Below are 112134 nucleotides of genomic sequence, written 5' to 3'. Positions count from 1 at the left end.
TCGCCCAGATCGACCGCCGCGCCCGCCCGGCGACCGTCGACCTCGGTATCCCGCCGATCACCACGAGCGGCTGAACGCACACGCCCGCAACGAGCCTCTGAAGATCAAGTTCAGAGAATACGGCATCCAGGTCGCGACGTGCGTGCCGTTCGACCCCGAGTCCAAGGGCGGCGCCGAGGCATCGGTGCGGGTCGCGAAGGCGGATCTGGTGCCGACCGAGGCCAACCTGGCCGAGCACTACCCGGACATGACCGCGCTGGTCGCGGCGTGCGACGCGTTCTGCGCGACGGTCAACGGTCGCCGGCATCGGGAGACCGCCGCGGTCCCGGCCGAGCGGCTGCTCATCGAGCGGGAGCGGCTGCACGTGCTGCCCTCGGCGCCCTATGCCGCCGCTCTCGGGGAGACGCGGCTGGTGAACACCGACCAGACCGTGCGGTTCGGGTCGGTGCGCTACTCCACCCCACCCGGGCTGGTCGGGACCGAGGTGTGGGTCCGGCCGGCGGGCGATGAGCTGGTCGTCGTCGCCGATCTCAACGGTCTCGCGCTGCGGCCGTCGTGGGCGCCCGCGGCGCCGGCCGGGCTGGTCGAGGTCGCCCGGCACGCCCTGTCGACGCCGGGTCGGCCACGGATCGAGCTGGGCCACTACCCCGGTCACCCACAAGATCCGTCCGGGGCGCCGCGGCCGCCCACCCCCAGGCCTACCAGCGCTGCGGAGACTGCGTTCCTCGCCCTCGGCCCGGGAGCCGAGGCGTGGCTGGTCGAGGCCGCCGCGGCCGGGGCGGTGCGGGTCCGGGCGAAGATGGCCGCCGCGGTCGAGCTCGCCGCACTCGCCGGGCACAGCGAGGTCGATGCTGCGCTCGGCGTCGCCGCGGCCGCCGGGCGGTTCGCCGAGGACGACCTGCTCGCCATCGTGCACCATCGCGCCGCCGGCGCCCCGACCGCGCAGCTGGTCGTCGCCGACGAGACACACTCCGCGCAACCGGGCACCGCGGCGTGGGAGGGGTTCGGCCGATGACCAGCCCCGACCCCACCAGCCCCGACCCCACCAGCGGCGACGACCCCACCAGCGGCGACCCGGTGTCGGCGTCGCTGCCGTGCTCGCCGTGGATCCTGCTCGACCGCACCACCGCGACCCAGGCCGCGACCGTGCTTGACCGGCTCGAGCAGTGGCTGGCCGGCGCCGGGACACCGGCCGCGGTCGCGGCCTGCGCGGCGGCGTGCTCGTTGGAGGAGGACGACGCGTTCAGCGTCGCGGCCTGGGTCGGGGCGCTCGCCGCCCGCCTGGAGCGGCGCATCACCGAGACCGACACCTGGCAGACCGACGGGCGGGGGGCCGGCTCGTGGTCGTGACTGCGCAACCCGCCCCGCCACCACTGCCCGAGGAGCTGACCGCGCTGCTGCGCCGGATGCGGCTGCCCTACCTGCGCGGCGCCGCCCCCGACGTCCTGGCCACCGCCCGCGCCCAGCGCTGGGACCCCGCCGAGGTCCTGCGGGTGCTGCTCGCCGAGGAAGTCGCGGGCCGCGATGACGCCACCCGACGCCAGCACCGCCGCGCCGCCGGACTCCCGGCCGGGAAGACGTTCAAGTCGTGGCGCGAGGCCGACAGTTCCATCCCCACCCCGACCCAGCACGCCTTGGCCACGCTGGAGTGGATCGGGCGCCACGAGAACCTCGCGGTCACCGGGCCGTCCGGGACCGGGAAGACGCATCTGGTCGAGGCGCTCGCGCACGCCGCGATCGATGCCGGGCGCCGGGTCGCCTGGTTCACCCTCGAATCGCTCACCGCCGCGGTCGGGCGGGCCGGAGCAGACGGCTCGGTCGCCCCCACCATCACCAAGATCACCCGCGCGGATTTGATCGTCGTCGACGACATCGGCATGCTGCCCGCCGGCCAAGCCGCCGCCGAAGCGCTCTACCGCGTCATCGACGCCGCCTACGAACGCCGCTCGGTCGCGGTCACCAGCAACCTGCACCCGTCAGGGTTCGACACGATCATGCCCAAGACCCTGGCCACCGCGACGGTCGACCGGCTGCTCCACCACGCCCACATCGTGCTCACCGAAGGCACCAGCCTGCGCCTGGCCGAGGCCACCGCAGGCAAGGGCGTGGTCCCCTTGACCTAGATCAACAGGAGATCAGCTGACCGCGGACAGGGAGATAACCTGTCCGCCAGCAGGGAGATCAACTGTCCGCCCACAGGGAAGTCCTGCTGTCCCTTGACACCGGACAACGGAGTCGGCGGTGGCCCGGCAAACCAGGACGTCGACGGCACGCCCAGTGAAGACCCCACGGTCTGTGCCGCCCAACGCGGCGGCGACCGTCGTCGTCCCCACGCCACCGCCGACCCCGGCCACGGTGGGGCCCTCAGGTCGGTGGACGCGACGTGGCAAGTGGTCGGGCATCGGATCCCCTGGATCGGCATGAGCTGACGTCAACAGGGTGCGATCACGTCGCGTCCGCGTCGTTCCCCGGCGCGTCGGCCACTTCGGGGAACCGCTGGGCACGGCTACCGGCACCACGCACCACTTCGTGTCGACCCGTCTCTGTTCGAGACGCACTCCTGGGTGCGCCTCCCGCTCGTCGTTCACAGGACGTCCGCCCGGCGCGCCCGGCCGCGTTGCTGGCCCCTTCCGCCGGCGCACCGCCGCACAGTGGGGAGGGGCAGGGAGGACCAGCGTGTTCCGAGGATTGTTCATCGGCATCGACCGCTACGCCGCGCCGATCACGCGACTGTCGTGCGCCAGGGCTGATGCCGTCGCGCTGGGTTGCCTCTTCGAGGACGCCGGAGGCGCCGAGGTCACGTTCCTGCTCGACGCGGATGCGACGGCGGACGGGATCCGGACTGCCCTGGAACGGATCAAGTCGGATGCCGCGGACGACGACCTTGTCATGGTCACGTTCTCCGGGCACGGGACGGAGGACCACCAGCTCGTGCCGGTCGATGCCGGACCGGATCTCGACAACTGTGTGGGGCTCGGCGAGCTCGCCAAGCACCTCGACGAGATCGCAGCGTCGCAGCTGATCGTCGTGCTCGACTGCTGCTTCTCCGGCGGGTTCGGCGGTGCCCGCGTCTTCGCGCCGGCGTCGGCACGTAGCCCCGTTGAGGATCGCGGCACGCTCGTCGAGCTCGCGCGCGGGGACGGTCGGGTGGTGCTCGCCGCCTCGGGTGCGGGTGAGCCGGCGCTGGAGACGATGCGTTTCGGGCATGGGCTCTTCAGCCATCACCTGCTCGAGGCGCTTCAGGGCTTCGGGCAGTTCGAGACCGCGGAGCGGATCCCGCTCTACGACCTTCTCGGGCATGTGACGACGGCGGTCGTCGACTCCGCCCGGCTGCTGGGCTGCGTGCAGACTCCCTCCCTGTACGGCTCGATCGACGGCGCGCCGACGTTGCCGCGGCTGTCCCCGGGACCGAGCTACGCCAGGGCGTTCCCGCAGCGGGTCCGCCCGCCCGCCACCTCCGAGTGGGGTTCGCTGGTGCCCTACGGCATCGGTGTGGACGTTCTCGATCGCTGGAAGTCCGCGATGCCGGCAGGTCTCAACGAGCTGCAGCTTCACGCAATCAACGAGCACGGTCTGCTCGAGGGGAAGTCGTTGGTTGTCGTGGCGCCCACCTCGTCCGGCAAGACCATGATCGGTGAGCTGGCGGCGGTGCGTGAGGCCGGGCTCGGTGGGCGTGCGGTCGTACTGCTTCCGCTGCGGGCGCTGGTGAACGACAAGTACGCCTACCTCACCGACCTCTACGGCGATCATCTCGAGGTCGTGCGCGCGACGGGCGAGCACTCCGATCAGGTCGGGTCGATCTATCAGGGGCAATACGACGTCGCACTCCTGACCTACGAGAAGTTCCTCAACATCGTCACCGCTGATCCGTGGGTGCTGCGCGGCATCTCCCTGGTGGTCGTCGACGAGGCGCAGAACATCTCGGACTCCACCCGGGGCGCGAACCTGGAGCTGCTGTTGACGCTGCTCCGCTCCGGGCACGCCCGTGGTGGTGCGCCGCAGATCGTGGCCCTCTCGGCCGTCATCGGTGGCACCAACGGTCTGGAGCGCTGGCTCGACGCCTCGCTGCTCAGGACGGACACCCGGCCGGTCCCGCTCCGGGAGAGCATGATCGACGGGACCGGTACAGCCACGCACCTGATGCCGGATGGATCGATCGCCGAGGATCCCGACTTCGTCATCCCGGACCGCTGGGTGGGCGGGCAGGGCAGCAAGCAGCTCGTCGTGCCTCTGGTGCGGCGCCTGGTCGGCGAGGGTAAGAAGGTGATCGTCTTCCGCTCGACCAAGGGCGAGGCCATCGGAACCGCGACGTACCTCGCCGCTGCGTTGGGTCTGCCGCCGGCCCGGTCGGCTCTCGACGCGTTGCCCGACCGGGACCTCTCCACGTCGTCCGCCACGCTCCGGGCTGCGCTGAACGGTGGGGTCGGTGTGCACAACGCCGACCTCGCAGCCGAGGAGCGCTCCATAATCGAGACCCTATTTCGGGATCCGAAGTCCGACATCGCGGTCGTGGTCGCGACGACGACCCTCGCGATGGGCGTCAACACCCCGGCCGAGGCGGTGGTGATCGCCGGTCTGACGCATCCCGCTGGATCGGGTGACTACTCGGTCGCCGAGTACAAGAACATGGTCGGACGGGCCGGACGCTTGGGCATCACCGAAGCGGGCGAGTCCTACGTCGTCGCGACCGGGCAGCCACGGCCGTCCGCGGCGTGGAACCGGTACATCACCGGCGACCCCGAGCGCGTCATGTCGCACTTCCTCGACGCCACCACGGATCCACAGACGCTCATCCTGCGGTGCCTCGTGGCCATGCACGGCTCGGTACGGGCCGACGAGTTGATCGACCTGTTGGAGAACAGCTTCGCCGTCTGGCAACGGATGGACGCGGGGGGCAACGGGTGGGACCGCTCGGCCCTGGGGCGGGACCTCGATGCGTTGCTGGACGCCGACCTGCTGGATCGTGAGCCGGACGGTGCCCTCACCGTGACCGAGCTCGGGCGGTTCGCCGGCGAGTCGGGCTTGGAGGTCCGGTCCGTCACGCGGGTCTCCTCGTTCCTGCGGTTCGCCCCGGCGATCCTGTCCGTCGCGGATCTCGTCGCGACAGCGCAGGTCACGGTCGAGCTGGACGGTGTCCACCTGCCGGTGGCCGGGAGGGCACGAGCCGAGCAGGCGCGGTGGCCGATGACGCTGCATCGTGCCGGCGTCGCTGGTTCCCTCGTGCAGCGGCTCCATGTCGGTGGCGGTGTCGTGGTGGCCAGACAGAAGAAGGCAGCCGCGGCGCTCCTCTTCGCCAGCGCCATGCCCATGGACGCCATCGAGCGCGAGATCACCCGCCATCTTCCGGGGCGCGCGGCGTCCGGGCCGGTGCGCGCCGTCGCCGGACGCACGCGCGACGTTCTGGACGCCGTGATCGGCATCTGCCGGGTTCGTGGCTTCGGCGTGCAGGACGAGCGGGCTGTCGATCTGCTGGCGGTTCGCCTGGAGATCGGTCTGCCGGACGCCATCGCCGAGCTGGCAGGCGTCGTCGGTAGGAACCTGACGAGGGGCGAGTACCTCGACCTCCTGGCCGCGGGAGTTGTTTCTCCCGACGGGGTGATGGAACTGCCCGAGGATCGACTTGCCGAGATCCTTCCGTCAGCAACTGCTCGCGCCCTCCGGCGACTGCTTCATGAGCGGGATGTCGTCGTCGGTGATGCCTGAGCCGGGTAGATGTGGCCGCTGCGTTCCCACGCTGGACGCGAAGAGACACCTGTGATTCCGCGCGTTGCACGTCCGGCGGTGTTCGTGGTCGCGTGGCTGTCGCGTCGGTGTCGTGCTCAGCCCCAACGGATCCGCCACCCGTATCCGAGTATTCGGTCTAGTCCACCGGTGTGCGCTGCTGCTCCTCGTGGCCGTTGGCGTGCACGCGCGTGCCGCGCAGGTGTTCGACGAGTCCACCGCCGGGATCGTCGCCGGCGCGCTCGGGGGTGACCACGACCGGGTAGGCCTCCCGGCGCGGATCGGTTCGGTGATGCCGAGCAGGTGGATGTCCACAGCATTGGCGTTGGGCGGCTGCACTCGAACGATTGGCTGGTCGTAGCCCGCGGTGAGCGTCTGGCCCCCGGGTAAGTGGGTCTCGCCGACGATCTCGCCCGCCGTGGCCACCGCGCTGCTGATGGACGCCAGCCAGTCGGCGTCGCGGCCTTCGTAGACGATCGTCACCTGCAACGACGCGACGTCGCCGGGCTGGTAGACGGCGTCACCGAGGATCGGTCCGTCGTGGGTGAACTGGGCGTCGCGGACGAGGATCGACCCCACCTGCCCCACAGCCCCGCCGCTCGTGCAGACCCCTGAACCTGTGGTCGTCGAGGAAGCGCGCGCAGGTGCTGCGGGTGTCGGGCACCGTCGGACAGTTCCACGGGCTGTCCGAGGACGACTACGCACGGGGCTTCTACCACTTGTACGAGGCGTATGAGAGGTAGAGGCCGAGGCCTGCCTCTGCGACGCCACTGTCGAGATCCTCGCCAGAACACCTCATAGGTCCCGCAGCGGGTCGCTACCGCGGAGTGCCGCATTGCCAGCATCGGTCGGGGCTCGTCGCGGTCGGGAGTGCACCGCAGTCCGAGCAGAGCAGGTGCATCCAGCACACCGGGTCCCCTGACTGGGTGCGCTCCTCCTCGCGCGTACCGCCGGCGTCTGCCGGGCGTGCCGCGTCGGCTGACCCCGCTGCCTCGTTCATGCCCGTCCTGATCGGGACGACGCGCCGGTCTGTCCGGTCCGCGGAATCGCGACGTCGGTCAGCGGGACGTCGAGGTCGCCCAGTCTGGCGGGGTCGACCGGCTCGCCGGACTCGATCAGGGCCCGGATCGGGTCGGTCACGTCCCACACGTTGACGTTCATCCCGGCCACCACTGATCCGTCGTGCAGCCAGAACGCGATGAACTCGCGGGCGGCCAGGTCGCCGCGGACGACGAGTTGGTCGTTGCTGTCGGGATGGGTGTAGCCGGTGTACTCCATGCCCAGGTCGTACTGGTCGGTGAAGAAGTAGGGCAGCCGTTCGTAGCTGGAAGTGCGCCCGAGCATGGTTCTGGCGGCGACGGCGGGCTGGTGCAGCGCGTTGGCCCAGTGCTCGACGCGGAGCTGCCGGCACAGCAGCGGGTGGTAGGCGTTGGCGACGTCGCCGGCGGCGAGGACGTCGTCGTCGGAGGTCACGAGGTGTTGATTGACGAGGATGCCGTCGTCGACGCCCAGGTGACAGGATCGCGCCAGGTCGATGTTCGGTGCGACCCCCACCCCGACGACGACCACGTCGGCGTCCAGGGCGCTGCCATCGGCGAGCAGTACGGCGCCGACGGTCGACGGGTCGGTTGTGGCGGGCCGGAGGTCGCGGACGGTCACCCCGCAGCGCAGGTCCACGCCGTGCTCGGTGTGCAGGTCGGCGAACACCTTGGCCATGTCTGATCCGAGGACGCGCAGCAGCGGCAGCGCGGCGTGCTCGAGCACGGTGACCTCGGCTCCGGCTGCGCGGGCGGCGGCCGCGGTCTCCAGCCCGATCCACCCGGCGCCGATGATCACCACCCTGATGTCGGGGCGGAACGCGGCCCTGAGGTGGTCGCTGTCGTCGAGGCTGCGCAGGTAGTGCACGCCGGCCAGGTCCTCGCCGGGCACCGGCAGCCGGCGCGGCGAGGCGCCGGTGGTGAGGAGCAGCTTGTCGTAGCGCAGGCGGGTCCCGTCGCCGGTGACGAGCTCGTGGGCGCGGCGGTCGACCGCGGTGACCGTGGTGTCGACCCGCAGGTCGATCCGGTGCTCGGCGTACCAGCGCTGCGGGTGCACGAACACGGTGTCGCGGTCGGCGCTGCCCTGCAGGTAGCCCTTGGACAGCGGTGGCCGCTCGTAGGGGCGGTGCGGTTCGGCGCCGAGCAGGACGACGTGTCCGTCGAAGCCCTCGACGCGCAGCGCCTCGGCGGCCTTGGCGCCGGCCAGGCCCGCACCGACGATGGCGAATGTGGGTGTGTCACTCATGTGTGATCGTCCCTCTCTGTGCGGCCACGCTTCGCGGCGGCGAGCTTGCGGTCCAAGGTCTGCGTGAGGGCGGTCCAGGACGCCTGGAAGGTGGTGAGGCCGTCGCGTTCGAGCTTCCCGACCACGTCGTCGTAGTCGATGCCGACCTCGGCGAGCTCGGCCATCACCTCGGCCGCGTCGTCATAGCTGTCGCGGATCGTGTCGCCGCGGACGGTGCCGTGGTCGGCGACGGCGCGCAGGGTCGCTTCGGGCATGGTGTTGACCACGCCGCTGGTGACCAGGCCGAGGACGTAGCGGGTGTCGGCGTAGGCCGGGTCCTTCACCCCGGTGGAGGCCCACAGCGGGCGCTGCGGCCGGGCCCCGGCCCGGGCGAGCCGGTCCCACCGGTCGGAGGTGAACACCTCGTCGGAGGCCTGGAACGCCAGTCGGGCGTTGGCGATCGCGGCGGCGCCGCGGATCGCCTTCGCCTCGACGGAGCCGATCGCGTCGAGCCGCTGGTCGATCTCGGTGTCGACCCGGCTGACGAAGAACGAGGCGACGGAGGCGAGCCGGGTCAGGTCGTGGCCGGCGGCGCGGGCCCGCTCGACGCCGTCGAGGAAGGCATCCATCACCTGGGCGTAGCGGCGCCGGGAGAAGATCAGCGTGACGTTGACGCTGATCCCCTCGGCCAGGCACGCCGTGATGGCCGGCAGGCCGGCCGTGGTCGCCGGGACCTTGATGAACAGGTTGGGGCGGTCCACCATCCACCACAGCCGCCGGGCCTCCACGATCGTCTTCTCGGTGTCGTGGGCGAGCCGGGGATCGACCTCGATCGACACCCTCCCGTCCACACCCTGGCTCGCGTCGAAGGTCGCGCGCAGCAGGTCGCAGGCCCCGGCGACGTCGCGGACCGTGATCGCGCGCAGGGCCTTCTCGACCTCGACGCCGCGTGCGCCCAGGTCGTGGATCTGCCCGTCGTATAGGTCGCTGCCGCTGATCGCCTTGTGGAAGATCGTGGGGTTGGTGGTGACGCCCACGACGTGGCAGTCGCGGACCAGGCGCGCGAGGCTGCCGTCGGCCAGCCGGGCGCGGCTGAGGTCGTCGAGCCAGATCGCCACCCCGGCGGCGGTCAGGTCGGCGAGCGGGTCAGCCATGACGGCCACCGCTTGTCGTGGGGGCGGAGATGGTCAGGGCGAGGAACTCCGCGCGCGAGCGCGGGTCCTCGCGCAGCGTGCCGAGCAGGGTCGAGGTGATGGTGCTCGTGCCGGCCGCGCGGACGCCGCGCACCGTCATGCACAGGTGCTCGGCCTCGATGACCACCCCGACTCCGCGGGGTTGCAGGTGGGTGTGCAGCCAGTCGGCGACCTGCTTGGTCAGCCGTTCCTGGACCTGGGGGCGGCGGGCGAACATCTCGACGACCCGGGCGAGTTTGGACAGGCCGAGGATCCGCTGGCCGGGCAGGTAGCCGACGTGGGCGGTACCCAGGAACGGAAGCATGTGGTGTTCGCAGACCGAGTGCACCGGGATGGCGCGGGCGAGCACCAGCTCGTCGTAGTTCTCGTCGTTGGCGAAGGTGGTGAGGTCGAAGGAGCGGGGGCTGAGCATCTCGGCGTAGGCGCGGGCCATCCGCGCCGGTGTCTCGGCGGTCGCGCCGGAGTCGGTGGGCACCCCGAGCGCCGCCAGGAAATCGCCGGCGGCGCGTTCGGCGCCGGCCAGATCGATACCCTCGACGGGAGGCACCACGCGCAGCGGCGTGACCGGCGGGAGGTCCGGGGCGGGCGAGGTCATGACGTCGCCGCCCAGCGGCCGCGGCGGGGGAAGGTGGTGGCCAACCGGGCGAGCGCGAGTGCGGCCACGAGGAGCCCGAAGTCGCGCAGCGCCACGTCGTAGAAGTCGCCCAGTAGCAGCAGGTTGACGATGATCCCGGCCAGCCAGAGTGCCACGACGTACCCGCCGACGCGCGGCAGGACCGCGACCAGCAGCCCGGCCAGGATCTCCACCACGCCCACGTTGATCATGTGCTGGGCGGCGGTGCCGGGGATCAGCGCGTCGATCTGCGGCGCCAGGTACTGCTCCCAGTCGGTGAGCACCCCGAAGAACTTGTCCAGCCCGAACAGGATCGGCGCCACCGTGAACACCGTGCGCAGCAGCACGAACGCCTGGCGAGCGCCGGGCCCGGAGCTGGTGTCGGCGGGTGGGGCTGGGGCGTCGCGGTGGGTGGTCATGGTTCCTCCGGCTCTATAGGACGATACTGTGGACGTTAGAACGCCCGATCTGTTACGTCAATGCTTGTGTCCTTTAGAAGGTGGTAGGTCGCGTGGACGATTTCGTCTCGCAGGTCGTGGGCGTCAGCGCGCTCGCCGAACCGGCACGGCGCGCGCTGTACCTCTACGTGGCCGCGCAGCCGGAACCGGTCAGCCGGGACCAGGCCGCCGCGGGCGCCGAGCTGCCCCGGCACACCGCGAAGTTCCACCTGGACAAGCTGGTCGCCGACGGGCTGCTTGACACCGAGTTCCGGCGCCTGTCGGGACGCCGTGGTCCGGGTGCGGGCCGCCCCACGAAGCTGTACCGGCGCTCCCCATGGCAGGTCGCGGTCACGCTGCCGCAGCGCCACTACGACCTGGCCGGGCAGATCCTGGCCGGCGCCGTGGAGGACGCGGCCCGCGACGGCGGGCCCGTCCTGGACGCGGTGCAGCGAGCGGCCGCGGCCGCCGGGCATCGGCTCGGCGCCGCGGTCGGTCCGCGTGGGTCCTCGGCGTCCCCGCTCGACGACGTCGCCGCGGCGCTCGCCGCGCACGGCTACGAACCCCGCGTCGAGGGCGACGCGGTCGTGCTCGCGAACTGCCCCTTCCACACGCTGGCCCGAGAGCACACCGTGCTGGTCTGCGACATGAACCTGCACCTCATCACGGCCCTGCTCGACGAGCTCGGACAGCCCGCGGTGCGGGCCACGCTGCAACCGACGCCCGAGCGGTGCTGCGTGACGTTGCGGACCCACGCCGGCCTGGACCCGTGATCCCCGGAGTGCCGGTCGTGATCCGGAGGCCACGCGGCTGACCGCGCGAGCGACTGAGCACGCCTCGCCCGGAGCAGCGGTGGAGGCCGGTCGTTTCCTGGCCCGACGTCATCGCTGCTCCCCGGTGTCGGGTCGGACGACGGCGACGGGCCAGGGGGAACGATGCAGCAGGGCGTGGCTGACCGACCCGAGGACCAGACCGGTGAACCCACCGCGGCCTCGGGAACCGACGACCACGAGTTGGGCGCGGTCGGCCTGCTCGAGCAGGATGTGCGCTGGGCGGTCATAGGTGACCAGCCGTTCGACCGGGACGTCGGGGTACCTGTCGGCCCAGGCAGCCGCTCGGACAGCAGCTTCCGCTCGAGGCCCTCGATCGCCTCCAGGTCGAGCAGCGGCTCCCACGCCGGGTTGGCGATGAGGTCTCGCCAGGTGTGCACCGCCACCAACCGCACCCCCCGCGCCGCAGCGGCTTCGAACGCGAACGCGATCGCGGCCTCGCTGGTCGGGGAGTCGTCGACCCCGACGACGACCGGCCGCGTCGCCGTCGACGACGGCTCCCGCTCGGCCCCCCGCACGACGACCACAGGACAGGCCGCGTGTGCGGCCAGGGCCACGGCCACCGAGCCGGCCAGCAGCCCGTCGATCCGCCCGAGGCCATTGTTGCCGATCACGACGAGCTGAGCGTGGCGTGCTTCGTCGCCGAGAACGGGGATGGAGTGCCCGTCGACCAACTGTTGCTCGACCTCGATGTCGGGGGCGTCCCGCTCGGCCACCGCGGCCGCCTCGGCGAGCTGGGCGTGGGAGCGTTCGAGTAGATCTTCGCGATAGCGCGCAACGAGCTCCGCGTGGGCGACGTGCTCCGGTTCCCAGGCGAACGCGGACACCAGCCGCAGCCGTGCCCCACGCAGTCGGGCTTCCGCCGCGCCCCAGCGTGCGGCCCGGAGAGCGCTCTGCGAACCGTCGATCCCGACGACCACCGTCGGTGAGACCTGCTGTGTGCTCATGGTGATCCCTTCTCTTGGGTGCGGGGCGAAACGGGCGTGACCCCGTCCGCGAGGGTGGGGACGTCGTCGAGATCGTTCCCGCTGGTGGGGTTCAGGACCGCGTCGTCCAGTTCCCCGCGGCGGACCAGCCGTTGCAGCACCTGGCGCGTGATCGCGGCGGCGTCGACGCCGAAGTGGTGGCGCAGCGCGGCGCGGGTGTCGGATCGACCGAACCCGTCGGTGCCCAGGCTGGACCAGTCGTCGGGCGCCCATGGGGCGATCTGGTCGGGTACAGCCCGCATCCAGTCCGACACGGCCACCGCCGGACCGAGCCGTTTCCGCAGCCGGCGGGTGACGTAGGCGATCTTCGGGGGCTGCCCCGGATGGCGGTGGTTCCAGTCGTCGGCGGCGAGGGCCTCGCGGCGCAGCTCGGTCCAGGAGGTCACCGACCAGACGTCGGCGAGCACGCCCCAGTCCCGGTGCAGCACCTGCTGCGCCTCGAGCGCCCACGGGACGGCGATGCCGGAGGCGAGGATCTGCGCGCGGGGTCCGTCGCCTGCCGGGGCGTCGGCGTAGCGGTGCATCCCGGCGAGGATGCCCTCGACGTCGACGTCGTCGGGCTCCTGGGGTTGGCGGATCGGCTCGTTGTAGAGGGTGAGGTAGTAGAAGACGTCCGGGTCCTCGCCAGCGCGGGGCTCGCCGTACATGCGGCGCAGCCCGTCGCGCACGATGTGGCCCAGCTCGAAGGCGTAGGCGGCGTCGTAGGCGACGCAGGCCGGGTTGGTCGAGGCCAGCAGCAGCGAGTGCCCGTCCTGGTGCTGCAGGCCCTCGCCGTTGAGGGTGGTGCGCCCGGCGGTGGCGCCGAGCAGGAACCCGCGGGTCATCTGGTCCGCGGCGGCCCACAGCCCGTCGCCGGTGCGCTGGAAGCCGAACATCGAGTAGAAGATGTAGACCGGGATCATCGGCTCGCCGTGGGTGGCGTACGAGGTGCCGGCCGCGGTGAAGGACGCCACGGAGCCGGCCTCGGTGATGCCCTCGTGCAGCAGGGCACCGGCGGTGTCCTCCTGATAGCTCAGCAGCTGCTCGCGGTCCACCGAGAGGTAGTTCTGCCCGTGCGGTGAGTAGATCTTCTTGGACGGGAACAGGGCGTCCAGCCCGAACGTGCGGGCCTCATCGGGGATGATCGGCACGAACCGGTGCCCGATCTCGGGGTCTTTCATCAGGTCCTTGAGGAGCCGGACGAAAGCCATCGTGGTGGCCACCTCCTGGCGACCCGATCCACGCCGGGCCACCGCGTACGCCGGGTCGCCGGGGAGCATCAGCGGCGCGTTGGGCACGGTGCGCTCCGGTAGGTACCCGCCCAGTGCGCGGCGGCGTTCGTGCAGGTACGCCAGCTCCTCGGAGCCCTCGCGGGGGCGGTGGTACGGGGGCAGCGTCTCGTCGAGCGCGTCGTCGGGGATGTCGAGGAAGAGCCGGTCGCGGAAGCCCCGCAGGTCCGCAGCCGTCAGCTTCTTCATCTGGTGGGTGGAGTTGCGGCCCTCGAAGTGCGAGCCCAGCGTCCAGCCCTTGATGGTCTTGGCCAAAATCACCGTGGGCCGCCCGGTGTGCTCAGTCGCGGCCCGGTAGGCGGCGTAGAGCTTGCGGTAGTCGTGCCCGCCGCGCTTGAGTCCCCAGACCTGCGCGTCGGACAGGTGCTCCACCATGGTCGCGGTGCGCGGGTCGCGGCCGAAGAAGTGCTCGCGGACGAACGCGCCGGACTCGGCCTTGTAGGTCTGGTAGTCGCCGTCGACGGTGGTGTTCATCAGCTCGACCAGGGCGCCGTCGTCGTCGGCGGCGAGCAGCGGGTCCCATTCCCGACCCCAGATCACCTTGATGACTTTCCAGCCGGCGCCGCGGAAGTACGACTCCAACTCTTGGATGATCTTGCCGTTGCCGCGGACCGGGCCGTCGAGGCGCTGCAGATTGCAGTTGACGACGAAGGTGAGGTTGTCCAGTTCCTCGCGGGCGGCCACCCCGATGGCGCCGAGGGATTCCGGCTCGTCGACCTCGCCGTCGCCGAGGAAGGCCCACACCCGTTGCCGGCTGGTGTCGGCGATGCCGCGGGCGTGCAGGTAGCGGTTGAACCGGGCCTGGTAGATCGCGTTGAGCGGCCCGAGGCCCATCGAGACGGTGGGGAACTCCCAGAAGTCGGGCATCAGCCGGGGATGCGGGTAGGAGGGCAGGCCGCCGCCGGGGTGGGAGAGCTCCTGGCGGAACCCGTCGAGCCGGTCCTGGCTCAGCCGGCCCTCCAGGAACGCGCGGGCGTAGATGCCGGGGGAGGCGTGGCCCTGGACGTAGACCTGGTCACCGCCCCCGTCGGCGTCGTGGCCGTGGAAGAAGTGGTTGAAACCGACCTCGTAGAGCGAGGCGGCCGAGGCGTAGGTGGAGATGTGGCCGCCGACGCCGATCCCGGGCCGCTGTGCCCGGTGCACCATCATCGCGGCGTTCCACCGGATGTAGGCCCGGATCCGGCGCTCGATCCGCTCGTCGCCGGGGAACGTCGGCTCGGACCCCGGCGGGATCGTGTTGATGTAGTCGGTGCCGCGCAGCCCGGGCACGCCCACCTGCCGCTCGCGTGCTCGGTGCCAGGTGCTGAGCATCAGCTGCCGGGCACGGTGGCGGCCGGCGTGGTCCACCACGCCGTCCACCGACTCCTGCCACTCCTGGGTCTCGGAAGGGTCGACGTCAGGAAGCTGGTCAGTCATCGCGCGCCGCCCGAGCGACCTGTGCCTGCATGGTCTCCACGACCGACGGGTCGACCAGGGTGGAGGTGTCGCCGAGCGGTTCGTCCTCGGCGACGTTCTTGAGCAGCCGTCTCATGATCTTCCCGGAGCGGGTCTTGGGCAGCTCCGGCGCGAAGATGATCTCGGCTGGGCGGGCGAGCTTCCCGATCTGCTGGGCTACGTGCTCGCGCAGCGTCGTCGCCAGCTCGGCTGATCCCGTGTCGTCGCCCGTGAGCGAGACGAACGCGACGATGGCCTGTCCGGTGTCGTGGTCGGCGCGGCCGGTGACCGCGGCCTCGGCCACCGCGGGGTGGCTGACCAGGGCGCTTTCCACCTCGATGGTGGAGATGCGGTGCCCGGAGACGTTCGTGACGTCATCGATCCGGCCCATCAGCCAGAAGTCGCCGTCCTCGTCGACCCGGGCGCCGTCGCCGGCGAAGTAGGCGTCGGGGTACTTCGACCAGTAGCTCTCGCGGTAGCGGGCGTCGTCGTGGAACAGCCCGCGCATCATGCCCGGCCACGGCCGGCGCAGCACCAGGTTCCCGCCGCCGCCGGGGCCCACGACGTTGCCGGCGTCGTCATAGACGGCCGCGTCGACGCCGGGGAACGGCTTGGTGGCCGAGCCGGGTTTCAGGGTTGTCACGCCGGGCAGCCGGGTGATGAGGATGTGGCCGGTCTCGGTCTGCCACCAGGTGTCCACGACCGGGCAGGTGCCCCCACCGACGTGGGTGCGGTACCACTCCCAGGCCTCCGGGTTGATCGGTTCGCCGACGCTGCCCAGGACCCGCAGCGAGGTCAGGTCGTGGGCCTGCGCGTACTGCGGGCCCCACTTCATGTGTGCCCGGATCGCGGTCGGGGAGGTGTAGAGGATGTCCACCCCGTACTTCTCGATGATCGACCACCAGACGTCGCGGCCCGGGTGGGCCGGGGTGCCCTCGTAGAGCACGCTGGTAGCGCCGTTGGCGAGCGGCCCGTAGACGATGTAGGTGTGCCCGGTGATCCATCCGACGTCGGCGGCGCACCAGTACACCGACTCCGGTCGGAGATCGAAGACGTAGTGATGCGTGGTGGCCGCGCCGAGCAGGTAGCCGGCGGTGGTGTGCACGACACCTTTGGGCTTGCCGGTGGTGCCGCTGGTGTAAAGCAGGAACAGCAGGTCCTCGGAGTCCATCGGTTCGCACGGGCACGACCGCGGATCGTCGGACACATCGGCGACCAGGTCGTCCCAGTAGCGGTCGCGCCCGTCCTGCATGGGTACGTCGGCGCCGGTGCGCCGGAGCACGACCACGTGCTCGACCTGGGTGGCCCCACCGGCGAGCCCCTCGTCGGCGTTGGCCTTCCGCGGCCACGTCCGCCCGGCCCGCATGGCCTCGTCCTGGGTGACCAGCACGGTGCAGCCCATGTCGGCGACCCGCTCGGCGACGGCCTTGCCGCTGTAGCCGCCGAAGACGACGGTGTGCGGCGCGCCGAGCCGGGCGCAGGCCAGCATGGCGATCGGCAGCTCGGGCACCATCTGCAGGTAGATCCCGACCGGGGTGCCCTTGCCGACACCGAGTGATCGCAGGCCGTTGGCGAACCGGACGACGTGGCGCTGCAGCTCGGCGTAGGTCAGGTCCCGGCAGCCCGCGGCGGCCGGTCCGTCGTCGGGCACCACGTGGTATGCGATCCGGTCGCCGTGCCCCCGCTCCACCCACCGGTCCACGCAGTTGTAGGCCGCGTTGAGCTTCCCGCCGAGGAACCACTGGGCGTAGGGCGGCTCCCACCTGAGCACGGTCTCGAACGGCGTGGCCCAGTCCAGGCGTTGCGTCGCCTCCGCGGCCCAGAACTCCTCGAGCCCCGCGTCGTAGATCGCGGCGGTGGCGTTGGCCGTCGCCGCGAATCCCTCCGGGGGCGGGTACCGGCGGGTCTGGGTGCTCAGCGCATCGATGTTCCTGACGTCCGCGCTCATCGCAGTCCTCGCTCCTGGGGCTTGTTCGGGTCGATCGAGCCCAGGCCGGCACCCGGTGAGTGGGTGTCGATCGGGGTCTCCTGGGTGGCGTTGCCCGCGCCCGCCTGGATGGCCCGCCACACCCGCTGCGGGGTGCAGGGCATCTCGATGTCGGTCACACCGAGGTGGCGCACCGCGTCGATCACTCCGTTGACGATGGCCGGCGTCGAGGCGATGGTGCCCGCCTCGCCGACGCCCTTGACCCCGAGCGGGTTCGACGTGGCCGGCGTGGACACCGTGGAGGTGTCGAAGCTGGGCAGGTCGGGGGCCGAGGGAATGGTGTAGTCGACGAACGTGCCGGTGACCAGGGTGCCCTGCTCGTCGTAGACGGCCTCCTCGAACAAGGCCTGCGCGATGCCCTGGGCCAGGCCGCCGTGCACCTGGCCCTCCACGAGCATCGGGTTGACGATGGTGCCGACGTCGTCCACGCAGACGTAGCGGCGCAGGGTGACCCGCCCGGTGTCGGTGTCGACCTCGATCGCGGCCAGGTGGGTGCCGTGCGGGAAGGAGAAGTTCTCCGGGTCGAACACGGCGTCGGAGTCCAGTGAGGGTTCCATGTCGGGCGGGTAGTCGTGCGCCGTGAACGCCGCGAACGCCAGCTCCTGGATGGTCTTGCCCTTGTCGGTTCCCCGGACGGTGAACCGGCCGACCGAGAACTCGATGTCGTCCTCGGACGCCTCCAGCAGGTGCGCCGCCAGCTTCCTGGCCTTGGCGACGACCTTCTCCGCCGCCTTGACGACGGCGATGCCGCCGACCACCAGCGAGCGAGAGCCGTAGGTGTCGAGACCCTTGGGCGAGATCTGCGTGTCGCCGTGCAGGATCTCGACGTCTTCGAACGGCACGCCGAGCTGGTCGGCGACGATCTGGCTGAATCCCGTCTCGTGGCCCTGCCCGTGCGGGGAGATGCCGGTGATGACCTCGACCTTCCCGGTGGCCAGCATGCGGATGCTGGCGGCCTCCCAGCCGCCGGCGCCGTAGTCCAGCGAGCCGAGCAGCCGCGACGGGGCGAGGCCGCACATCTCGGTGAAGGTCGAGATGCCGATGCCGAGCTGGACCGGGTCGCCGGCGCGGCGGCGCTCCTGCTGTTCGCGGCGCAGCCCGGCGTAGTCGAACTGCTGCATCGCCTTGGCGGTGGCCTGCTCGTAGTCGCCGGTGTCGTAGGTCAGGCCGGCGACCGTGGTGAACGGGAACTCCTCGTGGGTGATCCAGTTCTGCCGGCGCAGGTCCATCGGGTCGCGGCCGAGCTCGACCGCGAGCTCCTCGATGATCCGTTCGGCCCCGAACCTCGCCTCCGGGCGGCCGGCGCCGCGGTAGGCGTCGGTGGGCGCCTTGGTGGTGAACACGTTGCGGCAGGTGAACCGGTAGGCCGGGAACTTGTAGATCGAGTTGAACATGAATGCGCCGAGGATCGGGATGCCCGACCCGATGAGGCTGAGGTAGGCGCCCATGTCGGCGAGCAGATGCACGTCCAGGCCGGTGACCGTGCCGTCGCGCCTGGCGGTGATCGTGATGTCCTGGATCTGGTCGCGGCCGTGGTGCGCGGCGAGCAGGGACTCCGAGCGGGTCTCGGTCCACTTGACGGGTCTGCCGAGCTTCTGCGCGATGAGCACGCAGAGCATCTCCTCGGGGATGATGGAGATCTTGCCGCCGAAGCCGCCGCCCACGTCGGGGGCGATGACGCGCAGCTTGCTCTCCGAGATGCCGAGGGTGACCGCGGTCATGGTGCGCAGGATGTGCGGGATCTGCGTGGCCGACCACATGGTGATCTGCTCACGGCCCGCGTCGACCACGACGGAGCGGGGTTCCATGAACGCCGGGATCACCCGCTGTTGGATGAACCGGCGCCGGACCACGATCTGGTCCGGGTCGGCCTCGGCTGCCGCGATGGCCTCCTCGACGCTGCCGCCGGTGCCGGCCGCGGCGGAGTCGAACACCCAGGTGGCGCTGACGTTCGTGCCCAGGTCCGGGTGGACCAGGGCGGCACCGTCGGCCGCGGCGGCTTCCTTGTCGAGGATCGGCTCGAGAGGGTCGTAGTCGACCTCCACGAGGTCGGCCGCGTCGCGGGCCGCCACCGCGGAGCGGGCCACGACGACCGCGACGCCCTCACCGGCGAAGTGCACGGTGCGGATCGCCAGTGGCGGGCGCTGCGGTGCCTTCTGGTCCGGGGTGACCGGCCACGCGCAGGGCAGGCTGATGCCCTCGGCGCCCAGGTCCGCCGCCGTGTAGACGCCGATCACACCGGGCATCGCCGCGGCGCCCGAGGTGTCGATGTTCGTGATCGTGGCGTGTGCGAGCGGTGAGCGGACGACGTAGATGTGCAGCGTGCCCGCGGGGGTGATCGAATCGGTGTACCGGCTGCGGCCGGCGATCAGCCGGGCATCCTCCTTGCGGGGCCGGGACCTACCGAGTTCGGCGGTGGTGGGTTCGGTGGTTGCGGTCATGTCTGCTTGCCTCCTCCGGCCACGCGGACCGTGGCCTGCGATCGGCCGACTGGTCGGCCGGACCAGGGGCCGAGTGGCCCACCGGCGGGTGGGCCTGATCACGACCTCGTGGTCGCTCGTACACCGTTGGTCGCGGCCAGGTCGTGCAGGTCCGGTCCCGGGTCGGACAGGTGTCCCGGGGCTGCGTCGGGAACGTCATGCGACGGTGCGGCGGGCGGGGTGGCCGATCGGTCCGTCTCGGGGGGTGTGGCGCGTTCGAGGAAGCGGAGCAGTTCGACGGGGAAGGGCAGCACGAGTGTGGAGTTCTTCTCCGCGGCGACCTCGACGACGGTCTGCAGCAGTCGCAGCTGCAACGCGGCGGGGTGCTCGGCCATCACCTCGGCGGCCTGCGCGAGCATCTGCGAGGCCTGCAGCTCGCCGTCGGCGGTGATCACCCGGGAGCGGCGTTCGCGTTCGGACTCGGCCTGGCGCGACATCGACCGCTTCATCGACTCGGGCAGCGCCACGTCCTTGATCTCGACGCGGTCGATGTGCACGCCCCAGTCCAGCGCCGGGTTGTCGATCATCAGTTCGAGGCCCTGGTTGAGCCGCTCACGGTTGGACAGCAGGTCGTCGAGCTCGCTCTTGCCGATGATGGAGCGCAGCGAGGCCTGGGCGACCTGTCCGATCGCGTGGTGGTAGTTCTGCACGTCGACGACCACCTTCGCGGGGTCGACGACGCGGTAGTAGACGACGGCGTCGACCCGGACGGTGACGTTGTCGCGGGTGATGCCGTCCTGCGCGGGCACCGGTAGGGTGATGATCTGCAGGTTCACCTTGTGCAGCCGGTCCACGAAGGGTGCGATCAGGGCCAGCCCGGGGCCGCGGGTCGTGGTGAGCAGTCGGCCGAAGCGCAGCACCACCCCGCGTTCGAACTGGGCGATGACCCGGACGCTCGATCCGAGCACCAGCAGGCCGATGACCACGATGGCGATCAGCACGTAGACGATGGTCATGTCATCCTCCGATGGCTTTCTCGTCACCGCCGCACGGGTGGATTCGGGCGCGATGGCACGCTGCGCGATCCCGCTTTCCGCGATTCCTGTGCGGCGCGACGTGGGTCGTTCCCGGTCACGTCCGTTCGGCGGTCTTCTCGGCCAAGGCGTGCAGGGCGACCGTGGAATGGGCGTAAGCGCCTCCGGCCCGCATCTCGGCGGCAACCCAGATCGCCTCCATGATCTCCTCGGGCCGCGCGCCCTTGCGGTGTGCGAGCTTGGTGTGGCCCGTGATGCAGTACGGGCACTGCGTCACGTGGGCCACCGCCACGGCGATCAGTTGCTTCGTCTTCTCCGGCAATGCGCCATCGGCGAAGACTGCACGGCTGAAGTGCTCGAAGGCCTCGTTGATTTCCGGAGCCAGTTCCTTGCGGCGCGCGGCGATCTCGGGCGTCGCCGCCGGGTACATGTCCTCTGCCATGGTTTTTCCTGTTCTCGCTGCAAAGCCGCTCGGCTCAGGGTTGATGTAGTGGGATCCGGGCTCCGTCGTTCTTGTATCGTATTACGATATACGGGGCGACAGGCCGTCAGCGTCGAGGGCGGGATCTGTGAATGGGCCTACTCGTGACGGGCTTGATGACGACGACCGGGCAGGCGGCGTGCGCGGCCACGTAGTGGCTGACCGAGCCGAGGAGCGCGCCGAAGATCCGGCCGTACCCACGGGATCCGACCACCAGCAACGCGGCGCCCGAGGCCACATGCATCAGCACCTCGGCGGGGTGGCCCTCGACGGGCGCGGTGGTCACCGTCTCGCCGTCGGCCGCCACGCCGGCATCGGCGAGTGCCGACACCAGGAGCTCCTCGGCCGCGACCACCGGATGGAAGTCGCCGATCGTGGCCATGTCGCCGAAGGTCGACTCCGTCGGGAACTCCCAGGCGGTCACCGCGTGCAGCGGCAGGCCGCGTGCGGACGCCTCCCGCAGGGCCCAGCGCAGCGCGGCCAGCGATCCGGGTGATCCGTCGACGCCGACCACGATCCGGCCGTCCGGGGCGTGCGCGCCGGCTCCGGTCGGGGCGGCCATCAGCCGGTCCCCGGTTCGGCGTTGAGCAGGTCGGTGAGCACGGCGGCCTCGCTGGCCTCGGAGTGCCGGGTGGCGGTGAGCAGGGTCAGCGTCCGCTGCTGCGCCAACTCGCGCAGGTGTTCGAGCGTGTCGGCCCGCTCGGGATCGTCGAGCTCGGTCCGATAGCGGCGCGCGAACTCGGCGAAGCGGTCCGGATCGTGGCCGTACCACCTGCGCAGCGCCGAGGACGGGGCGATCTGTTTGCACCATTCGTCGATGTCGGCGCGGTCCTTGGTCATGCCACGCGGCCAGAGGCGGTCGACCAGCACGCGGGTGCCGTCGGCCGCGGCGCGCTCGTCGTAGACCCGCCCGACCCGTACCCGGGGCTGCTGTCGTTGCATCGTCTGGCTCCTGTCGTCGGTCGTGATCTATCCCGGTAAGCGGTTGCCGCGTCCGGTCACAGCGGTGGAGCGGGAATCTCGTCGCGTGCGGGGAAGGCGTGCGGGTACGCCGCCCTCGTTCTCCCATCGCGCCAGGGCCAGGTCGGGATCGACGGTGACGGCGTCGGGAGCTGCGCCGTGGTCCCCGATCAGGTCTGTCGACGTGTCCGGACGCGCCGGTCGCGCCGTCATGTCCGCGGTCCACGCACGCGGCGGCCGCGGCGGCGGGCCCGGAGGCTCTGCAACGCCTCGTCCAGCAACGCCTCGCATTCGGCCTCGGAGCGTCGTGCCAGCAGATGGTCCAGCGGGCTCTTGAACGGCCGCCAGGTCGCCGGATCGGGGGGACGGGCGCGGTCCCGACCGGCCGGGAGGCCACAGCGGCACTCCCACAGCTCGGGCGCCGTCGCGTCGGCGTACCACCGTCGCGGCGTGTGGTGGCCCCGCACGCACCAGTACGACACCACGCGACGCAACGGCGCCTCGTCGCCTGCGTGGATCCAGATCGGACGAATCATCGGATGAACCTCCTGGAATCAGTGGATGTTGGTATGAGCCCGCTCTGTCCGGGCCTACGCGCTCAGGCGCAGCGCCAGGGCCTCCAGCTCGTCGCGCATCGAGGTGGGGAGGTTGTCGCCGATCTTGGCGAACCACTCCTCGATGAGCGGGATCTCGGCCTTCCATTCCTCGACATCCACGGCCAGCGCGGCGTCGATGTCGGCCACGGCGACGTCGAGGCCGTCGAGATCCATCTGGTCGGAGGTGGGCACGTAGCCGCGGCCGTGCTCCCGCCAGACGTCGCCGTCGTCGGTGAGCGCGACGTTGGTGAACAGCGCGTTGCCCGCCTCGATCGTGCGCATCGCGTTGGGGTTGGTCTTCCAGTTCGTGCCCGGCGCGACACCGAAGAAGCCGAACTCGGGATTGACGGCGTAGAGCCGTCCGTCGGCCCCGAAACGCATCCAGGCGATGTCGTCGCCGACGGTCTCGGCGCGCCATCCGGGAATGGTCGGCTGGAGCATCGCGAGGTTGGTCTTGCCGCAGGCCGACGGGAATGCCGCCGCCACGTAGTAGGCCTTCTCCTCCGGCGAGATCAGCTTGAGGATGAGCATGTGCTCGGCCATCCAGCCCTCGTCGTGGGCGATGGCGGCGCACCCACGGAGTGCAGGCACTCGACGAAGGGTGTCGCCGCGCTCGGCGAACAGCGGGAGCACCGCGGCGCCCATCCGCGTCATGATCTTCATCGACGCCACGACGTACTCGGAGTCGGTGATCTCCACGCCGAGCATGGGCGGGTCGGCGTCGAGGGGGCCCATGCAGAACGGGATGACGTACATCGTGCGCCCGCGCATGCAGCCGCGGTACAGCTCCCACATCGTCGACTTCATCTCGTCGGGATCGACCCAGTTGTTCGTGGGGCCGGCGCCGGACTCGTCGACGGAACAGATGTAGGTGCGCTCTACGACGCGCGCCACGTCATCGGGATCCGATGCCGCATAGAACGAATTCGGTTTCTTCGCCAGCCGGGTGAAGGTGCCCGCGTCGACGAGGGAGGTGGTCATCCGGTCCCACTCCTCGTCGGACCCGTCGACCCAGACGACGCAATCGGGGATGGTCGGCCGGTGGTCGAGTCCGGCACTGATCGTGGCTGTCACGACAGGTCTCCTCATCTCGCGCGGAAGCAGCAGGACGGATCCGGGACGGCGGTCATCTCGTGGTCTCCGCTGCTGCCCGCGGCGGGCCCGCCGACCTGCGTGCGGCGATCTCGGCCTCCGTCAGCACTCGTGGGCCCATCAGCAGCACGACGCAGAGCGTCAGCCCGGCCACCGTCGTGATCATGCCGAGGCCCTGGCCGTGTTCCGCGTGTCGGCGTTGCCGGGGTGCCCCGAAGGAGCGGACCAGCTCCGGGTCCTCGATCAGCAGCCGGCGTTCGATCTCGAAGAGCAACTGTCGCTCACGGTCCTCGAGCACGACGCACCTCCTTGGCGTCCCTGGCCCCGTTCGATCAAGGGTCGGGCGATCTCACATTTATATCGTAACGCGATATGTCCTGGGTCTAGGGATCTTCGAAGGCCATCGAGAACCGGTCAAGAGCGTGCTTCTCGACCTGCTCAGGGAGCGCTGTGGCTTCGCTGTTCGCGAGGTTCTTGCTCGTGAACAGCAGCGTCGTCGATCGATCCCACACCGGCTCGGTCGGGCGGGGCACGGCGCAGGAGCCCGCCCTCGTTCTCCCAGGCCAGCTCGGCCGACATCAGGTCATCGGTCACGGGGGTCGCCCTCGATGTCATGTTGGACGGCGTGCGCAGCGACCTCCGATGGCGCCGTCCGCGGGTTGCCCGACCGCCCGACGACATGGGCCTCGTTCCGGAAGCGGTCCACCATGTGCGGGTAGTGCAGCTCGAACGCCGGGCGCTCGGAACGGATCCGGGGCAGCTCGGTGAAGTTGTGCCGCGGCGGCGGGCAGGAGGTGGCCCACTCCAGCGAGTTCCCGAAGCCCCACGGGTCGTCGACGGTCACGATCCGACCGAAGCGGTAGCTCTTGAACACGTTCCAGATGAACGGGAGCGTGGACGCGCCGAGCACGAACGCGCCGATCGAGGAGATCGAGTTCAGCACGGTGAACCCGTCCTGGGGCTGGTAGTCGACGTAGCGGCGCGGGAAGCCTTCATTGCCCAGCCAGTGCTGCACCAGGAACGTGAGGTGGAAGCTGACGAACGTGGTCCAGAAGTGGAACTTGCCCAGCGTCTCGTCCATCATCCGGCCGGTCATCTTCGGGAACCAGAAGTAGATGCCGCCGTAGGTGGCGAACACGATCGTGCCGAACAGCACGTAGTGGAAGTGCGCCACCACGAAGTAGGTGTCGGTGACGTGGAAGTTCAGCGGTGGCGAGGCCAGCAGCACCCCGGTCATGCCGCCGAACAGGAACGTGACCATGAAACCCACCGAGAACAGCATCGGCGTCTCGAACGTCAGCTTGCCCTTCCACATCGTGCCGATCCAGTTGACGAACTTGATGCCCGTCGGGACGGCGATGAGGAAGCTGGTGAAGGAGAAGAACGCGAGCAGGACCGCGCCGGTGGCGTACATGTGGTGCGCCCACACCGCGATCGACAGCACGGTGATCGCGACGGTGGCGAACACCATCGTCTTGTAGCCGAACAGCGGTTTGCGAGCGAACACCGGGATGATCTCGGTGACGATGCCGAAGAACGGCAGGGCCACGATGTAGACCTCGGGATGGCCGAAGAACCAGAACATGTGCTGGTAGAGGATCGTGCCACCGTTGGCGGGGTCGAACACGTGGGTGCCCAGGTGCCGGTCGGCCAGCAGCCCGAACAGGGCCGCGGTGAGCACCGGGAACGCGATCAGGATGAGGATCGCGGTGAAGAAGATGTTCCAGGTGAAGATCGGCATCCGGAACATCGTCATTCCCGGTGCGCGCATGCAGACGATCGTGGTGATGAAGTTGACCGCACCGAGGATCGTGCCCAGTCCGGCGACGATCAGGCCGGTGATCCACAGGTCACCACCGACGCCCGGGGAGTATGTGGGGTTGCTCAGGGGGGTGTAGGCGAACCAGCCGAAGTCGGCGGCTCCGCCCGGGGTGAGGAACCCGGCCATGACGGTCAGCCCGCCGAACAGGAACAGCCAGTAGGAGAAGGCGTTGAGCCGCGGGAACGCGACGTCGGGGGCGCCGATCTGCAGGGGCACGATGTAGTTGGCGAAGCCGAACAGGATCGGCGTGGCGTACAGCAGCAGCATGATCGTGCCGTGCATGGTGAACAGCTGGTTGTACTGCTCGGGGGACAGGAACTGCTGGCCCGGCACGGCCAGCTCGCCGCGGATCAGCAGGGCCATGGCCCCGCCGGCCATGAAGAAGCCGATGCAGGTGACCAGGTAGAGGATCGCGATGTCCTTGGGGTCCGTCGTCCTGATCATCTTCAGGAACGTGGATCCCTTGCCGGTCCGGCGCTCCGGGTAGGGGTGCGGGGTGATCGGTTTCGGTTCGACGGCGGTCACGGTCGCCCCTCTCCCGGATGTTGTGGCTCGATGGTGACGAGCTCGGCGGGTCCGCCATGCAGCCGGCGGCGGATCGAGCCGGCGATGCGGGTGGCCTGCGTCTTGGCCAGGTGCGCCCGGGGTCCGGCGTGTCGCTCGTCGACCGTGGCCGTCCACAGCTCCAGCCAGCGGGCGAAGTGGGCCTCGGTGAGCTCGCCCTGGACGGCGAGCGCGACATGCGGCCGCAGCGCGTTGCGGTGATATCGACCGGCGCGCAGCAGCACCGTGTCCCAGAAGTCGCCCATCACCGGCAGATGCGCGGACAGGTCCACGCGGGCGACGTCGAGGAAGATCGGGCCGAGGTGCTCGTCCGCGAACGCCCGGCGGTAGAACTCGGCCACCAGGGCGTCGATGTCGGCACGGTTGGCGACGTCGGAGCGCGCCGCGGTCGTGCTCACGACGAGACCTCGATGAGAAGAAGGACCCCGAGCACGGGCAGCAGTACGATCTTGACCATTTCGAACGCGACGTAGGCCAGGTGCAGGCGCGAGCGCGGGGGGCTCCCGCCGGCCACGATGAAGCGAGCGCGACGATCGAGCCGGGGCCGCAGCACCACCACCTGCACCACCAGCACCAGCCACAGCAGCCCGACCGCCACGACGGCCCCGACGCCGGCCCGGCCATCAAGCGTGAGGGCCGCGGTGAGCGCCACGGCCAGGGAGAGCTCGACGATCGCGAGGGCGCGGAACACCAGCCGGCCGATGCCGAGGCCGAGCGGCACCGTGATCCCCGGCGCCCTGAACTTCAGCGGTGTTTCCAGGAACGAGATCGCCAGCACCATCCCGAGCCAGGTGAACGGGACACCGACCTGCACCAACCCGGCCACGCCCACCCTCACGGCCGACCCACCCCGGGCCACGTCGCGACCGACGAACCGCAGCCGGCGGGCTGCCCGATCACGGCTCCCGCCCCGGCGGATCATCACGGCGTCCGCGGATCATCGTGATCATCGTGGCCAGCGCCGCGAACAGCAGCGCGGTCCCCGGGGCCCTCGCCAGCAGCATCAGCATGCCGAGTGCCGCCGCCACGACGATCGCCGTCGTGTAGGCCCAGCGCGGCATCGTGTACACCCACTGGAGGGAGTACGTCGAATGCTGCCCGACACCGTCGAACGACCGGCTGAAGTCCGGATCCTCCGCGTCGAACTGGCGCTCGACCTCGCGCAGGGTCTTCCGTTCCCGATCACTGAGCATGACGAACCTCCTCTGTTGGTCGAGCGATCCGGCGCACGAGGCGTCGGTTGAAGGCCCCCGTCCGGGAACGCGGTCCCAGGCGCGGCGGGGGGTCGCGACACGGACAGGGCGGGTGTTCCGCTGTGTCTGCATCCAGCTGACTTCTACGGTGCCCCGAACCTCGTTATCGCGGCACGGGTGCGCTCGGCCGATTTCACCCCGATCAGGTTGCCGATGCCCGGCAGCCCGACATCCGCTGCGGCGATCGGCGCGGCGCGCTCATGCACCAACGCGGCAGCCATCACGTCGTGCATGTGGCGCGGCTCGACCGGATCAAGGCCCGGGCAAGGCTCGTCTCGTCGACCCCCGTCCGAGACCGGGAGACTGACAACCAGGATCGGTCTGCCGGATGTCGGCAATCTGCACACGCTCAAGTCGGCCGAGGACGCACCCTGTCACGAACGGGTGGGCAGAGCAGGGTGGTGGTAGCCAATCAAGCTGCGCACGCCATCCGCCCGGATGGCTCGCGCCCCCCGCACCGCCCGTCCGTCGGCCCGACACCGGCGGTCGGGAACGACGGCGCGACCGGCCGACGGCGCGCGTTCGTACCTGCGGCTCGCATCGACAAGGAGGCAGGCCATGGCGTTGCATGACCCGTCGAACAGTGCGGACCACGCTGCGGACGCCGTCGTGTGCCGATCGGCGGCCCTGCTTCTGCGCGCCGGCCACGAGGACGGCCTCGTCGGCGAGGAACTGGCGCCATCACTGGACCGCCTCCTCACCGCCGTGAGTCTCGAGCTGGAAACCAGCCGCGGACCGGTGCCGGCGTCCGTGCGCTGCGCTGCCGCGCGGCTCGCCGAGCTTGTCGTGAAACGGTCCTCGCTCCCCGTCTCACACACCGCGGTCAGCGCCCGCGAACCCGATGAGCGTCCACAGGCGGACCGCCGCGGCACCGCTCGGACCGCGCGCAGGGCGACGGTCCCCTTCGCCCGGTCCATCCGCCTCGGGCGAATGGGATGACCCACGAGCCCACGACGTTCCCCCACCCAGAGACAGGAGAACCACCTGATGCCGGTCGACACGCAGCGAGTCTGGATGACCGAACAGACCCTGGAGCGGGTCCGGATCGAACTCGCGCGGCTCAAAATGGAACGCGCCACGGGCTCGCACCGAGGGCAGAACGACCCCGAACACCGCGAGCTCAGAATCAGACACCTCCACGAACTCATCCAGAACGCTGCAGTCGGTCACGAGCCACCCGACGACGGCGTCGCCGAGCCGGGCATGGTGCTGACCGTGCGCTACGAGGGGGCAGACCTCTCCGAGACGTTCCTGCTCGCCGACCGCGAAGAGGAATCCACCCTGGGCGACGACCTCCCGATCTGCTCGCCCCACTCACCGCTGGGCACGGCGCTGTCCGGCGCCGGACCAGGTGACCGTCGCGAATACCGGATCCCCGGCGGCGAGACGATGACGGTCACCCTGGTGAAGGCGGTTCCCTACAGCCGCGGCGGCTGACTCCGGGGCCGAGGGCGAGATCGTCTTCTCTGGTCTCCGCCCCGAGCCAGAGCCTCAGCCAGAACGACCACCTCCACCACACGAAGGAGACACCGTGACCGCAACCGAACCGCGTCATACGACCACCGACGGGGGTGCCCCGGTAGCGAGCGACCAGCACTCGCTGACCCTCGGCCCCGACGGTCCGATCCTGCTCCAGGACCACTACCTCATCGAGCAGATGGCGCAGTTCAACCGGGAGCGGATCCCGGAGCGCCAGCCGCACGCCAAGGGCGGTGGGGCGTTCGGGTACTTCGAGACCACCGAGGACGTCAGTGCGTACACCCGGGCCGCGTTGTACCAGCCGGGCGTCCGGAGCGACACGCTGATCCGCTTCTCCACGGTGGCGGGCGAGCGGGGCAGCCCCGACACCTGGCGCGACCCGCGGGGCTTCTCGCTCAAGCACTACACGACCGATGGCGTGTACGACATGGTCGGCAACAACGTGCCGATCTTCTTCATGCGCGACCCGCTGAAGTTCCAGCACTTCATCCGGTCCCAGAAGCGCCGGGCAGGCAACAACCTGCGCGACCACGATATGCAGTGGGACTTCTGGACGCTGTCCCCGGAGTCGGCGCACATGCTGTCCTGGCTGATGGGTGACCGCGGCATCCCGCGGACGTGGCGGCACATGAACGGCTACTCCAGCCACACCTACATGTGGACCAACGCGGGCGGCGAGAAGTTCTGGGTCAAGTACCACTACAAGACCGACCAGGGCATCGAGTTCCTGGAGCAGGCCGACGCCGACCGCATCGCCGGCGAGGACGGCGACGCCCACCAGCGCGACCTCTACGACACCATCGAGGCCGGGGACCACCCGTCCTGGACGCTGTACGTGCAGATCATGCCGTTCGAGGACGCCAAGACCTACCGGTTCAATCCGTTCGACCTCACCAAGGTGTGGCCGCACGGCGACTACCCGCTGATCAAGGTCGGCCGCCTGACGCTGGACCGCAACGTCACCGACCACCACACCGAGATGGAGCAGGCGGCGTTCGAGCCGAACAACCTGGTCCCCGGGATCGGGCTGTCCCCGGACAAGATGCTTCTCGCCCGCGGTTTCGCCTACGCCGACGCCCACCGCGCCCGGCTGGGCGTGAACTACAAGCAGATCCCGGTGAACGCCCCGACCGTGCCGGTGCACAGCTACTCGAAGGACGGCGTCGGGCGCACGGTCAACGTGTCCGACCCGGTCTACGCGCCGAACTCCTACGGCGGCCCACACGCCGATCCGGCGCGCACCGACGACTCCGGGCTCTGGTACGCCGATGGGGAGATGGTGCGGGCGGCATACACGCTCCGCCGTGACGACGACGACTGGGGACAGGCCGGCACCATGGTCCGCGACGTCCTCGACGACGGGCAGCGGGCGCGGCTCGTCGGCAACGTCGCAGGGCACCTGTCCGACGGCGTGAGCGAGCCGGTCCTTGCCCGCGCGTTCGAGTACTGGCGCAGCATCGACAAACAGATCGGCGACAAGATCGAGGCGGCGGTTCGCAACGGCTGCTGACGCAGACCCCCAGTGTGGTCACATCAGTCGACAGCAGGACTGGCACAACGTGGTCCTGGGAATCGCCTCGATCACGGCAAGGGCGATGCCGGCGCCGCATTCACGGCAGCGTCCGTAGCCGCCGGTCCGGATCCTGTCCAGTGCAAGCTCGATGTCGTCGAGAGCGTGTCGAGCACCGGCCCCAACGAGGGCCTGCACCTCGCGAACCGCCGCCGTCGGGTCGCGGGCCGCATCTTGACCCGCATGGGGCGTCGCTGGTCTTCCGCTCCGCTCACGCACTGCGAGCTGAGCGAGCTGCTCGCGTCGGAAGTCGCGCTCACGCTCCAAAGCCGACTGTAGGACAGGCAGGCGCTCGGCGAGGAGATCGCCTTGGCGCGCGATGAGAAGCATGCTGCGGGGAGACATTGAGTCCTTCCCAGTAGCGATCGGCCGGGCCGGTTGATCACGTCGTCCGGCCGTGCTGGTGGTGAAGCAGGACGAGCGCCGCAGCGGTGATGGTGCCGATCCGCCAGGGGCACAGGCTCACCCGTCGCAGGGCCTTGAAGGTGGTCTTGAGCAGCGAGTTCCCGCGCTCAGCCAGCGCGCGTGTAGCGGAATGCAAGGTGTTGACGGTGCGCTGCTCGACGGTCAGGACGGTGCCGCGGATCTTCTTAATCGGGACGATCAGTCGGGTGTTCTCGCCCTCGTAGCCCAGGTCGGCGAGCACGGCGTGCTCGCTGTCGGTCCAGTCGTCGAGCGCGTCGAGCAGGCCGTCGTGGGCACGGGCGCAGGTGGTGTCGTGCTCGCGGCCGGGGCGCACCGGGGAAGTCCACAGTGGCCACCCGTCCGGCGCGGTGACGACCTGGACGTTCCCGCCGTGGTGATGGTGCTTGCCCGACCACCACAGATCCACCCCGGCGGTCGGACCGCCCGCCTTCGACCGGTCGGTGCGGATCAGGGTGCCGTCCAGGCTCACATGGGTGTGCCCGGCCGCGCGGGCAGCGAGCACCGCGCCATGCAGACCGGGTGCCGCGGCGGCGAGCACGTCGATGGCTTCATGCAGGTAGCGGTAGGTGGTCGACAAACTGATCTGGTTGTCGACCGCGAGCGCGGCGACCCGGGTGGCGTCGAGGAACCAGCGCAGCACCAGGACGGCCTGAGCGCGGCAGCCCAGAGCGCGGCGACCACGACGGGTTCCGCGCTGGCGGCGCTCGGCGGCCAGCACGTCGGACACGTACGACACGGTGGACTCCCCGATCGGGAGCACGGCGGTGTAGCTGACAGGATCGGACACGCGGGACCTCGGTGAGAGTCGATCTTTGGCGGACCGTCTCTTCTACCGAGGTCCCGCACCCAATCTGATCATCTCCGCACCCTCGGCGTGTCGCCCGAGCCGCCCGGCCCCGCTACTGGGAAAGGCTCACTAACCACGGCGGGTCCGGTCCGTCAACCAGGAGTCTTCGGTCAGCATGCTGACCGACGGTCGAGATGTTGACCGGTCTCGCGCCGTCGATCTACTGTCCGACTGCCCGCTGCACCCACCGAGCCGACCCCTGGAGGCACCGCGATGCCCGAGCAGACCGCAGCCGAGATGGAGGCCCGGGTACGCGCGTACATGGCGGCCTGCACCTCGGGCGACGCCGACGCCGTCGCCTCGCACCTGACCACCGACGCCGTGCACTACTTCCCGCCCGACATGTACGACGGCCCGTGGCGCGGGGGCGCCCTGATCGGGGCCCGCTGGGCCGAGGCCGTGGCCGAGCGCGGCTCGTCGTGGACGGTGGACGCGATCGTCGTGGACGCCGGTCGCCGGGAGGCCGTCTGCGAGTGGACGCACTTCAAGACGGTCGCCGGTGTCGTGCTGCGGGGGGCCGAGTGGTACGAGTTCGCCGACGACGGCCGGATCAGCGAGATCCGCGCCTACTACGCCTCCCCCCAGGACAAGTCGCTCGACCGGCTCGAGCTCGGCGGGATGGCCTACGCCGAGCGCGGCTACCCGATGGCCCCGCCGGCGCGATGACCGGGCCCGCCCCGGAGCCCGACCTCCCGCGCTCGGCGTCGCCCGCCGTGACCCGGGCCGCGGCGGTGCTGGCCGCACTCGCCGTCGAGCCGACCCGGCCGATGGGGCCCAGCGAGCTGAGCCGCCGGACCGGGACGGCCAAGGCGACCGTGATCAACGTCTGCTCGGCGCTCGCCGACGCCCACCTCCTGCGACGCTCGGCGAGCGGGTACCTGCTGGGCCACCGGCTCGCCGAGCTCGGCACGAGCTACCTGCGCAGCGTGCAGGAGGTGCAGGAGTTCTACGACTGCTGCCGCCGGGTGCTGGGCACCGTCGCGCAGACCGTGCAGCTCTCGGTGCTCAACGACGGTCTCGACGTGGTGTACCTGGCCCGCCAGGACGGGTCGGACCCGCTGCACCTGGGCCTCGCGTCGGAGATCGGCCGGTCGGTGCCCGCACACTGCACCGCGGCCGGCAAGGCCCTGCTCGCCGCGCTCCCGCCCGAGGAGCTGGACCGCCGGATCGCCGCCGCGGGCCCGCTCGCCGCGGTCACCGAGGAATCGCTGCGGGAGCCCGCCGCGGTCCGGGCCGAGCTGGACCTGGTGCGCGAGCGCCGGTACGCCACCGAGCACGGGGAGATCGTCCCCGGCGTGCGCTGCATCGGCGCCGCCGTGCACACCCCGCACCGCGCCGACGGGCTCATCGCCGTCAGCTTCACGTTCCGGGACCGGGCCGAGCCCGTGGACGCCCCGGCCACGCTCGCCGACCTCATGCGGTTCACCACGGCGTTCGGATCCCGCATCGGGGCCGAGGCCATCTCCGAAGGAGCCTGATGTCCCCCGTTCTCAGCATGGACCCGCGCACCGGCGAGCAGGTCGAGGTGGCGGCCGTGGACACCGCCCCCGCCGAGGTGGCTCAGGTGGTCGCCCGGGTGGCGGCGACCGCGGCCACGCTCGACGGCCTCGGCCGCGTCGGGCGCACCGCCCTGCTGCGCGCCGTGGCCGCCGAGCTGGAGGCGGACGCCGCCGGACTGGTCGCGATCGCCGACCGGGAGACCGCGCTCGGGGAGGCCCGGCTCACCGGCGAGCTGGGCCGGGCCTGCTACCAGCTGCGCTACCTGGCCGACGCCGTCGCGGAGGGCGGCTACCTGGAGGCACTGGCCGAGCCGGCCGCCGACACCCCGCTCGGCCCGCGGCCCGACCTGCGCCGCATGCTCGTCCCCCTCGGCCCGGTGGCGGTGTTCGGCGCGAGCAACTTCCCGTTCGCCTTCTCCGTCGCCGGTGGTGACACGGCCGCCGCGCTCGCCGCGGGCTGCCCGGTGGTCGTCAAGGCCCATCCCGGCCACCCCGCCACCTCGCTGCGCAGCATCGACGCCGTGCACCGCGCCCTGTCCGGGTTCCCGGGACTGGAGCACGCCGTCGACCTGGTCTTCGGGCTGGAGGCCGGGCGCGCCGTGGTCGTCCACCCCGAGATCCGCGCGGTCGGTTTCACCGGTTCGTCCGCGGGCGGGCGCGCGCTGCACGACCTCACCGCGGCCCGGCCGGACCCCATCCCGTTCTTCGGCGAGCTCGCCGGCGTGAACCCGTTCGTCGTCACACCCGGCGCCGCCGCGGCGCGCGGCCCCGAGATCGGCCGGGGTGTGATCGACTCCGTCACGCTGGGTACCGGCCAGTTCTGCACCAAGCCCGGCCTGCTGTTCGTGCCCGAGGGCGACGCGGGCGACGCCCTGCTCGCCGCCGCCGAGCAGGCGGTGCGGGAGCGGGAGCCGGGGCTGCTGCTCACGTCGACGACGCACGCCACCTACCGGTCGACGATCGAGGCGCTGACCGCGTTGCCGGGCGTCCGGACCACCGCGCACGGCCCGGCCGGACCGGAGGTCGGCTACGCCGGCGTCGCCCACCTCGTCACCATCGGTCTGGCCGACCTGCGCCCCGAGTTCGTCGAGGAGTGCTTCGGACCCGCCGCGGTCGCGGTGCGCTACGGCGACCCGCGCGAGCTGGTCGCCACGCTCGGCACGCTGCGCGGAGGGCTCACCGCCACCGTGCACTCCGAGCCCGCCGAGGCGGAGCTGGTCGCGGAGCTCACGGCCGTGTTCTCCCGGATCGCCGGGCGGCTCGTCTACGACGGGTACCCGACCGGCGTGGCCGTCACCGACGCGATGACCCACGGCGGTCCGTGGCCCTCGACCACCAACTCGCAGCACACGTCCGTCGGGGTGCACGCGCTGCGCCGCTTCCTGCGTCCGGTGACGTGGCAGAACGCCCCGCAGCACGCCCTGCCCACGGAGCTGCGCGACTAGCCCGACGAGCTGTGCACACTTGGTGGAGGCCCGGCGGCTCGGATGCACCGGGCCGGACGGATCGCTCGTTCCCTTCGGCGAGAAACAGGTGTGTACAGAACACGGCGGGTTGACAAGCCCATCAACTGTATCCACTCTGGGGCCGGACCCGGTCTCGGGAGGAGCATGATGAGCGGGACGACGTTCCCCCGGCTGTTCGAGCCGTTGACGCTGGGCGCGCGGACGGCGCCGAACCGGATCGTGCACGCGCCGATGTCGGTCTGCTACGGCCACGCCGACGGCACCGTCAGTCGCGCCGAGGTGGAGCACTACGCCCGCCGCGCGCAGGGCGGCGCCGGCACCGTGATCACCGAGAACTTCGCGGTCAGCACCGCCGGGCGGCAGATGCCGCTGCAGACGATGGTGTCCGGGCCCGAGCACGTGCCCGGCCTGCGCGAGATCGCCGACGCCGTCCACGCCCACGGCGCGCTGGCGATGGTCCAGCTCGTGCACGCGGGCCGGTACGCGGGCCCCTGGGACGTCTACGAGCAGCAGCGCAGGCTCGCACCGTCGGTCGTGGAGTTCGAGCTGACCCCGGGCCGGGTCGTCACCCCGGCCGAGATCACCCCGGCCGAGATCGCGGAGTCGATCGCGGCCTTCGGGCGGGCGGCCGAGCTCTGCGCCGAGGCCGGCTTCGACGGTGTGGACGTGCACGGCGCCCAGGGCTTCCTGCTGTCGTCGTTCCTGTCGCCGCGGACGAACCGGCGCACCGACGGGTGGGGCGGCGACGCGCACGGGCGCTCGCGGCTGCTGCGGGAGGTCGTGCGCGAGGTGCGCAGGCGCACCGGCCCGGACTTCGTGGTGGGCGTGCACCTGATGAGCGACGAGCTGCTGCCCGGCGGCTGGACGATCGGGGACGCCGTCGCGCTCGCCCCCCGCCTGGTCGCCGACGGCGCCGACTTCCTGTTCGCGATCCCGGCGACGTTCGAGTCGCTGCGGGTGCCGCCGAACGTGGGCCTGCTCGGGCGGCACCGTTACGCGATGGACGACACCCGCGCGCTGCGGGCGGCCGTCGACGTGCCGGTGATCGCGAACGGGCGGCTGGGCGACCCGGCCGACGCCGAGGCCGTGCTCGTCCGGGACGAGGCGGCCGCCGTGGGGCTCGCCCGGCCGCTGTTCGTCGACCCCGACTGGCCGCGCAAGGTCGCCGCGGGGCAGGCCGACACCGTCCGCAGCTGCCCGTGCGACCCGCCCGCCTGCCTGCGCACCCAACTGACCGGGTCGGTCTGCGACCACTGGCCCCCGGAGGTGCGGGCCCGCGGCCACTTCGGCCTCGCCCCGGTCGCGACGGGAGGCATGCCGTGATCGAGCTGACCGACATCGCCTACGTGCGCTCGGGAGCCGCCGACCTCGACGGCGCCGTGCGGTTCGCCGTCGACGTGGTCGGGCTGCAGCACGTCGGCACCGAGGACGGCGTCGCCCACGTGCGGGCCGACGGCCGCCACCACTGCCTGGCCTTCGTCGAGGGCGCCTCGGGCGTGCTCGCCTCGGCGTTCACCGTGCGCGACGACGACGCCCTCGCACTGGCCGAGACCGAGCTGGAGACGCGCGGGTTCACCGTGCACCGCGGGGACGCCGCGCAGGCCCGCTCGCGGCGCGTCGGGCGCTTCGTCGGCTTCGACGACCCCTTCGGCAACCGGATCGAGCTGGTCGTGGGGCAGCAGTCGCTCGCCCGGCCCGTCGAGCCCGGCCGCGGCTCGGGCATCACCGAGTTCGGCCACCTCTGCCTCGACGCCCCCGACGTCGCCGAGGCGTACCGGTTCTGGTCCGGCGCGTTCAACGCGCGGGTGTCGGACTGGATCGGCGACGCCGCCTGCCTCATGCGCATCGACGAGGTGCACCACAAGCTCGCGGTGTTCCAGGGCGACGGCCCCGGGCTGTGCCACGTCAACTTCCAGGTCGCCGAGCTCGACGACGTGTTCCGCAACTGGCACGCCCTGCGCGAGCGGGGCGTCGAGATCGAGATGGGCCCGGGCCGGCACCCGCAGTCCGGCGCGGTGTTCCTCTACTTCCTGGGCCCGGAGGGCCTGACCTACGAGTACTCCTACGGCGTCCGCCGGATCACCGACGAGGCGGCGTGGACGCCGCGGTTCTTCGATCCCGCCGAGGTCGGCTCCATCGACATGTGGCTCGGGCCGACCCGGCGGCCCATCACCCAGCCCCAGCTCACCCCATCCCAGCTCCGGCCCCAGGAGGCGATCCGCCCGTGATCTTCGTGACGCACGCGCTGCCGGTCAACGCGCCCGGCGAGCCGCCCGTGACCCGCGAGGCGCTGTGGGACGGACTGGTGCGCAAGGCGAACAACGCCCTGCCGTTCGTCCCGTCGATGACCGAGTGCACGGTCACCGCGCGGCAGTCCGACACCGTGTTCGACCGCGACATCGTGTTCCGGGGCCAGGCGTTCTCCGAGCGGATCACCCTGGAGCACCCGCACCGGGTGGTGTTCACCCGCACCGCGGGCCCGGTGCTGGGCACGATCGCGAACGAGATCGAGGGCGAGGAGCCCGACCTCGTGCTGCGGTTCAGCTTCGCGCTGACCGTGACGGGCGAGCCGGGCGGCTCGGCGGGCGAGCGCGCCCACGCCGAGCAGATGACCGACAGCTACCGCGCCGCGGTCGCTGCCACGCTCGACGCCGTACGCCGGATCGCCCGCGGCGCCACGGTCTGAGCACCACTGTCCGAACACCCCGCGGGAAACCCGACTGGAGACGACGATGTCCGACTGGATCACCGACTACTACGCCGACGTCGACGGGATGCGGCTGGAGCCCTACGTCGCGCACCACTCCGAGGACGCCGTCGTGGTGTTCGCCAACAACCCGCCCGCGGTCGGGAGGGCCGCGATCGGGGAGGCGATCGGCGGCTTCTGGAGCATGATCGGCGGGCTGCGCCACGAGGTGCACAACCGCTGGGACGTCAACGACGGGGCCACCGCGATCCTGGAGGTGACCACGCACTACACCACCCACGGGGGCGCGGCGGTCCCGCTGCGGTGCGTGTCGATCCTCGACCGCAACGCCGAGGGCGAGGTGACGTCGCTGCGCGTGCACATCGACCTGGCCCCGCTGTTCGCGGCGATCGCGAGCGAGTCGGAGCCGCAGGGGGCCGCGGCCGCGCCGTGACCGCACCCCCGGACGTGCGGGGCGAGGTCGCGCACGCGGCGCGCGTGCTCGCCCGCCTCGGGCTCGTCACCGCGTTCGGGCACGTGTCGGCGCGGGTCGGCGACGACGTGCTGGTCACCCCGGCCACCGCGCTCGACGGCGTCACCGCCGACGCGGTGCTCACCATCGCCCTGGACGCGGACGCGCTGCCCGCCGACGCCGCGCCGGAGACCTGGGCGCACCTGGCGGTCTACCGCGCCCGGCCCGACGTGGCCGCCGTGGCCAGGGCGCAGCCGGAGGCCGCGTTCGCCGCGGCGGCGATCAGCACCGAGCTGGTGCCGCTGCACGGGCAGGCCTGCTGGCTGGGCACCCGGGTACCCGTGCACGAGCCGGCCCGGCTGCTGCGGACGGCCGGGCTCGCCGCGGCGGCGGCGGAGGCGCTCGGCGGGTCGGACGCGCTGCTGCTGCGCGGCAACGGCGCCCTCACGACCGGCCCGAGCGCCGGGATCGCGGTGGCCAGGATGTGGCTGCTGGACGCGGCCTGCCGGGTGCGGCTGGCCACCGCGGGCCACGACCCCCGTCCCCTGGACGACGGCGAGGTCGGGGCCTGGCGCCGGGCCGGGCCGCCACTGCTGGAGCGGCTGTGGGACCGCCTCGCGGGTGCCCCCGGCACCTGCGGGAACTGCACACAGCCGGGTGCGTAGCGAGGGGTTCTGTGGTGTCGCGCCACCCATCGTGCATACACTCGTGCGATGTCGATCGCCGATCTGCTGACGGGCCGCGAGGGTCTGCGGATCTCCGATCCCCGCCAGACCAGCGTCAGCGTGCACGCCTACCTGCGCGACCTCATCATCAGCGGCGCCGTGCCGCCGGGCACCCAGCTCAAGCAGGCCGAGCTCGCCCGCGTGCTGGCGGTCTCGCGCACGCCGCTGCGCGAGGCCTTCCGCATGCTGCAGGAGGAGGGGCTCGTCTCGGCCGAGCCCAACCAGCGCAGCGTGGTGCTGGGCCTCGACGCCGACGAGCTCGACTCGCTCTACGCCGCCCGCGTCACCCTCGAGGCGCTCGGCGCCCGGCTCACCGCCGGCCGCCTGACCCGCGAGGAGATCCGCAGCACCACCGCGGCGTTCCGTGAGATGGAGCGCACCTACCGTGCCGGCGACCTGTCCAGCTGGGCCGTCGCGCACCGCCGCTTCCACCGGCTGCTGGTGAGCCGCTGCGGCGCCCCCGTACTGCGCACGATCAGCTCCTACGCCGAGCAGAGCGAGCGCTACGTGCGCATCGACCAGAACACGCAGCGCCACGACTTCGAGGCCCGCCAGCGTGAGCACCAGGCGATCTTCGACGCCGTGCGCGACGGCGACGCGCACGGGGCCGCCGTGGAGATGGCGCACCATCTGTCCGGCACCGCCCGCCGGGTCGCGGACGACCACGCGCCGGGGCGTGGCACGCCGTGCGTCGACGCGGCGCTGGACCTGCTGCTGCACGGTTGCCTGCCCCGCTGACACCCCGCCCCGCCGGTTGACAGCCCGGGCCGAAGTGTGTGCACTATGCGGGAGGAGGCGACGATGACCGATCGGCTGCGCGACCCGGCGTGGGCACTGGTGACCTTCCACCAGGGCGACCCGGCCACGAGCGAGGTCGGCATCCTGGCCGGCGGCACGGTGCGGCGCGGGCCCGAGCGGCTGGCCGGGCTGACGATGCTCGACGTGCTCGACGCCTGGGACAACCACTCCCCCGCGCTGCGGCTGCTCGACCCCGACGAGCTCGCCCCCGTCGACGGCGCCACGCTGCTCGCCCCGCTGCGCTACCCGCGCAAGGTGCTCTGCGCCGGAGCCAACTACCACGCGCACCTCGCCGAGATGGGCGTCGACCCCCCGGCCGGGCCGCTGGACCCCTACTTCTTCTTCAAGCCCCCCACGACCTCGGTGATCGGCCCGGACGAGGAGATCGTGCTGCCCGACCGGGTCGGCCGGATGATCGACTGGGAGGTCGAGCTGGCCGTCGTGATCGGGCGCCGGGCCACCGACGTCCCCGTCGGGCGGGCCCGGGAGTTCGTGGCCGGCTGGACCGTGGTCAACGACGTGTCGGCGCGCGACCGGCTGGCCCGCACCGATCCCCTCGCCCCGCCCTTCGCGCACGACTGGATGCGGGCCAAGGCAGGCGACGCGTCCTGCCCGATGGGCCCGGGCATCGTCCCGGACTGGCAGGTGGACGACCCGCAGCGGCTCGCGCTGCGGCTCTCGGTCAACGGCGTGGTGAAGCAGGACTCGACCACCGCCGACATGGTCACCGGGATCTGGCAGCTCGTCGCCACGGCCAGCGCCACCGTCACCCTCGAGCCCGGCGACGTGATCGCCACCGGCACCCCCGCGGGCGTCGGGTTCCCACGCCGCGACTTCCTGGCTCCCGGCGACGAGGTCGTCGCCGAGATCGACGGCATCGGCCGGCTGCGCAACCCGGTCGTCGCCCACGGCTCACCCGAAAGGTCCCCGCGATGACCGCTCCGCAGTCCGCCGTCCGCGTCTCCAAGCTCGGCTACGTCGGGTTCGAGACACCCGACGTCGCGCGCATGGTCGAGTACTACACGACGGTCCTGGACTTCCAGGTCGTCGAGTCCTCGACGCAGGGTGCGTACCTCACCACCGGCACCGACCACCACTGCGTGGTGCTCACCAAGGGTGAGAGCGGCCGGGCCCGCACGACCGTCGGCTACGAGCTGTGGGAGGACCTCGACGACGCCGCGCGCCGGCTCACGGAGGCGGGCTACGAGACCAGCCGGCGCAGCGACATCGGCCCCGGCACCCCCGACGTGCTGGTGCTCGACGAGCCCGGCACGGGCGTGCCGCTGCACCTGATCACGAGCCAGGACCCGTCCTGGGTGGGCGGGTACACCCCGCTGCGGCCCACCAAGCTCGGCCACGTGGCCGCCTACGCACCCGAGCTGGCCCCCATGCAGGCCTTCTACCAGGACCTGCTCGGGTTCCGCTGGTCCGACACCGTCGGCGACTTCTTCGTGTTCCTGCGCTGCAACGCCGACCACCACGCCGCCAACTTCATGGCCAGCAGCAAGTACCAGGGCATGCACCACGTCGCCTACGAGATGCGCGACCCGAACCACCTCATCGCGATGCTCGACCACCTCGCCCGGCACGGCCGCCGCCTGCACTGGGGCCCCGGGAGGCACGGCCCGGGCCACAACCTGTTCACCTACCACCGCGACCCCGACGGCAACGTCGTCGAGCTGTTCACCCAGATCGACGTCGTGCACGACGAGCGGACGGGCCACTGGGAGCCCCGGCCGTGGCACGAGGAGCACCCGATGGGCCCGCGGACGTGGGAGGTCGACCTCGCCACGGTGAACCAGTGGGGCCCCGTCGACCCGCCGAGCCTGGACCACTGACCGAGCGGTCCCCGGCCGGTGGCCCCGGACCCGACATGCGGTGATCGCCGACGGTGATCGGCACCCGCCCCGAAACCCTCCGTCCGGGTGCAACCCGGCCGCGGGTGCAGGCGTGAGGGTGGTGGACGTCCGGCGGCGCCGGGCGACACGTCCGGGGAAGGGGCCGTGGAATGGCTGGGAGCGAGGGACGGGAGGCCGGCTTCGACGCGTTCTACGCGGCGACGTCGGGCCGCGTGCTGGGGCAGCTCTACGTGCTGACCGGCGACAGGGCGACGGCCGAGGACGCCGTCGCCGAGGCGTACACGCGGGCGTGGCAGCGCTGGGCCCTGGTGTCCGCGCACGACGCGCCCGAGGCGTGGGTGCGCACCGTCGCCTCGCGGGTGGCGATCAGCGCGTGGCGCAAGGCGCGCAACCGGCTGCTCGCGCACCGCCGGGCGGCGCCCGCGCCGGTCGACCCGACGCGGCATCGCGCCGACCTGGTCGCGCTGGCCGCGGCGCTGCGCGGCATACCGGAGCGCCAACGGCGGGCGGTCGTGCTGCATCACCTCGCCGACCTGCCGGTCGCCGAGGTCGCCAGGGAGATGGACGTGCCCGAGGGCACGGTCAAGTCGTGGCTGTCCCGGGCCCGCCGGGACCTGGTCACCGCGCTCGCGGAACCGGGCGCCGCGGTCGGGCACGGCACGCTGGGAGCGGAACGGGGTGGGACGTGATGGGTGAGGATCTCGACGGGCGCCTGGCCGAGCTGGCCCGCGCGGGCGCGGAGTCGGCACAGCTGCCCCCCGCGGCGCGGTTGCGCCGCCGCGGGGCGCGCCGGCAGCGCACTCGCATCGTCGCGGCCGGGGCGACCGCGGCCGCGATCGTCGTCGGTGTGGTGGTCGGGACGGGTGCGCTGTCGACGGGCGGCCCGCCGGCCGCCGGGACGCCCACCGGCCCGACGACCGGCCCGACCGCCGGCCCGACCAGCGGCCCGGGCACGACGGCGACGGCCGCGCCGCCCGACGCCGACGTACCCGCCGCGGACCGGCAGGTGGCGCTGCGGACACCGGAGGGCCACCTGCTCGCCATCGGCGACGACGGCTACCTCACGACCGACCGCGACGGGGTGGAGGCGACCACCGGTTTCGTGTTCGTGCCGGTCGCGCCCGGTGCCGAGCGCTACCTGCTCAAGACCCCCGGCCTGACGACGGGGGGCGAACCGGGCTGCCTGTACGGCACCGGCGAGGGCGCCGAGCCCGGCCGCGGCATCGCCACGACCGCGTGCGACACCAGCGACGACACCCAGCTGTTCACCGTCGCGCGGTCCGCCGACTTCCCGGCGGGCGCGCTGTCGCTGGGCAACGGGAACGGGTGGGTCTCGGTCGACGGGATCCTGGTCAGCGTCAGCCTCGACTTCCCGATCGGCACCCCGCTGACCCCGGAGGACCTGGGGCGGTACGTCGACCCCCTCGACTAGGCCGGCGCACCTGACGGCCACCTGACGACCGGCCGTGGACGTGGATAGGGCGGCATCGCCGGGGGTAGGGGCCCTGGAGGCGCCCCGGGTCGCGGGACCCGGCTGCCGTGACCGACGACCGAGCGAGGAGAGATGGTCGCGATCCACCCCTCACCCACCCCGGCCCCGGCGCCCGCCGGGCGGCACCCCACCCCGGCGACCGGTCGCCGACGGTCCCGCCGCACCCTCGCCGCCGCCCTCACCCTGATGGTGGCCGCGGCCGGGTGCGCCTCGGCCGAGGTGAGCACCGTCCCGCCCGATCCGGCCGGCCTCGGCGCCGGCGGGACCGCCCCGGTGGGCGACGCCGACCCCGGCCCGGTGCAGGGCGGGGGCTACCCCGACCCGGCGGGCGGCCCCGCCCAGCTCACCGACGTGCGGGCGGCGGGCCAGGACGGGTTCGACCGCATCGTGCTCGAGTTCGCCGACACCGTCCCCGGCTACCGCGTGAGCTACACCGAGCCCCCGGTCCGCGAGGCCGGTTCCGGTGCCGTGGTGCCGATCGAGGGGCAGGCGTTCCTGCAGATCCGCACCACCCCGGCGAGCACCGTCGACCTGTCCGGTGACGAACCCCGCACCACCTACTCCGGGCCCGACCGCCTGGCGCCGCCCCGGGCCGAGGCGGTCACCGAGGTCGTGCGGACCGGCGACGTCGAGTCGCAGCTCACCTGGACCGCGGGCGTCACCGACCGGCTGCCCTACGCGGTGCAGGTCTTCCGGGGCCCGCCCCGCCTGGTCGTCGACGTGCTGCACGAGAGCGGGAACGGCCAGAACGGCGACGGGCAGAACGGCGACGGCGACGGGCGCCTGCGGCCGATCGGCGAGGCCGGCACCGACGACGTCGCGGCCGACGGCACCGCCGCGCCGGTGACCCTCACCGACGTGCGCCTGGGCGCCCACGACGGGTTCGACCGCATCGTCCTCGAGACCGCGGGCGGCGGGCGCGCCGGCTGGGAGATCGGCTACACCGACCGCCCGCGGGCGCAGGGCTCGGGCGCCCCGATCGAGGTCCCCGGCGCGGCGACGCTGGGCATCACCCTGACCAACGTGGCCCTGCCGGGCGACGCGCCGCCCGACACCGCGCCGTGGGACGGGCCGCAACGCCAGCGCATCGAGGGCGCCCAGGTGCTCACCGAGCTCGTCGAGGACACCCTCTACGAGGGCCGCTACGCCTTCTACGCCGGGCTCACCGGAACGCGGCCGTTCGCGGTCGGGCGGCTCGACGACCCCCAGCGCATCGTCGTCGACGTCCTGACCGGGCAGCCCGCACCCGATCGGCCGGTGGCCCTCACCCAGCGCTGCGACGGCCCGGCGACCGCGGTCTCCTATCCACAGGGCTGGTCGACCAACCCCGGCGACGCGGTGGCGCCGTGCACGCGGTTCGCCCCGCAGCCCATCGACCCGCAGCCCGAGACCGACGCCCGCGCCGCGCCCATCGCGGTGTCGGCGGAGTCGACGCCGTACTTCCGCCTCGCCTCCCCCGACCCGGCCACCGAGCAGGACCGCGCGGTCACCGTCGTCGACGGCCGGCAGGCCGTGCGCATCGAGCGCGTCGCCACCGGTGAGGGGCTCTACCCGCAGGGCACGCCGACCACGAGCTACCTGATCGACCTCAGCGAGGGCGTCGACGACGGGCCGGGCACCCTGGTGGCGAACGCCGTCGGGATCGGCGGTACCGACCACGAGCGCGACGTGGCCGTGCTCGACCGGATGGTGCGCACGATGGAGATCACCGCGGGTTCCCCCGCGGAGGAGTCCGTCGTGGCCGCCTACTCCGGTGGCGGCGGTGCGTTCACGGTGACCGCGACCACGCGTGACGGGCAGGTGTGCCTGCGCATCCCGCCCGACGGCGCGGAGAACTGCGTGGCACCGCCCGCGGCCACCGAGGTCGCGACCGTGCCGCTGACCCTGGTCGGGGACCGGCAGGTCACCGCCGGGGTGGCCGGGGACCGGGTGTTCCGGGTCGAGTTCGCGCAGACCGACGGCGACCCCCTCGCGGTGCTGCCCGCACCGGTCCCCGACTCCGGGACGGGTGGTTTCGCCGTCCCGCTGGGCCCCGCCGAGACCGGCGGCCTGACCTGGTCGGGTCCCGACGGGAGCGAGCTGGGCTCCCGGTGAACCGGGCGGGCCCCGGCGCGGAGCCCACGACCCCGCGCGCCCGGCTGCCACGGCTGCGGCTTCCACGGCTGCCCGGGTCGCTGCGGCCCGCGGTGTCGCTGGGGCGCGAGCTGGCCGCCGCGAGCATGCAGGACCGGCTGCCCGGGCTCGCCGCCGAGGTCGCGTTCTTCGCGGTGCTCGGGGTGTTCCCCGGACTGCTGATCGCCGCGGGCCTGCTCGGCGTGCTCGACGTCGTCGTCGGCGCCCAGCTCGCCGAGACCGCGCAGATGCAGGTGGTCGGCGCGCTGGACACGCTGCTGACCGACCGGGCCGGGCCGCTGCTGTCCTCGGTGCGCGGGCTGTTCGAGTCCAGCCGCGGGGAGCTGCTGAGCCTGGCCGCGGCCGGGGCCCTGGTGTCGATCTCCGGTGCCTTCGCCGTCGTCGTGCAGGCGCTCAACCTCGCCTACGACGTCGACGAGCACCGGTCCTGGCTGCGCAGGCGGCTGCTCGGGCTGGGGCTGGGCGTGGTGACGCTGGTGGCCGGCGTGCTGGCCCTGGCCGCGCTCGTCGTCGGCCCGCTGCTGGGGGCGGGTTCCCAGCTCGCCGGGCTGGTCGGGTGGGACGAGGTGTTCGGCCGGGTCTGGGACCTGCTGCGGCTGCCGGTGGTCGCGCTGTGCCTGCTGCTGTTCTCGGCGGCGCTGTTCCGGATCGCGCCGAACCGGCCCGTCCGCTGGCGCGACACCGTGCCCGGCGCGCTGCTCACCACCGCGCTGTGGGGGGCGGCCAGCGCCGGGTTCCACCTGTACCTGACCCTCGCCGCCGACGCGAACCCCGTGCTGGGCGCCTTCGGCGGCGGCGCCATCGTCATGATCTGGGTGTACCTGCTCAGCCTGGGCCTGCTGCTGGGCGGCGAGCTCAACGCGGTCCTGCTGAACCGGCGCCGAGCACCTTCTCCCGGACGCCGCGGTGACGCAGCATGAGCCCATGACCGATGACCCCTTCTGGACCGACGTCGAGCGCCACGTGGTCCGCTACGGCGGCCCCTTCTCCCCCGCGGTGATCGAGCGGGCGGCGGGTACCTACGTCCACGACTCCACCGGCCGCGCGATCCTCGACTTCACCTCCGGCCAGATGAGCGCGGTACTCGGCCACTCCCACCCCGACGTCGTCGCGACGGTGCGGGAGTCGATCGCGACGCTGGATCACCTGTTCAGCGGCATGCTCTCGCGGCCCGTCGTCGACCTGTGCCGCAGGCTCGCCGAGCTGACCCCCGCCCCGCTGCAGCGCTCGCTGCTGCTGACCACCGGCGCGGAGGCGAACGAGGCGGCGCTCGCGATGGCGAAGCTGGCCACCGGCGGCTACGAGATCGTGTCGTTCGCGCAGAGCTGGCACGGGATGACCTCCGGCGCCCGCGCCGCCACCTACAGCGCCGGGCGCCGCGGCTACGGCCCGACCGTCCCGGGCAACCTGGCCCTGCCCGCCCCGAACCCCTACCGCAGCGTCTTCGGCGACGACTGGAAGGCCGAGCTCGACCACGGCTTCGACCTCGTCGACCGCCAGTCCACCGGCGCGCTCGCCGCCTGCCTGGTCGAGCCGGTGCTCAGCTCGGGCGGCGTGCTCGACCTGCCCCCGGGCTACCTCGCCGCGCTGCGCCGCAAGTGCGACGAGCGGGAGATGCTGCTGGTGCTCGACGAGGCGCAGACCGGTGTCGGGCGCACCGGCACGATGTTCGCCTTCGAGCGCGACGGCGTCGTCCCCGACATCCTCACGCTGTCCAAGACCCTCGGCGCGGGCCTGCCCCTGGCCGCGGTCGTCACCACCGCGGAGATCGAGCAGCGCTGCCACGACCGCGGCTACCTGTTCTTCACCACCCACGTGTCCGACCCGCTGCCCGCGGCGGTCGGGCTCACCGTGCTGCGGGTGGTCGAGCGCGACGGGCTGGTCGCGCGGGCCGCGCAGGCCGGCGCCCGGCTGCGCGGCGGGCTCGAGGAGCTCCAGAACCGTCACGACTGCATCGGCGACGTCCGCGGCCGCGGGCTGCTGCTCGGACTCGAACTCGTCGCCGACCGCACCACGAAGGCACCCGCCGACGCCCTGGGCCGTGCGGTGACCACCGGCTGCCTGGACCGGGGCCTGCACCTCAACATCGTGCAGCTGCCCGGCATGGGCGGGGTGTTCCGCATCGCCCCGCCCCTGACCGTCGCCGACACCGAGATCGATCGCGCGCTGGAGATCCTCGACGAGTCCCTCACCGCCGCCCGCTGACGCCTGCCCGGCAGGCGGAATGCCGACCGCCGGCGACCGGTTGGTTGAGAGGTGAAGAAGATTGGCTTCCTGTCCTTCGGCCACTGGTCGGACTCGCCGCACTCGATGGTGCGCTCGGGCGCGGACTCACTGCTGCAGTCCATCGAGCTCGCGGTCGCGGCGGAGGAGCTGGGCGCCGACGGGGCGTACTTCCGGGTGCACCACTTCGCGCGGCAGCTCGCGTCGCCGTTCCCGCTGCTCGCCGCGGCCGGGGCCCGGACCAGCCGCATCGAGCTGGGCACCGGCGTCATCGACATGCGCTACGAGAACCCGCTGTACATGGCCGAGGACGCCGCCGCGGCCGACCTGATCTCCGGCGGGCGGCTCCAGCTCGGCATCAGCCGCGGATCCCCCGAGCAGGTGATCGACGGCTACCGCTACTTCGGCCACGAGCCGGCCGGGGGCACGACCGACGCCGACATGGCCCGCGAGCACACCGGCCGGTTCCTCGAGGTCATCGACGGCGCGACCTTCGCCCGACCCAACCCGCGCCCGATGTTCCCCAACCCCCCGGGGCTGCTGCGCATCGAGCCGCAGTCCCCCGGGCTGCGGGACCGGATCTGGTGGGGCGCCGGATCGCGCGCGACCGCGGGGTGGACCGCGCGCCAGGGCATGAACCTGATGAGCTCGACGCTGCTCACCGAGGACACCGGCGTGCCGTTCCACCAGCTGCAGGCCGAGCAGATCCGGATCTTCCGCGACGCCTGGGCCGAGGCCGGGCACGACCGCACGCCGCGCGTGTCGGTGAGCCGCAGCATCTTCCCGATCGTCAGCGACCTCGACAAGCAGCTGTTCTGGCGCGAGCGCCACAGCACCGACCAGGTCGGCTTCCTCGACGGCGGCAACGCCCGCTTCGGCCGCACGTACGCGGGCGAGCCGGACAAGCTGGTCGACGAGCTGGCCGAGGACGAGGCGATCGCCGCCGCCGACACGCTGCTGCTCACCGTGCCCACCCAGCTGGGCGTGGACTACAACGCCCACGTCGTCGAGGCGGTCCTCACCCACCTGGCCCCGGAGCTGGGCTGGCGCTGACGCGCGGCCGGTCACCCCTCGACAACGGATACCCTCCTCCCGATTTCTGCAATTTGCAGAACGCAGTATGCTCGCGCTGCCGGACGAGACCAGGAGGTGCAGGTGACCAGTCCGATCGTCGGTCGCCGCCTCCTGGCGGCGGACCTGCGCCGCCACCGGCTCGAGTCCGGTCGGACGATCGAGGAGGTCGCCGCCCACCTCGAGTGCTCGCCGGCGAAGGTGTCGCGGATGGAGACCGGCATCGTGAAGGTCGGTCCGCAGGACCTGCGCGCTGTCCTCGAGCTCTACGGCGTGGACGGGGCCGCGCGCGACACGCTGTTCGACCTGGTTCGCCAGGCCCGGGTCCGGGGATGGTGGGAGGCCTACGCCGACGTCGTGCCACCCGGTTCGGCCCGGTTCTACGGCTTGGAGGACGGCGCGGAGCTGATCGCCCAGCACGTCACCTCCCTGGTGCCGGGGTTGCTGCAGACCGAGGGATACATCCGGGCGCTCGTCGGTTCGGTGGCGGGGATCGATCCGGCGATCGTGGACCGCCGGGTCGAGCTTCGCCTCCGCCGGGCCACGCTGCTCGACCGCCCGGAGCCGCCGGAGCTCGACGTGCTGCTCGACGAGGCCGTGCTGCGGCGGGTGATCGGCGGACAGGAGGTGTTCGCCGAGCAGCTGCGACACCTGCTCGCCGTGGCCGATCGGCCGTCGGTGTCACTTCGGATGATCGAGTTCGACGCGCCGGTGCACCCCGCTGTCGGCATCACCTTCACCCTGTTCCGGTTCGCGGGCGACCCCACCGGCGTCGTGTTCCGCGAGCAGCTCGACGCCAACGCGTTCCTCGACGACCCGGACGCCGTGGCCGGCTACCACGCCTCGCTCACCGCGGCGGCCGCGGTCGCGGCCGGGCCGGACCGGTCGCGGGAGCTGCTCGCCGCTCGCCTCGCCGAGGTCGATCAGTGATCGGGATCCGGCGGGAGCTCGAACTCCCCCGCCTTCACCCCGCAGAGGAACACCCGCCACTCGGCCCGGGTGAACCGCAGCAGCGGCCCGGAGGGCTCCTTCGAGTCACGCACCACGACGGCGTCGCCGCGGAGGGCGACGTCGACGCAGGTCTGGTCGGCGCCCTGGCTGCAGGAGCTGTGCCGGAAACGCAGGGACAGCGGACCGGCGGCCCGCCGGTGGCCGTGGATGCAGGAGTGCATGGGGATTCCTCTCGGACGGGGATCAGGAAGCTGCTCGGTGGCACCGCTGGAGGGGGCTCGGGTGCCGTCGATCGGTGGCACGCCGGCCGTCACGCACGTGACGGCCGGCGCAGTCACCCACGGGTTGCTGTGGGACCGCTGCGCGGCCGACGGCCCGTCGCGAGACCGTCAGCACGATCTCGGCCCAGACCCACGGGTACGAGATGTCCCGACGGTCAGGCCGCGGCATCGCCGGACTCCGCGTCGCTCGCCGCGCCGAGGGCGGTGCGCGCCTGGGACAGCAGGCGCGACAGCTCGGTGTGCAGCGCCTCGGACTGGTCGCCGATGGTGGTCGCCTCCCGGCGGATGATGCCGACGGCCTTGGTGACCTTGTCGATCCGGCCGAGCACGCCGATCGCCTCCGCGATCTTCTCCTCGGCGACGCGCACCTCGCCCGACCGCTCGTCGTGGACCGCGCTCTGGGCCGCGAGCCGCAGCAGCTGCAGGACGACGCGCAGGAGGTCGACCGAGTCGGACTCGGGATCGAACGCCAGCAGCAGGCGGCGGGGGCCGAGGCTGACGACTCCGTGGCCGCCCAGCTGATCAGCGCTCCGCACGATGCCCAGCGATGCCCGCGCGCTGCGGTTGCGCTCTGCCTCGGAGAGGTAGTCGCCCCATCCCTTGCGCTCGGAGTCGGTCATCTCAATGACGATCCGCGCGTCGCCGCCGTGCACGGCCAGGACACCGTCGCCCTTCTTGTTCGACCGGAAGAGCCCGACCGTCGCCGAGGTGTCGACGTACTCGTCGCCGTAGCCGGCCGCCAGCTCGGCGAGGACGAGGTGCAGCGCGTCCTCGAACGGCTTGCCCTTGAGCGTGCTCATCCGCTCCGCCGTCGCGCGCGCACCGCCTGCCGCCTGGGCGAGCTTGACCGTCTCGGTCAGGGCGTCGATCTTGCGCCCGAGGTCGGCGTTGTTCGTCACGAGCGTGTCCGCCTGCTTCTGGAGCTGCTCGGCCAGCAGGCGCGACTGCTGGGCCACGGGCGAGGCCGGGTCGGCCGGATCGAACTGGCGGGCGGCCTTCGCGATCAGCTCCGCGGTCTGCTGCGTGGAGCGCGCCTCGAGGTCCCGCTCGAAGCGATCGATGACCGGGGCGAGCCGGGCGAGCAGTTCGGGGTGCTCGCCACCGAGGAGTCGGTTGACGTCACCGGCGAGCACCTTCCCCGCGGCGTCGACGTTCTCGGCGAACGCGCGCCGCGTCTCGGTGCCGAGCTCGCCGATCGCGGCGCGCATCGCGACGGTCGACGTCTCGATGGTCTCGGTGGCCTTCCGGATCGCCTCGTCGGTGACCTGGCCGGCCTGCCGGGATGCCTCCGCGGTGCGCTCGCCGACCTCCGTGACCAGCGCCCCCAGGTTGTAGGCCTCCTGGGCGCCGCCTGCGGTGGCGATGGCGTGTGCGCCGACCGAGAGCGCCTGGACGGCGAACGCCGTCACGTCGGCGCCGGCCATGTCGGTGGCCGCCACGGCGGCGCCACGACGGCCGGTCGACCAGCGCCGGGCCTCCGTGACAACGGCCGGGTCGCGCAGGTCGAGGTGGTCGATGACGACCGTGGGACCAGTGTCGTCGAAGTGTGCGGGCATCGGACTGTCTCCTCCTCGGCGGCGGCCGGGGCGACCGCGATGGAGGAACGATGAGGCCGCACAGTCCGGCAGGTCGAGCGCGTGCACTGAGAAACCGGGTTCTCAGTGAACAAGCGTGTGCGCCATGCGCAACCCGCTACTGTTCGGCGGGCGCTGCAGGACGAGGGGAGGTCGGCCATGGTGGCACACGGGGCGTCCGTGACGATGCAGGACATCGCCCAGCTCGCCCGGGTGCAGCGGCATGTCGTGTCGATGTGGCGCAGCCGGCCGACGGTCCGCGGCGAACGCATCCCCTTCCCGGAGCCTGTGCCGTCCACCGACGGGGTCCTCCGCTTCGATCGCGACGAGGTCGTCGACTACCTGGCCACGACCCGCCGCGGCAACAACACCGACGCCCGCTACGACGCGCCGGGCGTCTCGGCTCCGGACGGGCTCGCCATCGAGGACGTCGTGGTCCTGCTGTGCCTGCACGCCCTCACCGGTGACGAGCTGGAGGGTCGCTCGGCGGCCGAGCTGGTGGCGGCCGCGGAGCGGGTCGATGCGGGCGACCGCGTCATGCTGCGAGAGCTGCGCGCGATGCGGCCGACGGCCGAGATGCTCCGCTACGTCGACGATCTGGTGGAGGCCTCGTTCGGGCTGTCCGACGCGCTGAATCGGCTGCAGGCCGGGCCACTGAGCCGGGTTGCGGCGGGGGCGGGAGGCGGCGGAGCCGCCGGGGTCGGATTGTCACAGCCGGAGCGGGGCCTCGACGACGAGGCCATCGAGCTCGTTCGCGCGGTCGTCGAGGCCGCGCGACTCTCGCTCGATGCCGACGTCGTCGCGCTCGACCCGCCCGCCGACCTCGTGCTGGCGCGCCGGCTGGCCGGTGGGTTCGCCGGCATCGTCCTCGGCGATGACGTCGACCGGCGGCGGCAGCGCAGGCGTGCCCTGCTCGACGGCGTCGACGTCGTCGAGGGCAGCCCGTCGACGGTCCGGGTGCGGTCGGTGGTCGGTGCGTCGGAGCAGGCGGCGCTGGAGGCCGTCGACGAACTGACGGTCACGCTGGCACCAACCGAGGTGGGCGTGGTGATCGGCTCCGCGGCCGTGATGTGCGATCCGCTGCCGGGACCTGGCGAGCGGGATCGCGCCCACACCCTCCGGCCGGGGAACCTGGCGATGGCGATGCGCCTTCCGCGCGGGCTGTGGAAGGGCGCGCACCGCCAGAGCCTGGGGATGTGGGTGCTGCGCGGCGGCGGTAGCGCGTCGACGCTGTGGCTGGCGGATCTGGACACGGAGACCGTTGAGCGCGACGACCTCGCGAACGATGTACTGGCCGCGCTCCGCGGCACCGAGCGGCGCGCCTACCGCTACGCGCGCCGCGACGTGCTCACCCGAGTGCTGGGTGGCGGCGCGGTGGTCCCGCGCGGAGCCCGGGCGGCCCGGTTCGCCGTCGTGGAGGGCGGTGCCCGCCTCGACCGGATCTACGCGGCGAGCCTGACCACCGGCGAGACCATCGCCGGCTTCGACGTCACCGCCACCTCGGCGTCGACGGGGATGGTGGTCCGGCGCCGGTCCCTCGCGGAGTTGCGCGACACCGGACAGCTGGTGGTGCGGCGCGGATCCCGCATCGACGCCGGCCACACCGATCCCGCCGGAACGGTGCCGGTGCTCTCCGCCGACGGGAGCACGGACACGCTCTTCCTCGACCCGTTCGACGCGGACCAGCACTACCGCCGCGCCCACCGGACCGAGCCGGGCGACGTGATCGTCCTCGACGGGAGGCGCCCCGTCGCGCGGGTCGATCCGCGGGGCGGGGCGTTGGTCGCGTCGCCGAGCCGGATCCTGCGCCTGACGCCCACCGCCCCGGTCGGACCGCACGCGCTCGCCGCGATCGTCAACGACATCGCCCCGCCCGGCAGTGAATGGCCGACGTGGAGCGTGCCCGAACTGCCGCCGGCCGAGTGCGGCCTGCTCGACGCCGCCCTCGCGGGCGCGGCCGCCCACAAGGAGGTGCTGCGCCGCCACGAACAGGCGCTGCGGGACCTCGTCACGAACCTCATCCACGGTGTGGCCGCCGGTGCGGTCACCCTCGACCCGACCCTCATCGACACGGGAGCTGGCTGACGTGCCACCACGGAAGAAGGCGGAGCCGCAGGCGCCGTCGACCATGAAAGAGCTCAAGGACACGCTGTGGAAGGCCGCCGACAAGCTTCGCGGTTCCCTCTCGTCGAGCCAGTACAAGGACGTGATCCTCGGGCTCGTCTTCCTCAAGTACGTCTCCGATGCCTACGACGAGCGCCGCGAGGCCATCCGCGCCGGCCTCGCCGACGACGGTTGGGACGACGAGCAGATCGCCGCCGTGATCGACGACCCCGACGAGTACCAGGGCTACGGCGTGTTCCTCGTGCCGGAGAAGGCGCGCTGGTCCTTCCTCTCCGAGAATGCCAAGGGCAGGCCGGCGGAGGGCAGCGAGCCGCCGCGCACGATCGGCTCGCTGATCGACGCCGCCATGGAGGCACTGGCTCAGGCCAACGAGAGCCTGCGCGCCACCCTGCCGAGCGGCTACAACCGCGACGCGGTCGACCAGCGCCGCCTCGGCGAGCTGGTGGATTTGTTCAACAGCGCTCGCTTCAGCCGGCAGGGAGAGCACCGCGCCCGCGACCTCATGGGCGAGGTGTACGAGTACTTCCTCGGCAACTTCGCCCGCTCCGAGGGCCGCCGAGGCGGGGAGTTCTTCACTCCCCCGTCGGTGGTGAAGGTCCTCGTCGAGGTGTTGGAGCCGTCGCAAGGCCGGGTGTACGACCCGTGCTGCGGCTCGGGCGGGATGTTCGTGCAGACCGAGCGGTTCATCCGCGAGCACGACGGCGACCCCACCGACATCTCGGTGTTCGGGCAGGAGGCCATCGGCGAGACCTGGCGCCTGGCGCGCATGAACCTCGCCATCCACGGCATCGACAACAACGGCCTCGGCGCCGGCCCCGGCGACACCTTCGCCCGCGACCAGCACCCTGACACCAAGATGGACTACGTCCTCGCCAACCCGCCGTTCAACATCAAGGACTGGACGCGCAACACCGAGGACCCACGCTGGCGCTTCGGCGTCCCGCCGGCGAACAACGCCAACTATGCCTGGATCCAGCACATCCTGTGGAAGCTCGCACCGGGCGGGAAGGGCGGCGTCGTGATGGCGAACGGATCGATGTCGTCGAACTCGAACGGCGAAGGCGCGATTCGCGCGGAGATCGTCAAGTCGGACCTCGTGTCTTGCATGATCGCGCTGCCCACGCAGCTCTTCCGCAGCACCGGCATCCCGGTGTGCCTCTGGATCTTTGCCAAGGGCAAGAGCGCGGGCAAGCAAGGCTCGATCGACCGCACTAGTCAGGTGCTCTTCATCGACGCCCGCGAGATGGGCTTCATGGTCGACCGTGCCGAGCGGGCATTCTCCAGCGAGGACATCGTCCGCATCGGAGACACCTACCACGCCTGGCGAGGCTCGCCCTCAGCTACCGCGACGAATTGCACATACCAGGACATCCCAGGATTCTGCAAGTCGGTGACCCTGGATGAGATCAAAGCTGCCGACTACGCCCTGACGCCAGGGCGATACGTCGGATTGGCCGAAGTCAGCGACGACGGCGAAGCGCTGGATGTCAAGATCGAGCGCCTGACCAAGAAACTTCTCGCGGAGTTTGATGAATCGGCCCGGCTCGAGCATGTAGTACGCGCGCAGCTGGCGACCCTTTCATGAGCAGATCAACTCGTACAGGTGGCCGGGAGGCCACGAAAGGGGTGATTCCGGGCCGCATCGCATTGAGCGTCGGCAGACCTGAGGAGCTCCCGGAGCCGCCAGGTTTCAGTTGGTGCATACTAAGCGATATTGCGCATCTGGAGAGCGGACACACCCCGAGTAGATCAAGGGACGAATACTGGGGCGGGAAAATTCCCTGGATCGGCATTCGGGATGCGACCGCCAACCATGGAAAGGTTATCGATAATACGCTCGATCGCGTCACTCAGGAAGGCCTCGACAACTCCTCAGCTCGGATTCTTCCTGCGAGGACCGTCTGCCTCTCCCGCACAGCCTCGGTCGGATTCGTTGTCGAAATGGGCCGACCCATGGCCACCAGTCAGGACTTCGTGAACTGGATCTGCGGCCCGCAGCTCAACAGCTCGTATCTGCGGTACATATTCATGCTGGAGCAAGACAGTGTGCGACGTTTCGCTCATGGTACCACCCACCAGACCATGTACTATCCGGAAGCGAAGGCGCTAAACGTTCTGGTACCGACTCGTCGCCAGCAGGACGCCATCGTTGCAGTGCTGGGAGCACTCGACGACAAGATCGTCATAAACGAGATGGTAATTGCCACGATGGACGAGCTGGCAGCGACCCTCGCACGTAGCACATTCAAGCGGTCTGAAGTATCGCTTTCGGCCATAGCAACTGTCACCATGGGATCATCGCCACCCGGAACCAGCTACAACGAGGACGGCACTGGAACGCCCTTCTATCAGGGAGTTCGTGACTTCGGACCGCGATTCCCGAAACGACGTGTATGGACGACAGAACCCGTTCGTTCGGCGGAAGCGACTGACACGCTGCTTAGCGTTCGGGCACCGGTGGGAAGGATGAACCTGGCTGAAGAATCGCTTTGTCTAGGACGAGGACTTGCAGGGCTCCGATCGAAAGAAGGTCGACCCATGACCCTCTTTCACCAGGTCCGAGCGGCGCATCGTGAATGGATACCATACGAGGCAGAGGGAACGGTTTTCGGAGCGATCAATAAGGCGCAGCTTGAGTTGGTTAGCGTGCCAGCTATAGAAGAGTCGCGAGGCCTGTGGCTTGAGGAAAAACTCGTCGCGATGGAGTCGCACATTGCGACACTACTCGTCGAGAACGAGAGGCTGGTACAGACGCGTGACGAACTGCTGCCGCTGCTCATGGCCGGCAAGATCCGCGTGCGAGACGCCGAGCGGCAGGTCGAGGAGCAACTGTGACAACACTGCGCCATACTCCGCCACGATAGTGGCGGAGTATGGCGGAGTATGGCCGGGACGTGGCGAGGAAGGCGATCGATGGACACGATGGCGCTGATCGGGCGGCTGCGCAAGCTCGGCGTCGAGCCCACCGACGTCGAGGTCAAGTCGGGCGCCGGCGGTCTGCCGACGTCGGTCACCGAGACGATCAGCGCCTTCGCCAACGGTACCGGCGGCACCCTCCTGGTCGGCGTGGACGAGGGGGCCGGGTTCGTGCCGGCCGCGGGCTTCGACGCCCCGGCCATCCGCGACGCGCTCGCGGATGCCTGCGCGAACAAAGTCGAGCCACCCTGCCGGGCTCCGATCGAGATCGAGGAGGTCGACGGTGTGCTCGTCGTGCACCTCGACGTGCCGGAGCTCGACCCGGTGGAGAAGCCGTGTTTCGTGAGCAGCCGCGGGACCTACGGAGGTTCGTTCATCCGCGGCGGGGACGGTGACCGCAGGCTCTCGCATTACGAGGTGACGCAGCTCCTGTCCAACCGGAGCCAGCCGACGTTCGACCGCATGGCCGTTCCGGACGCCACGCAGGCCGACCTGGACGAGGACCTCGTCATCGCCTACCTCACGCGGGTCCGCCGCTCACGAGGGCTACGCCATGACGACCGCGAGCGCTTCCTGACCCGTCTGGGTGTGCTGACTCCAGATGCGGACGGCGTTCTGCGGCCGACGCTCGCCGGCCTGCTGTGCTTCGGCGAGTACCCGCAGCAGTACTTCCCGCAGCTCTTCGTCTCGTTCGTCGTCCTGCCGACGACACGTATGGGCGAACGGTCGCCGGACGGCCGGCGCTTCCTGGACAACAAGACCATCACCGGGCCGATCCCGACGATCGTCGCCGACGTCGTCGCGATGGCCATCCGCAACATGCGGGCGGGCGCGATCATCACCGGTATCGGCCGGGAGGACCGATATGACTACCCTCTCGACGTCGTCCGCGAACTGGTCGTCAACGCGCTCATGCACCGCGACTACAGCCCTGACGCGCGTGGCGCCCAGGTGCGGGTCGAGCTGTACCCGGACCGCCTGGTCGTCGCGAACGCAGGGGGCCTCTTCGGGCCGATCACCGTGGCCGACCTCGGCTCGGCGGCGCATCGCTCGACGTCACGCAATCAGACCATGGCCGCGCTGCTCGCCGACATCGAGCTGCCCGGATCCCGTGACGAGATGCTGTGCGAGAACCGCGGTTCCGGATTGCTCGACGTGATGGCGGAACTGCGCAGGGTCGGCATGAGCCCGCCGAAGTTCGACGTGCGACCCGGAACCGTCACGGTGTCGATTCCGCAGCACGCACTCCTCGCACCGGAGATCGTCGCGTGGATCGGTTCGCTGAAACTGTCCGCGCTCACCGACGCGCAGCACCTCGCGCTCGCGATGATGCGGGCGACCGGCCGCGTCACGAACGCCATGCTGCAGGCGTGGGGGGTTGATCGGACCGATGCCGGTCGAGCACTCAAGGACCTCGTCCAGCGCGGGGTCGCCGAGATCAGCGGTGGACGGCGATACGCCAGCTACCACCTCGTCGACGACGTCGGCCCGGTCGAGCACGACCCACCCGCCGAGCCCGATCAACGGAAGGCCCGGCCGGCAGGGATAGAAGCCGACCTCGACGCCGTCATGCAGGCGATCCGAGCCGGCAGCACCAGCCCTCGCGCTCTTGCGGCACGCTTGGGCCTGTCGGAGCGGACCGCAACTCGGCGGCTGTCGGTGCTGGTGGATCGCGGTCTCATTGCACCCCTGTATCCCTTCCGCAGCAGCAAGCAGAGCTACCGGATCGTCGATACGGAGGGACACTGATGGCCGGCGAGGCCGACTGGGAGCAGATCGCGCTCGACCGGTTCGAGGAGCACGGGTGGATGCCGCTCCCCGGCGCCGCCGTCGCGCCCGGAAGCGAGGACGGCCGGACGTCCTGGGACGACATCGTGCTCCGCGGCCGACTCCTCACCGCGCTACGGCGGCTCAACCCCCACGTGCCGGGCGGATACCTGGAGGAGGCGCTGGCCGAGATCCTGAAGCTGGGATCCCAGGACGCGATCGCCGAGAACTACCGGATGCACCGGGTGCTCGTGGAGGGCTACCGCAGGATCAGCTACGTCGACGCCGACGGGATCGAGCAGAACCCCACGATCCGCGTGGTCAGCCACCGCGTCGAGGACAACGAGTGGCTCGCGGTCAACCAGGTGACGGTCCGCTCGAAGGAACACGAGCGGCGGTTCGACGTCGTGCTCTACCTCAACGGCATGCCGGTCGTGGTCGTCGAGCTGAAGAACGCCGGTTCGGCGTCGGCCACGACGGCCAAGGCGCACGCGCAGCTCGCGACCTACCTGCAGGAGTTCCCGGCCGCGTTCCGGTTCTGCGTGCTGACGATCATCAGCGACGGCATCACCGCCCGCTACGGCACCCCGTTCACGCCGCTCAACCACTACTCGCCGTGGAACGTGGACGACAGCGGGGAGCCGGTCACCCCCGGCGTCTTCTCCGAAGGCCTCGCCGACGTCGCGCTCGAGACCCTCATCGAAGGGCTCGGAAACCAGGAGCGGCTCCTGCAGATGCTGCGGAACTTCGTCGCCTTCGACCTGGACGGGGGCCGCCTGGCGAAGCGGGTCGCCAAGCCGCACCAGTACTTCGCGGTCACCAAGGCGGTCGGCAAGACGGTCGCGGCCGCCGAGAGCGACGGCAAGGCGGGCGTCGTCTGGCACACCCAGGGGTCGGGCAAGTCGATGGAGATGGAGCTCTACGCCCACCTCGTCGCCGTCGCGCCGAAGCTGAAGAACCCGACGCTCGTGGTCGTCACCGACCGCACCGAGCTCGACACGCAGCTCTTCGAGACCTTCAACCGCTCCCGGCTGCTCACCGAGACCCCCGTCCAGGTGTCGTCGCGCGACGCGTTGCGGACCGCGCTGCGCGAGCGGATGACCGGAGGCATCTACTTCACGACGCTGCAGAAGTTCGGACGCACCCAGGCCGAGCGTGAGGCCGGAGCCGAGCACCCGATGCTGTCGGACCGGCGCAATATCGTGGTGATCGTCGACGAGGCCCACCGCAGTCACTACGACCGCATCCGCGGGTTCGCGCGCAGCATCCGTGACGCGCTGCCCAGAGCCACGTTCATCGCCTTCACCGGCACCCCGATCTCCTTCGCCGACCGCGACACGCAGGAGGTGTTCGGCGACGTCATCGACGTCTACGACCTCACCCGGGCCGTGGACGACGGCGCCACCGTTCCCGTGCGGTTCGAGCAGCGGCTGATCGAGCTCGCGCCCGGCGTCAGTGAGGAGCAGCTCGACCACGCCGCGGACGAGGCGACCTCCGGCCTCGACGACGTCGAGCGGGCCAACATCGAGAAGTCGGTCGCGGTCATCAACGCGCTCTACGGCGCACCGGCCCGCCTCAAGGCCCTCGCCGCGGACATCGTCGAGCACTGGGAGCGCCGCTGCACCGCCATGGCGCCGTTCCTCGGTGTCCCGGGCAAGGCGTTCATCGTCGGCGCGACGCGGGAGATCTGCGCCCGGCTGTACGACGAGATCATCGCGCTGCGGCCGGGCTGGCACGACGCCGACGACCTCGCAGGTGTCATCAAGGTCGTCTACTCCGGCTCGGCGACGGATCCCGATCACATCCAGACGCACGTCCGGCGCGGGTCGGAGGTGAAGAAGGTGCAGAACCGGATCCGCGACGAGCACGACCCGCTCCAGATCGTGATCGTCAAGGACATGATGCTCACCGGGTTCGACGCCCCACCGCTGCACACGCTCTACCTGGACCGGCCGCTCCAGGGAGCTCTGCTGATGCAGACGCTCGCCCGGGTCAACCGCACGTTCGAGGGCAAGCCGGACGGCCTGCTCGTCGCCTACGCGCCGCTGGCGGAGAACCTGGAGTCCGCACTCGCGCAGTACACCGACAACGACCGCACCCGCAAGCCGGTCGGGCGGGACATCGACGAGGCCGCCGTCGAGACCCGCAGGCTCGTCGAACAGCTCGACGCCCTGAGCGCCCCGTTCGGATGGCGGTCGAAGCTGACCAGCACGACCGCATGGCTCAAGACCGCCGTCGGGCTGGCCACCTGGCTGCGCTCGCCGTCGACACCGGGCAACCAGGTGGCCGAGGGCGAGGAGCCCGTCGGCCAGCGGTTCCGCACGCTCACCGCCCAGCTCGCACGGTGGTGGTCGGTGGCCGCCGGGGAGGTGACGCTGGCCGAGCTGCTGCCGTCGGTGCAGTTCTACGAAGAGGTCCGCGTCTACATGGCCAAACTCGACGCCGCCGAGCGGCAGGCCAACGGTGAGCCGGTGCCCGAGGAGATCCAGCGCCTGCTGTCCGAGCTCGTCGCCACGTCGACGAAGACCGGACGGATCGTCGACATCTACGAGGCCGCGGGCATGCCGAAGCCCTCGCTGTCCGACCTGACCCCGGACTTCCAGCTCAGAGCCCAGCAGGCCGAGAACCCGCACCTGGCGATCGAGGCGCTGCGCAACCTGCTCACCGCCCAGGCCGCCGGCGTCGCGCGCAACAACGTGGTCCGACAGCGCGCCTTCTCCGAACGCATCAGGGCGCTGATGAACCGCTACACGAACCAGCAGCTCACCTCGGCGGAGGTGATCGCGGAACTGATCGCGCTGGCCAGGGAGGTCGCCACCGAGGGCGACCGCGGACAGCGGTTCACCCCGCCGCTCTCGGAGGACGAGCTGGCGTTCTACGACGCGGTCAGCGACAACGAGTCGGCGGTGGAAGTGCAGGGCGAGGACGTCCTGGCGAGCATCGCGCGCGAGCTGGTCGCGGTGATGCGCCGGGACGTCAAGACGGACTGGATGGTCCGCGACGACGTCCGCGCGAAGCTCCGGTCGTCGATCAAGCGGTTGCTCGTCAAACACAAGTACCCACCGGACAAGCAGCCTGACGCGATCCGGCTCGTCATCGAGCAGATGGAGGCGATGGCGCCGCTGTACACGCACGACCGCGAGGCCGGATGAGCGCGGCGCGCCTCCCACACCCCGGCAACGGACCACGATCGGACACCAGGTCGACGGGGTACCCGCCAACCCCGGTGCTGGGCCGGCGCTGACCGGACGCCGATCACCCCGGTGTGCCGGCCGCCGCCCGACGCGGCATCATGCTGGGGGTGGATCACCGACGGGGGGTTGGTGCGGTGCGGGTTGGTGCTGTCCGGGGGTCATCGGTGCCCGGAGGGCTGGCTGCCGTCCTGGCGGTGCTGCTGGCGGTGCTCGTCACCGCGCCCGCGGCGCTCGCGCAGGAGGCCGACCGGTTCCCCGGCCTCGAACCGGGCGTGCGCGTCTACGACGAGACCGGGTCCTCGCTGACGCCGGAGCAGACGAGCGACCTGCAGGACCGGCTCGACGCGCTGCGCGACACCGGGGCCGATGCGGTCGTACTCGTGCGCGCGCTCGACGCGTCGAGCGAGGACACCTTCGACCAGGTGGAGGCCCTGCAGCAGGCGTGGGTCGCGCGCACCGGTGCGGACCAGGACACTGCCGTGGCGATCCTGGTCAACCGCGACCCCGACGACCCGCAGGAGGCGCGCGCCGGCATCTTCGTCGGGCGCACCCTCGACGACGGCAACGTCCCGCGCGACGAGCAGGAGGACATCGTCGAGGACGCCCTGATCCCGCCGCTGCGCGAGGGCGACGTCCACGCGAGCCTCGTCGCGGGGATCGAGCGGCTCTCGGACAGCATCCGGTTCGGGCCGCCGGTCAGCGCGGCCGAGCAGTGGGCGGCGGACGCCTCGCGGAGCTGGCTGCCGACGGCGGCGCTCGCCGCCGCACTCGTCGCGCTGACCGGGGCGTTCGGCCTGTTCCGCGGGCGGCGCACCACCGACCGGACTCCCGGGAAGCCGACCACCCGCCGCCCGGGGGACCTGCCGCCCGCGGTGGCCGCCGCGCTCGTCGCCGGCGGACCGCCCTCCTCGCCGACACCGGCGGTCCTGCTCGACCTCGCGACCCGCGGGGCCGTCGACATCGAGCCGGAGAGCGACGGCGGGACGTTCAGCAGCCCGAAGGTGCAGGTCCGGCTGCGCGACGAGGGGCTGCTCCGCGACGACGTCGACCGCGCGGTCTGGCGCGGCCTCGCCGACCGTGCCGACGGCGAGGTCGTCGACAGCACCGCGCTCGGGAAGGTCGTCCGCGACCCGTCCGCGGTCCGCACGGCCCTGCGCAACAGGCTCGTCGCCCAGGGTTGGCTCGACGAGGCGGCGCGGGTGCCGCGGGCGTGGCTCGCCGTGATCGCGGTCCTCGGCTGGGTCCTGCTGGTGGCCGGGTTCGTCGTCGGCGCGATCGGCGAGGCGCCCTGGCCGGCGTGGGTGGCGCTGGGCGGCCTCGCGGTGGCCGCCCTCGCCGCGACCGTGCTGGCCACCACGTACCCCAGCCTCACCATCGCCGGCCAGAACGCCGCCGTCGGCTGGATCGCCTACCGCGACGGGCTCAAGGCCGCGGCCGAGGACGAGCACGCGGACCTGGACCTCGACGCCGTCCTCCCCGACGCCGTGGCCCTCGACCTCGCCGGCGCGCTGGAGGACCGGATGAAGGCCGCCGCGGAGTCGGGGCAGGTCGTGCGCGCGTTCGGGGCGGCCGGGCACTCCGCTCAGCTCGCGACGTTCCCGTGGTGGATCGCCTTCAACTCCACGGCGGGGACGTCCGCGAGCGGCACCACCGTCAGCGGCGGTGGGGCGGGCGGCGGGGGCGGCGCCGCCGGCAGCACCTGACCCGGGCAGCGCGTCACCGGCTCGTCGACCCCCGGCGGCCCACCCCGGTCCGACGTCGGCCGACAGCACCGCGGACCACGCGTACCGCAGCCTACTGCGCCAACCCGGCGACAGGGGTTGACGTCCCCACAATGTGTAGACACTCTATCTCACACATGCATCTGACGTGGAGATACGAAATAAGTGTCTACCTCTTCGATGCGGGAGTCACGGGGCAGTTCGGGACCGGGGACCGGGAGCGCAGAACCAGCCGGCCCGGGGCCGGGCCCTGGCCGGACCCGCCGTCCGTCACCGAGGAACGGAGTTCACCCCATGATCGAGATCAGCAGCACGCTCGCCGTCGACGACGGCACCGCGCGGGGCAGCGTCGACAGCGAGATGGTCGCGTGACCGGCCGCGTCGAGGCAAGGTCGCCCTCATCTCCGGGGCCGCCCGTGGCCAGGGCCGTGCGCACGCGGTGCGCCTGGCCCAGGAGGGGGCGGACATCATCGCGTTCGACATCTGCGGGCCGGTCGACGCCCAGGGTGCCCCCGCCGCCGCCGAGGAGGACCTGGCGGAGACCGTCGCACGGGTGGAGCAGCTGGACCGCCGGATCGTCTGGGCGAAGGCCGACGCGCGCGACTTCGCCGCCGTGCAGCGCCTGGTCGACGACGGGGTCGAGCAGCTCGGTCACGTCGACATCGTCTCGGCGAACGCCGGGATCCAGGGCATCGCCGCGGACTCCGCCCACACCACCGAGCAGGACTGGCGCGCGGTGCTCGACACCAACCTCACCGGGGTCTGGAACACCGCCAGGGCGGCCATCCCGCACCTGGTGGAGCGCGGCCGGGGTGGGGCGATCGTGTTGACCAGCTCCTCGCTCGCCCTCAAGGCCGTGCCGAACTTCTCGGCCTACACCTCGGCGAAGCACGGCGTGGTCGGGCTGATGCGCAGCCTGGCCGTGGAGCTGGCGCCGCACTCGATCCGGGTGAACTCGCTGCACCCCACCACGGTGCCCACGCCGCTGCTGCTCAACGAGAACAACTGGCGGATCTTCCGCCCCGACCTCGACGCACCGACCCTCGACGACGTCATCCACCTCTACCAGGGGCTCAACCTGCTCCCGGTGCCGTGGGTGGAGGCGGAGGACATCGCCAACGCGCTGCTGTTCCTCGCCTCCGACGAGGCCCGCTACGTCACCGGCGTCGCCCTGCCCGTCGACGCCGGCATGTCCGTGAAGTGACGGGGTGCCGGCGGGGTGGCGCCGCGGCACGACGCCGGACAGGACGGTGCGCACAGCTGGGCACGGACGCGGGCGACGACCGGGCGCCGCCGGGCACGACCGCGGTCACGCCACGGCCCCGCCGGCGGCCGCCTGCAGCAGCGGGTCGAGGTCCGCGGCGGCCTCGGTCCCGTAGGCGTCGGCGACGCGGGCCCGGTCGCGGGCGGGGTCCAGGTCCCACTCCTGGGTGCCCTCGGTCTCCAGCACCAGCGTGGCGACCAGCGAGCCCAGCTGGGCGGCCCGCTCGATGCCCAGCCCGGCGGCCGTGGCGGCCAGGAAACCGGCCCGGAACCCGTCCCCGACGCCGGTCGGGTCCACGGTCTCGCGCGCGGGGACCACGCCGACCCGGACCTCCTCTCCCCCGGCGACCAGCACGGCGCCCTGCGCGGACAGCGTCGTGATGCGCGTCCCGACCCGCCCGGCGATCTCGGCCTCGTCCCAGCCGGTCCGGCGGGTGAGCAGGGCCCACTCGTACTCGTTGGTGAAAAGGTAGTGCGCGCCGTCGACGAGCGTGCGGCACTGGTCCCGGTCGAGTCGGGGCAGCTGCTGGGACGGGTCGGCGGCGAAGGGCAGGCCGATCCCGCGCGCCTGCTCGGTGTGGCCGATCATCGCGGCCGGGTCGTCCGCGCCGACCAGCAGCAACCCGACGCCGTGGCTCCCGACCAGCGGGGCGATCGGCCGCCGGCCGGCCTCGCTCATCGCGCCCGGGTAGAACGAGGCCAGCTGGCACTGGTCGTCGTCGGTGGTGCAGGTGAACCGGGCGGTGTGGGCCGTCGCCGAGAGGTGCACCCCGGCACAGTCGACCCCGTGCGACTCCAGCCAGGTGCGGTAGTCGGCGAAGTCGGGTCCGGCGGACCCGATCAGCAGCGGGCGGCAGCCCAGCACCCCCAGCCCGAAGGCGATGTTGGCGCCGACCCCGCCCCGGTGCACGACGAGATCGTCGACGAGGAAGCTCAGCGAGATCTTCTCCAGATGGCTGCCGACCAGCTGGTCGGCGAACCGGCCGGGGAAGTGCATGAGGTGGTCGGTCGCGATCGAGCCGGCGACGGCGACGGTTCCGTGGGGCATGGCGACTCCGGGTCGGGATCCGGTGTGGCGTGGGCGTGGGGACCGGCTCGCGAGTGGATCGGGCGGTGCTGGGCGGCACCTCCCGAACGATGCCAGCGCGACGGCCGTCGGGTCTCTGGGACGGTCCTCAATCCTGGGCGTCCGCGGACTGTGGATGCGGACAGGACCCCGGTGCGTCGGCAGCGGCACCACGAGCGGCGATCCTCACCGTCATCGGTCGCGCCGCGACGCGATATGTGCCATCCCACAACGGCGGCCGCGCATCGCTCCGCTCGCACGCGGGTACCCCCGGGCATCCGACGGTGAGGAGTCGCCGATGACCGGCACGGAACCGGGACACCCGGACGAGGACGACGAGGTCGACAGGCTGGACCGCGACCTGGCGGTGGCCAACGACCTCGGACCGGCAGAGGGCAGGCGCGGCGAGGAGCCCGGTGTGCGACCGCGCGACGCCGATCGGCAGGAGGAGCCCGACCCGCCCACCCTTCCGCGGTGACCCATCATGATCTCGTCATCCTCGGCGCCGGGTCCGGCAACACCGTCGTCGACGCCTGCACCGACCTGGACGTGGCCGTCGTCGACCACGGGGAGTTCGGGGGCACCTGCCTGAACGCGGGCTGCATCCCGACGAAGATGCTCACCCACACCGCGGACGTCGCCGAGGCCGTCCGCGCGGCCGGTCGCTTCGGTGTCGACGCCCGGCTCGACGCGGTGCGGTGGACCGAGGTCCAGGACCGGGTCTTCGGGCGGCTGGACGCCGTCGCCGCGGACGGCCGGGCGGGCCGGGTCGACGCCGAGCACGTCACCGTCCACTCGGGGCACGCCCGGTTCACCGGGCCGCGCACGCTGTCCGTCGAACGAACCGACGGGTCGGGACACGACGTGGTCTCCGGGGACCGGGTGGTCGTCGCCGCCGGAAGCCGCCCGGCGGTTCCCGAGCCGGTGGCGTCGTCTCGCGTACCGTTCGAGACCTCGGACACGATCATGCGCCGGGCCGCGCTGCCCCGGCGCCTGGCGATCCTCGGCGGCGGCTACATCGCCGCCGAGTTCGCGCACGTCTTCTCCGCGCTCGGCGCCGACATCGTCATGATCGACATGGCGGACCGGCTGCTCGGCGGCCAGGACGAGGCCGTCGTCGACGGGTTCACCGCGCTCGCCCGCGAGCGCTACGACGTGCGGCTGGGCCGGCAGGTCGAGTCCGTGACGGGCACCGCCGGGGCGGTGCGGCTCGTGCTGGACGAAGGGCCGTCGAGGCCGACACGCTGCTGGTCGCGGTCGGCCGCACGCCCAACGGCGACCGCCTCGACCTGCACGCGGCCGGGATCGAGCGGCACCCCGACGGGCGCATCGTGGTCGACGCGGGCCAGCGCACCACCGCCGAGGGCGTCTACGCCCTGGGCGACGTGAGCACGTCGGTGCCGCTCAAGCACGTGGCCAACCGCGAGGCGGAGGTCGCCTCGTACAACCTGCTCCACCCCGAGGACCCGATGGAGACCGACCTGTCCGCGGTCCCCGCGGCGATCTTCACGGACCCCCGGATCGCCGCCGTCGGGCGCACCTCGCAGCAGTGCCGCGATCAGGGCATCGACCACGTCGAGAGCGTCCAGCCCTACTCCGGGACGGCCTACGGATGGGCGCTGGAGGACACCACCGGGTTCTGCAAGGTCCTGGCCGAGCGCGGCACCGGCCGGCTGCTCGGCGCGCACATCATGGGCCCCCAGGCGGCCACGCTGATCCAGCCGCTCGTGGTGGCGCTGTCCTGCGGCATCGACGCGCGCACGCTCGCGAACACGCCGTTCTGGATCCATCCCGCGCTCACCGAGGTGGTGGAGAACGCCCTGCTGGGGCTCGGCCGCGCAGGCCCGCACGCCGAGGTGTGAGCGGGCCGGGCAACCGGGTATCCCCGGGGCCGCGCGGCGGCGTCCATGCAGCCCGCGGAACGTGGGAGGTACCCGTGACTTCAGTGGACGACATGCAACTGGCCGTCGAGCACACCCGGCGCGGCATCGCGGTGGTCTGGGTGGCAGGCGACCTCAACCGGATCACCGCCCGCCGCCTGGCCCGGCTGCTCGACACGTGCACCAGCCTGCGGGCCGACGCCGCACGGTGCACGCACGTCGTCGTCGACCTGCACGACGTCCGGACCTTCGGCACCGGCGGCCTGGAGGTGCTGGGCGAGGCCGAGCAGGCGTGCCGTCGCGCGGGGGCGTCGCTGTACGTCACCGGCGTCGCGGACCGCCGTACCGCGCTCCCGCAGCACGTCGACTCCCTGCTCGCCGCCCTCCCGGGCTTCCGCACGCCCGAGATCGCCCTCGACGCGCTGGACGACCCGGCCGCACCCGGCCTGCCCGCGACATCCGGTCCCGTAGTGGAGATCGACCCGCGCCGGTCACACCTCGCGGTCGTCCGCGGGCCCGGCGACCGCGACGTGGTCGGGACCTGAGCGGTAACACTTAGCCTTTGCGCTAAGTTTCGGTGAGCGCGACACTTTGCCCCATGGCTCAGTATTCAGCGGTGCTCGACGGGGTGCTCGACGGGGTGTTCGTCGCGCTCGCGGACCCGACGCGGCGCGCGGTCGTCGGCAGGCTCGGCCGCGGGCCGGCCAGTGTCGGTGACCTCGCCCGCGACGCCCCGATGACGCTCCCGTCGTTCATGAAGCACGTGCGGGTGCTGGAGTCGAACGGCCTGATCCGCACCACGAAGTCCGGCCGGGTGCGCATGTGCGAGCTCGATCCGGAGCGGTTCGAGCTCGTCGACGACTGGCTCGCGGAGCAGCGGCGCATCTGGGCGGACCGCACCGACCGTCTCGAACGGTTCGTCACCACCCCGGAGGAGAACCGGTGAACCCCGACCTCGATCTCGGCATCCACCGGATCATCCGCGCACCCCGCCCGCAGGTGTGGGCGGCCTGGACCGATCCGGACCAGCTGGCGCGGTGGTGGCTGCCCGCCCCCACCCGCTGCCGCGTCCAGCGGCTCGACGTCCGGCCCGGCGGCGCGTTCGTCACGCAGATGAGCGACGACGCGCAGGGGTTCGTCCCGCACCTGGACGCGTGCTTCCTCGTGGTCGAGCCGTCGGAGCGGATCGTGTTCACCAACGCGGTCGACAGCGGTTGGCGCCCCGCGATGCCCGACCCGATAGCGATGACCGCCGAGGTGGTCCTGCGCGACCACCCGGAGGGCACCGACTACCGGGTGACCGTGCGGCACGGCGATCCCGTGGCCCGCGCCCGGCACGCCGCGCTCGGCTTCGCCGACGGCTGGGGCACCACCACCGACCAGCTCGCCGGGCTCGCCGAGAGCGGGATGCGACGATGAGGATCGCCGTCACGCAGTTCCTCACCCTCGACGGGGTGAGCCAGGCACCGGGCTCCTCGACCGAGGACACGAGCGACGGCTTCGCCGCAGGCGGCTGGCTGGTGCCGCACCTGGACGCCGCGTTCGTCGGATGCGCGTCGGCCTGGCTCGACCTGGCCGACGGCCTGCTGCTCGGCCGCCGGACCTACCCTGCTGCTGCTCGAGTACGACGTCACCGGCGCCCCGGCCCTCGCCGACTACGACGGCGTCACGGACCTGACGTAGGTGATCGATCCCGGCCACCCGCACGAGACGATGGGCGGCACTGTGGCCGGTCCTCGTCCGGCCCCGAGGTGGGAGCGTCATTCTGGTACCCCCACGGGCGAGCGCCGCAGCCGTCCTGACCACCGCACCCGGGAGAGCCGTGCCCCTCGCCGCAGACCGCGCCCACGACGTCGCCGACGGGCTGTTCGCCCGACACGCCACCGTGTTCGGCGACGACCTGGACCGCTACCGCGGCCACGTCCACCGCGTGATCGGCCTCGTCGCGCTGCAGGCGCCCCTCGAAGGCACCACCGCCGACGCGGTCGGCGTCGCCGGATTCTTCCACGACGCCGGCCTGTGGTTCGACGGCGGCACCTGGGACTACCTGCCACCCTCGATCCGGCACGCCCGGGCCGAACTCGGCGGCGCGGACGACCACGGCCCACTGGTCGCAGCGATGATCGACGAGCACCACCGCGTCCGGCACGCCCACCATCCCGACCCGCTCGTCGAGGCGTTCCGCCGGGCCGACCTCACCGACGTCACCGGCGGGCTCGTGGGTGCCCCCGGAGTGCCCCGCGCCGCCTACCGGGCGCTCACGGCGCGCCACCCCGCCACCGGCTTCCGTCCGATGCTGCTGCGGGCGTTCCGTCGCGGGCTGCGCGAGGACCCGCGACGTCCGCTGCCGATGCTCCGGCTGTAGCGGCCGACGGCGGGCCTGCCGTCACCGTCCGGGCCGGTCGAGCACCCGCCCCAGCGGGGAGTCGTCGAGGCGCTCCAGCAGGTCGGCCGGATCGGCGCGCACGTCCCGGGCCCCGGCCTCCCGCAGCTGCGCCGCACCGATGCCGCCGCACTCCAGCGCGATGCAGGGCAGCCCGGCCGCCCGCGCCGCCTCGACGTCCCAGACGGTGTCGCCCACGGCCACGGTCCGCGCCGGGTCGAGGCCGTGCTGCTCGACGGCGACGCCCAGCAGGTCGGGGGCCGGCTTCCCGGCCTCCACGTCGGCCGAGGTCGTGGCCCCGGCCACCGCGTCGCCTGCGCCGATCGCGGGCCGCATCCAGTCGAGATCGGACGCCGCGCCGCTCGTGGCCAGCACCACGGTGGCGCCGCGGGCCGCGCACGCGGTGATGAGCTCCGCCACCCGCGGGAACGCGACGACCCGCTCGCGCAGCGGCTCGTAGCGCTCGCCGTGCGCTGTCACCGTCGCCTCGTCGTCCATGCCCAGCAGGTGCCGCACCAGTGCCGAGCCGGGCATCCCGATCGCCCGGTGGATGTCCGCCATCACGACCCCGGGGTGCCCGGTGTCGACGAACGCCTGGGACCAGGCGAGGACGTGCAGGTAGTTGGTGTCCAGCAGGGTGCCGTCGACGTCGAACAGGACGCCGGGGCGGAGCCGGTCGGCACGGGAGGAGGTGTCGGGCACGCGGGCGGATACCCGCGGGGGGCGGTCGGGACACCTGTGGGCGCGATCCTGCAGCAGGGTCGGCCCGCTACCCCCGGTCACCATCGCGATCGCTCCCGCCGGGCTCCACCGCCGGTGTCCACCGCTGGTCCGCCCGGGCCCGCCACGCGCCCATCCGGGCGATCAGCTCCGGCGCACCCGCGGCGGCCAGGACCAGCGCCCGGTCGTCGTCGCGCAGGAAGCGCTCCCGGACCGCGTGGTCGAGGAACGCCAGCAGCAGGTCGTAGTAGCCGGCGGTGTTGAGCAGGCCGGTCGGCTTGTGGTGCAGCCCCAGCTGCGACCAGGTGACGATCTCGGCGAACTCCTCCAGGGTCCCGAGACCCCCGGGCAGGGCGATGAAGCCGTCGGAGAGCTCGTTCATCAGGGCCTTGCGCTCGTGCATCGAGCCGACGACGTGCAGCTCGGTCAGTCCCGGGTGGGCGATCTCGGCGCCCACCTGCTGCTCGGGGATGACCCCGACGACCTCGCCGCCCGCCGCGAGCACCCGGTCGGCCAGCGCCCCCATCGTGCCGACGGCGGCACCCCCGTAGACGACCCGGACGCCGCGCGTGGCGAGCAGGTCCGCCAGCTCGCCGACCGTGTCGAGGTAGACCGGCGTGCGGCCCGGGTTGGAACCGCAGAACACGCACACGCTCCGCAGTGCCGTCTCCACGCCCGGTCACCTGCCTCTCAGGTAGACGGTGGTGGTGTGGGTGAAGAACTCCCGGGAGGCCCGGCCCTGCTCCTTCGGGCCGTAGCCGCTGTGCTTCGCGCCGCCGAAGGGCACGTGCGGGTCCGCGCCCGCGGTCTCGGAGTTGACGTGCAGGACACCGACGTCCAGCGTGTCGACGGCGTCGAGCGCCGCCCCCAGGTCGGTCGTGAACACCGCGGCCGCCAGCCCGTAGGCGCTGTCCGCCGCGAGCGCGAACGCCGTGGCGGGGTCGGCGGCGCGCACGACGGCGAGCACCGGGCCGAAGAGCTCCTCGCGCCAGATGACGGGATCGGTCGAGTCGAGCTCCAGGACGGCCGGCGGCGCGAAGAAGCCCTCGGCCAGATCGCCGCCGGGCAGGTGCTCGCGGGTGGTACGGGGCCGTGCACCCTGCCGCACGGCGGCGGTGACGCCCGCGCCGACCGCCTCCGCCGCGGCGGCGCTGACCAGCGGGCCCATCTGCACACCGTCGACCAGCGGGTCACCGACGACGAGCGCGTCGGCCCGCCGCGCGATCTCGGCGACGAACTCGTCGGCGACGGCCCGCTCGACGACCAGGCGGGAGGTCGCGGTGCACTTCTGGCCGGTCGACCGGAAGGCGCCGAGCAGCACCTGCTCGGCGGCGAGGTCGAGGTCGGCGTCGGCGAGCACCACCGCGGCGTTCTTGCCGCCCATCTCCGCCTGCACCGGGACCCCGCGGGCCGCGCAGGACGCCGCGATCGCCCGCCCGACCGCCGTGGACCCGGTGAACGTGACGGCGTCGACACCGGGGTGGTGGACCAGCGCGCCGCCGGTCCGCCCGCCCGCGACGACCAGGTTGAGCACGCCGGGGGGCAGGCCTGCGTCGTGCAGCGCGGAGGCCAGTCGCACCGCCAGCAGGGGGACCGTGCTCGCCGGCTTCCACACGACGGTGTTGCCGTGCACCAACGCGGGCGCGATCTTCCAGGCCGGGATGGCGATCGGGAAGTTGAACGGCGTGACGACCAGTACGACACCGACCGGGCGGCGGGTGACCAGGATGCGCTCACCCCGGCGCGGGGACGCGTAGACCTCGCCGGCCTCGCGGTCGGCCTCCCCGGCGCAGTAGCGCAGGATCTCTGCCGCCCGGCGCACCTCGCCGACGCCCTCCGGGCGGGTCTTGCCCTCCTCGGCCGCCAGCTCGGCACCCCACCGCTCGGCGGCGGCCTCGACGAGGGCGGCCGCGCGCACGAGCACGGCCGCGCGCTCGTGGTACGGGGTGCCCGACCAGCCGGGCGCGGCGCGCCGGGCCGCCGCCACGGCCGCGACGGCGTCCTCCGCGCTCGCCTCGGTCCCCGCGGCGACCGAGCGGCTCGGCCGGGCCGGGTTGACGTCGGTGTAGGCGGCGCCCGCGCCGTCACGCCAGCGCCCGTCGACGAGGTGCTGCAGCCGCACGGGGCCTGTCTCCCCCGGGCTCGTCTCCACCGCCCTCATCCCCGGAAGGCCGCGAGGCCGGTCAGGGCCTGGCCGATGACCAGCGCGTGCATCTCGCTGGTGCCCTCGTAGGTCAGCACCGACTCCAGGTTGTTCGCGTGCCGCAGCACCGGGTACTCCAGGGTGATCCCGCTGCCGCCCAGGATGGTGCGGCACTCGCGCGCGATGGCGATCGCCTCCCGCACGCTGTTGAGCTTGCCCAGGCTCACCTGCTCCGGCCGGATCGTCCCGGCGTCCTTGAGCCGCCCCAGGTGCAGCGCCAGCAGCCACCCCTTGCCGAGCTCGAGGGTCATGTCCGCGAGCTTCTGCTGGGTGAGCTGGAACCCGGCGATCGGGCGGTCGAACTGCACGCGCGTCACGGCGTGGTCGAGCGTGGCCGCCAGGCAGTCGCGCGCCGCGCCCAGCGCCCCGAACACGATGCCGAACCGGGCCTCGTTGAGGCACGACAGCGGCGCACCCAGGCCGGTCGCCAGCGGCAGCCGGGCCGTGTCGGGCAGCCGCACGCCGTCGAGGACGAGCTCGGCGGTGACCGACGCCCGCAGCGAGAGCTTGTGCGGGATCGAGCGGGCCGAGAAGCCGGGGGTCCCGGCCGGTACCAGGAACCCGCGGATCCCCTCCTCGGTGCGCGCCCACACGGTGGCGACGTCGGCGATGCTCCCGTTGGTGATCCACATCTTGGTGCCGTCGAGGACCCAGTCCGAGCCGTCGCGGCGCGCCGTCGTGCGCATGCCGGCGGGGTCGGAACCGAAGTCCGGCTCGGTCAGGCCGAAGCACCCGATCGCCTCGCCCGCCGCCAGCCGCGGCAGCCACTGCTGCTTCTGCTCCTCCGATCCCCAGCGGTGCACGGAGTACATCGACAGCGAGCCCTGCACCGACACGAAGCTGCGCAGCCCGCTGTCGGCGGCCTCCAGCTCGGCGCACGCGAGGCCGTAGCTGACGGCGTTGGTCCCGGCGCAGCCGTAGCCCTCCAGGTGCATGCCCAGCACGCCGAGGGCGCCGAACTCCTTCGCCAGCTCGCGTGCGGGCAGCGTCCCCGCCTCGAACCAGCCGGCGATCTCGGGTCGCAACCGGTCGTCGACGAAGCGGCGCACCGTGCGCGCGATGTCGGCCTCCTCCTCCTGCAGCAGGCCGTCGACGGCGAACAGCTCCAACGGCTGGCGGGTCATGCCGGGCTCCCGGTGGAGGCGAGGGGTGCCGCGGCCGCGCGCTCCACCGAGAACTCCAGCAGCTCACTCGGCCCGAACTGCTCGGCCGAGGCCTTGTACCCGATCCTGACGACCACGTCGGTCCTCTCCTCGCTCTGCGGTCAGAAGGTGTGGTTCTTGCCGCCGAACACGGCGCTCACCGAGTCGTCGGTGAAGATGCGGCGGATGGAGTCGGTGAGCAGGTCCGCGCACGACAGGACCCGGACCGCCGCGGGCGCACCCGGGCGCAGCGGGATGGTGTCGGTCACGACGACCTGCTCGAAGGGCGACGCGGCGAGGTTCGCGTAGGCCGATCCGCTGAACACCCCGTGCGTGGCCGCGGCGTAGATCCGGGCCGCCCCGGCCCGCACGACGGCGTCGGCCGCGGCGCACAGCGTCCCGGCGGTGTCGATGATGTCGTCGACGATGATGGCCGTCTTGCCGCTCACGTCGCCGATCACGTGGCCGACCGAGGCGACCTGCTGCTGCGGGCGCTCCTTGTCGAGGATCGCGAGGTCGGCGCCGAGCCGGTCGGCGAACTGCTTGTTCAGCTTGACCCGGCCCGCGTCCGGCGCCACGACGACGAGGTCCTCGAGATCGTCGCGGTCGCGGCGGAGCTCCCGGAAGTACCCGGAGAGCATCATCAGCGCCGTCATGTGGTCGACCGGCACCTGGAAGAAGCCCTGCAGCTGGCCCGCGTGCAGGTCCATCGTGAGCACCCGGTCGACACCTGCGGACTCGAGCATCCGCGCCACGAGCCGGGCCGAGATCGGCTCCCGGGGTGCGCTCTTCTTGTCCTGCCGCGAGTACCCGTACCAGGGCGTCACCGCGATCACCCGGTGTGCGCTCGCCCCGACCGCTGCGTCGATCATCACGAGCAGCTCGACCAGCGCGTCGTTGGCGTTGACGCCCCCCGCGGGGTTCGCGCAGGTCGGCTGCACGATGAACACGTCGGCGCCACGGATGGACTCCTCGAACCGGCAGTAGACCTCGTCGTTGGAGAACGTCCGCAGCGTCACCGGTCCCAGCCCGACGCCGAGCCGGTCCCCGATCGACCGGGCCAGCGCGGGGTTGGCGCGCCCGCTGAACAGCATCAGCCGCTTGTCGTAGTGCAGCGGCAGGCTCGTCGCGTCCGGGGCGTTCCCCGGGATCGTCGCCGTCACGACCGCTCCGGCGACGACAGCACGGAGCCGGCGAGCAGGTCGCGCCCGATCGCGTACGCCTCGCGCAGGTCAGGGCCGTCGTACACGGCCGCGGCCAGCCCCCGCAGCAGGGGCGTGCCGTTCACCGCCACGGTCCGCCGCAGGCGCCCGAACAGCCCGACGTCGGAGGTCGAGTCGCCGTAGGCGACGCAGTCGTCGTGCGTCAGGCCCCGCTCGGCCACCAGCTGCTCGGTGATCGACACCTTGTCGTCCACGGTGAGCAGCAGGTCCTCGCCGGCCCGGCCGCCCGGCTCCACCCCGGCGCCGAACACCGCACCGGCGCCCCAACGCCGCAGCCTGCGGACGAAGAACAGCGGTGACTGCGAGATCACCGCGCTGTGCTCGCCGCGGGCGTCGATGTCGGCGAACACCTCGGCCACCCCGTCGATCCACGGGCAGGCCTCGAAGGCGCGGTCGATCTCGTCCTCGGAGACCCCGTCCCACAGGGGCAGCACGAGCTCCCAGAACCGGACCTCCCCGACCTCCCCGCGCAGCCACGCCTCCTCGACCGCGTTGGCCTCCTCGAAGCGCCCGAGGTGCCGGGAGAGCTCGACGGACGCGGCACCGCGCAACAACGTGCCGTCCATGTCGAAGATGTGCAGCTTGGTCATGATCGAGAACGGCTCCTCGTCGAATGGTCCCGGTCCGACGCCGCCCGCCGCACCAGGGTGCGGCGGGCGGCCGTGGCACGCCTCAGGCCGGCGTGGCGACCTGCGGCGCCGCGACCTGCCCGTTGTCCGACACCCGCATCTGGCCCACGTGGTCGAGGTAGTACCACTCCGGGACCTCCTGCTCGCCGGCCGCGATCAGCTCGGTGAAGTCCCACTTCTTGAGCAGCTTGCCGTTGCGGAACACCGGGACCAGCTCGTTCTGCTCCGGCGGGATCGAGTCGCGCGGCACGGTCACGTAGGTGCCGTTCTCCCTCTTCAGCGCGAGCCGCCCACCCTTGGAGACCTTCATGCTGTCGCCGGTCGGGGTCTTCGCGATCGAGCGCCACTCCCCGTTCACGCAGGCCGCGCTGCCCTTCTGCCCGAAGTTCATGGTGTCGCGGTTCCAGTGCTGCAGGAGCCCGCCGCCCATGCCGAACACCGCGTTGTCGGCGGCCAGGCCACGGCGCTCCAGCTCCATGAAGACCTTGGGCAGGCTGTGGAAGGTGACGCCGTCGCCCTGCACGACCCGGACGAAGGGCGGGAGGATCTTGAAGCCCTTGCTGTTGGTCTCGAACCCGAAGGCGTCCATCAGCCACTCGGTGGTGTCGGCGGTGACCTGCACGATGTCACCGGAGTCGGGCCGGACACCGACCAGGCCCGGGAAGGTGCGGATCTGCTCGCGCAGCTCCCCGCCGATGATGTTCTTGACGCAGTTCTCGTGGTCGTAGGTGTCGGTCAGCAGGAGGGCGCAGCCCTCCTTCGCGTAGATGTCGAGCATGTTGCGCAGGGCGTCGGTCTCGTTCTCCCGGCCCCAGGCGCAGAACCCGGCGTGCTCGGAGTTCGGGCCGGAGTTGGAGACCTTCCCGGCGTTGTAGAAGTACTTGGCGGCCAGGATGCCCGGGACGGTGTCGCTCTGGTCGAAGTTGACCAGGTGCGCGAGCCCGCCGAGCGCCGCGGACTGCTGGGAGCTGACGCCGCGGGCGCCGTAGTCGTGGAGGATGTTGCGGACGAGGAACTCGTTGTCCGAGGTCCGGGCGAGCGCCTCCTTGATGACCTGCTTGGACAGCCAGCTCACCGTGGCGATCGTCGTCGGGTACCAGACCGCCCGCAGCAGGGCCGTCTCGAAGAAGCTGGTGGCCCAGAAGTACTTCGGATCGGTGTTGATGACCTGGACGAGGACGTTGCGCGAGGGCAGCACGGTGCCCTCGGGCACGGCCTCGATCTCGACGGGCAGGAAGCCGTCGTAGTCGTTGAGGATGCCGAGCCAGTTGTCGCGGTTGAAGTGCATGCCCTGCTCGCGGACGACGAACTCGGCCTCGTCGATGTCCTCGAGGGTGATCGGGCGCATGAGGTACTCGCGGATGAAGGCCTGCAGGCCGACGAACTGCGTCACCGGCCACGGCCCGCCGCGGGACTCGATGTAGCTGGACACGTACTCCGTGCCCGGGGGGTAGAGCGGGTAGTGGCAGTGCTTGTAGTTGTCGGTGTTGATGATCAGGTTGTCCAGGTACCGCCGCATCTGGTTGCCACCTCGGTCTGAGAGTCGTTTCTACCAGGGGATTGCCGCATTCGGGATCCGCCGGAGGCCGGTGGACCTACTCGCGCCGACCTCGTCGTCCATCGCCTGTCACACGATGACCTGTCAGGCGCGTGATCACTAGATGTCAGCTGACTGAGCAACACGATATTAACGTTTCTACTGTGACTGTCAACGCACTCCGCGGTGTGTATCCGCGAGCGGCCGTGGGCGGCGGATCCGCACCCGGCCCGTCGCCGGGCCCGCCACCGCCCATCCCTCGGCTCCCCCGTGACACCTGCCCACGACACGGCGTAACGCCAGCTCAGAGGCTCGGTGCGGCGGCAGGTCGCCGGCCCGGCCGGCTCGTGGGCGGCCGACGCCCGGGGCACGGCCGTACCAGGTCGGCGCCGGCCCGGACACCGGTGCGCCGGTGCAGCACCCTTCGTCGGACGCGCCCGGACCCGGAGGCGGTGAAAAGCATTCTGGCGCGCCCCGGACCCGAGCCCCAGGCGTGGGCCGTCAGCCGACCGGCAGCGCGGCGGCGATCGCCGCGGCGCGCGGCATCCCGGTCCGCGCCCCCACGTGCGCGACCGAGAGCGAGGCGGCCACGGTGCCCGCCCGCACCGCGGTGCGGATGTCGTCCCCGGCCGCCAGGCCGGCGGCGAGCACGCCGTTGAAGGTGTCGCCGGCGCCGGTCGTGTCCCGCACGGTGGCGGTCAGCGGCGGGACGTGGTGCGGGTCCTCGCCGGGGCCGAGCACGACCGCTCCGTCGCCGCCCAGCGTCACCGCGACCGGCGCGCCGGTGCGCGCCACCAGCGCGCGGGCGCCCCGGGGTGCGATGCCCTCCGGCGGCGAGTCCGCGTCGACCAGTGCCGCGAGGTGGCGGCACTCGGTGGCGTTCGGGGTGAGGACCGGCCCGTGGGCCAGCAACTGCGCGACGACCGGCACCACCGGCGCCGGGTTCAGCACGCACCGCACGCCGGCCGCGGAGGCGGACTCGACCGCCGCCGCCACCGCGGCGGCACCGATCTCGGTGCTGACCAGCACGCAGCCGGCCCGGGGCAGCACCGCCCGCAGCGCGTCGCGGACGTGCTCGGCCGTGACGGCCGCGTTCGCCCCCGCGCCGACGGCGATCTGGTTCTCGCCGTGGTCGTCCACGACGATCAGGGCGACCCCGGTGGGCACGCCGGACAGCACGGCCACGCCTGAGGTGTCGACGCCGTCGGCGCGCAGCTCGGCCAGCGCCGCGGCACCGGTGTCGTCGGCACCGACCGCACCGACCAGCCGCACGTCCGCGCCCGCCCGCGCCGCCGCCACCGCGGCGTTGGCACCCTTGCCGCCCCCGTGGCGCTGCACCCCGCCACCGACGACGGTCTCCCCCGGACCCGGCAGCCGGGCGGCCGCGACGACGAGATCGACGTTGATCGCCCCGACCACCACGACCGCGGGCGCGGTCACGGCGCACCCGCGGGCGGGGCGACCGACTCGCGGATCTCCACCGAGGTGGAGAGCACCGCGGGCCCGGCCGGGACCGCGTCCGCGTCGTCCTTGGTGAGGATGTCCAGCAGGCAGTTCGCCGCCTCGGCGCCCATCTCGCGCGCGGGCTGCCGGACGGTGGTGAGCCGCGGCGTGAGCAGGGCCGACACCGGGAGATCGTCGAAACCGACGATGCTGACGTCGCGCGGCACGCGCAGCCCGGCGGACTTGCAGTACTCCAGCGCCCCGATCGCCATCAGGTCGTTCGCGCACACCAGCGCCGTCGGACGTTCCGCGTCGGGCACCTCGAGCGCCCTGCGGGCGAGCGCGTAGCCCGAGTCCTGCCGGTAGTCACCGACCAGCACGGGCACGGAGTCCGGGTCGAGCCCGGTGGCGGCCACCGCCTCGCGGTACCCGGCGAGGCGCTGCTCGGCCGTCCACATCGCGACGGGGCCGCCGATGACGGTGATCCGCCGGTGGCCCTGGTCGAGTACGTGGCGGGCGACCTCGCGTGCTCCGCGGCGCGAGTCGCACACCACGGCGGGCAGGTCGAATCCCGGGATCTGCTCGTCGACCAGCACCACCGGGCCCGAGCGGGCCAGCTCCAGCACGGCGGTCGGCAGCGTGCCGGTCCCGGTCAGGTAGATGACCCCGTCCAGCCGCTGGCTGCGCAGCAGTTTCGCGTGGTGGGCCTCGGTCAGGTGGGTCGCCTCGGGAGCGCACAGCACGACGACCACGCCACGCTCGATCGCCGCGCCCTGCACCCCCTCGGCGACGAGTGCGAAGAACTGGTTGGTCAGGTCGGGCACGACCAACCCGATCGCCGACGCCGACCGGCGCTTGAGGCTGCGCGCGGACGCGTTGGGCGAGTACTCCAGCACCCGCACGGCGTCCAGCACGCGCTCGCGTCGCTCCGGGGCGACGGGCCCGCTGTCGTTGAGCACGTAGCTCACCGTGCTGACCGAGACCCGCGCGTGCTTCGCGACGTCCTTCATCGTCGGGCGGCGCCGGTTGTTCACGCCGTGACCCTCTCCGTCCGTCGTGCGGGCCGGCCGCCGTCGACCGCGTCCGACCCCGCGGCCGCCCACCGCAGGATCGACGCCCACAGCTGCCGGTAGTGCGGCCACCGCACGAACTCGGGCGGCGCCCAGTGCGGAGCGAGATCGGAGGCGAACGCTACCGCACGGCCGGCGGCCACCGGCCCCACGACCAGCAGCGGATCGCCCTCCGCGCGCGCGACCACCGTCGCGTCCGGTTTCGCCACCAGGCGGTTGTACCCGAGCAGCGCGGGCCAGCGGGGCGGCGTGCCGCCCAGCACCGGGTGCTCGGGCGCGTCGACGCACGCCTCCACCCCCTCGGGCCGCTCGATCCGGTCGTCGTGGTCGAGCATCGTCACCGGGAGCACGGAGGCCAGCGGGCTCATGCCGTACCGGGCCCGCCCGTCGATCCCGGTGAACGACATGTAGCCGCCGACCATCACCAGTCCGCCTCCGCCGCGGACGTACTCCGCCAGCACGCCCAGCTTGTTGGGCGTGCGCTCGGAGCGCAGGAACGTCTCGTCGGACAGCAGGAACGAGTTGGACCCGATGTCGCTGAGCACGACGACATCGAAGGCCTCGAGCTCGGCGGCGGTCCGGGGGAAGCGGGCCGAGATCTCGTGCGCCCGGATGTAGGTGACCTCGAAGCCCGACTCCGCGAGGGCGTCGAGGAACACCCCGGCGCCCTCCTCGTACTCGGTGGTGTGGAACTGGTCGAAGCCCTTCATGTGGACCGTGTGCTTGATCCAGGACTCCCCGGCCACCAGCACCCGCAGCGGCTTCGTGTCGGTCGGCGCGCTCATACGAGTCGGTCCCCCACGTGCGCGGGCAGCGTGCGGGCCTCGGGCATGGGGAGGACGTTGATCTCGCGCATGTCCCAGCCGATCATCTTGTCGGGGACGAGCTCGAAGTACCGGCGCCCGGCGACGGCCCCGAACTCCAGGTACTGCTCCAGGTAGGGGTGGCCGACGTGGAAGTACTTGTCGACGACGAGGCCGGCCAGCGTCTCGACGAGCGCGGGGTCGCTCACCTCCTGCATCCGGCCCATCACGCGCACCCCGCTGACGGTGGCGTATTCCTCGCCCTGGTCCACCAGCGCGGACAGCGGCCGGCCCGCGGTGAAGTTCGCGGCGTGCCTGCTCGCGGCGTCGATGGGGATGTAGAGCTTCTTCTCGTGCACGACCAGCCACAGCGGGGACAGGTAGATCGAGCCGTCCTCGTTGGCGGTGGCGACCCGGATCGTGCGTGCCCTCGCCAGGTACGCCCAGCGCTTGTCTCCCCGCAGCGGCTGCCAGGTGCTCGCGGTCACGGCCATCGTCAGCTCCTCAGCGACTTGAGTTCACGGCTGAACTCCGGCGCGTCCGCCACGCCGACGCGCGGCGAGGGACCAGACGTCCAGAAGAAGACCGACTGCATGCCGGTGGCCTCCAGGCGGTACTTGTAGCCCGCCGGCAGGTAGATGTGCTCGCCCTCCACGGCCTCGAGCACGACGACCCGCCCCGCGGCGTCCTCCACCACCAGGTGGATCTTGCCCTTGAGCACGTAGTGCGTCTCGTCGAAGTCCTGCTGGTGCCATTCGTAGGGCATGTGGTCGGGCTCCTGGTAGCAGTAGCCGTGGCGGAAGTACCGTGCGTCGTCGCGCTCGCGGGAGAGGAAGATGTTGGTCTCGATCCCCGTGTTGAAGTGCAGCCGCGGCATCTTGTCGATCTCCTCGGGCACGATGACCCGTGGATAGCGGCGCGCGTCGGGCGCTGCCGCGTCGTAGTCGGTCACGGTCGTCTCCCCTATCTCCGTCCGGTGTGCCGCTCTGGCGAGCGAGGCCCGGCGGTAAACGATTCTATCTGATCGCCTACGAATCCACATCTACCCAGTAGGAGAGCGGGTGGACTCGTTTCTATCGTAGCGCCTGTCAGCCGTGCCCGAACACCGTCTTCACCTCGAGGAACTCCCGGAGGCCGAAGTCGGCGTACTCCCGGCCGTTGCCGGACTGCTTGTACCCGCCGAAGGCGCCCGCGAAGTCCAGGCCCGCCCCGTTGACGTGCACCATCCCGGTCCGCAGCCGGCGCGCGACGGACCGCGCCCGCTCCGGGTCGGCCGAGGAGACGAACCCGGCGAGGCCGTAGACGGTGTCGTTCGCGATGCGCACGGCCTCGTCCTCGTCGTCGTAGGCGATCAGCGTGATCACCGGGCCGAAGATCTCCTCCCGGGCGATCGCCATGTCGTTGCGCACGCCGGTGAGCACCGTCGGCCGGACGAAGTACCCGGCCGCCACGCCGTCGGGGCGACCGAGGCCGCCCGCGACCAGCGTCGCGCCCTCCTCGAGCGCGCCGCCGACGAGCCGCTGCACCTTGTCGTAGGCCGCCTGGGAGATCAGCGGGCCGAGCGCGACGCCCGGGTCCTGCGGATGCCCCACGGTGACCGACTCGGCGCAGCGCCGCGCGATCCGCTCCGCCTCGGCCAGCCGGGACCGCGGGACCAGCCAGCGCGAGCCCGCGTTGCAGGACTGCCCGGAGTTCGCGAACACGTCGTTCATGTCCCGCGGGATGGCCGTCTCCAGGTCGGCGTCGTCGAGCAGCACGTTTGCCGACTTGCCGCCGAGCTCCTGCGCCACGCGCTTGACCGTCGGCGCGGCGCTCGTCGCGACCTCGACACCTGCGCGGGTCGAGCCGGTGAACGACACCATGTCGACGTCGGGATGCGACGTGATCGCGGACCCGGCGCCCGCCCCGTCGCCGTGGACGAGGTTGAACACACCGGCCGGGACCCCGGCCTCGTGCAGGATCTCGGCGAGGACCGCGGCGTTGAGCGGGGCGAGCTCGGAGGGCTTGAGCACGACGGTGCAGCCCGCGGCGAGGGCGGGTGCCACCTTCGCGGCGATCAGCAGGAGCGGCCAGTTCCACGGCGTGATCAGCCCGCACACGCCGATCGGCTCGTACCGGATCTGCGTGGTGCCCCGCTGCTGCTCGAACTCGAAGTTCTTGAGCGCGTCGAGCGCCGAGGCGAACTGGCCGAGGCCGGCCCCGACCTGCGCGCCGTGCGCGAGGGCGGCCGGCGCACCGAGCTCGACCATGAGCACCCGCGCGAGGTCGTCGCTGCGCTCCCGGTAGACCTCCATGATCCGCTCCAGCAGGGCGACCCGCTCGGCCACGCTCGACTGCGAGAACGTCGCGAACGCCGTGCGCGCGGCGGCGACCGCGGCGTCGACGTCGCGCGCTCCGCCGAGCGCGACGGTGGCGATGGGCTTCTCGGTCGACGGGTCGACCACGTCGCGGATCGACGTCGACCTCGGCCGTACCCAGGAACCGTCGATGTAGAAGCGGTCGGCGTTGCGCATTCGGTCTCCCTCGTCCGGTGTCGGCCCGGCGCGGCCACTGGCCGGTGCGCACGGGCCACCCCGGGGCAGCGATATAAACGTTTCTGCATCGTATCGACGCGTTCGCAGGTGGGTCAAGGCCACGACGGGCGTCCGAGTCCCCGCCGCCACGCCCTGCCCGGCGCCGCGGCACTCCCGGGGCTTGACCCTCGCCGAGCACGCGCCGTAGCTTTCTCGAAACGATTCTCTACCAGGAAGGTGCCGATGCCCTCCGCCCTGGGCGACCTGCGGGTGCTGGACTTCTCCCGCGTGCTGGCCGGCCCGTTCGCCACCATGCTCATGGCCGATCTGGGCGCCGCGGTGACGAAGATCGAGCGTCCCGGCGCCGGGGACGACACCCGCAGCTGGGGGCCGCCCTACGACGACCGCGGCACCGCCACCTACTTCCAGTCGGTCAACCGCAACAAGGACGTGCTGGCGCTCGACCTCACCGCCGCGGACGACCTCGCCGAGGCCCGCCTGCTCGCCCGCACCGCCGACGTCGTCGTCGAGAACTTCCGGCCGGGTGTGATGGAGCGGCTCGGGCTCGGGTACGACGAGCTGCGCGCCGCGAACCCGGGCCTGGTCTACTGCTCGGTCACCGGGTTCGGCCGTGGCGCAGGGGCCGACCTGCCCGGCTACGACCTGCTGATCCAGGCCCTCGGCGGGCTCATGCACATCACCGGGGAGCCGGACGGCGAGCCGCAGAAGGTCGGCGTGGCCGTGGTGGACGTGCTGTCCGGGCTGTTCGCGACGGTCGGCATCCTCGCCGCGCTGCGCCACCGCGCCGCCACGGGTGCGGGCCAGCGGGTCGAGGTCGACCTGCTGTCGTCGCTGCTCGGCGCACTGGTCAACCAGGCGTCGGCCTACACCTCCGGCGGCGTCGCACCGGGCCGGATGGGCAACCGGCACCCGAGCATCGCGCCCTACGAGCTGCTCCCGGCCGCCGACGGCGAACTGGTGCTCGCGGTGGGCAACGACCGCCAGTTCCGGGCGCTGTGCGCGGTGCTGGGCGAGGAGTCCGTCGCCGACGACCCGCGCTTCGCGACCAACCCGGCCCGCGTGGCGAACCGGGCGGCGCTGCGCGGCCTGCTGGCCGAGCGCCTGGCGGCCCGCCCGGCCGCCGAGTGGGCCGCGGCGTGCACCGCCGCGCGGGTCCCCGCCGGCGTCGTCAACGACGTCGCGGGCGCCTTCCGGCTCGCCACCGAGCTCGGCCTCGCGCCGGTCGTGGGCGTGCCGCGGCCGGACGGGTCGCTGGTCCACCTGGTGCGCAACCCGATCGGGCTCTCGGCCACGCCACCGACCTACCGCACCGCACCCGCACCACTGCCGCAGTGAGGGCGACCGCCATGCCGCACCCCCTGATCATCGACACCGACCCGGGCGTCGACGACGCCCTCGCGCTCGTGCTCGCGCTGCGCAGCCCCGAGGTGGACCTGCGCGCGGTGACCGTGCCGTTCGGCAACGTCGGGCTGGACCGCACGTTCGCCAACGCCCGCCGCGTGCTCGCCCTCGCCGGGCGGCCCGACGTGCCCGTGGCCGCCGGCGCGGCCCGCCCGCTGGTCTACCCGCAGGAGGAGTGGGCGCCGGAGTGGCACGGGGCCGACGGGCTCGGGCAGCGCTCCGCGGAGTTCCCGGACCCGATCGACCCGGACCCGCGCTCGGCGGTGGAGCTGATGGCCGACGTGCTGCGCGGAGCGGACGAGCCGGCGACGATCGCGACCATCGGACCGCTGACGAACGTGGCGCTGCTGCTGGCGGTCCATCCCGAGCTCACCGCGAGGATCGGCCGCATCGTGACGATGGGCGGCTCCCTCGGCGGGGGCAACACGCGGCAGGGCCGCGCCGAGTTCAACGTCTACGCCGATCCCGAGGCCGCCCACCGCGTCCTGACCCAGCCCGACGTGCCGGTGACGCTGGTCCCCCTCGACATCACCATGCGCTGCCTGGCCGGCGGGGGCTGGGTCGAGGAGCTGACGGCGAGCGGGCCGCGCGGCGCCACGCTGGCGCGCATGCTCGCGCTGTACCGGGCGGCGTTCCGCGAGCGTCACGGCACGGACAGCGTGGCGCTGCACGACCCGCTGGCCGTGCTCGAGGCGATCCTGCCGGGGACGCTGCGCACGACGCCCCTGCCGCTCGGTGTCCGCTGCGATCTCGGCCCGGACCGGGGCACCACGGTCGCCCACCCGGACCCGGGCGGCCACGGCCCCGACGTGCACGTCGCCCTCGACGGCGACACCGGGAGCGCGGCGGCGGAGATGCTGCGTCGCCTGTGCACGCTCGGCTGAGCGGCCCGGCCGGGGCTCCCGCACCCCCGGCCGGGCCGAACTACTCGATCACCGTCCCGTGCACGGCCTCGGCGGACGCCACGAACGTCGACCACTCCGCGAGGAGCTGCTCGAACGCCGGCGTCGCCAGCGCCTCCCGGTAGGACTGCAGGTCGGTGACCTCCAGCACCTCCAGGTACTGGATCGACGGGGTGCCGGTGCCGTCCAGCGTCGCCTCGATGCGCGTGACGTCGTAGCTCACGATCGCCGGGTGGGCCCGGGCCGGCGGGTAGTCGCCGGTCCGGATCCAGTCCTCGTAGGCCGCGGGATCGGTCGTCTCGTGCAGCGTGCTGAGGAAGTACACGCGGTGGGTCACCGCCGCAGCTCCGCGGCCGCGTCGAGCACCGAGCGCACGATGGCGTCGTATCCGGTGCACCGGCACAGGTTGCCGGAGATGCACTCGCGCACCTCCTGCGCGGTGGGGTCGGGGTTGCCCTCCAGGAACTCCGTGGCGCACATGAGCATCCCGGGCGTGCAGAACCCGCACTGCAGGCCGTGGTTGTTCCAGAAGGCCTCCTGCAGCGGGTTGAGCTCCGCGCCGCTCGCGAGCCCCTCGACGGTGGTGATGACGCACCCGTCGGCCTGCACGGCGAGCATCAGGCAGGCCCGCGTGCTGCGGCCGTCCACGATGATCGTGCAGGCGCCGCACACCCCGTGCTCGCAGCCCAGGTGGGTGCCGGTCAGGCCGCACTCGTGGCGGATGAAGTCCGCCAGCGTCAGCCGTGGCTCGCAGTGGCCGGTGTAGACGTGACCGTTGATGGTCATCGACACCGCCTGGCTGTCCTCGCTCATCACGCCGCCTCGCTTCGCTGGATCGCTGCCTGGAGGGCCCGCCGCACGAGCAGCCGGGCCATGTCGCGCCGGTACCCGGCCGGCGCGTGGACGTCGTCGGTGGGGTCGATGGCGGCGGCGACCGTGCCGGCGGCCGCGTCGACCGCCTCGGCCGTCGGCGCCGCGCCGGTCAGCGCCGCCTCCGCGGCGTGCAGCCGGACCGGCACCGACGCCGCTCCGCTCACCGCCAGCCGAACCGTGTCCACCGTGCCGTCGGGACCGAGGTGGACCGCGGCGAGCGCGGCCACGATGGCGAAGTCGCCGTGCCGGCGGGCCAGCTCCTCGACGGCCACGCCGGTGCCGGCGGGCAGCCGGGGCAGCCGGACCCCGACGAGGACCTCGTCGTAGTCCATGGCGGTGGTGAACGTACCCAGGAAGTAGTCCTGCGCGGCCACCGAACGGGGTCCGCCGGGGCCCTGCACCAGCAGCTCGCCGCCCAGCGCGGTGACCAGCGCCGGCAGCTCGGCGGCCGGGTCGGCGTGGGCCAGGCTGCCCCCGACCGTGCCCCGGTTGCGGTTGGCGACGTGCCCGACGTGGCGCAGCACCTGCGGCAGCAGCGGGACGGCGTCCGCGACGACCGCGCTGGTCTCGACGTCGCGCTGGCGAGCCATGGCGCCGATCAGCAGGCTGCCGTTGTCGGTCCGGACCTCGTCGAGGCCGGAGGCCCGGTTGATGTCGATCAGAACCGACGGGCGGGCCAGCCGGAAGCTCATCAGCGGGATGAGGCTCTGGCCACCGGCGAGCACCTTGGCGTCGGTGCCGTGCTCGGTGAGCAGGGCGACGGCCTCGGCGGCGTCACCGGCCCGGGCGTACTTGACGGGTGGTGGCTTCATGCCGACGCCTCCTGGGATGACGCGGTCCGGGCTGTGCGGATCAGGTCCAACAGCCGTGGGGGCGTGACCGGGAACCGGGTCACGGTGACGCCGAGGTCGCTCAGGGCGTCGTCGATGGCGCTGCCGACCAGCGAGACCCCGGCGATCGTGCCGGCCTCGCCGACCCCCTTGATGCCGCCGGGGATGTCGGGCGCCGGTGTCTCCTGGTGGTAGAAGTGGAACGGAGGGATCTCCATGGCGGTGGGCAGCAGGTAGTCCATGAAGCTGGCCGTGCGCAGCTGGCCCTGCTCGTCGTAGACCAGCTCCTCCAGCAGGGCCCCGCCCAGCGCCTGGGCCAGCCCGCCGGCGAGCTGGCCGTCCACCAGCATCGGGTTGATGACGGTGCCGCAGTCGTGGGCCGCCAGGCAGTCCAGCAGGCTGACCGTGCCGGTCTCGCGGTCGACCTCGACCAGCAGCGCGGTGCACCCGAAGGAGGTGGCCATGTTGGGCGGGTCGAAGACGTCGACCTCCTCCAGGGTCGGGGTCTCCTCGTCGGGCAGCGTGTCGAGCAGCCGGCGGTAGGCGGCGTCGCCGATGTCGCGGGTGGTCACCGAGCGGCCCGGGGCCCCGCGGACGCTGAGCACCCCGTCCACGATCTCCATGTCGTCCGGGGAGGCCTCCAGCAGCTGCGCGCCGATCCGGAGCAGCTTCGCGCGCAGCCGCTCCCCCGCCCGGAGGATGGCCGCGCCGCCCAGGGGCGCGGCCCGGCTGCCGCCGGTGCCGTACCCGGTGTACGGGCAGGAGTCGGTGTCCCCGGTGACCACGACGACGTCGTCCATCGGGATGCCGAGGCTGTCGGCGGCGAGCTGGGCGTAGACGGTGTGGGTGCCCTGGCCCATGTTGATCTGTCCGGAGTAGACGGTGAGCTTGCCGATCGAGTCCATCCGCAGGGTCACCTCGTCGAAGCCGGAGTGCGCCAGGCCGACGAGGTTGAGGATGCGGCTCGGCCCGTACGCGCTGGGCTCGACGTGGAACGAGTAGCCGATCCCCACCGACCTGCCCTCGGCGCGCGCCTGCGCCTGGCGCTGCGGCCAGCCCAGCTCGTCGACCTTGCCCATCGCCAGGTCGAGGCAGTCGGCGTAGCGGCCGCTGTCGTAGGTGAACGCGACGCCGGAGAAGTGCGGGAACTCCTCGGGAGCGGGGAAGTTCTTGCGGCGGATCTCCGTGCGGTCCATCCCGAGTTCGCGTGCGGCGATCTCGATCAGCCGCTCGTGCACGATGTTGCCCTTGGGTACCCCCCAGCCCCGGTAGGAGCCGTAGGGCGAGCGGTTGGTCATGACGGCCTTCACCGTCACGTCCAGGTTCGGGATCTTGTAGGGCCCCATGCAGGTGAGCACCGACGCCCAGGGCGGGCCGGTGCCGACGGTGCCGAGCGCGCCGCCGAGCACCCCGTAGGAGATCCCGCGCAGGCCGACGATCGTGCCGTCGTTGTTGAGCGCCATCTCGAAGTCGAGGCGCTGGTCGCGCGAGTGGGAGGTGGCGAAGAAGCTGTCGCGGCGGTCCTCGATCAGCTTCACCGGGCGGCCGGTGCGCCGGGACAGGACCGCGGCGATGACCTCCTCGCCGTAGAAGTCGAACTTGTTTCCGAAGCCGCCGCCAAGGTGGGGCGTCCGGACGCGGATCTTGTGCACCGGCACCCCGAGCACCTCCGAGAGCAGGTCCCGGGCCAGGTTCGGGGACTGGGTGGACAGCCACACATCGACGGTGCCGGAGAAGGCGTCCCAGTTGACGATGGCGCCGCGCGGCTCCAGCGGGCAGCCGAACGCCCGCCCGTGGGTGAAGCGCTCCTGCACCACCACGTCCGCCGCGGCGAAGGCCGCGTCGGGGTCCCCGAAGGTGTAGGTGAGCGAGCCGCTGACGTTGTCGGGCCAGTCGTCGTAGAGCGTCGGGGCGTCGGGAGCCAGCGCGGCGTCGAGGTCGGCCACCACGGGCAGCGGCTCGTACTCGACCTCGATCAGCTCGAGGGCGTCCTCGGCGACGTAGCGGTCGACGGCGACGACCGCGGCCACGGCCTGGCCGACCCAGCGCACCCGGTCGGTGGCCAGTGCGTGGGTCTTCGCGATCCGCTGGTCGGGGATCGGGAACCAGATGACGGGCTGCTCGCCCGCGACCGCGACGAGGTCCGCGCCGGTGATGACGTCGAACACGCCGGGCAGGGCCCGCGCGGCGCTGGTGTCGATGCTGATGATGCGGGCGTGCGCCTCCGGGCTGCGCAGCACCGCGGCCTCGATCATCTTCGGGACGGTGACGTCGTCGACGTACTGCCCTCGGCCGGCAAGCAGCCGCGGGTCCTCGGTGCGCCGGACCGGGGTGCCGGTGTAGCGGGTCTGGACGGGGGGTTCAACGATGGTCATGGGGCGTTGCTCCTGCCGGTGGTGGGAAGGGGGTCAGCTCTGGATCGCAGCGAGGACCTCCTCCGGCGTGATCGGGATGTTGTCCAGCGGCCTGCCGATCGCGTCGCAGACCGCGTTCGCGATCACCGCGGCGGGCAGCAGCACCGGGCCCTCCGCCACGCCCTTGGCCCCGAACGGGCCGTCCGGGTCCGGGTGCTCCAGCGCGACGAACTCGACGCGCGGCACGTCGCAGGCCAGCGGCAGCCGGTAGCTCTCCAGGGTCCGCTCGCGGTAGCGGCCGTCCGCGCCGATCCGCAGGCTCTCGTGCAGGGCGTAGCCGATGCCCTGGGCGACCGCGCCCGACACCTGGCCGTACGTGCCGTCCGGGCTGATCATCCGCCCCACCTCCTGTGCCACCAGGTAGCGCAGCACGCGCACGGTGCCGGTCACCGGGTCGACCTCGACCTCCGCGATGTGCACGTGGTAGGTCGGGGTGGGGAACGAGGGGAACAGCAGCCCGCTCGCGCAGCCGGGGTTGAAGTCGGGGAACGGGGTGACGAACGAGCCGGTGCCCTGGATCGGGCCCACGGTGTTCAGTGCCGTCGCCGCCACCAGCGCGATCGGCACGCTGGTGCCCGGCGCGCCCTTCACCCGCACCGTCGCGTCGGCGACCTCGAGATCCTCCGGTGCCGCCTCCAGCAGCGCGGACGCCACGTCCTTGAGCTTGTCGACGACCTCGTCGGCCGCGATCAGCGCGGCCCCGCCGACGGCGCGGGTGGTGCGGCTGCCCTGCGAGCCGCCGTCGTAGCCGGAGACGTCGGTGTCGGGCAGCGTGACGAACACGTCGGCGGGCGGGATGCCCAGGCGCTCGGCGACGATCTGCGTGACGCCCAGGGCCACCGCGCCCGAGCCGTTGTCGTTGGCCGCGGTCACCACGGCGGCCGTGCCGTCCTCGCGCAGCGAGACCACCGCAGATCCGGGCCCGGGGTTGGTCAGCCACCACGCCGCGGCGATCCCGATGCCCCGGTACGGTCGCTTCCCGGCCTGCAGCTCGGCCCACGGGGCGCGGGCCTCCAGCGCGTCGAAGCCACGGCGCAGGATGCCGGCGTCGTGCAGCACCTGGCCGTTGAGCAGCTCCTCACCGTCGGCGAACAGCAGCCGCAGCCGGTACTCGCGGCGGTCGAGCCCCAGCTCGGCCGCGATGTGGTCCATGTGTCGTTCGACGGCGTGGTACAGGTAGGTGCCGTTGACGCCGCGGAACGCGCCCGTCGGGGTGGTGTTGGTGTACACCAGCCGGGAGATCACCCGGGTCGGGCCACCCCGGTACACCCCCCGCGCGCAGTGCAGCGCGATCGCGGCCAGCCACGGCATCTCGCCGCTGTGGGCACCGTTGTCGGCGACCACCTCCAGCTCGCGGGCCAGCACCGTGCCGTCGGCGTCCACCGCGGAGCGGATCCGGGTGATCGCGCCCTCCCGGCTCGGGCAGCTCAGCAGGTCCTCGGTGCGGGTGTTGACGAGCTTGACCGCGAGCCCGCCCGCCGCGCGGGACAGCAGCGCGGCGTAGGGCTCCAGGCTCGCGTCGAGCTTGGCGCCGAAGCCGCCGCCGATGGTGTGCCCGACCACCCGCACCGCCGACGGGCGCACGTCGAGGAACTGCGCCACCCGGTCGCGCACGTTGAACGGGAACTGGTGCGCGGTGTGCACGGTGTAGCGCCCGCCCCGGTAGATGCCGACGGCGCTCTTGGGCTCGATGTAGGCCTGGTACTGGCGCTGGGCCACGTACTCGTCGGTGATCACGCGGTGGGCGCGGGCGAACGCCTCGTCGACGCCGGGCGGGTCGGCCACGCACTCGGCGGCGACGTTGCCGTGGCGCGGGAAGTCCGGGCCGGCCGTCGGGACGTAGCTCGCCCAGTCGGGGTGCACCAGCGGCGCGTCCGGGCTCGTCGCCTGCCGCAGGTCGACCACGGCCGGCAGCGGCTCGATGTCCAGCCCGATCGCGGCCGCGGCCGCCCTGGCCTGTGCCAGCGAGTCCGCGGCCACCGCCGCGACGGGCTGGCCCTCGAAGCGCACGCGGTCGGATGCGAACAGCCGCTGGTCGCGCAGCACCCAGCCCGCGTAGGCGTCCGGTGCGTCGGCCGCGGTGACCACGGCGTGCACCCCGGGCATCGCCAGTGCGGGCGCGGTGTCCAGCCGGGTGACCAGCCCGGAGCTGACCGGCGAGCGCAGCAGTGCGCCCCAGATCATCCCCGGTTCCTCGTGGTCGACGCCGTAGACGGCCTCGCCGCTGACCTTCGCCTGCCCGTCGGTGCGGGCCACGCGCTCACCGATCACGGTCATCGCCCGTTCCTCCCGGCCACCGTCGCGGCGACGGCGTCGACGATCTGGCTGTAGCCCGTGCAGCGGCAGATGTTGCCGGCCAGTGCCTCGCGGACCGCGTCCTCGGAGGGTGCGGCGTCCTCGCGCAGCACGGCCACCAGGGTGGTCACGAACCCGGGTGTGCAGAACCCGCACTGGACCCCGCCCGCGGCCACGAGGGCGGCCTGCAGCGCGGCACCCAGCTCGTCGCGGGTCAGGCCCTCGACGGTCTCGACCCCGCGCCCGGCCGCCGCTCCCGCGGCGTAGATGCAGGAGTCGACCGGCAGGCCGTCGACCAGGACGGTGCACGCGCCGCACTCGCCCTCGTTGCAACCCTCCTTCGTCCCGGTGAGCCGCAGGCGGTCCCGCAGCACCCCCAGCAGCGTCTCCGCGGCGTCGACGTCCACCGACCGCGGCGTCCCGTTCACCACGAACGACAACTCCATCCCGCTCACCTCCCAGCTCGTCGTGCGCAGATCCCGGCGGCCCGGCGCAGCAGGCCCGGCACCACGCGGCGCCGGTAGTCGGCCGAGCCGCGCAGGTCGTCGACGGGGGTGATGTCCCGGCACGCGGCCGCCGCGGCCGCATCCAGGCGGTCCGCCTCCAGGGGGCCGCCCACCAGCGCCTCCTCGGCCCCGGTGGAGCGCGCCGGGCGCGGCCCGACCGCGGCCAGCGCGACCCTCGCCCCGGTGACCGCCCCGGCCGCGTCGAAGGACAACCGCATCGCCAGGCCGACGATGGCCACCTCCATGGCCCCGCGCCGACCCACCTTCAGGTAGACATCGCCGCTGCCCTTCCCCGGATCGCCGAGCGAGACCCCGGTGAGCAGCTCGTCGGCGGCGCGGGTGGTCGTGCGGCGGCCGACGAGGAACTCCTGCAGCGGCACCGTGCGACCGGCCGCCCGGCTGCGCAGCGTCACGGTGGCGTCGTGGACGAGCAGCGCGGGAAGCGTGTCGGCCGCGGGCGAGGCGTTGCAGACGTTGCCGCCGATCGTGCCGACCACCTGCGTCTGCCGGCCGCCGACGGTGGCGGCGGACTCGGCCACCGCGCGGAACCGGTCGCCGAGCACACCGGTCGCCAGCGTGCGGTGCGTCACCAGCGCGCCGAGGTGCACCGAGCCGTTCGCCTCGACGCCCCGCAGCCCCGCGACCCGCTCCACGTGCAGCAGCACGGCCGGGGTGATCTCCCCGCGGGCCAGCTGGATCATCACGTCGGTGCCACCCGCGAGCACCTGGCAACCGTCGCCGCGCGCGGCCAGCACGTCGAGGGCGGCGTCGACCGTGTCGACAGCATGCAACTCCATCACGCCTCCACAGGGTGCGTTCTGAGCGGACCCGCGGCCTTGACCCGGACCCGCGCGACCGGATCGGTGAGGTAGGCCAGCGGCACCTCGTCGATCTCCACGATCTCCACGTGCATCGGGTCCGCGCCGGCGCGGATCGCCTCGTCGCGGGCCAGCCGGACCGCCTCGGCCAGCGCGTCGTCCCGGCCGTCCTTGCCGTAGCTGAACACCCGGTCGACCTCACCGGACACCGACGCGATCGCCGCGCCGATCGCGTTGGCCACGTCGTGGTTGTCCGGCCGGTGCACCCCCGCCACCCCGGCGAGGGTCTCGGGGATCAGCCCGCTGCCGCCACCGACGGCGATCAGCGGCAGCTCCCGGCCCGAGGTCTTGACGCGGTCGACGGCCTCCTCGATGCGCAGGTCACACGCGGCGAGTCCGGCGAGCAGCAGGTCGGTGTACCCGTCGGTCCGGCCCGACTCGCCGATCCCGCGGCTGCGACCCGACGCCACGATCGCGTCGGTGAGCGTCGGGACCGACCCGCCGAACACCAGCGCCTCCGAGGTCAGGCGGTAGCCGACGCTGCCGGGACCCAGCGCCACCCCGCCGGGCGACGCGCGCAGGATCGTGCCGCCGCCGAGCGCCAGCGACACCAGGTCGGGCATCCGGAAGTTGGTCCGCACGCCACCGATCTCGACGGCCGTGGAGGACTCGCGCGGGAACCCCGAGGAGAGGATGCCGATGTCGGTGGAGGTGCCCCCGACGTCGACGACCAGCGCGTCCGCGGCGCCGGTCAGGTAGCTAGCACCCCGCATGCTGTTGGTCGGCCCGCTGCCGATGGTGAGGATCGGGTAGCGCCGGACGTAGTCCAGGCTCATCAGCGTGCCGTCGTTCTGCGCGATGTAGGCCTCGGCGGCGATGCCGTGGGCGCGCATGGCGTTGCTCAGCCCGGAGGTGATCCGCTCCGCCACCGCCACCAGCGCCGCGTTGAGCACGCAGGCGTTCTCCCGTTCGAGCAGCCCGAGCGAGCCGATCTCGTGGCTCAGCGAGACCGGGACGTCGTCGCCGAGCACCTCCCGCACCAGCTCCTCGACGCGGAACTCCTGGTCGGACAGGACCGGCGAGAAGACCCCGGACACCGCGACGCACTCGGCCTGCTCGCGCACGCCGTCGAGGAAGCGACGCACCGCGTCCTCGTCGAGCGCGACGATCGGCTCGCCGGTCATCTCCACGCCGCCGTCGACGATGATCTCGCCGCAGGAGATGGCGCCGCGCAGGTCGGGCGGCCAGCTCGACAGCGGCGGGATCGCGTGGGTCGCGGGCCCGCCCAGCCGCACGGCGGCGACCCGGTTGAGGTGGCGGCGTTCCAGGATGGCGTTGGTGGCGTGCGTCGTCCCCAGCATGACGTGGGTGATCCGGCCCGATGCCCCGTCGAGCTGGCCGAGCACCCGGTCCAGCGCCGAGAGGATCCCGGTGGTGACGTCGGACGTGGTGGGGTGCTTGACCTTCGCCAGCAGCCGGTCGCCGGCGTCGACGACGACCGCGTCGGTGTTGGTGCCACCCACGTCGATGCCGACGCGCAGGCCGCCCTCGCCCTCACGCACGGGCACCTCCGGAGACGCGGTCGGCCACCGGCACGAAGTCGAAGTCGTAGCCGAAGGCGCGGGGCCCGACCGCGAGCAGTCCCTCGGCGGAGGTCCACACCTCCGGGGCCGGGAACGCCACGATCTCCACACGCTGGCCGTAGCGGATCATCTCGGTGACGATCCCGTGACCGGTGTGGATGTCGAGCAGCGTGATGATGTCCGGGACGGTGGCGAGCGGCTCGCCGTCCTCGATCACCACGAGGTTCTCGTTCTGGAACTCCAGCCGGAACAGCCGCCCCTTGTCCTCGCCCAGGCCTTCGACCAGCGCCGAACCGCGCACGAACCCGCCCGCCGTGCGCCGCTCGATGTCGATCACCTTGCCCTGCCCCAGCCGCAGCAGCGGGGCCACCTCGGCGATCGCGGCGAGCGGGTCGTCCGTGCTGCGCAGGATCGCCTCCCCCATCCGGATCGCGCGGGTCACCGTGCCCGGGATCGCCGGGCGGCGGGCCTGTCCGACGGTCATCGGGTACAGCCCGCCGCACGCCGACCCGCCCAGGGCCGCGACGCTGTTGCGGACGAGCTTCTCCAGCCACACGTTGTCGCGGGTCGTGAACACGATCGTCTGCAGGCGCTCGTCGGTGATCACCGCGGGCGAGCCGGGCATCCCGTACAGGTGCGGGGTCAGCATCTGCAGCTCCGGGAACGCGCGGCCCATGAAGTCGCCGTCCAGCAGCGGCAGGTCCGCGTAGGCCGCCCAGGCCACCGGCAGCACCCCGTTGATCCCGCCCATCTCGAACGGCATCACCGCGGCCACCGGACGCCCGAAGTGGCGCTCGTAGCTCTCCCGGATGACTCGGCCCTCGGCACCGTTGGGGATCTTCTCCACCATGACCGTGGGGGCCCCGATCATGCCGCACGGCATGACGAGGTCGTCGTCGTCGAAGGCGTCGATCGGGCGCACGTCGACCGGCCCCAGCGCGCGGATCGCGACCATCGCCATCAGCTCGCCGATCCGCGGGTCGCCACCCCCGCCGCCGGCGAACACCGTGCAGCCCAGCGACAGCGCGGGCAGGTTGTCCAGATCGATCCGGGCCGTCACCGGCCCAGCCTCGGGAGCACCTCGGCCGCGATCAGGCGCAGCTGGGCCTCGGTCCCGTCCGGGGGCTGGGGCGAGAGGATGACGCTGTCGGCTCCGGCCGCCCAGTACGCCCGGATCCGGTCCGCGGCCTCGTCGGGTGTACCGGAGACGGCGAGGACGTCGACCCAGTCCTCCGGCATCCCGTCGAGCAGCGCCTGGTAGCCACCGGCGTCGATCAGCTCCGACACCGTGTCGTTGATCCCGATGGAGCCGGTGAGCGGTGTCGGGCCGACGGCCTGCAGGTAGAACGCGAGCGACTCGCGCACCGCGGCCCTGGCCCTGTCGCGGTCCGGGTCGACCGACGTCAGCACGTAGGTGGGCAGGGCGAAGGTGCCGCTGCGACCGGCGTCGCGCATGCCCTTCTCGCCGAGCGACCGCGCCCAGCTGACGTACTCGGTCGGCGCCAGCACGGACAGCACGTTGCCGTCGGCGATCCGCCCGGCCAGCTCGCAGCCCTTCGCCCCGATCACCCCGAGATAGAGCGGCACCTCGGTGGCCGGCGGGTGGAACAGCACGACGTCGCGGAAGGTGAAGTACTCGCCCTCGACGGTGAACGGCTCGTGGCTGGTCAACGCCGTGCGGATACCGGTGACGGCCTCCGTGAGCGCCCGCATCGGCGACTTCGGGGTCAGACCCATCTGGCGCACCCACGCCGGCACACCGTGACCGACGCCGGGCAGGAAGCGGCCCGGGAAGGCGCGGTCGAGCGAGGCGATCTCCATGGCGGCCGCGGCGGGGTGGCGGGCCACGCACGACATGATGCCGAGCCCGACGCGGACGTGCGAGGTCGCGGCGAGCACGCTCGCCGCGGCGGTGAAGCCGCCGTAGAAGAAGTAGTCCTCGGCCAGCCAGACCTCGTCGAAGCCGAGCTCCTCGCACAGGGCGGCCAGCTCGGCCAGGCGCTCCGGCGGGGTGGTGGACAGCAGCAGGATCCCGAGCTTCACGGACAACCCCTTCGCGGAGGAATACTTCTGCGGTGAAGCTAGCCGCCGGGCCCCGCCCGAACTATGGGCCGAGCGCACAGGTTCAAGGGCTTGCTCTGGCGTGTCGCACAAGCCAAGGTGAGCCATGGACCGCCTGACCGTCGCGGACGTGCTCGCCGAGCTGGAGCGCGGCGCTCCCGGCCTGACCGAGCTCGTCTGCGGATCACCCGAGCGGGAGGTCCGCGCGGGTTGGCTCGCCGAGAACCTGCGAGACCTCGACGACTGCCCTGCGCACGCGCTGGTGGTCCTGACCCGGGCCGCCTCGCGGGACGCACAGGGCTACCGGCTCGACGTCGCACTGCGGCGGCTGAGCAGCGTGGCCGGACTGGTCCTGCAGTCCGACGCACCGCCACCCTCGCTCAGCGCGCTGGCACTGGCCCGCCGCGAGGACCTGCCGCTGGTCCGGCTGACCCGCCCCACCGACGTCACCTCGGTGCTGGCCATGACCGTCCGCATGCTCGACACGCGGCTGCCGATGCTGCTGGAGCGCGCAGTGGGCGTGTGCCGGGCGGTCGACCGGCTGGAGAGCCAGGACGTCGACGGCACGGGCCTGCTGGTCCGCTCGGGCGCGGCCGAGCTCTTCGGGCTGACGCTGGGCCCCCGCGACGGCAGCCGCGACGGCATCCCGGCCGTCCTGACCGACCGCGACGGTCCCTGGCTGCAGCGGACACCGACCGTCGTGGCGGAGGACTCGCTGGCCCAGCTCGCCATGTGGCGGCTCGCGGGGGCCATGACCCGGCGCGCCGTCGAGACCGACCGCGCCGAACAGCTGTCGCTGCTGTCCTCGGGCGAGCTGCTCAACCAGCTGCTCGACGCGGCCACCGAGAACAGCGGGCCGCTGCTGCGCCGGGCCGCGCAGCTGGGCATCCACGTCGAGAACTGGAACGAGGTGGTCGACGTGGAGTTCGCGAACGTGCTGGCCGTGGCCGACGACGACCCGGTCACCGCGTACCACTACGCACAGACGATGAGCCGGGTCGCCGCGCAGGCAGCCGCCCGGCAGGACGGGTCCTGGGCGATGGCGCCGCGGGCCGGTGGCGTCCTGCTGCTGCGCACCCGCACCCACGCCGACGGCCCGGCCGGGCTGCGGCGGCTGCGCTCGTCGGTGCAGGCGGTGCTCGACCGCGCCGCCGCGACGTTCCCCGGCATGCAGGTGCTGTGCGGCATCGGCGGCGCGCACGAGGGGCTGGCCGGGCTGCGGGCCTCCCGGGCCGAGGCGGCGTCCGCGCTGCAGAGCGCACGGCTGCGCGGCGCCATCGGCGAGCCCGTGGCGTTCGACGCTCCCGGACTGAGCAGGCTGCTGGTCGAGTGGTACTCGTCGAGCTCGGTGCGCCACAGCATCGACGACCTGCTGGCGCCGTTGAGCACGCTCGGCCCGGCGAAACGACGTGAGTACGGCACGACGCTGCGCGTGTACCTGGAGACCAACCGGTCGGTCGGGCGTACCGCCGCGCAGCTCTACCTGCACCGCAACACCGTCGCGTACCGGATCACCAAGGTGCTCGACGTGCTCGGCATCGACCTCGACGACCCGAACCAGTTCCTCGCCCTCTACCTCGCCTGCTACGCCCAGTCGATGCCGCACGGAGCGCCTCGTGAGGATCCCGGGGACCGGCCGACGCCGGTGTGAGCTACCGCAGCGGGGGTACCCGCGGTCGGTGAGCGACGAGAAGCGACTGCACCCGGGCGACCACGTCGAGTGGTCCACCCACGGCACGACGACCGAGGGCGAGGTCGTCGAGGAGATCACGGAGGACACCGAGGCGGCGGGCCGCACGGTGCGCGCCTCCCCCGATGACCCGCAGTACCGCGTCCGCAGCGACCGGAGCGGGCGCGACGCCGTCCACCGGCCGACCGCGCTGGAGGAGACCTGACCGCGGGGCTCACAGCCCGGCGAGCAGGCCGGCCAGGCCGTCCTCGGCCCGCCCGACGGTGCGCGCGCTGGTGCGCACCCGCCCGTCCAGCGCGGTCACCAGGCGGAACCCGCCGTCACGCACGCGGGCCGCGAGCCCGTGGTCCTCCCCGCAGCGCACCGGCGGGAAGCCGCCGACCGCCCGGAACACGTCGGCCCGGATGCCGAGGTTGGCGCCGTACACGTGGGTGTGCCCGGCACCTCGGGTGCCGTCGCCGAGGATGCGGGCGTACGCGCGGCGGGCGGTGGGCGACAGGTGGTGGGCGTCGTCGAGGTCGGCGAGTCCGGCGACGGCGTGGGCACCGTCCGCGGCGTGACGCAGGTGGTCGCGCACCCAGCCGGGGTCGACGGTCGTGTCGGCGTCGGTGCTCAGCAACCACAGGGCCTCGGGCGGGTGCGTCGCGAGCCGCCGCGTCAGCCACGCGACGCCGAGGTTGCGCAGCGCGCCGACGCTGCCGGCTCCCTCGTGCGGCACCAGGCCGAGGGCGGTGGGCCGGCCGCCGTGCGCGGCGGCGGCACGGGAGGCGGTGCGGTCGGTGCAGCGGTCGAGCACCACGCACAGCGCCGCGTCCACGTCGACGCCCTCCAGCGCGCGCAGGACGGACCCGACGCAGCGCCCGATGTGCTCCTGCTCGTCCCGGGCGGGCACGACGACCCCGACGGCACCGATCGGGGTCGCCGCGCTCCCCCGCCGCACGTGCCCCGCACCGCCGGTGGGCGGTCCCCCGGACCTGCTCATCGGCGCCGCAGCACGTGCAGCAGGAACCCGTCGTCGCGGTGCTCGACGAGCGGGGTGAACCGCGGGTCGTCGAGCAGCACCCGGTGCGTCGCCGCGGCGTCGCGCGGCGCGTCGGCGGGCCAGTCACCGCTCCAGTGCGCCAGCACGAGGTCCCCGCCGGGCTCCAGCGCCTCGGCGAGCCGGTCGACCGTGGCGGCCAGGTCCCCGTCGGACAGGTAGTACAGCACCTCGCTGAGCACGGCGAGGTCGATGCCGCCGGGCAGCGCGGCGGCGGCGGGCAGCGCCCGGCGCGCGACGGTGACCCCGGGCAGCCCGGCGGTGGCCGACCGGGCCTGCCGGGTCGCGGCCTCGGCGAAGTCGGAGGCGTCGAGGCGGTCGCAGCGCGCGGCGAGCTCGGCGGTCAGCGTCCCGGTGCCGCAGCCGGGCTCGGCCGCGTGCCGGTAGCGCTCCCGGGGCAGGCAGGCCAGCAGCGCCGCCCGCCTGCGGCGCTCGTACCAGCTGGTGCGGGTCTCCCACGGGTCCCCGCCCGCCGCCGCGTACAGCTCGTCGAACCGCGCGAGCGGCGCCCCGCGGGCGAGCGGGCTGCGGAACACCACCTCCGACGCCGAGTCGAAGTGCACCAGCACCTCCGGGGGCAGGATCTCCGTCTGGCCGTCCGGCCCCGGCCGCAGCTGGGACCCGAAGCAGGCCACCGCCGCCCGCTTGACCGCGCGCGCCCGCTCGTCGAGGACGTGGGCGTGGGCGTGGTCCCACGGGATCGACGGGTCGTCGGGGCCGCGCCACGGCCACAGCCAGATGGGGTAGGCCCAGCCGGTGGCCGTCACCGGGGTCGCGGCGGCGGCCGCCCGCCCGGCCGCGGCGTGGTCGGGGTGCGGATCCTCCGTCCAGGGCGCGAGCACCGCGTCGGCGCCGTCGAGCAGGGGGCCAGTGTGCCCGCGAGGGCGTCGGCGTCCAGGGCGGAGTCGGGCATCCCCAGCCGGTGCACGCGCACCGACCCCAGGCCCAGCACGCGCAGGGCGTCGTCGAGCTCACGGCGCCGGACCCGGCGCAGGTCCGCGCGCCCGCGCGAGTCGAGCTCCGGGAACGCCGCCTCGCCGTCGGTGGCGACGACCAGCTCGACCTCCCCGCCCGCCGCGTGCACCGCCCGCATCAGGCCGCCGACCGCGAGCGTCTCGTCGTCGGGATGGGCCGAGACGACGACGACCCTGCCCAGCGAGCCGGGGTCCAGCGGGCGCGGCGGCCGCTGCGCGAGGGCCTCCGCCCACTCCCCGGGCGTGGTGATCGGGAGCGGGACCGTCATGCGCTCTCCTCGACGAGACGGGCGCCCAGCGCGGCGAGATCGCGTTCGGCGTGGTGCTGGCGGACGTAGACGCCCAGGTCGGCCAGCCGGTCCCCGAGCCGCTCGTGGCGGCTCAGCACGGTGGCTCCGGCCAGGCGCGGGGCGAGGTCGAGCACCGCGCGGGCGGTGTGCTCCGCCGACGCGCGCACGATCGCCACGGCGGTCGCGTGATCGGCGGCCGGGTCGGCGTCGATCCCGGCCGCGGTCCGGGCGAGCAGCGCGTCGGTGCCGGCGAGCGCGGTGTGCAGCGCGCCGAGGTGGGTCAGCCCGTGGGGGTCGTCCGCGTGCTCCCGCACGTCGTCGACGACGCCCGCGGCCCCGCCCAGCCACACGGCCGCCACTCCCCCGCCGCCCCAGCAGAACCCCGGGCGGTCGGTGTAGAACCCCGGCGCACCGATGACCGCTCCGGCCGGCACGCCGTCGAACACGACGTCGACGCTGTCGCTGGCCGCCATCCCGGCGGGGCGCCAGCTGCCCTCGACCGGGCGCACACGGGGATCGCTCAGTTCGACGTCGACGATGCCGTCGGGCGTCACGACCAGCGCCCGGTCCAGGGTGTGCGCGCCCGAGCAGAACCGCACGGTGCCGTGCACCGCGCCGTCGACCAGCACGGCGCCGGTACCGCCCGAGCGGGCCGCCCAGACGCCGTAGCGGGCGTCCGGGACCGGTTTCCCGCCGGCCTCGGCCAGTATCGCGACGGCGTCGGTGTGCCCCTCGGCCAGCCGGGCGAGCACGAGATCGGTGCGGCCCCAGCCGGTCAGCACCGACCACCGGAGGGCGGTGTCGCCGTGCCCGGGCAGCGGGAGGTCGAGGGATCCGTCGCGCAGCAGGTCCGCGAGGGTGGCCCCCGCGGCGGGCGGCCCGAGCAGCAGGGTGTCCACGTCGGATCACTACCCCCTCGGGTGCGGGGTCACGCCGTGATCCCGTGACCGGCCGGCGTGGCCGCCCACACACCACCCGCGGCCGGGACCGGGCCGGTTGGCCCGGCCCGGTCCGGGGTAGTGCTGTGCGGTGACACCACGATCCGATGCGTCCCTGTTCGACAGGATGAAGGACAAGCTGGGGCTGCGTGCCACCCCGGCGGAGGACGACGTCGCAGGCGACGGCCATCTCGCGCAGACCCGCGCGACGGGCGGCCTCGACGGCGGCGCCGGTGACACCGCCACGACCACCGGCACCGGCGAGAACGAGGAGTTCGTGGGCCGGGTGTCCGGCCAGGACGACGGGACCGAACGCACCAGCGGGGCCGAGGCCAGGGCCTTCGGCACGGACGACGACGCGGTCGCCGACGACGAGCCGTCGGCGGGTCCGGCGCGACCGGACCGGCGCTGAGTCGCCTTCCGGAGGTTTGGGCCCGGTCGGGCGCGGGGATCTGGCAGGGGTGTGGATCGAGGAGTTCCTGTCCCGCTGGCCCGCGTACCGCCAGGCCTCCGGCCCGGACCGCCTGGGCCGCGGCGCCGCAGCACGGTCGTCGGGCGGCACCGCGGACCGGCCCGCCCGCACGACCGAGGCCGACACCGTCACCCGGTCGATCTGCCCGTTCTGCGCGGTCGGCTGCGGGCAGCAGATCTTCGCGAAGGACGGGAAGGTCACCCACGTCGAGGGCGACCCCGAGTCGCCGATCAGCCGGGGGCGGCTGTGTCCCAAGGGCTCCTCGACGCTGTCGCTGCTGACCGCGCCGACCCGGCAGACGACCGTGCGCTACCGCAGGCCCCACGGGACCGAGTGGGAGGACCTCGACCTCGACACCGCCGTCGACATGATCGTCGACCGGGTGCTGGAGACCCGCGAGCGCACCTGGCAGGACGTCGACGACCTGGGCCGGCACCTGCACCGCACGATGGGGATAGCGAGCCTCGGAGGGGCGACCCTCGACAACGAGGAGAACTACCTCATGAAGAAGCTCTACACCGCGATGGGCGCGGTGCAGATCGAGAACCAGGCCCGCATTTGACACAGCTCCACCGTCCCCGGTCTGGGGACCTCGTTCGGGCGCGGCGGCGCCACCAACTACCAGCAGGACCTGGCCAACTCCGACTGCATCGTCATCCAGGGCTCCAACATGGCCGAGGCGCACCCGGTCGGGTTCCAGTGGGTGATGGAGGCCAAGAAGCGGGGCGCGACGGTGATCCACGTCGACCCGCGGTTCACCCGGACCTCGGCCCTGGCCGACCTGCACGTCCCGATCCGGGCCGGCACGGACATCGCGTTCCTGGGCGGGCTGATCCACCACGTGCTGGAGACCGGTGCGTGGTTCGAGGACTACGTCCGCGCGTACACGAACGCGCCGATGATCGTGCGCGAGGACTTCCGCGACACCGAGGACCTCGACGGCGTGTTCTCCGGCTTCGACCCGGAGACGGGCCGCTACGACGTGCGGTCCTGGCAGTACGAGGGCGGCGTGGCCGAGGCGGCGACCGGGCAGCGTGACGAGCGGCAGACCATGCCCGAGGGCGAGCGGGGCGAGATCGCCGGGTCCGGTGGCGCGCCGACGACCAGCGCCCCGGAGCGCGACGACACGCTGCAGCATCCGCGGTGCGTGTTCCAGCTGCTCACGCGCCACTACTCGCGCTACACCCCCGAGATGGTGGAGCAGGTGTGCGGCATCCCGCCGCAGACCTTCCGGCAGGTCGCCGACGCCCTGACCCGCAACTCGGGCCGCGAGCGCACCAGCGCGTTCGCCTACGCCGTGGGCTGGACCCACCACACCGTCGGCGTGCAGTACATCCGGGCGGCGTCGATCCTGCAGGCGCTGCTGGGCAACATCGGCAGGCCGGGCGGCGGGATCCTGGCGCTGCGCGGGCACGCCAGCATCCAGGGCTCCACCGACATCCCCACGTTGTTCGACCTGCTGCCCGGCTACATCCCGATGCCCAACGCGCACCGCGAGCAGACCCTGGCGACCTTCATCGAGGCCAACTCCGGCGACAAGGGCTTCTGGGGCGACATGGACGCCTACCTGGTGAGCCTGCTCAAGTCCTGGTTCGGCGACGCCGCCACCGCCGAGAACGACTTCTGCTTCGACGACCTGCCCCGGCTCGACGGCGACCACTCCAGCTTCCGCACCGTGATGGACCAGGCCGACGGGAAGGTGCCCGGCTACTTCGTGATCGGCGAGAACCCGGCGGTGGGCACGGCGAACTCGCGGATGCAGCGCCAGGGCCTCGCGAAGCTGGAGTGGCTGGTGGTGCGCGACCTCAACATGATCGAGACGGCGACGTTCTGGAAGGACGGCCCGGAGATCGAGACCGGGGAGCAGCGGACCGAGGACATCGGCACCGAGGTGTTCTTCCTTCCGGCCGCGAACCACTCGGAGAAGGAGGGGACGTTCACCAACACCCAGCGGCTGCTGCAGTGGCGGCACAAGGCCGTCGAGCCGCCCGGGGACTGCCGCAGCGACCTGTGGTTCTACTTCGAGCTGGGCCGGCGCATCAAGCAGCGGCTGGCCGACTCGACCGAGCCCCGCGACCGGCCGCTGCAGCACCTGACCTGGGACTACCCCGTCGACTCCCGCGGTGAGCCGGACGCGGCCGCGGTGCTGCGCGAGATCAACGGGACCGATTCCGACGGGCGGGCGGTGTCCGGCTACACCGAGCTGCGCGCCGACGGCTCCACCCGCTGCGGGTGCTGGATCTACTCGGGCGTGTACGCCGATGAGGTCAACCAGGCGGCCCGGCGCACCCCCGCCTCACCCGAGGATCCCGGTGCGCACGAGTGGGGCTGGGCGTGGCCGATGAACCGCCACGTGCTCTACAACCGGGCCTCCGCCGACCCGGAGGGCCGCCCGTGGAGCGAGCGCAAGAAGCTCGTCTGGTGGGACGGCGAGCGCTGGACCGGCGACGACGTCCCGGACTTCCCCGCCACCACCGCGCCCGGCTACCGCGCACCCGACGACGCCCGCGCGGCGCGGGCGATCAGCGGGGACGAGCCGTTCATCATGCAGTCCGACGGGCGGGCGTGGCTGCACGCCCCCGCCGGACTGGCCGACGCCCCGATGCCCGCGCACTACGAACCGCAGGAGTCGCCGGTGCGCAACGCCCTGTACCAGCGGCACCGGGCCAACCCGGCCGTCGAGCTGTTCGACCGGCCGGGCAACCGCTACCACGCCGTGCCGGACGCACCCGAGGGCGACGTGTTCCCGTTCGTCTTCACCACCTTCCGCGTCACCGAGCACCACACGGCGGGCGGCATGAGCCGCTGGACACCGCGCCTCAACGAGCTGATGCCGCAGATGTTCCTGGAGGTCTCCCCGGAGCTGGCCGCCGAGCGGGGCCTGGCCAACGCGCAGTGGGCGCACGTCGTCACCGCCCGGTCCGCCGTCGAGGGGCGCGTGCTGGTGACCCGGCGAGCCACGCCGCTGCGGATCGGCTCCGCGGAGGATGCCCGCACCGTCCACCAGATCGGGGTGCCCTGGCACTGGGGGTCCAACGGGCTGTCCACCGGCGACGCGGCCAACGAGATGCTGTCGGTGGCGCTGGACCCGAACGTGCACATCATGGAGACCAAGGCCGCCACCTGCGACATCCGTCCCGGACGCCGCCCCCGCGGCCCCGCGCTCGTGGACTACCTCGCCGACTACCGCCGGCGCGCCGGCCTGGAGGACTGATGGCGAACTCGCTGTACGGGCCGCTCGCGGACCCGACCGCCGACGCCGGCTACGCCGAGGGACACCCGCCGCGCGTCGGGTTCTTCACCGACACCAGCGTGTGCATCGGCTGCAAGGCGTGCGAGGTGGCGTGCAAGGAGTGGAACTCGCTGCCCGCCGACGGCGCCGACCCCGCCGATGTGGACGTGCTCGCGCTGACCGGCATGAGCTACGACAACACCGGCGGCCTCGGCGCCAGCACCTACCGGCACGTCGCGTTCATCGAGCAGGAGGTGCCCGCCCGGCGCCCGGACCCCGTGGACCTGGGGATGCCGGCGGCGGAGCTGCCGCAGGGCCGCGACGCCACCGAGGTGCGCTGGCTCATGTCGTCGGACGTGTGCAAGCACTGCACGCACGCGGCGTGCCTGGACGTCTGCCCGACCGGGGCACTGATCCGCACCGAGCACGGCACGGTGCTGGTGCAGGACGACATCTGCAACGGCTGCGGGTACTGCGTCCCGGCCTGCCCCTACGGCGTGATCGACCAGCGCAAGGGGGACCCGGCCCAGGGCGGCGGCGGCGCGTTCAAGTGCACGATGTGCCAGGACCGCCTCGGCGCCGGACTGCAGCCCGCGTGCGCCACCGCCTGCCCGACCGAGTCGATCCAGTTCGGCCCGCTCGACGAGCTGCGCGAGCGGGCCGCGGAACGGGTCGCGACGCTGCAGGACAACGGGGTCCCCGAGGCGCGGCTCTACGGCCACGACCCGGACGACGGTGTCGGCGGCGACGGCGCGTTCTTCCTGCTGCTCGACGAGCCCGAGGTGTACGGGCTGCCCCCGGACCCCGTGGTCACCACCCGCGACCTGCCGTCGATGTGGCGCCACGCCGCGGCCGCCGCCCTCGCCGTGGCCGGCACGGTCGCCGCGTCGTTCCTGGGGGCGCGGCGATGACCCGGCCGCAGGAGTCCGGGCACGCACCGCGGCTGCGGCCCGATGGCGACCCGGCCGCGAACGGGCACCGCAAGGGCCGCCGGCGCAAGGGGCGCGGCGAGGCCCTGATGGTGCCCGAGGCCGAGTTCACCTCCTACTACGGCCGGCCGATCATCAAGCCGCCGACCTGGAAGGTCCCCGACGTCCCGCTCTACCTCTACCTGGGCGGCGCCGCGGGCGTATCGGCCGCCGTCGCCGCGCTGGCCGACGTCACCGGGCGTCCCGGCCTGCGCCGCACCGGGCGGTACGCCTCGCTCGCCGGTGCGCTGGTCAGCGTCGGCGCCCTGATCCACGACCTGGGCCGCCCCCAGCGGTTCCTCAACATGCTCCGGGTGGTCAAGCCCACGTCCCCGCTGTCGGTGGGCTCCTGGATCCTCTCGCCGTTCGGCACTCTGTCCGGGCTCGCCGCGGCGTCCGAGCTGACCGGTGTCGCCCCCGGGCTCGGCCGGGCCGCCGGGTTCGGCGCCGGCGTCGTGGGGCCCGCGATGACCACCTACACCGCCGTGCTGCTCGCCGACACCGCCGTGCCCGCCTGGCACGACGGCCATCGCGAGCTGCCCTTCGTGTTCGCCGGCAGCGCCATGGCCGCGGGTGGCGGCATCGGGCTCGTGGCCCGCGGCGACGTGGAGCCCGCCCGCCGGGTGGCGGTCGCCGGGGCGGCGCTGGAGCTGGCGGCCACCGCGGTGCTGGAGCGCCGGATCGGCTTCGCCCGCACCGCGTACACCACGGGCAGACCCGGGCGGCTGCTGCGCGCCGCGCGGGCGGTCACCGCCGCGGGCGCGGCCGCCGCGGTGGGCGGCGGGCTCGTGGCGGGGCGCCGCGGCCGGGCCCTGTCGATCATGGCCGGGGCACTGCTCAACGCCGGGTCGGCCGCCACCCGGTTCGGGGTCTTCGACGCGGGGATGGTCTCCGCGCGCGACCCCGCCTACACGGTGGTGCCGCAGCGGGAACGGCTGGCCGCCCGGAGCGCCGGGGAGCGGTGACGCCGGGCCGGTCGCCCTCACCCGGGTTCGGGCAGCCGCACCTCGCCGGGGTCGCGGTCGGGGCGCAGGCCACGCCAGGACGGGTGCCGGAACGCCCCGTCGCCACTGAAGGAGCGGTACTCGATCTCGCCGACGAGCACCGGGTCCACCCACCGCACCTCCCCGCGACCCGCGCCCCGTCCGGGCCATCCGCGGGCCCGGGCGACCTCGCCCTCGAACGGCGACCCCGGCCGCTCCAGGCCGCGCAGCTGCTGCAGCAACCGCTCCCGGGCGGCGTCGGTGAACCCGGTCCCGACGTCCCCGACGTACACCAGCCTGCCGTCCTCGTCGTGCGCGGCGAGCAACAGCGCGCCGATCGAGCCGTGCCGGTTCCCGGCGCCCGCCGACCAGCCGGCCACGACGACCTCGTGGGTGTGCCGGATCGCGGTCTTGATCCAGCTGCGCGAGCGGCGCCCCGGCTGGTACGTCGAGTCGGCGCGCTTCGCGACCACCCCCTCCAGCCCCTGCTCGCGCGCGGCACCCAGCACCACCGCACCGTCGACGTCCACGAAGTTCGGCGCCACCGCCACCCCCGGCGCACCGCCGAGATCCAGGCCGGCCAGCAGCGCGCGCCGCTCGGTGTAGGGCAGCCCGGTCGTGGGACGGCCCTCGTGGCGCAGCAGGTCGAACACCACGTACCGCACCGGCACCTCGGCGAGCAGCTCGGCGGCCGGTGCGGCGACGTGCATCCGGTGCTGCAGCAGGCCGAAGTCCGGACGGCCCCGCGCGTCGAGCGCGACGAGCTCCCCGTCGACGACCGCGCCGTCGCCGAGACCGGCCGCCGCGATCCCGGAGGAGGCGATCTCGGGGTAGGACGAGGTGATGTCGCGGTCGTTGCGGCTGAACAGGCGCACCCCGCCGTCCCGCGCGTAGCCGACGGCCCGCACCCCGTCGAACTTGATCTCGAACGCCCACCCGGACGCCGTCGGCACCTCCCCCGCCGTCGCGAGCATGGGCCGCACCAGCCCCTCCGCCACCCGACCGGACCCGCGCACCGCCCCAGTGTCCGCCGTGGGCCGCCGCGACGCGAGTACCCCGGCCGGGTACGGGATCCGGTGGCCCGGGCGCCGGTGCGGGAGGCTACGGCGACGTCCCCCTCGACGACGGAAGGCAACGAGCCATGAGCGCACTCGTGATCGGCGTACCCACGGAGATCAAGGACAGCGAGAACCGCGTGGCGATGCAGCCCGACGGTGTCGTCGAGCTGGTCCACGACGGCCATCAGGTGCTGATCCAGTCCGGGGCCGGGGACGGATCGCGCTTCGCCGACGACGACTACCGCACCGCGGGCGCCACGATCGTCGACACCGCCGACGAGCTGTTCGCGCGGACCGACCTCGTCGTCAAGGTCAAGGAACCGGTCCCGGCCGAGTACCACCGCTTCCGCGAGGGCCAGCAGCTGTTCACCTACCTGCACCTCGCCGCGGACCGCGGGCTGACCGAGTTCCTCGTCGAGCGGCGGATCGACGCGATCGCCTACGAGACGGTGCAGACCGCGGACGGGAAGCTGCCGCTGCTCACCCCGATGAGCGAGGTGGCGGGCCGGCTGGCGGTGCAGGCCGCGGCCCACCACCTGGAGAGCCCCGCGGGTGGTGCCGGCGTGCTGCTCGGCGGTGTCCCCGGCACGCCCGCCGCGAAGGTCACCATCATCGGCGGCGGCGTGGCGGGCACCGAGGCGGCGAAGATCGCGGTCGGCATGCGGGCCATCGTGCGCGTCTTCGACACCAACCCGATGCGGCTGGCCTACCTGTCCGACATCTTCGGGGGCCGGCTCGACCTCGTCACCCCGAACCGGGCCCGGCTCAGCGCCTACATCGCCGACTCCGACGTGGTCATCGGCGCGGTGCTCGTGCCGGGGACCAGGGCCCCGAAGCTGGTCAGCCGCGCGATGATCGCGAGCATGCGGCCGGGCAGCGTCGCCGTCGACATCGCCATCGACCAGGGCGGGTGCTTCGAGACCAGCCGGGCCACCACGCACTCCGACCCCGTCTACGTCGAGGAGGGCGTCGTCCACTACTGCGTGGCCAACATCCCCGGCGCCGTGGCCCGCACCTCGACACTCGCCCTCACCTCGGCCACGCTGCCCTACCTGGTCGACGTCGCCCGCGAGGGCGTGGCCGGGGTGGCCCGGACGCACCCGGCGCTGGCCGCGGGCCTGAGCACCCTCGCCGGGGCACTGGTCAGCGAACCGGTCGCGGCCGCCCACGGCCTGCCGCACACTCCCGCCGAGGAGGTCCTCGGCGACGGTCAGGGACGGGGGTCCGAGGACCGCACCCGGAAGACCTCCAGCCGGAGGCCGTAGTACTTGTCGGTCTCGCCGACCCAGCTCATGCCGACGCTGCGGGCGGTGCGCGCGCCGCGCGCGTTGCCCGGGCGCACCAGTGCGAACACCTCGTCGACGTCGAGCCCGAACGCCCGACCGATCACCGCGGCACCCGCCTCCACGGCATAGCCGCGGCCCCAGTGGGCCGGGGCCAGCTGCCAGCCGATCTCGACGTCCTGCTCCTCGACCGGCAGCAGGTGCAGGCCGACACCGCCCACCAGCGCCCCCTCGGCGGTGAGCACCGCCCAGTGTCCCAGCCCGCTCTCGCCCTCCCGGGTCTCCTCGATCCAGGACCGCAACTGCCTGCCCATGGCGTCCTCGTCGGTCACGCGTTCCATCGCCGGGGTCAACCAGCGCGCCACCTCGGCCCGCCCGTACACCTCGAGCGCCGCCGGGGCGTCGCCCGGCTCCCACTCGCGCACGATCAGCCGTTCGGTGCGCAGGATCTCGGCCATGCCGCCACCGTAACCCGGTCGGGGTCCGCGGTGCGGCGCGGAGCACCGGCCGCCAGGCGGTATGCTGACCGGGAGATCCGACCCGGCCCGCCGCTGATCGTCCGGCACGGCCGGTCGGTGCGGTGGATGTCCCGACCGGCAGCCACCTTCCCGTGTGCGGGCCGTCGCGTCCGAGTCGGTGATCTCCCGCAGACCATGGCCGGGTCGCATCCCGGAGGAGCCGTCCGGCTCCTCCCCGCGACGCCCACCACCCGACCGCAGCACCAATGTGCGGCGCGGCCGCCCACGGCGGCCCTGCCGGGCATTCCGGAGGAGGAGTACGTGGCTCGACGAGGCCAGCCCCCGACCAGGGCTCGCCGCGGTGCCCCGCGGGACCGGCGAGGCGGCCGCCACCGCGACGGTGCGGGCAGCGCAGATGTCATGTCGGTGCTCGCGCGCGCCGTCCGGGAGGTCGAGTCCGCCCTGCGCAACGGGCGGGTGACGTCCGCGACGCGCACGAAGTTCCAGGCGGTGGCCCTGCTGCTGCGCGAGGAACGGGCCCGGGTCCGGACGGATCAGCAGGGCAGCGACACGCACCGCACCGAGCAGCTCAAGCGCCTCGACGGCATCGCGAAGACCCTGGCGATGACCGCCGTCCGCGATCCGGCGTTGCTGGCGTTGCTCGCCGAGGACGCCGTGGTCTCCGACGAGGCCAGGTCGCTCAGCCGCGAGGTGCTGCGCTCCGCGGGTGTCGAGCCGCCCGCCGCGCCGGTCACCGAGGAACCCGCGCCGGACGAGGCCCCGACCGCCCCCGCCAAGCCCCAGGTGGTGCCGCAGTCGGTCGTCTCGCGGCAGCTGGCCAACCCGTTCCTCGCCCCGGACTTCTCGGCCGCCCGCCCGAGCGCGCCCCGGCCGACGCCGCTGGCCGGCTGGGAGCTGCTGGGCCCGCTGCTGCGGTCGTTCGAGCGGGTGACCGGCCCCCGGGTCTCGACGTGCATGGAGCTGCCCGCGCCGTCCTCCCCCCTCGCGCCGGGTGGCCGCGAGCTCATGCCCCACCAGGCCCGGCTGGTCGCCGCGGCCGCGGACGGCCACCGCACCTTCCTGCTCGCCGACGAGCCGGGGCTGGGCAAGACCGCGCAGGCGCTGCTCGCCGCGGAGGCCGCGGGTGCCTACCCGCTGCTCGTCGTCGTCCCCAACGTGGTCAAGACGAACTGGGTGCGCGAGGCCGGCCTGTGGACCCCGCACCGCACGGCCACCGCCATCCACGGCAACGGCGAGTCCATCGACGGTTTCGCCGACATCGTCGTCGTCAACTACGAGGTGCTCGACCGGCACGTGGGATGGCTGGGCGACTTCGGCTTCCGCGGGATGGTCGTCGACGAGGCCCACTTCATCAAGAACAAGACCTCCCAGCGCTCGCAGCACGTCCTGGAGCTCTCGCAGCGCATCCGGTCGTTCACCGCGCGCCCGCTGCTGATGGCGCTGACCGGTACCCCGCTGATCAACGACATCGAGGACTTCCTCGCCATCTGGCAGTTCCTCGGCTGGATCGACGCGAAGAAGCCGCTCGCCGACCTGATGGACGCTCTCGACGCCACCGGCCTCACCCCGGCCGACCCCGGCTTCTACGCCGCCGCCCGCGCGTGCGTCGTCGACCGCGGCATCGTCCGGCGCCGCAAGGTCGACGTGGCCGCCGACATCCCCGCGCGGCGCATCGCCGACCTGCCCGTCGAGCTGGACGGGGCGGCCGGCCGGTCGATCCGGGCGGCCGAGCGCGACCTCGCGGCCCGGCTGGTCGCCCGCTACTCCGACGCGCTCGCCGCCCGACGGTCCGGGTCCGTCGTCGACGGCATCGACCACGACCTCGTGCGCCAGGTGGCCCGGTGGGAGCAGAAGGACGCGGCCGAGGCCAAGTCCGGCGACAACGTCTTCACCATGATGCGGCGCATCGGCCAGGCCAAGGCGGCCCTCGCCGCCGACTACGCCGCCCAGCTCGCGCGCAGCGCGGGCAAGGTGGTGTTCTTCGCCAAGCACGTCGACGTGATGGACACCGCCGAGGAGACCTTCGCCGCGCAGGGCGTCCGGTTCTCCTCCATCCGCGGCGACCAGACCTCCGCGGTGCGCCAGCGCAACATCGACGCCTTCGTCGAGGACCCGGGCGTCGCCGTGGCGGTCTGCTCGCTCACCGCCGCCGGGGTGGGCCTCAACCTGCAGGTGGCCTCCAACATCGTGCTCGCGGAGCTGTCCTGGACCGCGGCGGAGCAGACCCAGGCCATCGACCGCAGCCACCGGATCGGCCAGGACCAGCCGGTCACCGCCTGGCGCATCATCGCCGCGCAGACGATCGACGCCCGCATCGCCGAGCTGATCGACAGCAAGGCCGGGCTCGCCGCCCAGGCCCTCGACGGTTCCGACGAGGAGGTCGGGTCCTCGGCCGACCTGCAGCACGAGGCGCTCGTGACGCTGCTGACCGACGCGCTCACCGCGACCCCGGCCCTGCCCGGGAGATGACCGGGCGGGCCCGCGCCGGGCAGGGCGAGGAGCGTGGGTGGGACGGAGCCCGCACCCGCTGCCGTAGCCCGCGGGCACGGCCCGGGCGCGCGGAGCACGTCCGGCACGCTGTCCGGCGGGCCCCACACGCTGCGGACGTGACCCCGACCATCCGGCGCACCGACTCCTGACCACGGCACTGGGCGGGGTTCGAGCTCGGCGACCTGCTGGCGGTTCAGGTGAACCGTTTCGGGCTGGTTTCCGAGTCCGTCGACCTTCCGGTGGTTCAGGTGAACCGTTTCGGGGATGGTCGGCTTCTACCGACCCGCGACCGGGCCCGCCCGCCGGGTCGGGCGGGCCGGGTTCGGGCGTGTCGGCGGCCTCCCAGCGGTTCAGGTGAACCGTTCCGTGCCGGGTGGTGTGGTGGTCGGCTTCTACCGATGTGCTGCCGCGCCGATTCCGTTCCTCGGCGCT

At 72.6% G+C, this 112134-nt stretch carries 100 protein-coding genes and 5 pseudogenes; 50 read left to right on the top strand and 55 right to left on the bottom strand.

Going from position 1 to position 112134, the window contains the following annotated elements; all coding sequences use genetic code 11:
- The 4 genes and pseudogenes from Q1K26_RS18760 to Q1K26_RS18745 all read left to right on the top strand — a co-directional run.
- A pseudogene (locus Q1K26_RS18760) lies at positions 1-1015 on the top strand (hypothetical protein); the annotation flags it as partial.
- Positions 1012-1350: a hypothetical protein gene (locus Q1K26_RS18755; RefSeq protein WP_300014452.1), complete on the top strand. Its 339-nt coding sequence runs from the start codon at positions 1012-1014 to the stop codon at positions 1348-1350. The pseudogene Q1K26_RS18760 and the gene Q1K26_RS18755, both read left to right, overlap by 4 nt.
- Complete coding sequence (gene istB, locus Q1K26_RS18750; protein ID WP_300014449.1) at positions 1347-2123, top strand: IS21-like element helper ATPase IstB; 777 nt, start codon at positions 1347-1349, stop codon at positions 2121-2123. Before Q1K26_RS18755 ends, istB begins: the two co-directional genes overlap by 4 nt.
- A gap of 553 nt (positions 2124-2676) precedes the next feature.
- Positions 2677-5703, top strand: coding sequence for a DEAD/DEAH box helicase (locus Q1K26_RS18745; RefSeq protein ID WP_300014446.1), 3027 nt, complete (start codon positions 2677-2679; stop codon positions 5701-5703).
- Here Q1K26_RS18745 and Q1K26_RS18740 read toward each other — a convergent pair.
- The 5 genes from Q1K26_RS18740 to Q1K26_RS18720 form a co-directional block, all read right to left on the bottom strand.
- Positions 5638-6300 carry a hypothetical protein gene (locus tag Q1K26_RS18740; RefSeq protein WP_300014444.1) on the bottom strand — a complete coding sequence of 221 codons (663 nt, stop codon included), beginning with the start codon at positions 6298-6300 and terminating at the stop codon, positions 5638-5640. The two genes, Q1K26_RS18745 and Q1K26_RS18740, sit on opposite strands and share 66 nt — an antisense overlap.
- Positions 6301-6717: 417 nt before the next feature.
- Positions 6718-8004 (bottom strand): FAD-dependent oxidoreductase, encoded by a 1287-nt coding sequence (locus Q1K26_RS18735; protein ID WP_300014441.1) that lies wholly within the window; start codon positions 8002-8004, stop codon positions 6718-6720.
- Complete coding sequence (gene tal, locus Q1K26_RS18730; protein ID WP_300014437.1) at positions 8001-9137, bottom strand: transaldolase; 1137 nt, start codon at positions 9135-9137, stop codon at positions 8001-8003. Before tal ends, Q1K26_RS18735 begins: the two co-directional genes overlap by 4 nt.
- Entirely contained in the window at positions 9130-9771 is a 642-nt protein-coding gene (gene folE, locus Q1K26_RS18725) for a GTP cyclohydrolase I FolE (RefSeq protein ID WP_300014434.1), read from the bottom strand. The genes tal and folE overlap by 8 nt, the downstream gene beginning before the upstream one ends.
- A complete protein-coding gene (locus Q1K26_RS18720; RefSeq protein WP_300014431.1) occupies positions 9768-10208 on the bottom strand; it encodes a hypothetical protein in 441 nt (146 codons plus the stop codon). Before Q1K26_RS18720 ends, folE begins: the two co-directional genes overlap by 4 nt.
- A gap of 92 nt (positions 10209-10300) precedes the next feature.
- Between Q1K26_RS18720 and Q1K26_RS18715 the strand changes: the two genes are divergently transcribed.
- The gene (locus tag Q1K26_RS18715) at positions 10301-10999 is read left to right on the top strand and encodes a helix-turn-helix domain-containing protein (RefSeq protein ID WP_300014428.1); all 699 of its coding nucleotides are present in this window, start codon (positions 10301-10303) and stop codon (positions 10997-10999) included.
- Positions 11000-11107: 108 nt separating this feature from the next.
- On the opposite strand, the gene Q1K26_RS28810 is transcribed toward Q1K26_RS18715, so the two are convergent.
- The 17 genes and pseudogenes from Q1K26_RS28810 to Q1K26_RS18635 all read right to left on the bottom strand — a co-directional run bounded on the left by Q1K26_RS28810 (position 11108) and on the right by Q1K26_RS18635 (position 27186).
- A complete protein-coding gene (locus Q1K26_RS28810; RefSeq protein WP_363320496.1) occupies positions 11108-11401 on the bottom strand; it encodes a universal stress protein in 294 nt (97 codons plus the stop codon).
- An 80-nt stretch (positions 11402-11481) separates the two neighbouring features.
- Positions 11482-12003 (bottom strand): annotated as a pseudogene (locus Q1K26_RS28805) (universal stress protein); the annotation flags it as partial.
- Positions 12000-14726, bottom strand: a complete 2727-nt coding sequence (gene aceE, locus Q1K26_RS18705) for a pyruvate dehydrogenase (acetyl-transferring), homodimeric type (RefSeq protein WP_300014425.1) — start codon at positions 14724-14726, stop codon at positions 12000-12002. The gene aceE and the pseudogene Q1K26_RS28805, both read right to left, overlap by 4 nt.
- Entirely contained in the window at positions 14719-16692 is a 1974-nt protein-coding gene (gene acs / locus Q1K26_RS18700) for an acetate--CoA ligase (protein ID WP_300014422.1), read from the bottom strand. The genes aceE and acs overlap by 8 nt, the downstream gene beginning before the upstream one ends.
- Positions 16689-19172, bottom strand: coding sequence for a xanthine dehydrogenase family protein molybdopterin-binding subunit (locus Q1K26_RS18695; protein WP_300014420.1), 2484 nt, complete (start codon positions 19170-19172; stop codon positions 16689-16691). Before Q1K26_RS18695 ends, acs begins: the two co-directional genes overlap by 4 nt.
- Positions 19173-19270: 98 nt before the next feature.
- Entirely contained in the window at positions 19271-20167 is an 897-nt protein-coding gene (locus tag Q1K26_RS18690) for a slipin family protein (protein ID WP_300014417.1), read from the bottom strand.
- 115 nt (positions 20168-20282) lie between these two features.
- Positions 20283-20627: a carboxymuconolactone decarboxylase family protein gene (locus Q1K26_RS18685; protein ID WP_300014413.1), complete on the bottom strand. Its 345-nt coding sequence runs from the start codon at positions 20625-20627 to the stop codon at positions 20283-20285.
- A 106-nt stretch (positions 20628-20733) separates the two neighbouring features.
- Positions 20734-21228 (bottom strand): universal stress protein, encoded by a 495-nt coding sequence (locus tag Q1K26_RS18680; protein ID WP_300014410.1) that lies wholly within the window; start codon positions 21226-21228, stop codon positions 20734-20736.
- Positions 21228-21608, bottom strand: a complete 381-nt coding sequence (locus tag Q1K26_RS18675; RefSeq protein WP_300014407.1) for a DUF488 family protein — start codon at positions 21606-21608, stop codon at positions 21228-21230. Before Q1K26_RS18675 ends, Q1K26_RS18680 begins: the two co-directional genes overlap by 1 nt.
- Positions 21609-21835: 227 nt before the next feature.
- Positions 21836-22162, bottom strand: a complete 327-nt coding sequence (locus tag Q1K26_RS18670; protein WP_300014405.1) for an RNA polymerase-binding protein RbpA — start codon at positions 22160-22162, stop codon at positions 21836-21838.
- Between the two features lie 54 nt (positions 22163-22216).
- Positions 22217-23296 carry a phosphoenolpyruvate carboxykinase domain-containing protein gene (locus Q1K26_RS18665; RefSeq protein ID WP_300014403.1) on the bottom strand — a complete coding sequence of 360 codons (1080 nt, stop codon included), beginning with the start codon at positions 23294-23296 and terminating at the stop codon, positions 22217-22219.
- A 52-nt stretch (positions 23297-23348) separates the two neighbouring features.
- On the bottom strand, positions 23349-23612 hold the full coding sequence (locus Q1K26_RS18660) for a DUF3040 domain-containing protein (RefSeq protein WP_300014401.1): 264 nt from the start codon (positions 23610-23612) through the stop codon (positions 23349-23351).
- 285 nt (positions 23613-23897) lie between these two features.
- Positions 23898-25661: a cytochrome c oxidase subunit I gene (gene ctaD / locus Q1K26_RS18655; RefSeq protein ID WP_300014398.1), complete on the bottom strand. Its 1764-nt coding sequence runs from the start codon at positions 25659-25661 to the stop codon at positions 23898-23900.
- On the bottom strand, positions 25658-26098 hold the full coding sequence (locus Q1K26_RS18650; RefSeq protein ID WP_300014395.1) for a group III truncated hemoglobin: 441 nt from the start codon (positions 26096-26098) through the stop codon (positions 25658-25660). The genes ctaD and Q1K26_RS18650 overlap by 4 nt, the downstream gene beginning before the upstream one ends.
- Positions 26095-26481 carry a hypothetical protein gene (locus Q1K26_RS18645; protein WP_300014469.1) on the bottom strand — a complete coding sequence of 129 codons (387 nt, stop codon included), beginning with the start codon at positions 26479-26481 and terminating at the stop codon, positions 26095-26097. Before Q1K26_RS18645 ends, Q1K26_RS18650 begins: the two co-directional genes overlap by 4 nt.
- Before the next feature lie 115 nt (positions 26482-26596).
- Positions 26597-26893, bottom strand: coding sequence for a DUF3040 domain-containing protein (locus tag Q1K26_RS18640; protein ID WP_300014392.1), 297 nt, complete (start codon positions 26891-26893; stop codon positions 26597-26599).
- A gap of 143 nt (positions 26894-27036) precedes the next feature.
- On the bottom strand, positions 27037-27186 hold the full coding sequence (locus Q1K26_RS18635) for a hypothetical protein (RefSeq protein ID WP_300014389.1): 150 nt from the start codon (positions 27184-27186) through the stop codon (positions 27037-27039).
- A 325-nt stretch (positions 27187-27511) separates the two neighbouring features.
- Between Q1K26_RS18635 and Q1K26_RS18630 the strand changes: the two genes are divergently transcribed.
- From Q1K26_RS18630 to Q1K26_RS18620, 3 genes are all read left to right on the top strand, one after another.
- Complete coding sequence (locus Q1K26_RS18630; RefSeq protein ID WP_300014386.1) at positions 27512-27892, top strand: hypothetical protein; 381 nt, start codon at positions 27512-27514, stop codon at positions 27890-27892.
- A gap of 75 nt (positions 27893-27967) precedes the next feature.
- On the top strand, positions 27968-28390 hold the full coding sequence (locus Q1K26_RS18625) for a GreA/GreB family elongation factor (RefSeq protein ID WP_300014383.1): 423 nt from the start codon (positions 27968-27970) through the stop codon (positions 28388-28390).
- A 94-nt stretch (positions 28391-28484) separates the two neighbouring features.
- Positions 28485-29942, top strand: coding sequence for a catalase (locus tag Q1K26_RS18620; RefSeq protein WP_300014380.1), 1458 nt, complete (start codon positions 28485-28487; stop codon positions 29940-29942).
- Positions 29943-30384: 442 nt separating this feature from the next.
- Here the strand turns inward: Q1K26_RS18620 and Q1K26_RS18615 are convergent, their stop codons facing one another.
- Complete coding sequence (locus tag Q1K26_RS18615) at positions 30385-31188, bottom strand: transposase family protein (RefSeq protein ID WP_300014467.1); 804 nt, start codon at positions 31186-31188, stop codon at positions 30385-30387.
- A gap of 300 nt (positions 31189-31488) precedes the next feature.
- Between Q1K26_RS18615 and Q1K26_RS18610 the strand changes: the two genes are divergently transcribed.
- From Q1K26_RS18610 to Q1K26_RS18525, 18 genes are all read left to right on the top strand, one after another.
- Positions 31489-31941: a nuclear transport factor 2 family protein gene (locus Q1K26_RS18610; RefSeq protein WP_300014377.1), complete on the top strand. Its 453-nt coding sequence runs from the start codon at positions 31489-31491 to the stop codon at positions 31939-31941.
- The gene (locus Q1K26_RS18605) at positions 31938-32753 is read left to right on the top strand and encodes an IclR family transcriptional regulator C-terminal domain-containing protein (RefSeq protein WP_300014374.1); all 816 of its coding nucleotides are present in this window, start codon (positions 31938-31940) and stop codon (positions 32751-32753) included. Before Q1K26_RS18610 ends, Q1K26_RS18605 begins: the two co-directional genes overlap by 4 nt.
- Entirely contained in the window at positions 32753-34219 is a 1467-nt protein-coding gene (locus Q1K26_RS18600; protein WP_300014371.1) for an aldehyde dehydrogenase (NADP(+)), read from the top strand. Before Q1K26_RS18605 ends, Q1K26_RS18600 begins: the two co-directional genes overlap by 1 nt.
- A gap of 168 nt (positions 34220-34387) precedes the next feature.
- Positions 34388-35563: an NADH:flavin oxidoreductase gene (locus tag Q1K26_RS18595; protein WP_300014369.1), complete on the top strand. Its 1176-nt coding sequence runs from the start codon at positions 34388-34390 to the stop codon at positions 35561-35563.
- Positions 35560-36468: a VOC family protein gene (locus Q1K26_RS18590; protein WP_300014366.1), complete on the top strand. Its 909-nt coding sequence runs from the start codon at positions 35560-35562 to the stop codon at positions 36466-36468. The genes Q1K26_RS18595 and Q1K26_RS18590 overlap by 4 nt, the downstream gene beginning before the upstream one ends.
- Positions 36465-36926, top strand: a complete 462-nt coding sequence (locus tag Q1K26_RS18585; RefSeq protein ID WP_300014363.1) for an SRPBCC family protein — start codon at positions 36465-36467, stop codon at positions 36924-36926. The genes Q1K26_RS18590 and Q1K26_RS18585 overlap by 4 nt, the downstream gene beginning before the upstream one ends.
- Positions 36927-36972: 46 nt before the next feature.
- On the top strand, positions 36973-37380 hold the full coding sequence (locus Q1K26_RS18580) for a nuclear transport factor 2 family protein (RefSeq protein WP_300014360.1): 408 nt from the start codon (positions 36973-36975) through the stop codon (positions 37378-37380).
- Positions 37377-38063: a class II aldolase/adducin family protein gene (locus tag Q1K26_RS18575; protein WP_300014357.1), complete on the top strand. Its 687-nt coding sequence runs from the start codon at positions 37377-37379 to the stop codon at positions 38061-38063. The genes Q1K26_RS18580 and Q1K26_RS18575 overlap by 4 nt, the downstream gene beginning before the upstream one ends.
- 48 nt (positions 38064-38111) lie before the next feature.
- Positions 38112-38861 carry a GntR family transcriptional regulator gene (locus Q1K26_RS18570; RefSeq protein WP_300014354.1) on the top strand — a complete coding sequence of 250 codons (750 nt, stop codon included), beginning with the start codon at positions 38112-38114 and terminating at the stop codon, positions 38859-38861.
- A gap of 63 nt (positions 38862-38924) precedes the next feature.
- The gene (locus tag Q1K26_RS18565; protein WP_300014351.1) at positions 38925-39857 is read left to right on the top strand and encodes a fumarylacetoacetate hydrolase family protein; all 933 of its coding nucleotides are present in this window, start codon (positions 38925-38927) and stop codon (positions 39855-39857) included.
- Positions 39854-40759 (top strand): VOC family protein, encoded by a 906-nt coding sequence (locus tag Q1K26_RS18560; RefSeq protein WP_300014349.1) that lies wholly within the window; start codon positions 39854-39856, stop codon positions 40757-40759. Before Q1K26_RS18565 ends, Q1K26_RS18560 begins: the two co-directional genes overlap by 4 nt.
- A 170-nt stretch (positions 40760-40929) precedes the next feature.
- On the top strand, positions 40930-41469 hold the full coding sequence (locus Q1K26_RS18555; RefSeq protein WP_300014346.1) for a SigE family RNA polymerase sigma factor: 540 nt from the start codon (positions 40930-40932) through the stop codon (positions 41467-41469).
- A complete protein-coding gene (locus Q1K26_RS18550) occupies positions 41469-42212 on the top strand; it encodes a hypothetical protein (RefSeq protein ID WP_300014343.1) in 744 nt (247 codons plus the stop codon). The genes Q1K26_RS18555 and Q1K26_RS18550 overlap by 1 nt, the downstream gene beginning before the upstream one ends.
- 132 nt (positions 42213-42344) lie before the next feature.
- A complete protein-coding gene (locus Q1K26_RS18545) occupies positions 42345-44366 on the top strand; it encodes a hypothetical protein (RefSeq protein WP_300014340.1) in 2022 nt (673 codons plus the stop codon).
- Positions 44363-45325: a YihY/virulence factor BrkB family protein gene (locus tag Q1K26_RS18540; RefSeq protein WP_300014337.1), complete on the top strand. Its 963-nt coding sequence runs from the start codon at positions 44363-44365 to the stop codon at positions 45323-45325. Before Q1K26_RS18545 ends, Q1K26_RS18540 begins: the two co-directional genes overlap by 4 nt.
- A 4-nt stretch (positions 45326-45329) precedes the next feature.
- On the top strand, positions 45330-46610 hold the full coding sequence (locus Q1K26_RS18535) for an aspartate aminotransferase family protein (protein ID WP_300014334.1): 1281 nt from the start codon (positions 45330-45332) through the stop codon (positions 46608-46610).
- Positions 46611-46661: 51 nt separating this feature from the next.
- Positions 46662-47681 carry an LLM class flavin-dependent oxidoreductase gene (locus tag Q1K26_RS18530; protein WP_300014331.1) on the top strand — a complete coding sequence of 340 codons (1020 nt, stop codon included), beginning with the start codon at positions 46662-46664 and terminating at the stop codon, positions 47679-47681.
- Between the two features lie 102 nt (positions 47682-47783).
- Positions 47784-48629 carry a helix-turn-helix transcriptional regulator gene (locus tag Q1K26_RS18525; protein WP_300014328.1) on the top strand — a complete coding sequence of 282 codons (846 nt, stop codon included), beginning with the start codon at positions 47784-47786 and terminating at the stop codon, positions 48627-48629.
- Here Q1K26_RS18525 and Q1K26_RS18520 read toward each other — a convergent pair.
- Positions 48623-48871 (bottom strand): DUF397 domain-containing protein, encoded by a 249-nt coding sequence (locus Q1K26_RS18520; RefSeq protein WP_300014325.1) that lies wholly within the window; start codon positions 48869-48871, stop codon positions 48623-48625. The two genes, Q1K26_RS18525 and Q1K26_RS18520, sit on opposite strands and share 7 nt — an antisense overlap.
- Positions 48872-49086: 215 nt before the next feature.
- On the bottom strand, positions 49087-50487 hold the full coding sequence (locus Q1K26_RS18515; protein WP_300014322.1) for a Fis family transcriptional regulator: 1401 nt from the start codon (positions 50485-50487) through the stop codon (positions 49087-49089).
- Between the two features lie 177 nt (positions 50488-50664).
- Between Q1K26_RS18515 and Q1K26_RS18510 the strand changes: the two genes are divergently transcribed.
- From Q1K26_RS18510 to Q1K26_RS18480, 7 genes and pseudogenes are all read left to right on the top strand, one after another.
- Positions 50665-52590, top strand: coding sequence for a hypothetical protein (locus Q1K26_RS18510; protein WP_300014319.1), 1926 nt, complete (start codon positions 50665-50667; stop codon positions 52588-52590).
- Between the two features lies 1 nt (position 52591).
- Positions 52592-54214, top strand: coding sequence for a class I SAM-dependent DNA methyltransferase (locus Q1K26_RS18505; RefSeq protein WP_300014315.1), 1623 nt, complete (start codon positions 52592-52594; stop codon positions 54212-54214).
- Positions 54211-55464 carry a restriction endonuclease subunit S gene (locus Q1K26_RS18500; RefSeq protein WP_300014312.1) on the top strand — a complete coding sequence of 418 codons (1254 nt, stop codon included), beginning with the start codon at positions 54211-54213 and terminating at the stop codon, positions 55462-55464. The genes Q1K26_RS18505 and Q1K26_RS18500 overlap by 4 nt, the downstream gene beginning before the upstream one ends.
- Before the next feature lie 78 nt (positions 55465-55542).
- The gene (locus Q1K26_RS18495; protein WP_300014309.1) at positions 55543-57294 is read left to right on the top strand and encodes an ATP-binding protein; all 1752 of its coding nucleotides are present in this window, start codon (positions 55543-55545) and stop codon (positions 57292-57294) included.
- Positions 57294-60464, top strand: coding sequence for a type I restriction endonuclease subunit R (locus tag Q1K26_RS18490; RefSeq protein WP_300014307.1), 3171 nt, complete (start codon positions 57294-57296; stop codon positions 60462-60464). Before Q1K26_RS18495 ends, Q1K26_RS18490 begins: the two co-directional genes overlap by 1 nt.
- A 206-nt stretch (positions 60465-60670) precedes the next feature.
- Positions 60671-62209, top strand: coding sequence for a TPM domain-containing protein (locus Q1K26_RS18485; RefSeq protein WP_300014304.1), 1539 nt, complete (start codon positions 60671-60673; stop codon positions 62207-62209).
- Positions 62210-62609: 400 nt separating this feature from the next.
- Positions 62610-63431, top strand: a pseudogene (locus tag Q1K26_RS18480) (mycofactocin-coupled SDR family oxidoreductase); the annotation flags it as partial.
- A 105-nt stretch (positions 63432-63536) separates the two neighbouring features.
- On the opposite strand, the gene Q1K26_RS18475 reads toward Q1K26_RS18480, so the two are convergent.
- Positions 63537-64538: a carbohydrate kinase family protein gene (locus tag Q1K26_RS18475; protein ID WP_300014301.1), complete on the bottom strand. Its 1002-nt coding sequence runs from the start codon at positions 64536-64538 to the stop codon at positions 63537-63539.
- 316 nt (positions 64539-64854) lie between these two features.
- Here Q1K26_RS18475 and Q1K26_RS18470 point away from each other — a divergent pair, with 316 nt between their 5' ends.
- From Q1K26_RS18470 to Q1K26_RS18440, 7 genes and pseudogenes are all read left to right on the top strand, one after another.
- Positions 64855-65034: a hypothetical protein gene (locus Q1K26_RS18470; protein ID WP_300014298.1), complete on the top strand. Its 180-nt coding sequence runs from the start codon at positions 64855-64857 to the stop codon at positions 65032-65034.
- Positions 65031-66418, top strand: a pseudogene (locus Q1K26_RS18465) (mycothione reductase). Before Q1K26_RS18470 ends, Q1K26_RS18465 begins: the two are co-directional and overlap by 4 nt.
- Positions 66419-66492: 74 nt before the next feature.
- Complete coding sequence (locus Q1K26_RS18460; RefSeq protein ID WP_300014295.1) at positions 66493-66981, top strand: STAS domain-containing protein; 489 nt, start codon at positions 66493-66495, stop codon at positions 66979-66981.
- 53 nt (positions 66982-67034) lie between these two features.
- Entirely contained in the window at positions 67035-67382 is a 348-nt protein-coding gene (locus tag Q1K26_RS18455; RefSeq protein WP_300014292.1) for a metalloregulator ArsR/SmtB family transcription factor, read from the top strand.
- Positions 67379-67855 (top strand): SRPBCC domain-containing protein, encoded by a 477-nt coding sequence (locus Q1K26_RS18450; RefSeq protein ID WP_300014289.1) that lies wholly within the window; start codon positions 67379-67381, stop codon positions 67853-67855. The genes Q1K26_RS18455 and Q1K26_RS18450 overlap by 4 nt, the downstream gene beginning before the upstream one ends.
- Positions 67852-68055, top strand: a pseudogene (locus tag Q1K26_RS18445) (deaminase); the annotation flags it as partial. The gene Q1K26_RS18450 and the pseudogene Q1K26_RS18445, both read left to right, overlap by 4 nt.
- A 203-nt stretch (positions 68056-68258) precedes the next feature.
- The gene (locus tag Q1K26_RS18440) at positions 68259-68801 is read left to right on the top strand and encodes a hypothetical protein (protein ID WP_300014286.1); all 543 of its coding nucleotides are present in this window, start codon (positions 68259-68261) and stop codon (positions 68799-68801) included.
- A gap of 21 nt (positions 68802-68822) precedes the next feature.
- Here the strand turns inward: Q1K26_RS18440 and Q1K26_RS18435 are convergent, their stop codons facing one another.
- The 13 genes from Q1K26_RS18435 to Q1K26_RS18375 form a co-directional block, all read right to left on the bottom strand.
- Positions 68823-69521 (bottom strand): HAD family hydrolase, encoded by a 699-nt coding sequence (locus Q1K26_RS18435; protein ID WP_300014284.1) that lies wholly within the window; start codon positions 69519-69521, stop codon positions 68823-68825.
- A gap of 67 nt (positions 69522-69588) precedes the next feature.
- Positions 69589-70200 carry a TIGR00730 family Rossman fold protein gene (locus Q1K26_RS18430; RefSeq protein ID WP_300014464.1) on the bottom strand — a complete coding sequence of 204 codons (612 nt, stop codon included), beginning with the start codon at positions 70198-70200 and terminating at the stop codon, positions 69589-69591.
- A gap of 18 nt (positions 70201-70218) precedes the next feature.
- Positions 70219-71661: an aldehyde dehydrogenase family protein gene (locus Q1K26_RS18425; RefSeq protein WP_300014282.1), complete on the bottom strand. Its 1443-nt coding sequence runs from the start codon at positions 71659-71661 to the stop codon at positions 70219-70221.
- Positions 71662-71696: 35 nt separating this feature from the next.
- Complete coding sequence (locus tag Q1K26_RS18420) at positions 71697-72866, bottom strand: acyl-CoA dehydrogenase family protein (protein WP_300014280.1); 1170 nt, start codon at positions 72864-72866, stop codon at positions 71697-71699.
- A 140-nt stretch (positions 72867-73006) separates the two neighbouring features.
- Positions 73007-74047, bottom strand: coding sequence for a ribose-phosphate pyrophosphokinase (locus Q1K26_RS18415; protein ID WP_300014277.1), 1041 nt, complete (start codon positions 74045-74047; stop codon positions 73007-73009).
- A complete protein-coding gene (locus Q1K26_RS18410) occupies positions 74044-74697 on the bottom strand; it encodes an HAD-IB family phosphatase (protein ID WP_300014274.1) in 654 nt (217 codons plus the stop codon). Before Q1K26_RS18410 ends, Q1K26_RS18415 begins: the two co-directional genes overlap by 4 nt.
- An 82-nt stretch (positions 74698-74779) precedes the next feature.
- Entirely contained in the window at positions 74780-76255 is a 1476-nt protein-coding gene (locus Q1K26_RS18405) for a nicotinate phosphoribosyltransferase (protein WP_300014271.1), read from the bottom strand.
- A 519-nt stretch (positions 76256-76774) separates the two neighbouring features.
- Positions 76775-77713, bottom strand: a complete 939-nt coding sequence (locus Q1K26_RS18400) for a PfkB family carbohydrate kinase (protein ID WP_300014269.1) — start codon at positions 77711-77713, stop codon at positions 76775-76777.
- A complete protein-coding gene (locus Q1K26_RS18395; protein ID WP_300014266.1) occupies positions 77710-78750 on the bottom strand; it encodes a LacI family DNA-binding transcriptional regulator in 1041 nt (346 codons plus the stop codon). Before Q1K26_RS18395 ends, Q1K26_RS18400 begins: the two co-directional genes overlap by 4 nt.
- A complete protein-coding gene (locus Q1K26_RS18390) occupies positions 78747-79571 on the bottom strand; it encodes a glutamine amidotransferase (protein WP_300014263.1) in 825 nt (274 codons plus the stop codon). Before Q1K26_RS18390 ends, Q1K26_RS18395 begins: the two co-directional genes overlap by 4 nt.
- Positions 79568-80083, bottom strand: coding sequence for a pyridoxamine 5'-phosphate oxidase family protein (locus tag Q1K26_RS18385; RefSeq protein WP_300014260.1), 516 nt, complete (start codon positions 80081-80083; stop codon positions 79568-79570). Before Q1K26_RS18385 ends, Q1K26_RS18390 begins: the two co-directional genes overlap by 4 nt.
- Positions 80084-80085: 2 nt before the next feature.
- On the bottom strand, positions 80086-80541 hold the full coding sequence (locus Q1K26_RS18380) for a cupin domain-containing protein (RefSeq protein WP_300014257.1): 456 nt from the start codon (positions 80539-80541) through the stop codon (positions 80086-80088).
- Between the two features lie 136 nt (positions 80542-80677).
- Positions 80678-82102: an aldehyde dehydrogenase family protein gene (locus Q1K26_RS18375; protein ID WP_300014254.1), complete on the bottom strand. Its 1425-nt coding sequence runs from the start codon at positions 82100-82102 to the stop codon at positions 80678-80680.
- 243 nt (positions 82103-82345) lie between these two features.
- Here Q1K26_RS18375 and Q1K26_RS18370 point away from each other — a divergent pair, with 243 nt between their 5' ends.
- Both Q1K26_RS18370 and Q1K26_RS18365 read left to right on the top strand, forming a co-directional pair.
- Positions 82346-83458: a CoA transferase gene (locus Q1K26_RS18370; protein WP_300014251.1), complete on the top strand. Its 1113-nt coding sequence runs from the start codon at positions 82346-82348 to the stop codon at positions 83456-83458.
- On the top strand, positions 83455-84408 hold the full coding sequence (locus Q1K26_RS18365) for a nucleoside hydrolase (RefSeq protein WP_300014248.1): 954 nt from the start codon (positions 83455-83457) through the stop codon (positions 84406-84408). The genes Q1K26_RS18370 and Q1K26_RS18365 overlap by 4 nt, the downstream gene beginning before the upstream one ends.
- 40 nt (positions 84409-84448) lie before the next feature.
- Here the strand turns inward: Q1K26_RS18365 and Q1K26_RS18360 are convergent, their stop codons facing one another.
- From Q1K26_RS18360 to Q1K26_RS18315, 10 genes are read right to left on the bottom strand one after another with little or no spacing between them, the layout of a single operon-like run.
- Positions 84449-84763: a hypothetical protein gene (locus Q1K26_RS18360; protein WP_300014245.1), complete on the bottom strand. Its 315-nt coding sequence runs from the start codon at positions 84761-84763 to the stop codon at positions 84449-84451.
- Positions 84760-85239, bottom strand: coding sequence for a (2Fe-2S)-binding protein (locus Q1K26_RS18355; protein ID WP_300014242.1), 480 nt, complete (start codon positions 85237-85239; stop codon positions 84760-84762). The genes Q1K26_RS18360 and Q1K26_RS18355 overlap by 4 nt, the downstream gene beginning before the upstream one ends.
- Positions 85239-86111 carry a xanthine dehydrogenase family protein subunit M gene (locus Q1K26_RS18350; protein WP_300014239.1) on the bottom strand — a complete coding sequence of 291 codons (873 nt, stop codon included), beginning with the start codon at positions 86109-86111 and terminating at the stop codon, positions 85239-85241. The genes Q1K26_RS18355 and Q1K26_RS18350 overlap by 1 nt, the downstream gene beginning before the upstream one ends.
- Positions 86108-88504 carry a xanthine dehydrogenase family protein molybdopterin-binding subunit gene (locus tag Q1K26_RS18345; protein ID WP_300014236.1) on the bottom strand — a complete coding sequence of 799 codons (2397 nt, stop codon included), beginning with the start codon at positions 88502-88504 and terminating at the stop codon, positions 86108-86110. Before Q1K26_RS18345 ends, Q1K26_RS18350 begins: the two co-directional genes overlap by 4 nt.
- 33 nt (positions 88505-88537) lie before the next feature.
- Complete coding sequence (locus Q1K26_RS18340; protein ID WP_300014233.1) at positions 88538-90820, bottom strand: xanthine dehydrogenase family protein molybdopterin-binding subunit; 2283 nt, start codon at positions 90818-90820, stop codon at positions 88538-88540.
- Complete coding sequence (locus Q1K26_RS18335) at positions 90817-91284, bottom strand: (2Fe-2S)-binding protein (protein ID WP_300014230.1); 468 nt, start codon at positions 91282-91284, stop codon at positions 90817-90819. Before Q1K26_RS18335 ends, Q1K26_RS18340 begins: the two co-directional genes overlap by 4 nt.
- A 5-nt stretch (positions 91285-91289) precedes the next feature.
- A complete protein-coding gene (locus Q1K26_RS18330; RefSeq protein ID WP_300014227.1) occupies positions 91290-92141 on the bottom strand; it encodes an FAD binding domain-containing protein in 852 nt (283 codons plus the stop codon).
- A complete protein-coding gene (locus tag Q1K26_RS18325; protein ID WP_300014224.1) occupies positions 92141-93724 on the bottom strand; it encodes a hydantoinase/oxoprolinase family protein in 1584 nt (527 codons plus the stop codon). The genes Q1K26_RS18330 and Q1K26_RS18325 overlap by 1 nt, the downstream gene beginning before the upstream one ends.
- Positions 93717-94805, bottom strand: a complete 1089-nt coding sequence (locus Q1K26_RS18320) for a DUF917 domain-containing protein (RefSeq protein ID WP_300014221.1) — start codon at positions 94803-94805, stop codon at positions 93717-93719. The genes Q1K26_RS18325 and Q1K26_RS18320 overlap by 8 nt, the downstream gene beginning before the upstream one ends.
- Positions 94802-95788 (bottom strand): LLM class flavin-dependent oxidoreductase, encoded by a 987-nt coding sequence (locus Q1K26_RS18315; RefSeq protein ID WP_300014218.1) that lies wholly within the window; start codon positions 95786-95788, stop codon positions 94802-94804. Before Q1K26_RS18315 ends, Q1K26_RS18320 begins: the two co-directional genes overlap by 4 nt.
- 124 nt (positions 95789-95912) lie before the next feature.
- On the opposite strand from Q1K26_RS18315, the gene Q1K26_RS18310 reads away from it, so the two are divergent.
- Positions 95913-97457, top strand: coding sequence for a helix-turn-helix domain-containing protein (locus Q1K26_RS18310; RefSeq protein WP_300014214.1), 1545 nt, complete (start codon positions 95913-95915; stop codon positions 97455-97457).
- A 46-nt stretch (positions 97458-97503) separates the two neighbouring features.
- A complete protein-coding gene (locus Q1K26_RS18305; protein WP_300014461.1) occupies positions 97504-97701 on the top strand; it encodes a DUF2945 domain-containing protein in 198 nt (65 codons plus the stop codon).
- Positions 97702-97710: 9 nt separating this feature from the next.
- Here the strand turns inward: Q1K26_RS18305 and Q1K26_RS18300 are convergent, their stop codons facing one another.
- From Q1K26_RS18300 to Q1K26_RS18285, 4 genes are read right to left on the bottom strand one after another with little or no spacing between them, the layout of a single operon-like run.
- On the bottom strand, positions 97711-98478 hold the full coding sequence (locus Q1K26_RS18300) for a glycosyltransferase family A protein (RefSeq protein WP_300014211.1): 768 nt from the start codon (positions 98476-98478) through the stop codon (positions 97711-97713).
- The gene (locus tag Q1K26_RS18295; RefSeq protein ID WP_300014208.1) at positions 98475-99377 is read right to left on the bottom strand and encodes a class I SAM-dependent methyltransferase; all 903 of its coding nucleotides are present in this window, start codon (positions 99375-99377) and stop codon (positions 98475-98477) included. Before Q1K26_RS18295 ends, Q1K26_RS18300 begins: the two co-directional genes overlap by 4 nt.
- Positions 99299-99778, bottom strand: a complete 480-nt coding sequence (locus Q1K26_RS18290; RefSeq protein WP_300014205.1) for a PIG-L family deacetylase — start codon at positions 99776-99778, stop codon at positions 99299-99301. Before Q1K26_RS18290 ends, Q1K26_RS18295 begins: the two co-directional genes overlap by 79 nt.
- Positions 99775-100698, bottom strand: coding sequence for an acyl-CoA dehydrogenase family protein (locus Q1K26_RS18285; protein WP_300014202.1), 924 nt, complete (start codon positions 100696-100698; stop codon positions 99775-99777). Before Q1K26_RS18285 ends, Q1K26_RS18290 begins: the two co-directional genes overlap by 4 nt.
- Before the next feature lie 166 nt (positions 100699-100864).
- Here Q1K26_RS18285 and Q1K26_RS18280 point away from each other — a divergent pair, with 166 nt between their 5' ends.
- The 4 genes from Q1K26_RS18280 (at position 100865) to nrfD (ending at position 106374) form a co-directional block, all read left to right on the top strand.
- Positions 100865-101149, top strand: a complete 285-nt coding sequence (locus Q1K26_RS18280) for a hypothetical protein (protein ID WP_300014199.1) — start codon at positions 100865-100867, stop codon at positions 101147-101149.
- A 49-nt stretch (positions 101150-101198) separates the two neighbouring features.
- The gene (gene fdh, locus Q1K26_RS18275; protein ID WP_300014196.1) at positions 101199-104423 is read left to right on the top strand and encodes a formate dehydrogenase; all 3225 of its coding nucleotides are present in this window, start codon (positions 101199-101201) and stop codon (positions 104421-104423) included.
- Positions 104423-105352, top strand: a complete 930-nt coding sequence (locus Q1K26_RS18270) for a 4Fe-4S dicluster domain-containing protein (protein ID WP_300014193.1) — start codon at positions 104423-104425, stop codon at positions 105350-105352. The genes fdh and Q1K26_RS18270 overlap by 1 nt, the downstream gene beginning before the upstream one ends.
- Before the next feature lie 107 nt (positions 105353-105459).
- Complete coding sequence (nrfD, locus tag Q1K26_RS18265) at positions 105460-106374, top strand: NrfD/PsrC family molybdoenzyme membrane anchor subunit (protein WP_300014458.1); 915 nt, start codon at positions 105460-105462, stop codon at positions 106372-106374.
- A gap of 17 nt (positions 106375-106391) precedes the next feature.
- Here nrfD and ligD read toward each other — a convergent pair whose 3' ends face one another.
- The gene (ligD, locus tag Q1K26_RS18260; protein ID WP_363320492.1) at positions 106392-107408 is read right to left on the bottom strand and encodes a non-homologous end-joining DNA ligase; all 1017 of its coding nucleotides are present in this window, start codon (positions 107406-107408) and stop codon (positions 106392-106394) included.
- 125 nt (positions 107409-107533) lie between these two features.
- Between ligD and ald the strand changes: the two genes are divergently transcribed.
- The gene (ald, locus tag Q1K26_RS18255) at positions 107534-108715 is read left to right on the top strand and encodes an alanine dehydrogenase (RefSeq protein ID WP_300014190.1); all 1182 of its coding nucleotides are present in this window, start codon (positions 107534-107536) and stop codon (positions 108713-108715) included.
- Here the strand turns inward: ald and Q1K26_RS18250 are convergent.
- Complete coding sequence (locus tag Q1K26_RS18250; RefSeq protein WP_300014187.1) at positions 108661-109191, bottom strand: GNAT family N-acetyltransferase; 531 nt, start codon at positions 109189-109191, stop codon at positions 108661-108663. The two genes, ald and Q1K26_RS18250, sit on opposite strands and share 55 nt — an antisense overlap.
- A 420-nt stretch (positions 109192-109611) precedes the next feature.
- On the opposite strand from Q1K26_RS18250, the gene Q1K26_RS18245 reads away from it, so the two are divergent.
- Positions 109612-111681: a DEAD/DEAH box helicase gene (locus Q1K26_RS18245; protein WP_300014185.1), complete on the top strand. Its 2070-nt coding sequence runs from the start codon at positions 109612-109614 to the stop codon at positions 111679-111681.
- The last annotated feature ends 453 nt before the right edge of the window (positions 111682-112134 follow it).

The organism is Pseudonocardia sp., assembly GCF_029263155.1.
In the GTDB taxonomy this organism is placed as follows: domain Bacteria; phylum Actinomycetota; class Actinomycetes; order Mycobacteriales; family Pseudonocardiaceae; genus Pseudonocardia.
Note: the sequence above shows the minus strand (reverse complement) of the source record. Positions and strands in the feature narration are given on the sequence as shown.

Coding starts and splice junctions, on each gene's coding strand:
- Q1K26_RS18300 (WP_300014211.1), bottom strand. CDS start 98,478: ATGAGCAGGTCCGGGGGACCGCCCACCGGCGGTGCGGGGCACGTGCGG.
- Q1K26_RS18510 (WP_300014319.1), top strand. CDS start 50,665: ATGGTGGCACACGGGGCGTCCGTGACGATGCAGGACATCGCCCAGCTC.
- Q1K26_RS18695 (WP_300014420.1), bottom strand. CDS start 19,172: ATGACCGCAACCACCGAACCCACCACCGCCGAACTCGGTAGGTCCCGG.
- Q1K26_RS18735 (WP_300014441.1), bottom strand. CDS start 8,004: ATGAGTGACACACCCACATTCGCCATCGTCGGTGCGGGCCTGGCCGGC.
- Q1K26_RS18385 (WP_300014260.1), bottom strand. CDS start 80,083: ATGGCCGTGACCGCGAGCACCTGGCAGCCGCTGCGGGGAGACAAGCGC.
- Q1K26_RS18345 (WP_300014236.1), bottom strand. CDS start 88,504: ATGACCATCGTTGAACCCCCCGTCCAGACCCGCTACACCGGCACCCCG.
- Q1K26_RS18355 (WP_300014242.1), bottom strand. CDS start 85,239: ATGAGCGAGGACAGCCAGGCGGTGTCGATGACCATCAACGGTCACGTC.
- Q1K26_RS18625 (WP_300014383.1), top strand. CDS start 27,968: ATGACCGAACAGACCCTGGAGCGGGTCCGGATCGAACTCGCGCGGCTC.
- Q1K26_RS18410 (WP_300014274.1), bottom strand. CDS start 74,697: ATGACCAAGCTGCACATCTTCGACATGGACGGCACGTTGTTGCGCGGT.
- Q1K26_RS18290 (WP_300014205.1), bottom strand. CDS start 99,778: ATGACGGTCCCGCTCCCGATCACCACGCCCGGGGAGTGGGCGGAGGCC.
- Q1K26_RS18335 (WP_300014230.1), bottom strand. CDS start 91,284: ATGGAGTTGTCGTTCGTGGTGAACGGGACGCCGCGGTCGGTGGACGTC.
- Q1K26_RS18500 (WP_300014312.1), top strand. CDS start 54,211: ATGAGCAGATCAACTCGTACAGGTGGCCGGGAGGCCACGAAAGGGGTG.
- Q1K26_RS18250 (WP_300014187.1), bottom strand. CDS start 109,191: ATGGCCGAGATCCTGCGCACCGAACGGCTGATCGTGCGCGAGTGGGAG.
- Q1K26_RS18675 (WP_300014407.1), bottom strand. CDS start 21,608: ATGCAACGACAGCAGCCCCGGGTACGGGTCGGGCGGGTCTACGACGAG.
- Q1K26_RS18645 (WP_300014469.1), bottom strand. CDS start 26,481: ATGGTGCTGGCGATCTCGTTCCTGGAAACACCGCTGAAGTTCAGGGCG.
- Q1K26_RS18605 (WP_300014374.1), top strand. CDS start 31,938: ATGACCGGGCCCGCCCCGGAGCCCGACCTCCCGCGCTCGGCGTCGCCC.
- Q1K26_RS18350 (WP_300014239.1), bottom strand. CDS start 86,111: ATGAAGCCACCACCCGTCAAGTACGCCCGGGCCGGTGACGCCGCCGAG.
- Q1K26_RS18520 (WP_300014325.1), bottom strand. CDS start 48,871: ATGCACTCCTGCATCCACGGCCACCGGCGGGCCGCCGGTCCGCTGTCC.
- aceE (WP_300014425.1), bottom strand. CDS start 14,726: ATGACTGACCAGCTTCCTGACGTCGACCCTTCCGAGACCCAGGAGTGG.
- Q1K26_RS18595 (WP_300014369.1), top strand. CDS start 34,388: ATGAGCGGGACGACGTTCCCCCGGCTGTTCGAGCCGTTGACGCTGGGC.
- Q1K26_RS18370 (WP_300014251.1), top strand. CDS start 82,346: ATGCCCTCCGCCCTGGGCGACCTGCGGGTGCTGGACTTCTCCCGCGTG.
- Q1K26_RS18340 (WP_300014233.1), bottom strand. CDS start 90,820: ATGACCGTGATCGGTGAGCGCGTGGCCCGCACCGACGGGCAGGCGAAG.
- Q1K26_RS18245 (WP_300014185.1), top strand. CDS start 109,612: ATGTCGGTGCTCGCGCGCGCCGTCCGGGAGGTCGAGTCCGCCCTGCGC.
- Q1K26_RS18670 (WP_300014405.1), bottom strand. CDS start 22,162: ATGATTCGTCCGATCTGGATCCACGCAGGCGACGAGGCGCCGTTGCGT.
- Q1K26_RS18515 (WP_300014322.1), bottom strand. CDS start 50,487: ATGCCCGCACACTTCGACGACACTGGTCCCACGGTCGTCATCGACCAC.
- ald (WP_300014190.1), top strand. CDS start 107,534: ATGAGCGCACTCGTGATCGGCGTACCCACGGAGATCAAGGACAGCGAG.
- Q1K26_RS18310 (WP_300014214.1), top strand. CDS start 95,913: ATGGACCGCCTGACCGTCGCGGACGTGCTCGCCGAGCTGGAGCGCGGC.
- Q1K26_RS18630 (WP_300014386.1), top strand. CDS start 27,512: ATGGCGTTGCATGACCCGTCGAACAGTGCGGACCACGCTGCGGACGCC.
- Q1K26_RS18600 (WP_300014371.1), top strand. CDS start 32,753: ATGTCCCCCGTTCTCAGCATGGACCCGCGCACCGGCGAGCAGGTCGAG.
- Q1K26_RS18535 (WP_300014334.1), top strand. CDS start 45,330: ATGACCGATGACCCCTTCTGGACCGACGTCGAGCGCCACGTGGTCCGC.
- tal (WP_300014437.1), bottom strand. CDS start 9,137: ATGGCTGACCCGCTCGCCGACCTGACCGCCGCCGGGGTGGCGATCTGG.
- Q1K26_RS18580 (WP_300014360.1), top strand. CDS start 36,973: ATGTCCGACTGGATCACCGACTACTACGCCGACGTCGACGGGATGCGG.
- Q1K26_RS18680 (WP_300014410.1), bottom strand. CDS start 21,228: ATGGCCGCCCCGACCGGAGCCGGCGCGCACGCCCCGGACGGCCGGATC.
- nrfD (WP_300014458.1), top strand. CDS start 105,460: ATGGTGCCCGAGGCCGAGTTCACCTCCTACTACGGCCGGCCGATCATC.
- Q1K26_RS18375 (WP_300014254.1), bottom strand. CDS start 82,102: ATGCGCAACGCCGACCGCTTCTACATCGACGGTTCCTGGGTACGGCCG.
- Q1K26_RS18390 (WP_300014263.1), bottom strand. CDS start 79,571: ATGAGCGCGCCGACCGACACGAAGCCGCTGCGGGTGCTGGTGGCCGGG.
- Q1K26_RS18555 (WP_300014346.1), top strand. CDS start 40,930: ATGGCTGGGAGCGAGGGACGGGAGGCCGGCTTCGACGCGTTCTACGCG.
- Q1K26_RS18685 (WP_300014413.1), bottom strand. CDS start 20,627: ATGGCAGAGGACATGTACCCGGCGGCGACGCCCGAGATCGCCGCGCGC.
- Q1K26_RS18455 (WP_300014292.1), top strand. CDS start 67,035: ATGGCTCAGTATTCAGCGGTGCTCGACGGGGTGCTCGACGGGGTGTTC.
- Q1K26_RS18565 (WP_300014351.1), top strand. CDS start 38,925: ATGACCGATCGGCTGCGCGACCCGGCGTGGGCACTGGTGACCTTCCAC.
- Q1K26_RS18560 (WP_300014349.1), top strand. CDS start 39,854: ATGACCGCTCCGCAGTCCGCCGTCCGCGTCTCCAAGCTCGGCTACGTC.
- Q1K26_RS18755 (WP_300014452.1), top strand. CDS start 1,012: ATGACCAGCCCCGACCCCACCAGCCCCGACCCCACCAGCGGCGACGAC.
- Q1K26_RS18495 (WP_300014309.1), top strand. CDS start 55,543: ATGGACACGATGGCGCTGATCGGGCGGCTGCGCAAGCTCGGCGTCGAG.
- Q1K26_RS18550 (WP_300014343.1), top strand. CDS start 41,469: ATGGGTGAGGATCTCGACGGGCGCCTGGCCGAGCTGGCCCGCGCGGGC.
- Q1K26_RS18635 (WP_300014389.1), bottom strand. CDS start 27,186: ATGCACGACGTGATGGCTGCCGCGTTGGTGCATGAGCGCGCCGCGCCG.
- Q1K26_RS18280 (WP_300014199.1), top strand. CDS start 100,865: ATGAAGGACAAGCTGGGGCTGCGTGCCACCCCGGCGGAGGACGACGTC.
- Q1K26_RS18640 (WP_300014392.1), bottom strand. CDS start 26,893: ATGCTCAGTGATCGGGAACGGAAGACCCTGCGCGAGGTCGAGCGCCAG.
- folE (WP_300014434.1), bottom strand. CDS start 9,771: ATGACCTCGCCCGCCCCGGACCTCCCGCCGGTCACGCCGCTGCGCGTG.
- Q1K26_RS18570 (WP_300014354.1), top strand. CDS start 38,112: ATGTCGATCGCCGATCTGCTGACGGGCCGCGAGGGTCTGCGGATCTCC.
- Q1K26_RS18270 (WP_300014193.1), top strand. CDS start 104,423: ATGGCGAACTCGCTGTACGGGCCGCTCGCGGACCCGACCGCCGACGCC.
- acs (WP_300014422.1), bottom strand. CDS start 16,692: ATGAGCGCGGACGTCAGGAACATCGATGCGCTGAGCACCCAGACCCGC.
- Q1K26_RS18470 (WP_300014298.1), top strand. CDS start 64,855: ATGACCGGCACGGAACCGGGACACCCGGACGAGGACGACGAGGTCGAC.
- Q1K26_RS18420 (WP_300014280.1), bottom strand. CDS start 72,866: ATGACCCGCCAGCCGTTGGAGCTGTTCGCCGTCGACGGCCTGCTGCAG.
- Q1K26_RS18690 (WP_300014417.1), bottom strand. CDS start 20,167: ATGACCATCGTCTACGTGCTGATCGCCATCGTGGTCATCGGCCTGCTG.
- Q1K26_RS18545 (WP_300014340.1), top strand. CDS start 42,345: ATGGTCGCGATCCACCCCTCACCCACCCCGGCCCCGGCGCCCGCCGGG.
- Q1K26_RS18330 (WP_300014227.1), bottom strand. CDS start 92,141: ATGGAGTTGCATGCTGTCGACACGGTCGACGCCGCCCTCGACGTGCTG.
- Q1K26_RS18405 (WP_300014271.1), bottom strand. CDS start 76,255: ATGCGGCGGTACCTGGACAACCTGATCATCAACACCGACAACTACAAG.
- Q1K26_RS18610 (WP_300014377.1), top strand. CDS start 31,489: ATGCCCGAGCAGACCGCAGCCGAGATGGAGGCCCGGGTACGCGCGTAC.
- Q1K26_RS18475 (WP_300014301.1), bottom strand. CDS start 64,538: ATGCCCCACGGAACCGTCGCCGTCGCCGGCTCGATCGCGACCGACCAC.
- Q1K26_RS18720 (WP_300014431.1), bottom strand. CDS start 10,208: ATGACCACCCACCGCGACGCCCCAGCCCCACCCGCCGACACCAGCTCC.
- Q1K26_RS18490 (WP_300014307.1), top strand. CDS start 57,294: ATGGCCGGCGAGGCCGACTGGGAGCAGATCGCGCTCGACCGGTTCGAG.